The organism is Uniformispora flossi, from assembly GCF_049534875.1.
GTDB classification, from domain to species: Bacteria; Actinomycetota; Actinomycetes; order Streptomycetales; family Streptomycetaceae; genus Yinghuangia; species Yinghuangia aomiensis.
The window spans coordinates 542,073-628,756 of record NZ_JBMULZ010000001.1 but is presented as its reverse complement, the minus strand read 5'-3'; the positions used below and the strand labels follow the sequence as shown (position 1 = coordinate 628,756).

Genomic DNA, 86,684 nt, shown 5'->3' with positions numbered 1-86,684 from the left:
CCCCGCCCTCTGGTGGGGGGGGGGGTGCCACCCCGCCCCGCCCCCCCTTGGCCGGCCGCCGCCCGCGGGGGGGGCCGGGGGGGGGGCCTCCACCCCGAAACCCGGCCCGGTCACGGGCCGGGCCCACGATTCGTCCAGGAGGTTCGGGATGACCGCCACCATGTGGGATTCCGAGATCTTTGCGGAGGCAGGCGGCCCGGAGAGCGCCGCCCCCGCATGCCCCGCGGCCGGCACCGTCCCGCCGCCCGCAGACCCCCGCCTTCTCCGCCAGGCCTTCGGCACTTTCGCCACCGGAGTCGTCGCACTCACGTACCGGGCCGGCGGCAGCGACTACGGCGTCACCGTGAACTCGTTCACCTCCGTGTCGCTGGACCCGCCGCTGCTGCTGGTCTCCATGCAACGGACCTCTCGGGCGCTGAGCCACCTGCTGGAGCGGCCCTTCGCGGTCAACGTGCTCGCCGAAGGCCAACTCGACACGGCACTGAATTTCGCGGGCAAACCGCAGCCTCGTCCGGTCGACTGGGTCCGCGGCGAAGCGGCTCCGCGGGTCGGCGGCGCCTTGGCGTACTTCCAGTGCACGCCGTGGGCGAGCTACGACGGCGGCGACCACGTCCTGGTGCTCGGCCGGGTCACGGACTTCGGGCAACGCGACGACGTCCAGCCGCTGCTCTTCCACCGCGGCCAGTGGAACATCGCCGGAAATACCGCCGAAAGTCGCGCCGGGGACGGTGCGCAGCCCGAGAGGAACCGAGCATGAGCACAGAAGTCACCCGGCTCCTTGCCGACATGGACGCGATCCACCCGCTCCTGGAGCGCGAGGCCGCGGACAGCGAGCGGCTGCGCCGTCCCACGCCGGCGGTCCAGACCGCACTCCGCGGCATCGGCATCCACAAGCTCACCGTGCCGGCCGAGCTCGGCGGCATGGATGCCTCCCCCGTACAGGTCCTCCAGGTGATGGAGAAGCTCGCTCACGCGGATGCCTCGTTGGGGTGGCTGGTGGGCGCCCTCGCCGCCGAGACGGCAACCGCGGCCGTCCACCTGGGCGATGCCGCGGCGGCCGAACTCTTCGCCGACGGCGCGTGTCCTGTGGTGTCGGGTCAATCGGCCGCGTTCACCGGCCGGGCGGTGCGCACCGACGGCGGCTACCGGATCAGCGGGGCATGGCAGTTCACCCCCGGCGTATCGCTGGCCACCCATGTCAACCTCGCGGCCACGGTCGAGGAGACCGGCGAGCAACTGGTGGGCCTGGTCCCGCGGTCGGCCGTACGGATCAGCGACAACTGGGACATGCTCGGGCTGCGGGCGACCGCGAGCTTCGACTACCAGGCCGACGACGTGCCGGTCGACGACGCGTACGTGTACCGCACCGGCCCCGGGCACGCCCGGCGCGGCGGTCCCCTGTACCGGTCGGACCCGGCGCTGCCCGCGGTTCTCCAGCAGGCCGCCTGGGCGCAGGGCATCGGGCGCCGCATGCTCGACGAACTGCGCGCCCTGACCCGGCGCCGGAATCCCGCGGAACAGGCCCCGGTCACCCGGGACGAGTTCTTCGCCGAGTTCGCGCGGCACTATTCACACGTCCGCGGCACGATGGCGCTGCTGCGCGAGACCTGGGCGGACAACGAGGCCACCCTGGCGGCCGGCATGCCGCTCGACGGCGAGCAGGAGACGATGGCGCGGCTCGCCGGGAACCTCGCGACCAGCACCGCGCTGGAGATCGGCCAACTCGTCTACCGCTTCGCCGGAGCCCAGGTCATGCGGGACGGCACGGTGCAGCGCTTCTTCCGGGACAGCCACGCCGGAAGCCGGCACCGCGGGTCGTCCGACGCCGTGACCCGGAAGTGCGGTCGGATGCTGTCCGGCACCGCCCCCGAAGGGACGTGCTGGGACGCCTTCGACCTGATCGCCCCCCAACCCGCTGGAGCACACGCGTGAAGCTGGCCACCATACGCATCACCAGCGGCACAGTCGCGGCCCGGTTGGACGGCGACACGTTCACCGAGGTCCCCGGTTACCGCGACATCGGCTCACTGCTGGCCGAACCGGACTGGCGGGGGATCGCCCTGGCATCCGACGGCACCCGGCACCGCCGAACCGACGTGGGACTGGCGACGCTCGTGCCGAATCCCTCCAAGGTGCTGTGCGCCGGGCTCAACTACACCAGCCACATCCGCGAGATGGGCCGCGAACTCCCCGCCCATCCCGCACTCTTCGCGAAGTTCGCCGAAACGCTGACCGGACCGGCAGACCCGGTAGCCGCCGTTCCGGAAGACCCGAAGATGGATTGGGAAGGCGAACTCGCCCTGGTCATCGGACGGACGGCCTACCGAGTCGGCGAAGCGGAAGCGGACGACTACATCGCCGGGTACACCGTCGCCAACGACATCTCCATGCGGGGCTGGCAGCACCGCACGACCGAGTGGCTCCAGGGCAAGATCTGGGCGCGCTCCACACCGGTAGGGCCGGTCCTGACCACGACCGACGCGTTCGACGCCGCCACCGCCACCCTCCGCACCACGGTGAACGGAACCGTCGTCCAGCACCATGCGGTCGCGGACTTGCTGTTCACGCCCGCGCAATTGGTCTCCTACGCCTCCACCGTCATCCCCCTGCGTCCCGGCGACCTGATCCTCACCGGCACCCCCGGAGGCGTGGGGAGCGGCCGAACCCCGCCGTGGTACCTGAAGGCCGGAGACCTTGTCGAGGTGACGATCGACGGGATCGGCACCGTGTCCACGCCGATCACTTGACGAACCGGTCGGGCGTAGGCCACGCGGCATGTCGGTCCATGCCGACAGGTGCGGACCCGGCGCTCCCGGACGGACGCCCCCTGTGGGCGCCCCTTTTGGTAGTCAGCCGCGGCAGTGTGTCGGCGAGCGGTTCCGCGCCCCTCCGGGCAGCGGGCCGCGGGCCGATTCGCCGGGCTGCGGCGGCGAACCGGTTCAGGGCGTAATGTCCGTGGAGTCGGCGAATCCGCGGGGGCGTGGTGGGGCGTGTCGAGGTGATCGAGCTCGACGGCGGTGACGTCGGAGGGTTGAGGGCGGCGTTCTCGCGGGCCGGGCCGGAGCACGAGACGGTCGTGCGGATGCCCGAGCGGGGTGTATTCGCGCTGGAGAGCGCACTGCCGCCCTTGGAGGGACTGCTGACGCTGGAGGGCGGCGAGGTCCGGCGGGAGGTGCTCGGCCCGGATCGCAGGCCCGTCGACCGGGCACGGTACGGGTTGTTGAGCGTGCGTCGTGGTCGGCTGCGGCTGCGGGGTGTGTCGCTCGGCGGAGGCGCCGCGGACCTGGGCTCGGCGGTGCGGGTGGGACCCGGCTGCTTGCTGGAGGCGGAGAAGGTGATGGTGATCGGCTGCGGAGGCTGGCGTCCGGAACGGCCTCGTGGGGGAGCGGTGTTCGTCGCGCGTGGTGCGTCCGCGGTCCTGCGCGGGGGCCTGTTCGCCTACTGTGACGGTGCGGTGTGGGCAGCGGGAGCCTTGGACGCCGCGGGGACGCACTTTAAGGAATGCTCCGTCCCGTCGGTCGATGACAGTCCTGCCCAGTGCGACATCTACATCGCGGATGGTGCGCCGACTCCGCGGCTGGCCTCGTGCCGGTTCGGCCAATACGTGGTCGGCGTCGACTTCCCCACCACGTCCGGGCTGGTCTTGGCCGACGTCGAGTTCGGGGCCGGCGGGGATGCGTTCCGGGCCCGGGGCACCGACCCTGAGCTGGTCGGCGCCATCAACGCCCGCGGCCGCGTCGAAGCGGGCGCCGAGTTTCGCCCCGCGTTCACCGGGACGTTCCCGCCCACGCCGTGAGTACGGACGTCCCGGTGCCCTCCACACCGACCGCGAGTGTCGATTCCGCCGGTGATTTCCGCCGGGTCGTGCGCCATGCTGCGGCACGTCGACTGAGGGTGACTGAGAGCTGGATCACACCCCGCCGGCCGAATGTCACACTCGGCCTTTCCTCCGACTCTCATCCTGCGACCGCCCCGACGCGTTCCGTCGGGGCGACGGCACCGATGAGACAAGGAACAAACGGGTGACCAAACCACACACGCCCGCCAAGCTGGCCGCCGTCGGCGCTGCCCTCGCCGCGGCCCTCACCCTGGGTACCGGAACCGCGTCCGCGACCAGCGACCCCAATGTCCAGAAGGCCTTCTACCTGAACGGCCACCGGGTCGCCAACGTGCAGTTCCAGCCCCGCGACGGGCAGAGCGGCGACGAGCACCTGTACATCTCCAACCCGGTCAAGGACAAGAACCAGATCTGGGTGGAGGTCTGGGACGGCAGCCGGAGGATCGGCACGTGCACCGCCGGGTACGGCTTCCGCGACTGCCACTGGCCGATCGCCGAGGACCACAAGGTGTTCATCGACGCGTACCGGATCGGCGTCGGAACCATGGACTATCTCGGCGCCTTCACCGCCCGGTCATGACCCGACGCCCACCCTCGGGAGCATCACAGTGCTGACCGCGACCTGCGGAGCGTGGAAGTCCGCCGTCGCCTGAGCCGTCTGCGGCGTGGCCCACGGGCCACGCCGCAGAACCGGAGGTCCGGACGCGCGGGACCGGTACACCCGGCCTCGCCGCCGCCCGCCTCCGCGGACGTACCGGCGGCCGCCCCACCGTCGTCAGCCCCGAACTCCCGGCCATCGCCCGCAACATGCTCCCCGACCCTGAACACCCCGTCACCGGCAACGCCAAACGTCCTCGCTCATCTCATGCCGCCCGGCGAAACGCGCCCGCTGCCCGCGGCCGCCCGGTTGCTTCCGCACGTACGGCCCCGGTCGGTGGACGTGCCGGAGGCGCGCCGGACCGGGACTTCGCTCGCGACCGTCGAACGAAACCTGGTGATCTCCCCGGCAAATCTGCGGATGTGCGTGGCAAATCGGCGACTTAGCGTGTGACGCGGTGTTCGGAAGCCGCGCCCATTGGCGCGTCCCTCGATCTGGCCGGCGCGCCGACTGCCGATCAAAACCCGGGACTTGCCGAATCCATCGCCTCCTGGAGACGACCATTTCGAACCTGCCGAATGTGCCGAACCCGCCGAAGGTGCCGAACCCGCCGGGTGCCCGCACCGCACAGCCTTCGTCGCATCACCTCGACCTCCGGTGATGGCGTCGCCGACCACAGCGCTCTGGCAGGGGATTTCGGCGTATGTGCTGTGGGGACTCTTCCCGCTGTACTGGCCCTTGCTGGAGCCGGCTGGAACTGTGGAACTCCTCGCGCACCGCACCGTGTGGTCACTTCTGGCGATGATCGTCCTGCTTTCCGTGCGGCGGAACCGGTCGTGGCTGCGTCTGCCGAGACCGGCCGTTCTGTTCAGGACCTCGATGGCGGCGCTGATGCTCTCGTTCAACTGGGGTGTCTACGTCTACGGGGTGAACAGTGGCCGGGTCCTCGAGGCCTCCCTTGGCTACTTCATGGCCCCGTTGGTGCTGATCGCGACCGGGGTGCGGGTGTTCGGCGAGGTCCTGCGACCGCGCCAGTGGGTGGCCGTTTCCCTGGGTGCCGGTGCGGTGCCGGTTCTGGCGACGGCGTACGGGCACGTGCCGTGGATCGCGATCGCGCTGGCGGGGTCGTGGGCGGCGTACGGGTACCTGAAGAAGACGGTGGACCTCTCCGCGGCGCATGCGACGACGGTCGAGACGGCCGCGATGGCGGTACCCGCCGCGGGCTATCTGCTGTGGCTGGCAAGCCGTGGTGACGGCACCTTTGCCGTGGGCGGGCCCGGGCATTCGCTGCTGCTCGCGTCGACCGGGCTTGCTGTGGTGCCTCTGCTGCTCTTCGCCGCCGCGGCGCGCGAAGTCCCGTTGAGCATGCTGGGCGTTCTGCAGTACGTCGAGCCCACCGTCCAGTTCGCCATCGGCGTCGCGGTGCGCCACGAGCCGATGCCGGTTTCCCGCTGGGCCGGCTTCGGCCTCGTCTGGTCGGCCCTGGTGCTTCTCGCCTACGACGCGCGGAGGGCAACCCGCGGACAGCGCGGCGATACGTCGGTGTACGCGGTCGAGACGGCCGTCGGGGGCGGCCGTGACTGACTGGTACGGGATCAAGGCACTGCTCGACCGGCTCCGCGCACCGGACGCGGTGGTTCGCGCACCACTTGACCCGGACATCCTCCACCCCGATCCCTGGGTGCGGGTCGGCCGCGAACACAACGCCTGGATCGACCACCACCGTGCCAAAGCCGAGCGCGTCATGGAACGGCTGTCCGGGGTCGTCGAATCGGTCGACCGGCAGATGGCGGCGATGCGGTTCACGTGGCGGCGACCCGCCCATCAGTCCCGTCGCGGCCAGGTGTTCACCCGGTCCGGTGCGCACGGTGCGGAACTGGTGTTTCGCGCCGCGGACAGTACGGAGCGGGTCCTCGTCGAGCGGTTCAACCCGAGCATGGAGTACCCGGGGATCTATCCGGACGGCTTCTGGCCCGCGCCGGATGGCCGACATCTGGTCTACTCCGACGCGGACCCCAGGCATGAGGGAGCCACCGCTCTGCACATGGTGCGCACCGACACCGGACAGGAGGTCGGCCCTCCCGTGCGTCCGGCCCGGTATCCGTCGGGAAGCTGGCTGGACGCGGACACCTTCGTGTACTCCCTCTACGCGGTGGGCGCGGACGACGACGGACGGCATCGTCCCGACGCCGCGTGGACCCCGTACCTTCGGCGTGTCGAGCCGGACGGGACCTGCGTCGACCGACGGCTGCCCCTCGTGGAACGCGCGGGCAGGGGATCGCGCTATGACTTCGTCCCCGGACCCGTCCCGGGCACTGTCGGGGTCGTCTCGTCCGGTCCGATCGTGAACTCCCCCAACGGTGTCGATGTGGTCGATCTGCGAGGAGAGGGCCGCGGGTTCGCCGTCGTGGACGAGGCGGCGGGTGTCCTCGCGCGGGTGCGGGTCGGTCCGCTCCGGGAGGACGGCACGCGTCGCATGTTCGTGGCCCTGCTGGACGGCGACGGGCCGCGTTCCGGACGCGTCCTGGCGGTGGATCCTCCGTTGCCGGGCCAGGCGCGACCCCAGGTCACCGAGCTGATTCCCGAGCGTCCCGGTGACGTGATCCGGGATTTCCAGGTCGTGGACCGGGGACATGATCGGGAACCGGCGCTGGCGTTGTCGTACCGCAGAAACGGCGGCGAAGTGCGCGTCGCCATCGCGGACCTGCGCACCGGTGAGCCCGGCGGCGGCGGTGCGAACGACGTGGGCGTCCGGGGTGAGAGGGGTGCCAGGAGTGACAGGGATGACAGGGGTGACAGGGGTGACAAGAGTGACAGGGGTGACGCAAGCGAAGGACCGCGCGAGGACACCGCGGACGGTCTCCACGTCGCGGATCTGCGCACCGTCGAACTGCCCGGTCAGAGGTTGGACAGCGCGGTCCCCGGCGTCGCGGTCGAGGGAAGATACGGCGTCATCACGGCCCTGACCGCGACCGAGGGCGACGGGAACGGGGGCGTCGAGATCGAGTACGCCTCGACGCTCATCCCGCCCCGGACCTATCTGCTCGACAGCGTGGAGCACGGCACCGAGCCGGTCCTGCTGGCCGGACCCACCGACGAGGACCTGCGCCGAGCGCGGATCCCCGAGGCGACCGTCTCGCTTCACCAAGTCTCCGGCGCGAGCGGACGCACCTCCTGGCTGCACGTCGTCCGACCTGCCGCGGCGTCGCCGGACGACCCCTTGCCGACCGTCGAAACCGCCTACCCGTTCTATGACCTGGGCCCGGGCACCGGGTTTCGCCCGCAGGCCGCCGTGATGATCGGTGCGGGCATGGCGTACGTGTCGCACTGGGTGTTCGGCAGCGGAGCGGACGGGCGTGCGGACCAACTGCGTTCGAAGGCCGCGATGCGCGAGAAGGGCCACGAGGACCTGGTGGCGGGCTTCCGCCATCTCGACAACCTCCCCGGCGTGGGCGGCGCGGCCCGACGCACCGTGATGTTCGGATCCGCGGGTGGTGTGACCGCGCTGGGCGTACTCAGGAACACGGCTGGGCTGGTCCGCAACGTGGTCGTCTCCCGGCCCCGTGTCGACCTCTTGGCGTCGGACGGGCTGACCCACGAGGTGCACATGGACGTGACCGACCGCCGGGACCGGCTCGCCGCCTACGCGACGTCGGGTCCCCTGCCGGTTGCTCCGCGCCGGCCGCCGGAGGCGGTTGTGTGGGTCGTCGGCCGGTCCGACCCGCGCATCGCCCCGCAGGCGGTGCGCCGCACCGCCGCGGCCTTCGAGGCCGCTGGTGCCGCGTATCACGGTGACAAAATCAAGCGTCCCGGAACCTTGTTCGTGGAACAGCAGAACAGCGGGCATTTCCCCGGAGGCGGCGAGCTGGCTGCCATCACCGCACTGGTTCTCGACGTGTCCGGGCGTGTGCCCCGGGAGCCCGGACCGGTCAACTCGGCGTACCGTGACACGACCGAACTCGCAGCCTTGGGGCTTGTCGCCGTGGCCAACGTCGCCGTCGCCGAGCCGGTGTTCTCCGCGGAGAGGTACGCGGCGATGCGGCAAGACGACCTTCATCAAGGCGTCAACGCGCGACGTGTGCCGACTCTGAAGAAGACGCTCGCCACGTAGCTTGCCAAGCATCGGAGCCGCGCGGACGGTGGCGGCGGGGACTGCTCCCGTCCGCGTGTCCGCACGGGTGGGATTGGGCGTCGGGCCACGAGCGCGGCGCGAGATATCCGAGGTAGTCCATGCCTCCGGCGGCGATCAGCCGAGGTGCAGGAGCTTGTCGGGATTGCTCACGGCGTAGATACCGGCCGCCTGTGTGCCGTTCGGCGTGAGGTCGAGGACCAGCGCGACGAACGGACGGCCCCCGGAAACAAGCACGATCGTCGGATCGCCGTTGACCGTCCGGACAGACGCGTGCGCGTCGGGATGGAGCGCGGCGGCCGCGAAAGCGGCAAACAGCCGCGCGACCTTGTCCCTTCCGTGCATGGGCCGTTGCCCTGCCGCGGGTGCTTTGCCGCCACCGTCCGTCCACAGCGTCACGTCCGGCGCCAGGATCTCCATGAGCGCGTTGACGTCGCCGCCCAGCTGCGCGGCCGCGAAACGCTCGGTCAACTGCCGGAGCACCCGCGGATCGGCGCGGTAGCGGGGACGCCGGGCCTGGACATGGTCACGGGCGCGGTGCGCGAGCTGACGCACCGCCGCGGGTGTGCGCCCGAGGATTTCGGCGATCTCGCCGGTCGGGTAGTCGAAGACGTCATAGAGCACGAACACCACGCGCTCAAGGGGCGTGAGGGTCTCCAGCACCACGAGCAGCGCCACGGACAGCAGTTCGTAGCGCTTCCCATGGTCGGGCACGGCGACGGGCTCGGGCAGCCAGGGGCCGACATACGTCTCGCGCCGACGGCCGATGGCGGACTGCCGGGCCAGCGCCTCGTTCACCGCGATGCGCACCAGGTACGCCCGAGGGTTCTCGATGTCCCGCCCGGTCTCGTGCCGCCGAGCCCATGACAGCCAGGTCTCCTGGAGGACGTCCTCGGTGTCGGCGACGCCGCCGAGGAGGTTGTAGACGATGGAGAACAACAGGCCGCGGTACTCGACGTACACGCGTGTGGCGTCCTCGGCCCACGGCTCGGTCGGCTGCTCGTCGCCCATGACACGGGACTCCTTTCCCCTGCGCCCCCGCGCGGTCCCCGCCGCCTCGTTCGCCGGGTGCCCGCCTTCGTGAAGCAGATCACATTCGGATGACGGATGTCACAGTCGGGGCCCGCCTCGGGCTCTCGGGATGCGTAGGACAGCCACCAGGGAGAACCATGAAACTGACCATTTTCGCGCCGACCGGCGGCATCGGCCGCCACGTCCTCGAACAGGCGCTCGCCGCGGGGCACGAGGTGACCGCGGTGGCCCGCCGCCCCGAGCAACTCGCCGAAGTCTCGGGCCGGATCCGGCTGCTCGGCGCGGACCTGGCGGCCTCGGATCCGGGCCTGCTGGCGACCGCCGTCGACGGCCGCGACGCGGTGCTGTCCGGGCTGGGGCCGCGCAAGCCGAGGTCGGAGGCGGGCATCGCCTCGCGAGGAACTCGGGCCATCGTCGCCGCGATGCACGCGACAGGGGTACGGCGGCTCGTCGTCGTCAGCGCGGCGCCGATCGGCACGGTGGCCTCACCAGGACACCCGGCACCGCCCAAGCACGACCCCGGCGACGGATTCTTCATGCGGCATCTCGGCGCACGCTTCGGCAAGACCATGTTCCGCGCCCATTTCGAGGACCTGGCGCTCATGGAGGACATCGTCCGCGAAAGCGGCCTCGACTGGACCATCTCGCGTCCGCCGCAACTCACCGACAAGCCGCTGACGGGGACGTACCGCACGGCCTACGGCCGGAACCTCAAGGGCGGGAGGTATGCCTCGCGCGCCGATGTCGCGCACCACATGCTGCGCGTGCTCGACGAGCCCGAGTCCGTGAAACAAGTTGTCGGGATCGCGAGTTGACCGGCTCCGCCCCCCCACCGGTGGCGCGAACCGTGCCGCTCACCCCTTCCTCGTGCCGGAACGGCCCGAGCCGTCAGCGGAGGCGCACAGATGTCCGTGGAACGTGAAAAGGTGCATTTCGTCAGCGGTGGCACCCAGTGCGCGGCCTGGCACTACCCGGGTACCAACGGTGTATGCGTGATCATGGCCGGCGGCTTGGCCGTGACCAAGGAGGCCGCGACGGACTTGTTCGCGCGGCGCTTCCACGACGCCGGGTTCAGCGTCCTCGCCTTCGACTACCGAGGGCTTGGCGAGAGCGCGGGGGAGCCGCGCCTCGTGCTGCCCATGAAGGCGCAACAGGCCGACTGGGAAGCGGCGATCGCCTTCGCGGGCACCCTCCCGGGCACCGCCCCCGACCGGCTCGCGTTGTGGGGCTTCTCCGCCTCGGCCGGCCACCTCCTGCCGGTCGCCGCGCGAAACCCGCAACTCGCGGCAGTGATCCTGCAGACGCCCTTCGTGGGAGGTCTGTCCGCCACGCGCAAAGCCGCCTCCCACCAGACGACATGGGCCGCACTGCGCTTCACGGGCGTGGGTCTGCTCGACATGCTCGGAGGCGTCTTCGGGCGGCGTCCCACGCTCATCCCGCTCTCCCGCGAGCCCGGCACCGTCGCCCTGCTGGCGACGCCCGACGCCCTGGACGGAGACCGGGCACTCAACCCCGGCAACTGCCACCCGGACTGGGCGCAGATGGTCGCGGCGCGCACGGCCCTGGCGATGGTGGCCTACCGACCGGGGCGTTCCGCCGCCCGCGTACGCTCGCCTCTCCTGGTGGTGACGTGCGACCAGGACCAGAGCACCCCGGCCGAGGAAGTCCGCCGGGCGACGCAGCACGCACCGCTGGTCGAATACTCCCAAATCCCCGGACGCCACTACGCACCCTTCCTGGAGGCCCACGAGCAAGCCGTCGACGCCCAACTCGCCTTCCTCGGGCGACACGCGGTCCGCAGGTTGCCCGCCCGCTGACCCGCCGACCCGCGGATCAGTGCAGTCCCGGGGCGCGGGAGACTGGTCGGGTGACAAGCGCCTTACACCTGACGAACTCGCGGTCATAACCGGGCGGACGATCCCGGACGTCATGGTGTCCGCGGGCCGGGTCCGATTTCTGGTGTCGCCCGTGACAGGGGGCAATTGTCTGGTGCTTCGGCGATGCGTTGTGGCCGCCGATTGACGACCCGGCCGCGCGCCGGCCCTGGTGTGCGTCCGTCAGCGTGGCTTCGGGTGCGGGCCGCCCGTCGGCCGGCCTTGTGCCGTGCCGGTGGTGCCGACGTGGCCCGGGGGCTCGGCGGGGGAGAGGGCGGCGAGGAGCTGCAGCTTTTCGTCGCTGTCGCTGTCCTTGTCGGGGTAGTAGACGACGAGGATGACGTCGGCGATGGGGAGTTTGTCTCGGTGGAGGCGGAGTTCACCGACGACGGGGTGGTGGACTGTGGTTGTGCCTCCGTCGATCGTGCGGACGTCGTGGCGGGCCCACAGGACGCGGAACCGCTCACTGGACAGGGCGAGTTCTCCGACGAGTTCGACGAACCGGGGGTTGTCGGTGTCGTCGCCGATTGTGGTGCGGAGGGCGGCGACGATTTCGGCGGTGGCTTTCGTCCAGTCCTGGTGGAAGGCCTGTTCCTCAGGGTCGAGGAGGAGGGAGCGCAGACGGTTCTGGCCGGGCCGCAGGCGGGGGGAGAGGGCGACCGCCATGGCGTTGGAGGCCAGCACGTCGAACGCGCGTCCTTCGACGAACGCGGGGATCTGCAGGTGGGCGAGCAGCTCGTGCACCCGAGCGGGCACGTGCTCGGGGCGTTTGCGGCGCGGCGCCCTGGGGTGTGCCGCAGCGAGGCCGAGCAGGTACGCCCGTTCGACGTCGTCGAGCTGCAGGACGCGCGCGAGTGACTCGAGCACCTGCGGTGAGGGGTTCTTGTCGCGGCCCCGTTCCAAGCGCAGGTAGTAGTCGGGGCTGATTCCCGCGAGTAGGGCGACTTCCTCTCGGCGCAGGCCGGGCACGCGGCGGTTGCCGCCGGGCGGGAGTCCCGCCTGCGCCGGGGAGACCAGCTCACGCCGGGCACGAAGGTAGCTGCCGAGCCGGTTGCCGGATTCGTTGTCCCTCATACCGTCACGCTAACGCGGCATGCATGTCGCAGAGGGGGCCCTGGCAGGACCAGGGAAGACGGCGGCCTCCCCATGTGCGGCGGATGCCGCGAAGACTGCGAGAGGACGTTGTGAAGGAGACAGGGAACGTCACCTGTCTGTGCCGCGGTGTGAACGCCGACGGTGCCTTGAACCGAAGGGAAGACCTCGTGGATCTCTCCAACCGCACAGTTCTCATCGTCGGCGGGACCTCGGGAATCGGGCGGGAGCTGGCCCGGCGGTTCGCCGCGGCGGGCAGCACCGTGACCGTGGCCGGCCGTAGTCCGGAAGGGCTCGCGGAAGCTGCCGGGGAAGGATTCGGCACGATCGGCATCGACGTCACCGACAGTGCCTCCGTCGCATCCGCCCGTGACACCGTGCTTGCCCGCTATCCCGAGCTGGATACCGTGGTGACGATGGCGGGCGTCATGCTCATGGAGGACCTGCGCGACCCCGCGCACTTCGACGTGACAGCGACGACGATCGACACCAACCTGCTCGGCACCATCCGGGTCGTCGACGCGTTCACCCCGCACTTGATCCGCCGGGGTGCGGGCACCTTCGTCACCGTCACCTCCGGCATCGCCTTCCTGCCCTTCCCGCCCATGCCCAGCTACGCCGCCTCGAAGGCCGCCGTGCACGCCTACTCCGAGGCGCTGCGCGCACAGCTGGACGGTACCGGTGTCGGTGTCGTCGAACTCGTCCCGCCGGCCGTCGCCACCGCGGGCCAGGAGAAGGTGAACCCCCACGCACTGCCGCTCGACGACTTCGCCACCGAGGTCGTGGACCTGCTCGCGGAGGAGCCCACCCCTGGCGAAATTCTGGTGAAGGGCGTCCGCATGCACCGCTGGGCGGAGCGCGACGGCACGTACGACGCCCTTGTCGCCCAACGCGCCCAGGCTTTGGCCATGCTCCCCAGCCGCCAAGGCTGAGGCGCACTCCTGGCTTACGGCGTGATCATGGTGAAGTGCGGGTCGAACGCGTCGGTGGCTTCCGCGAGTCGGGCCAGCACGTCGACGTCGCCCTCTGCCTTCACATGGCCGGCGTCCAGGGTGCGGGCCGCCTGGGCGGGGTTGAGAAGGACTCCGGCGAGGACGGGTTTGGGTCCGGTGAGGGTGAGTTGGGCGCCGTCGGCGTGGCCGGGGCGGGCGTTGAGGACGCCGCCCCGGACCCACATGGTCCAGGGCTGGTCGTCCCCGGCTCCGGTGAAGGTCCAGTGGGCGACACGCATGTCGATCGCGCTGGCCTGGCTGATGCAGCGCTCGCCGAACATCCTGCTCATCCCCGGTACTTCGTCCCCTGCTCACCTGCGGGAGAACATCGCAGGAGCCGGTCTCTCCCTCTCCGGCGAAGACGTGGCCGAACTGGACGGCATCGGCCGCTGAGCCCGCGCGACCGTGGTCCGTCAGCGGCTGGCTGCCACCGCGAGGTCGCGCATGGCCGCATCGTGGGCGGCCAGTTCGCCGAGGGCGTGCTCGATGAAGGGACGCCCGTCGTCGTCGGCGATCCAGGCTTCATAGCTGGAGTAGTAGGCACGTACGCCGATGTGGCGCCGGCAGGTACGTCCTGGCATGCGGTCGCCGACGAGGGCGTCGCCGTGCGCGACATCGCCGAGGTGGTCGGCCGCCGGCTCGACCTGCCGGTGCGGTCCGTCCCCGAGGAGGCATTCGGCCCGTTCGGGCCCATCTTCGCGATGGACCAGCCGGCGTCGAGCGCCCACACCCGCCGGGCTCTCGGGTGGGAGCCGACGGGCCCGGGCCTGTTGGCGGATCTGGAGAACGTCCGGCCGTGAGCCGACCACGACACGCCGCGGCGAGGCGGCGACCCGGGCCATCCCGTCCCCCCGCTCCCGGGTCGCCGACGCGCGCCGAACGCCGCCGACGCGCGCCGAACGCCGCCGAGGCGCGCCGAACCGCACGCGAAGGGAGTCGAGTTCGTCGGCGGCCTCCACGCCGCGGCGCTGGTCGGAGGTCAGGACGTGATCACGGCGGGGTTTCCCTCGCTCCAGACGCTGGTGATCCGACGGTGCGTGAAGCGCCAGCCGTCCGGGGTGCGGCGCAGGCGGTCGTCGTAGCGGCCGCCGGCCAGGAACTTCTCGCCGTCGGGCAGGCCGAGGCGGACATGCTGGGCCTGGTAGTAGCACGTGTGCTCGGCCTCGTCGCCGTGCAAGGCGACGGCATGGTTGCCGTTCAGATGATGGGTGGCGTCGAAGCGCTCCACGCTGCCGCTGATCCTGGCGACGATCGCCTCAGGCCCGTGCAGCCGTTCTCCCGACCCGCTGTACTCCCAGCAGGCGTCGTCGGTGAACAACGCTCCCAGTGCCTTCCAGTCCCTGGTGTCCACGGCCGTCGCATACGCGATCACGGTGTCCACGATCGCGGCGCGGTCTGCGAGTTCTTGAAACATGGAGGTGCCTTCCGTTCGGTGCGCAATGTGTTACGGGGGTCATCATTGGTGGGGGTCTGTACGGTTCTTGGCGTGACGGCTGGACCTGAGGAGGTCTCAGATGTCCGAACACCCAAGCGAGAAAACCGGGTTACCTATTCCGGTTGAGCCCATCGAGGTCTGGGCTGCGGACGAGTTGGACGCGCAGCTGGTGCGCCGGCCGACCGACCGGGCCCGCGCCGAGGGCCTCGCACTGACAGGTGCCGGGAGCCTGCTGCAGCAGCAGACGAAGCTGGTGCTCGAGGCCGCTCTCGAGGGCGAGATAGACGACCATCCCGGCTATGCGAAGCACGCGGCCGAGGGCCGGGACGGCGGGAACTCCCGCAACGGCCGCCGCGCCAGGGCCGTCGTGACCGAGGTGGGGCCGGTGTCCGTCGCGGCCCCGCGGGACCGCGACGGGACCTTCGCGCCGGCGATCGTTCCCAAGCACGCCCGGCGTCTATCAGGCATCGACGTACGCATACCGGACGAGCGCCGTGCCCCTGGCCTGGATCAGAGCGGCCAACGCTTGCTCCCGCGGCTCCACGCGTGTTCCCCCGCTTTCCCTCGTGCACTGAAGACGAACGACCAGCGCGTGGTGTTGGGGGGTGTGTTCAACGTTCTCGCACGCGGGTGTTGGAACGCAGTTTCGTGAACTGGTCGCGGGAGATCGACAAGATGTGCACGTCCCAGTACTTTTTGTGGGTATAGAGAGACTCGCTGACGCGCACCGTCGAGAAGTCGCCGTCCCTTTGTTCGCTCCCGGCCTGATCGAGAATCCGCTCGGCTTTTGCGGTGTCTGTCACCAACAAATTGACGACATGGTTCTCCGGGTCGACGCGCACACCGCTGTATACCGATTTGTGGTCCCGGGCCCCGGACGATCGACGGCCTGCGCCGTCTTCGTCAGCGACCCGATCACCGCTGCTTGTTCTTCTGCGGTGAGCTCGTCGGCCGGTGTACCCGGACCGGACGCCTACGGTTCACATCTGTTCAGCTGTGCTCGGGCCGCGGCGCCGCGAACACCGACCCCACGAAAATGCGCCGGGACACCAGGAACGTCACCGGGATCGCCGCCACCGCGGCCACCAGCGGGGCGACCCGCTGGTCCATCGAGATCCATGACACCAGCACATACATGCCGACCGTGGTGATCACGAAATTGCTCACGTTGGTCAGCGGGAACAGCAGGAAGTTCCGCCATGTGGGCTTGGTCCGGTACGTGAAGTACGTGTTCATGAAGAACGAGCCGACCATGCTCAGCGTGAACGCCGCCACATGCGCCACCAGGTACGGCATCAGCTCACGCAGGCCCAGGTAGAGCAGGTAGTACGTGCCGGTGTTGACGACGCCTACGGCACCGAACCGGATCGCCTGACGCCACATCAGCCGCGCACCTGTTCGACCGGGGCGAACGTGCTTTCGCGCACGAGGTAGTGCGGTCGCCGTTTGGACTCGTAGTAGATACGGCCGATGTACTCGCCGATCAGGCCGAGCATGGTCATCTGCAGGCCGCCCAGGCCGGTGACGGCAATGATCAGCGTCACATAACCGGGAGTGTCGATGCCGTCCACGAGTGCGATGCCGACGATCACGCACGCGTACAGGAACGCCAGCGTGGACAGCACCAAGCCGAAGTAGATCGCCAGCCGCAGCGGCCGGTTGTTGAACGATATGAGGCCGTCCATGCCGTAGTTCAGGAGCTTGCCGAAACTCCACTTGGTCTCGCCGTGCGCCCGCGTCACGTTCCGGTACTCGAAGACCGCGGCGTCGAAGCCTATCCACGAGTACATGCCCTTGGAGAACCGGTTGTACTCGCGCATCGCGACCAGCGAGTCGACCGCCTTGCGGGACAGCAGCCGGAAGTCTCCGACCCCGTCGACCAGCTCGACGTCCACCCATTTGTTGACGAGCTTGTAGTAGCTGCGGCTCACCATGCTGCGGGCCCACCGGTCGCCCTCCCGGGACCGCCGCGCGATGACCTGGTCGTGGCCTGCCCGGTACAGCTCGACCATGCGCGCGACCAGCTCCGGCGGGTGCTGGAGGTCGGCGTCCATGATCACGACGGCATCGCCGGTGGCCGCTTCGAGGCCCGCCAGCATCGCTGCTTCCTTGCCGAAGTTCCGGCTGAACGACACGTACCGCGCCGCCGGGTCGAGCGCCGCGATGTCGCGCAGCAGCTCAAGCGTCTTGTCCGCACTGCCGTCGTCCACGTAGCAGATCTCGATCTCGGCGTCGAGATCGGCGAGTTCGCGGCTGATCGTGGTGTGGAAGTCGGAGATGACGTCTTCCTCGTTGAAACAGGGCACCACGATGGACAACCGCATCAAGGATCACCGATTTCTGCCGGGCGGGATTGGGCTGTGCCCGTCGCCGGGGCGCACGCGCGCGCCGCGCAGTCGCGGGTACACGGGACGGGATATTACCTGGTCGTCCGACGATTGTCGGGGGCCGCGCGGCGCCGTGATCAAGCACCTGCCGCGGACCACGGGCCCAGCGGCGCTCCGGGGTTCGGCTCGCGCGCGACCACGAGGCGGCCATCGCTGCGCGGCGCGGCCACCACCAGACGTCCTCCGCTCGCGTCCACGGCCGCGGCGGGCACGTGCGCGATGGTGCCGCCGAGCTGCTGCCAGGCCCGCGGCCGCCCACCGGGTCGATGCGCAGCAGGCTCACCGCCGTCGGAGTTCCGGGCCGCGACCGTGCGGCCGCCGGCCGCCGGCCGCTGGGCCCGCCACCGCGACCGGGCCGACCCCGCCGGGCACCCCGAGCCTCTCGGCGCCCGGCGGCATGCCCGCAGACTGCGGTCGACCTTCAGGCGTGCACCGGGCGACGGCCCGCTGATCCGCCGCCTTCGGCGCGAGAGTGACCCGCAGGCCCACCACGTGCGGCGTGCCGTCCGGCGCCCGTACTGCATGCTCTGCGGCCACCGCATGCGGTCGAACCCGTTGCCCATGCGGTGGTCGCCGCAGCCGTTGCGCATCGTGCACGGCGTGTCGTCCTCGCCGCCGTAGATGTCCGGCAGCGGTTGCTTCGCGGCGAAGTCGGCCGCCGACAAATTGTGCGGCCAATACGCATTCGAATAACCGCGGTAGCTCTCGGTCACCACCGCGCGCTCCGGGAATGCCCGTGTGTAGGCGGCGAGCGCCTGCACGGCGAACGACGCCGATGCCGTGTAGTCGTGATGATCGTCGGAACCCGTGCCCGGCTTCGACGAATAGTCGTGGTACTCGGGATCGGGATCGGGATCGAGGTGCCGCACCATCGTCGGCCGGAACCGGTCGAGCAGGTCGGTCGGCGTGCCGGGCAACTGGTCGCGTGTGTACCGGCCCTCGGCCGGAACCGGGGCCCGGGGCGACCGTCCGACAGCGCCCGATAGTGTGACTATCCTGAGTCGATCATCTCCAGGGACGTTCCGACGAAGGGCTGCGCTGCTGTGCGCCGATTTGCGCCACCGAACCCCGTGAAGGCCGCACGAATCGCGCTGTACACAGTGGCGGGCGCCGGTGCCGCGCTCCTCGCGGTGAGCGCGTTCCTCGGTCTGTACGTGCGTCCGACCTCGGACGACTGGTGTGCGACCTGGAAGACCCGCGACATGGGCACGTGGGGGATCGTCGACGACTTCTGGACCACCCAGAACGGGCGCACGTCCAACGCTTTCGTCACCGCCATCGTGTACGCCGACGGCATCCTCGGCCCGAAGGTCCTGCCGGCTCTGCTCGTTGTCTTCATGGTCGGCGGACTGGTCCTCGTCTACCGCGAGTTGGCGCGCCGCGCCGGCTGGGTGACGCCGCTCTACGGCAGCGTCCTGCTGGCCGTCGTGTCCAGCTGCGCCCTGTTCCTGTCGATGCCGCTGCCGTACCAGACCCTGTTGTGGGCGCCGGGCACCATTTCGCACACCCTGCCGTTCGTCATCGCGCTGTGGGCGATGTACTGGGCACTGCGCGCGCAGGGCCGCACGCACCGCATCGTCGCGACGGCCGCCGCCGCGGTGATCGGCGCGTTCATGGGGATGCTCAGCGAGCCGTTCACCGTGGTCGCGCTGGCGCTCGTCGGGGTCGCGGCACTGTTCGCGCTGGTGACCGCGATACGCCGCAACGGCCGCTACCCGCTGGCGTGGTGCGTGGCCACCCTGGGCGGACTGCTGGTCGGATTCGGACTGCTCTACATATCCCCGGGCGCCAAGCGGCGGCGGGAGATCACCGACCGGGGCGAGAGCATGTTCTCCGGCGACCTCCTCACCGACGCCTACCATGAGTGGGTCAAGGTGCTGCATACCATCGTGGAAACCCGCGCCTACCTCGCGGTGTTCGCAGCCGGCCTGGCCGTCGGGCTGCTCACCGTGCGCCGCGAGGGTGCCGTGCCGGCGGTGCGGTCGCGCTGGACGCGGCTGCTTTTGGTCGTGCTGCCGCCGCTGCTGTTCATCGCGATCTCCTTCGTCATCACCGTCTCGGTGCGCTTCGGCTACGGGCCCGGCGGCGCGTACGCCTACAGCCGCACGTGGTTCAACTACCTCGGCCCGGCGGCCATCGCGCTCGCCGCGTACGGGGCCTGCCTCGGCTTCCTGCTGCGGCAGCGCCTCGCCGGCCGCGGCAGCGCGGCCGTGCCCGTCGTGGTGCTGGCCGGCGCGATCGCCGCGGGCGCGCTCGTGGTCGCCCTGTTCGACTGGAGCGCGGTCGTCCGCGACATGACCACGAAGAACGTCAACCGGGCCACCGCCTGGGACGCCGGGAACGCCGAGATCCGTGCGGCGATCGCCCGCGGCGAGAAGGTCGTGCCGTACGTCCCGCACCAGATCGACTGGCTCTCCGAGGCCTACGAGACGCCGCGCCCGACCGACTGGGTCGCCGAGTGCATCACCGAGTACTACGGGGTTGACGACATCTACTCGCCCGAGGCCGCGAAGTAACGCTGCATAACCCGCCGATCGCACTGCGCTGATTTTGTGGACATGTTTCCGGCGGGTCCGCAATTCTCCGTGTGGCCAAGACAATTAAAACCTGGCGGGTTTCGGTTGCCGACGATATCGTTGCACCTCGCGCAGGAGGGGACGTCATTCCTCGGGGGGGTGCGTGAGGCAACCGATTCATGACGGTTCGGGCATTTCCCCGCAGCGGCGCACTCCCTTCCTGGCGTTCGGATTCCATATCCCAGACAGGATTTGACGCTCAGTGAAGCTGAAGCGAATTGCTGCTCTCATTGCCACCGCCACCGCAGCCTCGGTTGCCGTGACGACCGCGGCGCCGTCGGCATACGCCAGTGCCGACACCGAGGTGCTGCGGCTGTGGGGCGACGACTCGGCGGGCACCGCTGCCGCGGCGTCCCAGTCGCTGTGGAAGGACAACGGGAACGCCAACGACAGCCGGGAGCAGGCCAAGGCCGTCGTGCTGTCTCGTTGGGACCACTACGGCGACGGCCTCGTCGGCGGCCCGCTGGCCGCGGCCAAGCAGGGCCCGCTCCTCCTCACCCCGCCGACCTCGCTGCACGGCCAGACCGAGGCCGAGATCAAGCGCATCCTCGCCCCCGGCGGCACCGTCTACCTCCTCGGCGGCACCGGCGCACTGTCCACCGGCATCGAGGACCGTATCCGGCAGCTCGGGTTCAACCCGGTCCGCCTCGGCGGCCCGCTGATGTGGGACACCAACGTCCGCATCGCCAACGAGACCACGAGCAACCCGAGCTTCATCATGGTGGCGACCGGTCTCAGCTACTACGACGCCCTCTCGGCGGGCGCCGCGGCCGGCAGCAGTGGCGGCGTGGTCCTGCTGAGCAACGGCACGTCGCTGCCGCAGCAGGCCAAGGACTACATCAACGCGCACCCGAGCACGACCCTCTACGCGGTCGGCGGCCCGGCTTCGACGGCGCTCTGGAACGGCACCAACCGCGCGTACTACGAGCTCGCCGGCGCCGACGCCACCGACACCGCGATCGCGGTCGCCGCCGGATTCGGCGACGACCAGCACCCGGTGCGCTACGCGGGCGTCGCGACCATCCGCAGCTTCCACGACGCGATGTCCGGCGGTGCGCTCGCCGCGTCGATGGGTGGCCCGGTCCTGCTCTCCGGCTACGACTCTCTCGACTGGCGCAGCTGGAACTACCTCTCCTCCAAGTCGAGCAGCCTCTACTGGGCCGACGTCTACGGCGGCACCGGCGCGCTCTCCGCCCAGGTCGAGAAGGACGTCCGCGCCGCCGTCGGCGCAGCGTCCCTGTCGGCGAAGAACGCGCCGCAGTCGTTCTCGGCCCAGGCCGACAACGTGAAGGCCCCGGGCAGCATGAAGTTCACGCCCCCGGCCGGCAAGCTCGTCGCGGCTCGCTGACCCGAACCGCTTTGCGGGGCGCCCCCGAAGGGGGCGCCCCGTGCGCTTTTCCGGCCTTCGTTCCGGTGCTGCGGTCCACCGGGCCGGCTGCTCAGCCGGTGAGGGTGAAGCCGGCCGGGTCACTGGCCCGGGAGTGCCAGGGGATGCTCGTGACGTCGACGGTCAGCCGGGCTCCCGAGCGGCAGAGCTCCCCGGGACCACGAGAGACGCCTGAACGGTTCCCCGCGTCGGCGGTCCGGGTGGCCCCGGATCCGTACGGCCCGGCATAGCCCTGACGATCGGCGCCACCACCGCACCGCCTGCAACGCCTTCGCCCACCGACGCGGCCCGCGGACACGGCACCGACCGCGCCCGTCGCCACCCGGGCTCGAGTCGAACCGCAGCCACTTGCGCCGCGCCGTGCTGTTCGCCGGCTGCTCCTGCGGCAACGAGAAGATCCGCGCCGACGTCAACTGGCCCTTCGGGCGGGTCGTCGCGGTCTACCGCGAGTCCATGGCCACAGCCGTTGTCATCGGTTACCGCGAACGGGTCTGCTGTGTGCTGAAGTTGCCTGAAATTCGCCTCTGTCGCTTGCGCCCCAGACCGAGAGTCGGCGATGGAGCCGGTACCCGGGCCGGGAGGACTCCGAGCTGGTCAGTCCGCGAGACGACCCAGGATCGCGGTGAGGGCGTCCTTGTCGAGGTCGTCGTGGTGGGAGGCGATGACCAGGGTCGGGAAGCGGGGGTCCTTGGGGTGGGCCAGCGTGATCACGGCGACCGGAACGGTCCAGTGTTTGCAGGAGTTCGTGCACTCGTAGTAAGGGTGCGTGAACACCGTGGCCTCGCCCAGCACCGTCCGCACGTGGTCGGCCACCGCGGCCTCGTCGGCAGGGATGTCGGCGGTCGTCCGGTAGACACCCGTGCGGCCGTTCCCGAGCGCGGTGTTGGGGTAGCGCAGCGGCACGTCGGCCGGGTCCGCGGTGATGGTCGCGACCACGTCGTCCCGGCGTTCCAGCACCAACCGCAGGGGTTCGCCCGCGGTGCCGGTCGGCGTCGCGGTGTTGAGCGGGCCCACCGTCTCCCCCGGGCCGAGGCGGAGCGAGAACGCGGCGTGATCGTTACCGAAGGAACGCAGCTGGTACTCGTACGTGTCAGGCGACTTGGAAATCCGCGGAGACTGCGAGGCGCTCGAGGCGGCGGTGTTGTCACCCTGCGCGATCGGCGATGCCCCCTCGGCGCACCCGGCCACCGCCACGAGGGCCGCGACCGCTCCGAGTACGCCCGATCTCAGCTTTGTCGTTCCGTGCATCCCGCGGGTCCTTTCACGCTCTCGATCGCGTTGACCCCGGTGTGACTCGCCGGCCTCGGATCCGGTTCCCTGGTGTCCGAAATGCGACTGGCGCGGGCTGCCCTGTCGCATCCGCGACGACGGCAGCAGCGGCATCCAGGGCGGATCTCGCTTGGCCGGGGCGCGGTGGGAACCAGCTCGGGCGCCCGCCGCCCCCGGACGGGCCGCTGCTCACCATGCGCACGACCATCGGCGCGTGGTCGGCAGTTGACGGTTCCGTATGTGGTCAGCGTGGCCCTCGGATGCTGTCGATGATGCGGGTCCAGTTGTCGGCGCCGTGGCCGTTCTCGATCGCGCGCCGGTAGTGGGCCTGTACGGCCAGGGGGAGCGCGAGGTCGAGGCCCAGTGACGTGCTGGTCTCGACGATGTGGTCGGACGTCGCGCCCATCATGGTGACGGTGCTGAGGTCGCCGGGATGTTCTCCGGCATCAACCGCGATGCCGGGGTTCTCTCCACCAGCCCTCAGGATGTCGCCAATGGAGTCGGCCGAGGAGAGCAACTCCGGCAGTGCTTCCTTGGCCTTCATTCCTGCTGTCCCCAGCATCGCGGTGGCGTGCATCAGCCCGGACAAGGTGGTGAGGAATACCGCGAGTTGGGCTTGATACATCAACTGGGCGAGGCCCGGGTCTTCGCCCAGGTACTTGGGTGTTCCCAGCAGTGTCAACACCGCCAGGTGGCTCTCCAGCACTTTGGCACGGCCGCTGTAGTAAACAAAGGCTGCCTCCGCGCCGACCATCGGCGCGGGGACCATGACACCTCCCGTGAGGAAGTTCGCGTCGTGGCCCGCTGCCCAGGCTGCTGCCTCGCGTGAGCGGTCGGGAGTGTCAGAGCTGAGGTTGACCAGCGTCCGGCCGGCGAGCGATGTGGTGGCGCTGTCGAGGATGTCGTACATCGCCAGGTAGTCGGTGAGACTGAGGATCACGAGGTCGCTTGCTTCGACCGCTTCGCCGGGTGTCGCCGCGAGCGTTGCTCCGTCGGCGACGGCGCTGTCCGCCCGACTGGCTGTGCGGTTCCAGACGGTGACCGGGTGGCCGGCGGTGAGGAGGGTACGGGTCATCGCCTGGCCCATCGGGCCAAGCCCGAGCACGGTCACAGCGCTGTTCTGCCTGGTGGTGCGGTTCTGTTGTTCGTTCACCCCTCCATGCTCGGAGAGAGCCACCAGTCCCGGAAGTACCTACTATTTTCTGCGGTACTTACCTTTTCGTAAGTTCGTAACTTCGTACTTCGTAAGTTCGTAAGTTCGTAAGGGGATCAATGATGGCCAAGGCGCCGAGAAGCGGGCCTTACATCTGCGGCATCGACGCCGCGCTCGACGTGGTGAGCGGCAAGTGGAAGGGACTGATTCTCTGGGAACTCGACGCCCACCGCGTACGCCGCTTCGCCGAGCTCCGTCGCGGTCTGCCGGGAGTGAGCGAGAAGATGCTGACGCAGCACCTGCGTGAGATGGAGGAGGACGGTCTCGTGCACCGAAAGGTTTATGCCGAGGTGCCGCCGCGGGTGGAGTACTCCCTGACCGAGCACGGGCGCACGCTTAATCAAGCGCTCGGTCCGCTCGGCGCCTGGGGGATGGAGCGCATGCGTCGCGAAGGCTCCGAAACGGTCGACGTAGCCGAGACCTCACACGGCTAACCATCCTGGCCACGAATACCGTGCGTGCGCGCCACTCCTGAGGCAGAGTGCCGACGGGTAGGTCCCCGCCGTCAGGACCAGCCGCGCGGTCGCGATCTTCCCGTCCGCGCAGGGGGCGATGCGTTCGGAAGCGGGAGCGGGTTGCGCTGTTCGCGCGAATTCGGGCACGCCATCCGGGTTGCCTTCCGCCGTTCGGCGTACTCCTGTGTTCTCGCGCGGTGTGAGTCTCGAACTTCGAGGTCGGGCCTTCGGGAGATCACGGTGGCCGCGGGCCGCATGCCTGATCGTTCGGACCCTGGGTCGCTCCCGGTGGGGCGGCGGGTTGCGTCGTGGGCGCGATGCTCCGGCTGGTGCTGCGACGCCTGGCCTCGGTGGCGATGCCGGCGACTGGAGAGGGCTCAGGATGCGCGACGACGTCTACGCGATGGACACGGGACAGAAGATCATTTACGAGGGTGGCAAGGCGGCGATCGCGGCTGCCGCCGGACTGATTCCCGGTGTCGGGAAGCTGATCGGCAGTGCGGTGGGGATGCTGCTGGATGCACTCACCAACGACCCGAACGACGCCTGGAAGGCAGTCGAGAAACAGGTCGAAGCGCTCATCGACCAAAAACTCGACGACTTCTACACGAACCTGATGACCAACGACGTCAAACTCCTCAACCAGGCCTGCCGCGAGTACGTGATGGCCGTGAACCGCAGCCTGGACACGCCCCAGAACAAGGAGTACGGCCGTGCCCGGCTCCGCCAGGCCATCGAGCAGGCCAAGGCGGTCATGGTCAAGACGTCCGACCCCAAGTACCGCTACGCGCTCATCCCGTTCTACGCGCAGGCGGTCAACCTGTGGCTGCTGCTGCTGCGCGACACTGTGAGCCACGAGCGGACACTGGACATCGGCGCCACCGAAATCGCCGACGCACGGGCCGGGCTTGCCAAGGCGATCCGCGGACCGGGGGTGCTGCCCGACCCGTCACCTGGCGGGCGGCCGGCAGTCGAAGGGCGCTCTGAGCTGGAAGGGACCTTGCGCGACGCCTTCCGCGAAGGCTGCGAAAAGGGCAAGGCATGGTCCCCGAAAAAGCAGTTCGACTACCAACGGGAGTCCTGGCTGCGCGGGTTCGAATACTGCCTGATGTGGCCGCTGCTGGCCGACCCGGCCAACCCGGTCACACGGATCGACCGACCCGCCGTGGAGATTTTCCTCGGCCCCTACAGCACGATGTCCGCAGAACCCGAAATCTTCGGTGACCGCGCCCGACACGTACCGACCACCCCGGAGTTCACGGAGCGGATCGAGGGCCTGCGGTGGGGAGGCAGGAGGGTCCCTCTCACCGCCCTGCAGCTCTACTACGACCCTCCCCGGAAGGGCCCGGCGCAAGGGGAAACGAACGAATTCCACTCCCCGCGACCGGAGATCTGGGACCGCTCGCGTCGGCTGACCAAGGTGAGGGTCTTCAACACCGCCGAGTACACATTCGGGCTGGAGTTCCTCGACGAGAACGGCGTGCCCTTCTACGCGGCCGGCGAACCTGCCGGTGCCGGCGGCGACCTGTGTGCGCTCCCCGGCTGGGAGGTCTCCCAGATCCTCCTGGGCCCGGTGATGACCCTGGATCTGGCCCGGGCATGGACGGCCGTGGTGGGCCTCCGTCCGAGGAACTCGGTGATCACCGGCCCGGATTTGAAGACCACCCCTGCGGCGAACTACCAGCTGGTGGACGTGGACAGCGGCACCGTCCTGGACCTGGACGCGTACACCCTCACCGGCTCCGCTCGCGCGGTCACCAGCGTCCCCGACGGAAACCCCACACAACGCTGGACACTTGAGCCGGTCGGCCCCGGGAAATGGACCGTGGCCAGCGCCTACAACGGCGCGCTGCTGACCGTCGGCACGGACGGGCACGCGGGTGCCAAGCCGTCACCGGCAGAGCACCCGGCTGCCGACTCCTCCCGCGGCACACACGCTCGCGACACGACGAGGGACACCGTGTGGTCGGCAGAGCGCGCCGACGACGGCACCTGGCAACTCACCGCCGACGGACACAGCGCGCCCTTGACCGTCCGTGCGGACGGCACCGTTGCTCCCGCAGGGCCCGGCGAACGGGCCGCCCGCTGGAGCGCCGTCCCGGTCACCGGCAGCACCGCGCCGGCGGAGTCCTCGGACGGGCCGCTTCTGGTCGCAAGCCCGGGAGCCCACGCGGGCGACGGCGCGGTGACCACGCGCCTGACCGTTCGCGTGCCGTCGACCAGCACCACATCGGACAGCGTCAACGCCGCCATGGACGCGGGGACCGAGGGATGGCGACTGTCGTTCTGGCTGCCGCGCGAGACGGACGCCGACAGCCTCTCCGTCCGCGGAGACGGCGCACGCCTGATCTCCTCCGACCCCCAGGGCCGCGGCCTGTACGTCACCGTCGCCTCCACCGACGCGGCCCCCAGCGCAGAGGGCGCCGCATTCGACCTGACGATGCGCTTGCCTGACGGCGCCGACGGACGGCCTGTCATCGCCGACGCGCGACTCGCCGACCTGTCCATTCCGACCGTATAGCCGGCCTCGTGGCGGGCCGGAGCGCAAAGCTGACCGCGATCCGGCCCGCCACCGCGTCCGTGACGCCGTCCGGGCGGGGACTGTTGCTGGTCAGGGGCGCAGGGCATAGGAGCGCAGACGGTCGAGGTCGACGGCGGTGACGCGGGACCACCCGCTGGGAATTGCTGGAACAAGCGTTCCTGAATCGCCTGCAGGATCGCATCTGGCACGCGAAGCTCCAATGACGGATATGGAGTAACGAGCTCCCGCTCGCCACTGGCTCACGCGCGCCCGCCGGGCCGGTCATGGCTCGACGGTGCGGGAATGTGGGCTGGTAGACGCGCACTGCCGCAGCACGCCACGGCCGTTGGCCGGGGCGAAGCGGCGTTCCGCGACGCGCGGCTGTAACGGCCCCGCGTACGGGCCCAGGCCCCTGGGTTGCCGGAACCGCCCGCCGGGGTTCTAGGGTGCGGCGCAGACCACGGCGGCGAACAGCGAATGCTGGACGTTGTCGACGTTGGTGGCGCGGAGGGTCCAGCCGGTCGCGGTGGGGAACGAGGCGTTGTGCAGGAGGCTGGGGTCGCCGAGGCCTCCGCCCGCGCTCGGGACTTGGCCGGCGGGGCACTCGGCGTGGGCCGAACCGACCTCGCCCGCCTGCAGGGGGACCGGGAGACCGGCCTGATGTGAGTGCGGGAGCCCCGAGCAGCGGGCGAACGCGACCACGCCGGCGAAGGGGGTGTTCACGTTCTTGGCGCGCGCCAACCAGTATTCGTTCTGGGTCCCGGACGACATGCTGAGGTAGTTCCTGCGTCCGGCCGTGGCCCCACCTCCGGCCACGTTCTGGCCGGCCGGGCAGTTTGCCTGGGAGTCGAGCGTGGAGCCGCTGACTTGGTTGCCGACCTGGTGGGTGATGGTCGTATCCGTCGTGCAGACGACCACGGGCGTCACGGTGCGTGGTCCGTCGCTCAGGTTGTCGACCGTCAGATCCCACCCGGTGCCTCCGGGGTTGGAGCTCTGCAGGAACGCCCCGTTGTCCGGGTCGAGCCGGATGCCGCCGCCGGTCGAGGTCCATCCTTGCGGACAGAACAGCCGGGGCAGGTCCTGCACTTGGCGTGCTTGCAGGGTCACGGCGGGCCCTTGGACCTGGGTGATCGTGAGCTCCGCGCGTGAGGGGCGGCCGTCGGCCCAGGCGAACGGGGGAACCGCAATGAGAATGCCGACTGCTGCAAACGCGGCGAATCGCGTGCGCTTCACACTGTGCTCCGGGGGACCTGAACAACCACGGGTGGGGACGCATCCCCGGCTACCGCTCCGAGCGGATTCCCTGCTCTCTCCCGCAGACGAATTCACTTGTACGGCGCACAGGTTCCGCGGCTGGGCCGGGGCCCGGCCGGGGGTGACGGGCACCCGCAACGTCGTCAGCTGTCCGCGCGGCGGTCGTCGCTGGGTGGTGCCGGCGCTGACGGGAGGGGCCAACGGGTTGCAGGGGTAGGGAGGGGTGGATGTGTCCTTCACTGCGCCGTTGGTCCGCCGCAGCGGCGGGCATCCGGGGATACGGGGTGCCGCCGGGAGCCGTGCTCTGGAGTGGCGAGAGGTTGTGGGCTTGGCCGGCGCCAAGCGCAACTGCGGGGTGACGGCCATGACCCGGTCGTGGATGTCCGACGCGAGACGCACAGCGGGGGACACGGCCTACCAGCAGGGATGCGCGATCGCTACATGATGGTTTGCATCGGTCTGTGCGGAGGGAATCGCTGAATCTTCGAGCACGCCGTGTACGCCCTCCAGCCCGGCGCGCAGTGTGCTCCTCGAAGAGTCAGGGGTAGCGGATGTCCGATTCTCAGCTCGCTCGCACGGGCCTCGGCACGATCACCTTGTTCGGGTTTGCGGTGAGCGAATGGTGGCTGTTGGCGGCTGCCGCTGTCCTCATGATCACGGGTGTGGCGCTGGTTCGGCTCACGTGGCGACGAGACCTCCCACCCGGAGTCTGAAACGGTCCGGCACCGCGCAAGGCTTCCGCGCCTCCGCAAGCGGCGGCGGGCAATCGATGCCCCCTGGCGCCGGATGCGCCGATCTCGAAAGGCAACATGGCTGACGTCATCCCGGCCAAGCGGTTAACCCCGCCGGATGCTGTGCACGGCTGCGATCACACTCATCGGCCTCGCGTTCCTGCTCGTCCGGCGTGTGGAAGCATTCGCCCACGCCCACCACGGTGACGCTCCGCCGTTCATCGGCCTGTACACGGCAACGTTCGTGTGGCTGCTGTGGACGACGTTGCTCGCGTACGCCGAACGGCCTACCACGCCGACGCCTCAGGCCAACGCGCCCTCGATGCTGCCTACGTCGCGGTGCTGGTCCCGGTCTACAACGAGGACTCCGCGTGGCTGCGCCGCTCACTCGCCTCACTCCTCGCCCGGACCCGGCTGCCGGACTCGGTCAACGTCGTGGACGACGGCAGCAACGTCGCGTATGACGACGTCCGCAAGTGGTTCCTGAAAGCCGCTGCCGATGCGGGTGTCGCCGCCACCTGGAAACGAACCGTGAACCGCGGGAAGCGCCACGCCCAAGTGACGGCCGCCGCGGACGCCCCGCATGCCGACTTCTTCCTCACCATCGACTCCGATGCCGACCTCGACCGAGCGTGCATCCACGAAATTCTTCAGCCGTTCGCCCGCCCCGAAGTCGAGTCCGTGGCGGCCGTGGTGCTGTGCGCCAACACCCGCGCGCGCTGGCTCACCAGGCTTTTCGACGTCTACAGACTACGTGGCAACTCAACGACCGCTCCGCGCAATCGGTCATCGGCTCCGTCGTCGTCAACACCGGCGCCTGCGCCGCATATCGGGCCGCTGTGCTCCGCGACCACGAACACGCCTTGTCGGCGGCGCCGACGTGTTTGGCCGCACGCGAACGGGGGGAGCGTGAGCCCCACTGCCCCAACAACCCCGCGACGGCCGTGACGGCCGAGCCCGAAGACGGATGGGAACAGACGTGTCCGAGAACCAGCAGTTGGCGCGCACCGGTCTGGGTACGGTCACCGTTTTCGCTTGGTCGTGAACGAGTGGTGGCTGCTCGCGGTTGCTGCGGCACTCGTCCTTCTGGGTGTGGTTCTGCTGCGCGTGTCCTGGCGACGCGGCCGACTTCCGAGCGCCTGAACCGGCCTCGGTTCTCCGACCTCGGCTCCCAGACTCATGGCCCGCATCACCCCGGCCACGCGCTTACGCCGCCGCGTATTGTGTGTCGCGGCGACCTCGGCGGTCGTCTTCGCCTACCTGCTGTTCCGCAAGGCGGAGGTGTTCGCCCACTTCCGCGCCGGCGACGACCCGCCGTTCGTCGTCCTCTACACCGCCACCTTCGCGTGGCTGCTGTGGACGACGCTCCTGGCCTACGCCGAAACCCCGCACCGGGCGCCCCCCGAACTGCAAGGCAATCTCGACGACGCGCAGGTCACCGTACTCGTCCCTGTCTACAACGAAGATCCGGGCTGGGTGCGCCGCTCGCTGCAGTCGCTGCTGGACCAAACCCGCCGTCCCGATGCGGTCAACATCTGCGACGACGGCAGCAACGTCGACTACGAGGCCGAACGCGCTTGGTTCCTGGCGGCGGCGAAACGCGCCGGCGTACGCGCCACGTGGCAGCGCACCGCCAATCGCGGCAAGCGGCACGCCCAGATCACAGCCGCCGACCAGTCCCCGGACACCGCGTACTTCGTCACCATCGACTCCGACGCCGACCTCGACCGCAACTGCCTCCACGAACTGCTCCAGCCGTTCGCCGACCCGCGCGTGCAGTCCTCGGCCGCCGTCGTGCTATCGGCGAACACCCACGCCAATTGGCTGACCCGCATGTTCGACCTGTACGCGGTCACCTGGCAGCTCACCGACCGTTCCACGCAGTCGGTGCTCGGTTCGGTCGCGGTCAACTCCGGTGTATGCGCGGCGTATCGCGCCGCGCTCATCCGCGACCACCGGCACGCCTACCTCAACGAGACGTTCCTGGGCCGCCCGGTCGCATTCTCCGACGACTCGCTGCTCACCTTGTTCGCCAAACTCCGAGGCCGGACCGTGCAGCAGCCCAGCGCACTCGCTTTGACGGCCATGCCCGAGACCGTCGGACACCACCTGCGTCAGCAGCTGCGGTGGATGCGGGGTTCGACGATCCGTGCCTGGTGGCGCGTCAAGTACCTCCCGCTCACCGGCTACGCGTTCTGGAACCAGGTCGCCAGTTGGTTCCTTACCCTCGTGGGCACCTGCGTCTTCCTGTGGCTCTTCCTCGTCCAGCCCTTCACCATCGGCGTTCCCGTGTGGACTCTGGTCACCGTCCCGATCCTCCTGGGGTACCTCCGCGGACTGCGCTATCTGGCGATCCGAGTCCACGGCGAATCGCTGCGCGGCCGGCTGGGTACTTTCGCCCTCGCCCCGTTGGCCGTCCTCTGGGGCTTCACGGTCCTGCGGGCCGTCCGCTGGTACGGCATGGCAACCTGCGCCCGCACCGGCTGGGGAACCCGCGACGTCGTCGAGGTACACCTCGCCACCGACCGTGCACACCGGGCGGAAGCGCTTTCGTCGGCGACCGGCATGCCGAGCGCGCGCTCGCAGGGCTTCGGGTGAGGGACGGTGCCGTCGACCGGGCGGCTCCTCACGTGGCCGCCTCGCCGCAACGTACCCCGGGCGGGGGCATAGCGGAGGTGATCGACGCGAAGCCGGGCGCCGCGACCGGTGCTGCCGACGGAGCCCCGACCACATGAGCGGTAAACGCACCTCACGGCTGCGCCGGTCCCTGCCGCGGCTGGGGCGGCCGACCGCGTCCGACGCGAGTTCCGGGCTGGTCACCGGCCTGTTCTCGATCCCGGAGGGCATGGCGTACGCGTCGATCGCCGGATTCAATCCGGTCGCCGGCCTGTACGCGGGGATCGTTCCCGCGATCGTCGGCTCCCTGGCCGCCCGCTCCGTCCTCATGGTCACCACCCTGACCAGCGCCATCGCCCTGACGTCGCAGAGCGCCTTGTCCGACGCGGGGCTCGACCCGAAGGACGCCGGGAACGTAGCCACGCTGACCCTCATGGTCGGCGTGGTCATGCTGCTCATGGCCGCCCTGCGGCTCGGCGCGGTGATGAGCTTCGTGTCCAACGCCGTCATGACCGGCTTCTCCACCGGCATCGCCCTGCAGATCATCACCGGCGTACTCGAGGACGCCACCGGCTACCAGCCGGAAGGCCACAACAAGCTCTACCAACTCGGCAACTGGGCCGCACACATCGCCGACTGGCAGCTCGCCCCCACCGTCGTCGCCTGTGCGACGGTCGCCGTCTGGGCCGTGAGCCGCCGCGTCCGCCGGCTGGAGCCGGTGGCCCTGCTGATCGCCATGGTGGCGGGGAGTGCGGCAGTCGCCTTGCTGGGTACGGACGTCGAACTCGTCGCCGACATCGCCCGCATCCCCTCATCCCTGCCCGGATTCTCCGCCCCCGACCTCTCCGCCGTCCCCAAGCTGCTCGGCGGCGCGGTCGCCGTCGCCCTGGTCGGGCTCGCCCAGGCCGCCGGCATCGGGCCCTCCGTCCCGAACCCCGACGGTTCACGCTCGTCGGTCAACGGCGACTTCGCCGCCCAGGGCCTCGCCAACGTCACCGGCGGCCTCGTCCAGTCCCTGCCGTCCGGCGGATCCCTCTCCCGCACCGGCGTCGCCGTCAGCGCGGGCGCCCGCACCCGCTGGGCGGGCATCTTCTCCGGCGTCCTGCTCGCCGTCGTCCTCCTGGTCTGCGCACCGTTGGCCGAGCACATCCCGATGCCCGTCATCGGCGGACTCATCCTGGTCGTCGGCGGCGAACTGATCTGGGGAAAACGCCACGACATCCGCCTCGTCCTGCGGACCTCGTGGATGTCGACCGGCGCCATGGCGGCGACCTTCCTCGCCACCACCCAGCTCCCGCTCCAGCGCGCAATCATCCTCGGGGCGGTTCTCTCACTTCTCCTGTACTGCGCCCAGGCCGCCCGCCGAGCGCGCCTCGTCGGCCTCGTCCGCGACGACACCGGCCACTGGCGGACGGCGGAAGTCCCGGACCGGCTGCCGCCGGGCGAGGTCACCGTCCTGTACTACGAAGGGGTCAGCTTCTTCGCCGAGCTTCCCCAGCTCGACGCGGCGCTGCCCGACGTCGCCGGAGCGCGGGACGCGGTCCTCGTCCTGGTCGTGCGCGGAGTGCCGGACATTCCGTCCTCCACCATGGTCAAACTCCTGCAACGCTACGTCCGCGATCTGGACCGGCAGGGCGGCAAGCTGATCATCGCCGGCGCGGAACCGGGGCTCGTGCGGATCCTGACGGCCGGCCGGCTCGACCGCGACCTCGGCACCGACGGCATCATCCCCGCAAGCGGAGCCATCTTCGCTCCCCTCGAACAGGCGTGGGCAACCGGGACGCGCTGGAGCGCAGGGCGCAGCCAGGATTCGGCGCAAACCCCGTAGGCAGCGATCCGGCCGACTTGCCGCGGGGCGCCGAGAAGAACAGGCCGGACGAAGACGCCTGGTGACCGCGGCGACGGTGTCGACGGTGTCGTCGTGGTCGCGGGTGACCTGCCCGGAGATGGAGTACCTGTCCGCGAACACGACCGGCACGAGCCCGTCTGCCGACGGTTCAGTCGGGCGGCTCGGCCGGGTCGGCGATCCGGTAGCCCACGCCGGGTGTGGTGGCGATGACCGGAGGGGCACCGAGTTTGCGGCGTAGGCGGCTGATGGTCACGGCGACGGTGTTGGTGAACGGGTCGGCGTGCTCGTCCCAGACCTGTTCGAGGAGCTCCTCCGCGCTGAGGAAAGCGGGGCTCGCGCTCAACAGGGCTTCGAGTACGGCGAATTCCTTGACGGACAGGTCGAGTCGGCGGCCGTTGCGGCCGGCGGTGCGATGGATCGGATCCAGTTCGATGCCGGCGGAGCGCAGCGTGCGGGACCGGGCGGCGGGGCGGCGGCGGGCCAGTGCGCGGATGCGCAGGACGAGTTCGGGGAAGTGGAAGGGTTTGACGAGGTAGTCGTCGGCGCCCAGAGTCAGGCCGGTGACACGGTCGCCGGGCGTGCCTGCGGCGGTCAGCATGAGGACCATCGCGCGGCTGTCTCGTTCGGTGATCATCTGGCAGAGGACGTCGCCGTGAATGCCGGGCAGATCGCGGTCGAGGACGACGACGTCGTACGCGTTGACGTCCAGTTTGGCTGCCGCGTCGAGCCCGTCGTGGACCACGTCGACGGCCATGCCCTGGTCGCGCAGCCCCTCGGTGATGACCTCGGCGAGGGATCGGGCGTCTTCGACCACCAGGACTCTCAAAGGGCCACGTCCGTTTCCCCGTCGGGTCCGGTCTCCGCGCCGGGGGCATTCGCCGCGCCTGGGAGCGTGACGGTGACGCACAAGCCGCCGTCGGGACGGGCGTGCAGGTCCAGGGTGCCGCGGTGGGCCTCGGCGATGGCCGCGACGATGGAGAGCCCCAGACCGCTGCCTCGTCCGGTGACGGTCCGGTCGGCCACGAGACGACGGAACGGCTGCGCGAGGTCGGCCACTCGCTGCCGGTCCAGAACGGGCCCGCTGGATTCGACGACGAGGGACACGGTGGCGCCGCCGTCTCCGCGCCGGTCGCGGGGGCCGTCTTTGGCTCCGCGTCCGTCCGGATCGGCCCGCACCGTGACGCCGATCCAGCCTCCGGACTCGTTGTGGACGATCGCGTTGTCGATGACGTTGTCCACCACGCGGCGCAGCAGCGTATGGCTTCCCTCCACCCACCCGGTGCCGTCGCTCGGCTGCTCACGCACCGTCAGGCCCCGGGCCGCGATATCCGGCGCCCTTGCGGCCAAGGCGGTTCGGGCGATCCGGCCGAGGGCGAGCCGGCTCGTGTCGTCGAACTCGCCGTGCCGGGTGCGCGCCAAGACCAGGAAGCTCTCCAGCAGCCGGTCCACCTGGTCGAGTTCGGTGCGGAGCCGGGCGGCCAACGTGGACGTGGCCGCGGGGATCGGGCCCGGCTTGGCGAGGGCGACGTCCAGCGAGGCACGCATGGTGGTGAGCGGGGTGCGCAGTTCGTGGGAGGCGTTGGCGACGAAGCGCCGCTGGGCGTCGAACGAACTCTGCAGGCGGCCGAGGAGGTCGTCGATGGTGTCGGCGAGGTCCTTGACCTCGTCGCCCGGACCTTGGACCGCCAGGCGTTCGTGCAGGTTGTCGGCGGTAATCCGGCGGGTTGCCGCCGTCATCGTGCGCAGCGGGCGCAATACCCGGCCGGCGACGAACCAGCCGAGACCGACCGAGACAACCGCCATGACGCCGAACGCGATGGCGGACCCGATCAGGATCTGCCGCGACTGGGTGTCGTGGGCGTCGGTCAGTTGCCGTTCGAGTTCGTGGATGCGCTCCTGAGCCTGAGCCGCCGTGGGGGGCTGTTCGGCGCCGTTGTCGGGTGCGGTCCGGGTGGCGCGCGACCCGCCGGAGGCCACCACGGCCGTGATTGCGAGCAGCGCCGTTCCGGACAGCAGGAACAGCGCGACATACCAGGCGGTGAAGCGGGCGCGGGCAGTGCCGCGGCGCAGCCCGAGGCCGACGGCCAGGCGCGCAAGCCACCGGGGCGGATGCCAGTTCAGCGGACCTCGGCTCATCCGCTCGTTCCCTTCTCGCCGCGGCACCGGGACACGTTCCCGGACACGGGCCCGATCACGTGCCCGGCCACCCGTACGCACCCGGTCACCGCTATGTACCGGGTCACGTGCCACGCCAGGGTATGTCGCGGCACCTAACAGGGAGATGACAGCGCCCGTTCGGCCCCTGTAATCCCCGCCGTCACAGGGTGGGCCCATGACTGACGAGAGTACGAGGGCGACCATCGAGGTCCTCGGCCTGCGCAAGCGCTTCGGGGCACAGACGGCCCTGGACGGGATGACGTTCAGGGTGCTGCCCGGACGGGTGACCGGCTTCGTCGGCCCGAACGGGGCTGGAAAGTCCACCACCATGCGCGTCGTCCTGGGCCTTGACACGCCCGACGAAGGACGGGCGCTGGTCGGCGGGGTGCCGTACCGCAGCCTGCGGCGCCCACTCCGCCACCTGGGGGCGCTGCTCGACGCCTCCGCACTGCAGCCGGGCCGCACCGCCCGCAACCACCTGCTGTGGCTGGCCCATTCCCAGGGGGTGTCGGCCCGGCGCGTGGACGAGGTCATCGAACAGTCCGGTCTGGGCGCCGCGGCCCGCCGCAAGGCGGGCGGCTTCTCGCTGGGCATGCGCCAACGGCTGGGCATCGCGGCGGCCCTGCTCGGCGACCCGCCGGCGGTCATGCTGGACGAACCGTTCAACGGCCTCGATCCCGACGGGATCGTATGGATGCGCGGCCTGCTGGCGGCGCTGGCCCGGGAAGGCCGCGCCGTCTTGGTGTCCAGCCATCTGATGAGCGAACTCGAAGGTACCGCCGACCACCTCGTGGTGATCGGACGCGGCAGGGTCGTCGCGGATACCGGCGTGCGCGAACTGCTCGCCGAGGCGTCCGGCGCCCGTGTCACCCTGCGTACCTCCGCGCCCCCGCGCGCGGCCCAGCTCTTGCGGGCCGCCGGCGCCACCGTGTCCGCCACCGGTCCGGACACCCTCGACGTAGTGGGCCTCCCCGACGAGGAGATCGTGGCCGTACTCGCCCGGAACGCGGTGCCGTTCTCCCACGTCTCCGCACACCGGGCCACCCTCGAAGAGGCGTACATGGAACTCACCCGCAACGCCGTGGAGTACCGCGGCGTCCCAGCCGGGAAGGCCACGCGATGACCGCCACCCTCACCCCGTCGCCGCCGGCCCCGCAGCCTGCCGAAGGCGCCGAGCGCTCCGGACGCGGCGGGTTCTCCAGGACCCTGCACGCCGAATGGACGAAGTTCCGCACGGTACGCGGATGGGTCCTCGCCATGGCCGGGGCACTCCTCGTGACCATCGCCGTCGGCCTGCTCGGCACGGCCGCCCCCGCCCCCGGCGGACGCGGTCACTCCGCCTCCTACCCCCAGGGGCCCGACGGCGAGCCCGTCAACGACAGCTTCTCCTTCGTCCACAAGACCCTCACCGGCGATGGCGCCATCACCGTGCGCTTGGGCTCGCTGACCGGTACGGCCGACTCCGGAAACGGCGACACGACGGAGAGCCTCCCACCGTGGGCGAAGGCCGGGATCATCGTGAAGGAGAGCCTCGTTCCGGGATCCCCGTACGCGGCGGTGATGGCCACCGGCGGCCACGGCGTGCGCATGCAGGACGACTACACACACGACAAGGCGGGCCTGCCCGGCATGGTCTCCCACGAGTCCCCGCGCTGGCTGCGCCTGGTGCGGACCGGCGACCGTCTCACCGGCTCGGTTTCTGCCGACGGCTCCACCTGGACCGAGATCGGCACCGCGCGGCTGCTTGGGTCGGCGCCCACGGTGCAGGCCGGGCTGTTCGCCACGACACCGCAGGCGAAGAACGACACATCGGCGGGCCCCGGCTTCAGTCCTGCCGTGGCCACCGGCACGTTCGGTCGCCCCGACCTGGTCGGCGACTGGTCCCCGGGGGACTGGACCGGCGTCCAGGTGGGCGGCGACGCGGGCACCTCCGGCAGCTACACGAACACTCTCCGCGGCGGATTCGCCCCGGCCGACGGCGGCGGGTTCACCGTGACCGGAGCGGGCGACATCGCCCCGGTCGTCGGCGGCCCCGTCATGGGCGACGGCTACGCCGTCGAGAACTTCCTCGTCGGAACGTTCGCGGGACTCATCGTGATGATCGCCGTGGGCACGGTGTACATCACCGGGGAGTACCGGCGCGGGCTGCTGCGCACGACCATCGCGGCCACTCCGCTGCGCGGCCGGGTACTCGCCGCCAAAGCGCTGGTGGCCGGGGGCGTCGCCGGGGCGATCGGCCTGGTTGCCGCCGCGATCACCGTCCCCATCGGGGCAGGCAGCGCACGCGGCCGGGGCTTCCACGTCTTCCCGGTCCCGGCGGCGACCGAACTGCGGGTCATGGCCGGCACCGGCTTGCTGTGCGCGGCGGCCGTCGTGCTGGCCCTCGGCGTCGGTGTCCTGCTGCGGCGCACCGGCACGGCGGTCGCCTTGGTCGTCGGGTCGATCGTGCTGCCCTTCGTGCTGGCGACCTCGGGCGTGCTGCCCGTGGGCGCCTCGGAGTGGCTGCTGCGGGTGACTCCGGCGGCGGGCTTCGCGGTCCAGCAGACCCTGCCCCGCTACGCGCAGGTCGTCAGCGTGTACGAGCCGTCGACCGGCTACTACCCGCTGGCGCCGTGGGCCGGCTTCTGCGTCCTGTGCGGATACGCCGCACTCGCCTTCGTGCTGGCCTCGGTGCGGTTGCGCAGGAGGGACGTATGACTCTCGCGAACGGCGCACGGCCGGTGGCCGCGGTGGATGCGGTGGAGGCGGTGGACACGGTGGAAGGAGTCGGGCCGGAGGATGGGGCATGGGCGGACGAGGCGTGGTGCGGGCAGTTCGGCCGCGTCCTGCGCGCGGAGTGGACGAAGCTGCGCACCGCGGGTGGCACCGGAAGGCTCCTCCTGCTCGCGGTCGTGCTGACCGCGGCCGTCGGCTGGGGCACCGCCAAGGCCGTGAAATGCCGGGACGCCGGTTGCGGCGAGGACGCCGTCAGACTCGCCCTGACCGGCGTCACCGTGGGGCAGGCGGTCATCGCCACACTTGCGGTGCTGGTGGTCAGCGGCGAGTACGGCACCGGAATGATCCGCACCACGCTCACGGCGGTGCCGAACCGGCTTACCCTGCTTGCCGCCAAGGCGACGGTCCTGACCGGGGTGGTCTTGGCCGCGGGGACGGCCGCCGTCCTGGCCTCGCTCCTCGCCGGCCACTACGTCCTGCCCGGCAGCGGCTTCACCGAGGCGCACGGATTCTCCCCGCTGTCCCTGGCCGACGGGCCTACCTTGCGCGCCGCCGCGGGCTCGGTCCTCTACCTGGCCCTGGTCGCCCTCCTGGGGCTGGGCATCGCCACGGCGGTCCGGGAAGCGGCCACCGCCACCGGGATCGTGCTCGGGCTGCTCTACCTCTTCCCGGTCGTCGCGCAGGTGGTGCACGACCCGGAGTGGCAGCGCCATCTCCAGCAGATCTCGCCCATGACCGCGGGGCTCGCGGTCCAGGCCACGGTCCGCTTGGACCGATTGCCCCTCGGCCCGTGGGCGGGCTTGGGCGTTCTCGCCACGTGGGCGGCCGCCGCGCTGCTCGTCGGCGGACTGCTTCTGCACCGGCGCGACGCGTAGCCGCGGCGGGCCACTCCCCGGCGGGTCGGTCTGGGCCTGCCGCGCCCGGGCGAGGGCGACTCGCGCCGACGCGCCGACGCGCCGACGCGCCGACGCGCCGGCATCGGCGAGACACTCCGATTCATGTGTGGGGTGGGGCGGCCGGGTGCTGTGGGTTGACCGGCCGCCCCGGGTGTCACGCCGCGGGGGGAGTGAGCATCGCGGCCAGGCACGCCTTCCAGGGGGCGACCGTGGCGAAGATGTAGGCCATCACGTCCAGTGCTGCCTGGTGTTGGTCCGCGGGGGCCGAGGTGCAGTCCTCGGCGACGTGCACCGTGAAGTCGCGCTGCTGTGCGGAGCGTACGGTCGATTCGACGCAGATGCTCGTCACGACCCCGGTCACCAGGAGCCGACGAATGCCCAAGGCGCGCAGCACCACCTCCAGATCGGTGTACAGGAACGCGTCGAAGCGGTTCTTGTCGATGATGACGTCGTCCGGCTCGGGCGCCAGTTCGTCGATGATGTCGGCGTCCCAGGAGCCGCGCAGCAGCGGTTCGGCGTCGGCGGGGAAGGCGGCGACGGTGGACGGCGGGGCGTCCAGCCTGTCGGGGCGGAATACGTGCCGGGTGTACAGGATCGGGAGGCCCGCCTCGCGCGCGGCGGCGAGCAGGTCGGCGTTGGCGGCCACCACCTCCGCCATGCGCGGCAGCGGCTCCAGGTGGCGCGGCACGGAGCCGTCGGGGTGGCAGAAGCCGTTCTGCATGTCGATGACCAGCACGGCGGCGTCGGGAGTGGGACCGGTGGTGTCCATGGTGTCTCCGTACGGTGTCGGCAAAGCCGTTGGGGCAGAGGCAAGTTCGGTGGGGTGTGAAGCCGGGGAACCGGTCACGGGCGGGCGCGGAAGATCAGCGCCGGCTCCTCGTAGCGGGCGTCTGCCACGGCGTACAGCTCCTGCATCGCCTCGTATTGGGCGGCGAACGCCTCCGAGATGCCGGCGGTCTCCTCCTTGCTCGGCGTCAGGCCGGCCAGAGCCAGCAGGACGGGTGCGGCGGCGGACGGGTCGGTGCTCATCTGGTTCTCCTGCCGATAGCGGTGGTGCAAGGACGGTTGCGGGACGGACGTGGTGGTGCGGGGTCGGGGCAGTGCAGGTCAGGGCCGGTCAGGAGCCGTAGCCCTCGGGGGTGCGCAAGTGCCAGTCGGTGTGCTGCTGGTAGGCGTCGCCGGCGCGCAGCACGGTCGCTTCGTCGAACGGGCGTCCGGCAAGCTGCATGCCGAGCGGCAGTCCGTCCGCGGTGAACCCCATCGGCAGGCTCAGCACGGGGTTGCCGACGGAGTCCCAGTAGGCGGTGTGCAGGGCGGTGCCCCGCGGCCCGCCGATCAGCGTGTTCAGGTCGTCCAGCGCCGGAGCGCCGATCGAGCAGGTCGGGGTGAGCACCAGGTCGACGTCCCGGTACAGCTCGGCGAGGGCCTTCTGCGCCACCCTGCGCACCCGTTGTGCCTGCACGTAGTCGGCCGCGCTGTAGAGGGCGCCGGAGGCGACGATGGTCCGCGTGCCGGCGAAGTAGTCGTTCCAGCGCGCCCGCAGGTCGGTGGCGTGGTACGCCATCGCCTCCGCGGTCAGGGTCACCATGTCCGCGGTCACCATTTCGCGGTAGTAAGGCAGTTCGACCTCCACGATGTCCGCGCCGCGCTCGGCGAGGACCCGTACGGCGGCCTCCAGTAGTCCCGGCACGGACGGGTCCGTGTCGGTGGCGATGCTCCGCGCCAGCGTGTCGACGCCGATCCGTACGCCGGTCAGGTCGCCGGTCAGCGCGCTGCCGTAGTCCGGCACCGGTTCGTCGACGCAGCAGGCGTCGGACGGGTCGTGTCCGGCGAGGACTTGAAGCATGTGGGCGCAGTCGCGGACGGCGCGGGCCATCGGGCCGATGTGGTCCAGGCTGTAACCGAGGGGCACGCACCCGGACTTGGGAACCCGCCCGAACGTCGGCATCAGCCCGGAGATCCCGCAGAACGCGGCGGGGATGCGGATGCTGCCGCCGGTGTCGGTGCCGAGCCCGCCGAGGAACATGCCGGCGGCGACGCCCGCCCCGGTCCCGGAGCTGGAACCACCCGGCCAGGTAAGGGGGTTCCACGGGTTGCGGGGGATCGGGAACGGCTTCGACTCGTCGGGCCGGCCGATGGCGAACTCCATCGTGCTTGCCTTGCCGACGAAGACCGCGCCCGCTGCCCGCAGCCGCGCGGCGACGGGCGCGTCGCCGATCGCAGGCCCCCAGGCGCGGTCCAGGATCAGGCTCTGCGCGGTGGTCGGCGCCTCGGTGGTGGTGATGATGTCCTTGATGCCGAGCGGGATTCCGTGCAGCGGCCCGAGATCGTCACCCGCGGCCAGTGCCGCGTCGGCGGCTTCGGCGGCGGCCAGCGCACGGTCGTCGAACCGGGCCAGGAACACGCCGAGTTCGTCGTCGTGGGCCTCGGCCGCGTCCAGGCAGCGCCGGGTCAATTCGACACTGGTCACGGTTCCCTCGCGCAGGGCGCGGGCGGCACCGTCGAGTGTCGGTTCGTAGGTGGTGGGTGCGGTCATGGCAGTACTCCTTGGGAGGAGGGGTGTGCGAGGTGTCCGGCGTCGGGGACGCCGGGAAAAGGGGGGGGCCGGCCAGGGCGCCGGCCGGGATGCCGGGTTCAGGAGACCGACACCGTGGTCAGGTCGACGAACCACGACTGGGGTTCGACGAACCCGTGGACGTTGGCCGCCAGAGCGCGCGGGTTGCGGTCGTTGACGACCACCAGCCAGGGCGCGTCCCGGTCGATCAATCCGACGATTTGCGCGTAGATCGCCGACCGCCGGGCCAGGTCCGCCTCCTTGAGCGACTCGCCGAGCAGCCGGTCGACTTCGGGGTTGCTGTAGTGGGTCAGGTTCAGCGGGCTGCCCGAGGCGAACGACGTGCTCCAGGACACCTCCTGAATGAATGTCAGCGAGATGTTCACGGCGTCCGCGCCGTCCGGGAAGCTGCCGGATATGTACGAGGTGAGCATGGCCGCCCACTCGATCGGCTTCAGCTCGACCCGCACGCCGACCTTCGCCAGGTCGCTGCGCAGTTCCTCGTTCATCGGGCCGGGCTGCATGTTGCCCGAGCCGCCGGTCGGATACGACACGGTCATCGAGAAGCCGTCCGGGTACCCGGCCTCGGCCAGCAGTTGCCGGGCCTTCGCCGGGTCGTGGCCGAAGACGTCGTTGGCCGGGTCGTACGCGACGCCCGAGCGTGCCGACAGTTGCGTCGCCGGTTCCGCGGTGCCACCCAGCAGGTCCCTGGACATCTGCTCGCGGTCGATCGCGTAGTTGAGCGCTTGGCGCACCCGTCGGTCACTCAGCGGCCCGTCGGACGTGTTGAACAACCAGGGCCATATGTGGTCGTAGCCGTTGGTCATGATCTGGTAGCCGGCGTCCCGCAACGGCGGCACGTTGTCGGGGCTGGGCGCCTCGATCCAGTTCACCTCGCCGGCCCGGAGCGCGGCCACCCGCGACAACTCGTCCGGCATCGGGCGCAGCACCAGCCGGTCGATCTTCGCGGCACCGCGCCAGTAGTCGCGGTTGGCGTCCAGCACGAGTTCCTGGCCGCGCTTGGCGGATCGGAACACGAACGGGCCGGTGCCGACCGGGTGTTCCGCGAAGCCGGTGTTGCCCCACGTGCGCACGGCCGTGGGGGAGGCCATGAACACCGTCGTCAGGTCGCCGGGCAGATGCGACCACTCGCCTTTGGTGAAGATCCGGATCGTGCGGTCGTCGACCTTGGCGTAGCTCTGCACACCGGTCAACGACAGCGATGCCTGCGCGCCGGCCTGCGGATAGTACTGGGGGCTCTCCTTGTTCAGGTACCGGTCGAGGTTGAACACCACGGCGTCGGCGTCGAACGGCGTGCCGTCGGTGAACGACACCCCTTGGCGCAGGTGGAACGTCCATGACACCCCGCCCGGGTCCTGCTCCCAGGACGTCGCCAGGCTCGGCACCGCGTTCGGCACGTGGTCGCCTTGGGCGAGGTCGTAGCGGGTCAGTCCGTCGTACAACTGCATCCCGACGAACCGCGTGCCCTCGTACCCCTGGTCGGCGGACAGCGAGGTGTCCAGGTTGGGGATGTCGGACGCGGTCATGCCGATGGTGAGCACGCCCGGCTTGCCGGACTCGGCCCCGTCCGCCACCGCGCACGCGGCGGTCAGCGCGCTGACCAGGAGCAGCGAGGCCGCCGCCGACACCGCCCGGCGCAGCCGGGACGCCCCGCCGCGAGCTCGCGGCGGGCGGCCCGCGCGCACGTGGCCGTTCACGCCACCGCCTCCTTGACACAGGCCACCCGGTGGCCGTCGGCGGCCGTCCCGGACGGAGCCAGCAGAGCGGGCACCTCGTGTGCGCACCGCTCCTCGGCGATCGGGCAGCGGGTGCGGAACCCGCAGCCGCTCGGCGGCGACGCCGGATCCGGCGGGTCGCCGCGCAGGACCGTCCGCTCACCGCCGCGCCCGGGAACCGACGACAGCAGCGCCTTGGTGTAGGGGTGCCGGGGGTCGGACCACAAGGACGACGCTGGGCCTTGCTCCACGACCCGGCCCAGGTACATGATCGCCACCCGGTCGGCGATGTGCTCGACCACCGCGAGGTCGTGGCTGATGAACAGGTACGCCACCCCCAGGTCCCGTTGCAGCTCGGCGAGCAGGTTCAGCACCTGCGCCTGCACGCTCTTGTCCAGCGCGCTGACCGCCTCGTCGCACACCACCAGGTCCGGCCCGGTGGCCAAGGCGCGCGCGATCGCCACCCGCTGCAACTGGCCGCCGGACATCTCGTGCGGATAGCGGTCGGCGTACGCCGGGGCGAGGCCGACGCGGTCCAGCAGTTCCGGGACGCGGGCGGACCGGTCGGCACGCCCGACGCCGTGCACCCGCAGGTTGAACCCGATCGACGAGCCGATGGTCAGCCTCGGGTTGAGGCTGGTGCGCGGGTCCTGCGGCACCACCTGGAGCCGGGACCGCAGCTGACGCAGCGCCTTGCCGCGCATTTTGGTGATGTTGACGCCGTCGAAGGCGACCGCCCCCGCGTCGGCGTCGACCAGCCGCAGCAGCATCTTCGCCGTGGTCGACTTGCCGCACCCGGACTCGCCGACGATGCCGAGGGTTTCGCCCCGGGCGACCTCCAGGTCGATGCGGTCGACCGCGCGGACGCCGCCGGGATACGTCTTGGTCAGGCCGACGGCCTGGAGCAGCGGGCCGTTCACCGGACCACCGCCTCGGACGCGTCCGACGCGTCGGGGGAGCAGGGGGAGCCGGGGGTGTCGTCCGCGACCGGCACGGCGGCACCGGAGACCGACGAGGTGGCGCTGTCGGCCGCCACCACCGGGCATGCGGCCCGACGCACTTCCGCCGAGGGCTCGTCGGCGGCTTCCGCTTCCGGCACCCGGGCGGGTGCCAAAGCACCGACCTCCGACGGCGGTTCCGGGATCCGCAGCACGACCGGTAGCAGTTCCGGCGGCGCCTGCACACAGGCGGACACCGCCCGGGCGCAACGCGGCGCGAACGGGCAACCCGGGAAGTCCTCGCCGGTGGCCGGCGGCCGCCCCGGCAGCACGGCCAGGCTCCCGCGTTCGGCCCCCGGCGTCGGAAGCGCCGCCAGCAGACCGGCGGTGTACGGATGGCGCGGGTCGCGCAGCACCTGCGCCGCGGGCCCGCTTTCCACCAGGCGTCCCGCGTACATCACCCGGATGCCGCCGCCCAACTGCTCGGCCACCCCCACGTCGTGGGTGACCAGGATCAGCGCCATGCCCAACCGGGACTGGAGGTCGGCGAACAGGTCCAGGATCTGCGCCTGCACCGTCACATCCAGTGCCGTAGTGGGCTCGTCGGCGATGAGGACCCGAGGGTCGCAGGCCACCGCGATCGCGATGACGGCCCGCTGGCGCATACCGCCGGACAACTCGTGCGGTCGGCTGCGCGCCACGCGAGCCGGGTGCGGGATGCCGACCAACGCCAGGAGTTCCAGGGCACGTTGACGTGCCTCTGCCCGGGACGCGCACACGCCGTGGGTGCGCAGCACCTCGACGAGTTGCGAGCCGATGCCGCGCAGCGGGTCGAGGGCGCCGGCGGGGTCCTGCGGCACCAGCGCCAGGTGGGGGCCGCGCAGTGCGCGCATGTCGCCGCCGAGGATCTCGCGCCCGTCCAGGCGTACGCTGCCGGTGATCCGCGCCCCGGCGCCGTACAGGCCGAGAATCGAGCGGGCGGTGACGGACTTGCCGCTGCCGCTCTCGCCGAGCAGGACCAGGGTGCCGCCCGGCGCGACCTCGAAGGACACGTCGCGTACCACCGGGACGTCGCCACCGGAGCGGGTGAAGACCGTGGTGAGGTGTGCCACCGCGAGCGCCGGGTCGGCGTCGCGGGACCAGTCGGCGCCGGCGGGCCTGCCGGCCGTGGCGCGGTCCTTGTCGGTCGTGGCAGGTCGGCCTCGGGTGCCGGTCGCCGTGGTCATGCCGTCACCTCCCGGCGGACGTCGAGCAGGTCGCGGAGACCGTCGCCGAGCATGTTGCAGACCACCGAGGCGATCAGGATCGCCGCGGCGGGGACGAGCGACAGCGCGGGGTCGGTGAAGATGTAGGGCCGCAGGTCGTTGACCATCAGGCCCCACTCCGCGTGCGGCGGTGCCGTGCCCAGGCCGAGGAACGAGAGCCCCGCGGCGAAGACGATCGACAGCCCGGCCAGTGCCGTGCAGTACACGACGATGGTCGGCAGGAGGTTCGGCAGCACCTGGCGCACCGCGATGGTGCTGCGTTTGGCGCCGGACGCGCGGGCGCTGTCCATGAAGTCCATGCCGCGCAGGCGCGCGGTCTCGGTCTCCGCCACCCGGGCCACGGGGGGCACCAGCACCACCGACAGCGAGATCACTGCGTTCGACACCCCGCTGCCGAGCGAGGCGCCGATGGCCACGGCCAGCAGCACGGCGGGGAACGCGTACAGCACGTCGAGTGTGCGCATGACGGCGGTGTGCACGACCCGTCCGGCCAATCCGGCGGTGATGCCCAAGGCGCTGCCGAGGACCGCGGCGATCAGCACCGGGACCAGGCCCGCGATCAGGCTGGGCCGCGCCCCGGCGACCACCCGGGCCAGGACGTCGCGGCCCTGGCCGTCGGTGCCGAGAAGGTGCCCGTGTTCGCCGAATCCGTACAGGCGCTGGTCCAGGTGACTGGTTTCGGTGTCTCCGGTGATCAGCGGACCGAAGGCGGCCAGGAGCAGCAGGACGGCGGCGACCGAGCCGGAGAACCACAGGCCGAGCGGTACGCGCCGGGCCTGGGGACGGCGCCGCCGCGAGGGCGGCACCGCCCCGGTGGAGGCGCCTGCCGTACGCGGGCCAGGGGAGGTCGTGGACGGCGGCGGTGGCGGCCGGTCGGGAGCGAGGGTGACCATCGTTGACTCCAGTGGTGCGGAGCGGAGGTGGGACGCAGGCGGATGGATCGGAATCGGGGCGGGGATCGGGGCGGGGATCGGGACGGGAAACGGGCAGCACGAGCCGGGCCGGGCACGAACGGCCGCGATGCCGGGGCGGGAAGGCGGTTTTCGGGGACGCCGAAGGCAGGGCCGTCCGATCACGCGATCGGCGGCGCCGGCGGGTCGTCGCTCAGCGGGTCCGCAGCCTCGGGTCGAGCAGGGCGTGGAGGGCGTCCACCAGGACGTTCAGCAGCACCAGGACCACGGCGGAGACCAGCACCCCGGCCTGGATGACCGGCATGTCCCGGGCGGAGATCGACTGGTACACCAACTGGCCCAGGCCCGGCCAGGAGAAGATCGTCTCGACGAACACCACGCCGCCGAGCAGGTAGCCGATCTGGAGACCGGCGACGGTCATCAGCGACGGCAGCGTGTTGTGCACGGCGTGCAGCAGAATGCGCCGTTCCGACAGCCCTCGGGCGCGCAGCGCCTCCACGAAATCCTGCCCGAGGACGTCCAGCAGGCTGGAGCGGAACAACCGGGCGATCACCCCGGCCGGGACCAGGGCGGCGGTCAGCGCCGGCAGGAAGGCGTGGTGCAGCAGGTCCAGGAGTCCGTCGGAGCCCACCGCATGCATGCCGGTGACCGGGAACCACCCGGTGCGCAGCGCGAGATAGGCGATGAACACGATCGCGACGGAGAACTGCGGCAACGACACCGCGACGACGCTGCCGCCCGAGCACAGCCGACCGATCAGGCCGCGCGGGCGGATCGCACCCAGCGCCCCCAGGGCCACGCCGAGGACCACCGCCATCAGCGCGGCGATCCCGGCCAGCACCGCCGTGTTCAGGAACGCGTCCCACACCAGCGGTCCCGCCGACTGCTGGTGCGCGATGCTGCGCCCCAGATCGCCGGTCAGCGCGTGGCCCAGCCAGTGCAGGTACTGCGACGGCACCGGGTCGTCCAAACCCAGGCGCGACCGCAGGTCGGCCACGGTGTCGGGGGAGGCACCCGGCCCGGCCATGGTGGCCACCGGGTCGCCGGGGATGAGTTTCACGATCGCGAAGACGATCACCGACACGCCGAGCAGGGTCGGCAGCGCCCAGCCGAGGCGGCGGGCCAGGAAACCGATCATGACGCGACTCCGCGAGGCCGGGCCGCCGCGGCGGCGGGGACGGTCGTACCGCCCGCATCGTCCGTGGCGGGACGCCGTGCCGTGGACAGCAGCGACACCCGGTCGCCCCGGCAGTGGAACAGCGCGTAGTCGTAGGGGCGACCGTCCGCGGCCCGGATGACCTGCTCGAACGACAGCAGCGGCGCGCCGGGGGAGATACCCAGCAGGTCCGCGGTCAGGTCGTCGGCCAGCGTGGCCTCCATGACCATCTCGGTCTCGCCGATGGTCAGCCCGGACTGCTCCAGCAGCGTGTACCAGTCGAGACGGAAGGGGGTGCCCTCGACGGCGTCCGCCTCCGGGTAGCGCAGGTAGTTGGTGGCGATGCCGTGCGCCTCGCCGTTGCGGTGCCCGATGTAGTCCAGGCGCAGGCAGGGGGATCCGGGGTTCTCACCGAGGTGTTGGGCCACGGAGGGAGGCATCGGAATGGTCTGCCGGTCCAGGATCTCGACGTGCAGCTCGCCGGTGAACACCCCGCTGCGCAACGGCACCACACCGTGCGCCTCGGGCAGGGCGGTCTCGGTGCGGTGCCCGACCACGAGGGTGCCCGCGCCCTGCAACCGCTCGACGATGCCGGCCGCCCGCAGGCGGGTCAGCACATCGCGGACGGTGCTGCGGGAGACCCCGTAGGCCATCATCAGGTCGGCTTCGCTGGGCAGGCGTCCGCGGGTGAAGGTGCCTCGCAGTGCGTCTGCGCGCAGCAGATCATGCAGTCGGCGCGTCGTGTGGTGCCGGCGCCGGCCTCGGAAGTCTGCTCGCAGTGCGGTCATGGCGCAACCGTGGCCGCGGTCCGTTTCCTGCCCGAGACATCCTGATCACGCCCGAGTTACGCGGTTTCGTGTGCCGGTGTCAACGCGCTGACCTGCACGAACAGTTCCCGCAGCGGGGGATACGCGGCTGCGTCCGCCCCCGTCGGGGCCCATGTGCCGTGTCGATTGCGGTGCGTGATCGGACGGTTCCACGACAGCCGCCCTCCCCACCGCGGACCGTCGGCCTCCGGCGGGACGGTGGCGGAGGTGGCGCTGCCGCTGTCGGTTCACTGAACTAGCCTGCCGCGTACGCAGCCCGACTGGGAGGACCAAGAACGTTGACCGGCCTGTCCGCCTTCCCGCTCCCCTTTCATGCTTCCCGCGCCCTGTCGTTCGCGACTCCGCGGACCTTGCGCGAACTTGAGATGATGCAGTGCAGCGCCCATATTCGGGCGAAGCCGGAGTGGTTCGACAAGATGAACGATGCCGGCGTCGTCGCCCGGTGGACGCAAGAAGCGGCGGCTCAGGGTCTTACCGAAGCGCAGGTTCGCTATGTGCTCGCCGAGCTCGCGCACTACGCCGCGCTGCGGGACGAGCGAACAGGTGCCGAGGTGTCCGCCGTCGACGGAGTGTGGCAGTCGGACGCGCTGCTCGACGACGAGCTGCGATCCCGGCTGCGCGAAGCGGTTCGGGTGCTGGAGCAGGTCCCCGATGCGGAACGGGATTGGCACCCCGGGTCGGACGGCCAGGTATTGGACCTGGTTCATCCCTCGCTGTTCTGTCTGGTGCGCGGGGTGAGCGGCGCGCCCGAGCGGGCTTGGCAGAACCCGACAGACCGCTATTCGAAGTACGAGTTCTCGGAGAAGTTCCAGTGGCTGCCTACGGATGTCGACGTCAGTGACGACGGCGATGTCGCCTTCCGTTCGTATGTCAACAACGTCCACCCGGTGACGCATCGCGAGCTGGCCGCGGTCCTGCCCGGCTTGTTCGGACGCCTGCGCCCGCTGCTGGAGAACGTCCTCACCGATCTGCGCCATCCGCGGCCCCTGCGGATCGAGGCCAATCCGTATGGGTGGTACGACGCGGACGCGGAGCCGGAGTATCCGGACGAGTCCGACTACGGCGACGACGACGCCTACGACGAGGCGGTCCGCGCATGGGAAGACGCGCACGACGACTGGTGGAAGAACCGGCGCCCGGTCGTCCCGGACGCCCCGGTCTTCACCCGGCCCGAAATACCCGACGAGTCCGCCCGCGTCGACCTGCGCGGCCGCAGCCTTCAGGTCGTCGTCAAGCTCGCCACCGTTCACCTCACCCCGGACAAGCCCGCATACCCCGGGGGTTCGTGGCATGTCGAGGGGATGCTGAACGAGCGGATCGTCGCGACCGGCATCTACTACTGGGACAGCGAGAACGTCACCGAAAGCCGGCTGAGTTTCCGTGCGGCGCTCGCCGACCCGGGCTATGAACAGAACGACGACAACGGGGTGCGCGAGGTCTACGGCCTGGAGAACGAAGAGCCACTGAACCAGATACTGGGGTCCGCCTCGACTCCGGCCGGCCGCTGCCTGGTCTTTCCGAACATCCTGCAACACCGCGTCGACTCGTTCCGGCTCGCGGACCCGGCCCGCCCGGGATACCGCAAGATTCTCGCCTTCTTCCTCGTCGACCCGTCGGAGAAGATCGTTTCGACCTCCGATGTGCCGCCGCAGCAGCCGTGGTCCGACACCTCCACCATGACGCTGCAGCAAGCCATTGGCTACCGCGAACAACTCATGCACGAACGCAAGTTCTTCGTCGACGAACACAACGAGCAGCTCTACGAACGAGAGTTCTCCCTCTGCGAGCACTGAACCCCGAACCGGGCGACGCGACAGGGTTGCCCTACGCCTCCGGCGGTCACCGCCCGATCCGGCAGCGCGACCGCGTCCTTCTTGATCTCCCCCGTGGATGGTCAATGGGTCAGATCGACCACGCGGCCGATGCCGGCCGCCCGTGCGCGGTCGATGATCAGTCGGGCGGCGGCGAGATCCTGGAGGGCGAGCCCTACCGAGTCGAACAGCGTGATCTGGCTGTCCTTCTCCCGTCCGGGCAAGCGTCCGGAGACCACGTCGCCGAGTTCGACGGCGACATGGGCTTGGTCGATCGCGTGCTCCGCGAGCGGGATCAGGATGTCGCCCGAGTCATGGAGGGCGACGGTAAGACTGTCCACCACAACGCGCGCACGTACGATGCCCTCGGTGTCGATCTCGCGATAGTCGTGTCGCGGAGGCGCGCCGACCGCGTTGACGTGCAGCCCCTCGGTGAACCAGGCGCCACGCACGAGCGGTTCACGGGCCGGGGTGAGTGTGCACAAGACGTCACAGCCGCGCACTGCTTCCTCGGCCGTCTGGGCTACGGTCACCGGCAGTTCGCGGTTACGGGCGACGAACGCTTCTATGGTCGCCGCGGATCTGCTCCAGACCAGTACCCGTTCCAGCGGCAACACCGCACGAAGTGCGGCCACGTGTGCATCGGCCAGGGCACCGGCGCCGACCAGGCCGAGTACGCGGCTGTCCGGTCGGGCAAGATGCCTGCTGGCCACCGCCGACGCCGCGGCCGTCCGGCACTGGGTGAGCGCCCACCCGTCGATGACCGCCTCGCACGCCCCGGTCTCGGGATCGCCGACCAGCAGCGTAGAACGCTGCGCGGGGCGCCCGAGTGCGCGATTGTCGGGCATGTCCGCGAGCAGTTTGACGCCGACCGCACGCAGTTCCCGGGAGGCCGCGGCCATGGGCAGGTAGGCGTGGGTCGCGGGGGGCAGTCGCAGCGGGACAGGCGCGGGTTGGTCGGCGGTGCCGACGGTGAGTTCGGCGTGTGCGCGTGCCACGGCGTCGATGACATCCCGGTGGTCGAGCAGGGCGAGGACGTCGGAGCGGGTGAGGATGAGGGTCATCGGGAGGGTGTTCCTTCCGGTGGCGCGTGGCGATGGCCTCGCGGTGGCGTCGGTCGTGGGGCCGGGGTTTCGCGGGCGCCGCGACAAGTGGTGGTCGCGGCGCCTGCTCGGCCCTCAGGTACCCACGACGACCAGCCGGTTCGGCAGGCTGTTGAGCTCCTCGTAGCCGTCTTCGGTCAGCAAGACGGTGCCGCCCAGGCACACCCGGTGCCCCTCGTACAGGGCGTTGGCCTCGAAGGCGAAGGCGACACCGGGGACGAGGGTGAAGTCGCCGTCGCGGGCCACGACCGGCGGCAGGGCGGGGAGGTGGGCCAGGCCGGGGTCGTTCTCGGTGCCGACGTGGGTTGCGCCGTTGAACATCACCGGCGACACGGTCTGTACGAGCGGGCCGGTGTTCCACACTCCGGCGCGGTGGAGCGGTTCGTGCATGGTGTCGCACAGTTCCGCAAAGGTGATGCCGGGGCGCAGGGCCGCGAGGCCGCGCTGATGTGAATCGAGCACGATTTCCTCCAGGCGACGGATCTCCGGGATCGGTTCGCCGAGTGCGACGTCGATCTGCTGCTGGCTCTCGAACCCGCCGTAGAAAGCGAAGATTTCGGCGGCGATGGTGTCGCCGCGGCGCAGCACGCGGGGGCGGCCGCCCATGCCCATCCACTCCGGCTGGCCCCAGGCGAACCGCGAGGGCCCGCTGCGCTCCAGGATGTAGGGGCTGTAGAACGGGCTCCCGCCGCCCGCCAGGATGGCGCCGACGGCCGCGCCGACGCACGCGCTCTCGTACGCGCCCGGTTTGGCAGCCGACACGAACGCATCGCACGCGTCCTCACCGAGTTGGGCCGCCTTGCGGATCATGTCGCGTTCTTCGGGACTCTTGACCACCGCCAGCATCTCGAACTCGACTGCCATGTCCACGAATTCCGCCTTGGGCACGGCGCTGGCCAGGTGCTGCCAGGTGCTCGCGGGGATGCAGCCGGCTCCGGCACCGACGGCGCGACTACTCATGCCGACAATGCCGACGGCGCCGTCGGCCACGCCGCGTTCGTGCAGCGCGGCGGCCAGGAGGGCGGCGGGGTTGCCGATCCGGACATCGTCGACCCACCGTTCATACGCGGCCCCGGGGGCGTCATAGCGGCCAAGGGGGAAGCGGCCGACCAGGTGTGCGGGGTCGTCGGCAGCCGTGATCAGCGCGATGCCGTGCAAGCCCTCGTTCGTGACGTAGCGGTCCCATTGGTCGCGTTGGGTGCCGAACACCGCCAGGGCGGCGAGTCCGTGACGGGACATCAGGTCGCGCAACGCGGCCCAGCGGCGGTCGCGTTCGGCCAGGGACAGCGTGGGGAAGAAGTCGGCGGTGCTCACAGGGCGGCCTCCATGGGGATCGCGGTGGATGCGGTGGACGGCTCCAGACCGGGGACGAGCGTGCGCAAGTAGGCGGCGCTGTCGGTGATGAAGTCGAGGGACGCGTCCGGTGTGACGGGGCTACGCAGCTCTTCGAGTCCCGGCGCCTGCCCCCGCGCCGCCCGCTGGGCATACGCGTGGGTCAGGCGGTTGAGTTCGGCCAGTTCGGCGGTGGTCAGGTCCGGATGCGCGGCGTGCCAAACGGGTTCGTCGACGTACAGGGTCATTTCTCCGCGCCGGCCGACGACGCCTTCGATCGACCATGTGGCGAGCGGGGCGTGCGTCACCAGCACGCCGAGAACGCCGGCCCAGTCGACGACACCCTCGCCGCACGGGGCGAGGAACCGGCCGATGCCGTTCTCGGTGGGCAGCAGCGCGGCGTCGCGGAGCTGGGTCTGGCGTACGTACGGGGCGACCCGGCGGGCGGCCTCGACCGGGTCTTCGCCGCGGACCAGGACGTTCGCGGTGTCGAGGCAGATGCCGAACGCGTCCGGACCCGCGTCTTCGACGAGCCGCACGACTTCGAAGGTGGTGATCTCCTCGTGGGTCTCCAGATTGAGGTGCGCCCCGGCGTCCCGGAGGACGGGCGCCAGGCTCCGGAGTACCCCGGCGGTCGCGGCGAGTTGGTCGGACCAGGCGACATCGGTACGAAACCGGTCGCAGGCGTATATTCCGGGGATGTGGAACTGGTAGTTGGCGGTGGCCGTCCACAGCTCGCGGATGTCCGCCGATGCGCAGGCCCGGATGACGCGTGCCAGGCCGCGCAGGTAGTCGCCGTCGCCGAGGGCGCGGATGTGCGGCGCTTCCGGGGTCGCGAACGGGTTGACCTTGGCGGTGCCGACTTCGAGGTACAGGCCGAGTTCGGCGGCCAGGGCGACCACGTCCCGCAGTTCACCGGAGTCCAGGGTCGGGCTGAGGTCGAGCGCGGAGCGGAAGAAGGCACCGTCCAGGCCGAGTTCGGCGATGCGGCGCAGCACTGCCGGCGGGCGCAGGTCCGCGGCCTCGGCGAGCTTGCTGACGTCGACGCCGATCCGCGGCCGCGCGGCGGTCCGGGGCCCGGGTGCCGGCGGGGCGGAGGCGTTCATTCCGTGCCGCCGGTGAGGTCGACCAGTCCGCCCCGGAAGACGTTGTGCGGGTCGTAGCGGCGTTTTACCGCCACCAGCCGCTGGTACTTCGTGCCGTATACCTCTCGTGCGGTGGCGGCGTCCCCCTGGACGCTGGTGAAGTTGATGTAGGTGCCGCCCTGGTGCGGGGCGAGCGCGTCGGCGAACTCGGTCGCCCATGCCATGAGCTCCGGCTTTTCGTCGGCGAACTCGAAGTCGGCGCCGATGTTGCCGGAGAAGGGCAGGCCGTGTGAGTTCATGGCGGTGGCGTCCGGGTCGCGACGCGACATCGCGCCGCCACCTCCGATGACCTCGAACGGGCACATCATCTGGTGGGCGATGTTCGAGTGCGCCTGCAGTGGTCGCCCGGGGTAGCGATCCACATGGTCGAGGCACAGGTCGATGACGTCGTCGTCGAGCGAGGCGAGGAACAGATGCTTCCAGTAGTGGCCGACGCCGTAGCGGAACTCGTCGTCGGTGGAGTGCTGGAGTTGGACATGCGGCACCGTCCGCGTGGTCGACCAGATCGGCGGCGCCTGCGCGAACATCGGTGCTGTCAGCTGCGGTTCGACGTCAGGATCGCCGTAGGTCACGGTGGCCACGGAAAGGATCGGCGTGCCGCGGTGGTCGGTGGGTACCTGCGACCAGTACGGCGGACAGGTCAGCAGCCGCGCGTAGGTGGTGATGTGGTCGGGGGCGGCGAGCGCCCATTCGCGGTAGAAGCGCAGCACGCGGGCGCGGTCCGCGGCGCGGTAGAACGCCTGCCGGATGGTCGCCGGCCCCGGTACGGCGACGTAGCGGAAGGTGAAGGAGGTGACCACCCCGAAGTTGTGGCCCGCCCCGCGCAGCGCCCAGAAGAGTTCGGGGTGTTCGCGGTCCGAGACGTCGAGGATGCGGCCGTCGGCGAGGACCACCGTCGCCGCGGTCAGGTGGTCCACCGTGGCGCCGAACATGCGGGCCAGGTAGCCCGCGCCGCCGCCCAGGGTCAGCCCGGCCACACCGGTGTGCGAGACGACGCCCGCCGGCACCGCGACCCCCAGGTCGGCTGCCGGACGGTCGACGTCGCCCCACCGGCATCCGGCGCCGACGGTGACGGTGCCCGCCGCGGTGTCGAACACCACGTCGCGCATCGGGCCGGTGTCGATCAGGACCGCCCCGTCCATGACGCAGGAGCCTGCCAAGTTGTGTCCGCCGCCCCGTACCGTGACGTCGCGGCCGTGGTCGATGGACCATGTCAGGGCCGCGGCGACGTCCTGGGCGGAGCGGCAGGCCACGATCGCGGCGGGGCTGCGGTCGATGTCGGCGTTCCACACCCGGCGTGCCTGGTCGTAGCCGCGCTCGCCGGGGAGCAGAACGTCACAGGTCAACGCCGCACGCAGGTCGGCGAGGCTCCGGGACGGGGCTTCGCGGTGGGTGGTTGAGATCACGTCGGTTCCTCTCCACGGGACGGGAGTTCCGCCTGGGGGGTGGGCAGGTCGGCGATGACGGAACGCAAGTGCGCGGCGCAGCGTGCGGTGAAGTCCTCGGCGGTCCAGTCGTCGTGGACGCCTCGCAGCTGTGCCGGGCCCGGGATGAGACCGTGCTCTGCGCGCAGTTCGCAGTCGCGGCTCAGTCGGAAGAGTTCGGCCAGTTCGGCGGTGGTCAAGTCGGGGTGCCCTGCCCGCCATTGGGGGTCGCCGGGGTGCAGGGTCATCTCCGCCCGGACCGCGCCGATGCCTTCGATGGTGAGCCGGCTCAGGTGCGGTGCGTCGTCGGCCAGGGTGACGAGCAGGTCGGCCCAGTCGATGACACCCTCGCCGCAGGGGGCGAGAAACCGGCTGATGCCCCATGTGTTTCGGCTCCGCCTGGTCCCCGACGCGTGTGCGCCGGGTTCTTCGGGTTCGGGATCCAGGAAGAACAGGGCCGCGTCGCGCAGTTGGGTCTGGCGTGTGTAGGGGGCGACCCTGCGGACCGCGGCGGCCGGGTCCTCGCCGCGGACCGGCACGTTCGCCGGGTCCAGGCAGATTCCCAGCACGTCAGGGCCGACGTCTTCGACCAGGCGGACCAGCTCGAAGGTGGTGATCTCCTCGTGGGTCTCCAGGTTCAGGTGACTGCCGTGGTCGCGCAGGCAGGGGGCGAGCAGGTCCAGAAAACGCCGGGTGGCGGCGAGTTGATCGGGCCACGGCGCTTCGCCGCGGAAGCGATCGGTGCCGTACAGGCCGCGGTACGCGGGTTTGAATCCTCCGGTAGCGGTCCACAGTTCGGTCACGCCGATGGATGCCGCGGCGGCGATCATCGCCTCCATCGCGGCCCGGTAGTCACCGCGTCCGAGGGCGCGCAGATGCGGGAGTTCGGCGGTCATGTACGGGTTGACTTTGCCGATGCCGAACTCCAGGTACAGGCCCAGATCGTCGGCGCAGGCGCGGACGTCTTTGAGGAGCCCGGCGTCCAGAGTGGGCGACACCTCGTACAGGGTGCGGATGTTCACCCCGTCGAGACCGGCGGCGCGCGTGGCCTCCAACGCGGCGAACGCGTCCGGCCACGGCGGTGGGCCGTAGGTGTGTTCGAGTTTGATGTCCTGGCCGATGTCGAAGGTGCGGGTCATGCGGTCGGGCTCACCACCGTCGGATCGTGCGGCACCGTTGCGGACGCCGCGGGGTCGGGTGTCGGGACAGGCGGTCGGGGCGGGGCCGGCGCACCGGCCGCGGCCGAGCGCCGGGCCGCCCTGCGGGACCGCTCGGCCGCCGGATCGAGTGTCGGGATCGCGGCCAGCAGCTCGCGGGTAAAGGTGTGCGCCGGGGCGGCGAAGACGTCGGCGACGGGTCCGCATTCGACGATCCGTCCGCCGTCGAGGACGGCCACTCGGTCGCACAACTGCCGTACCACCGCCAGGTCGTGCGCGATGAACAGCACCGACAGTCCGAGGTGTCGGCGCATGTCGGCGAGGAGGTTGACGACCTGGGCCTGTACGGAAACGTCGAGCGCGGAGACCGGCTCGTCGCAGACCAGGACCCGGGGGCGTACCGCGAGTGCGCGGGCGATGGCGATGCGCTGGCGCTGGCCGCCGGAGAAGGCCCGCGGGAACCGGGTCAGGTGCGAGGCGTCGAGGCCGACCATCTCCAGCGTCTCGACGACCATGTCCCGGCGTCGTCGCCGGTCGCGTTCGATGCCGTGGACCAGCAGGGCCTCGCCGACGATGCGCTCCACCGTCATCCGCGGGTTCAGGCTCGCGTACGGGTCCTGGAAGACCATCTGCACCTCGCGGCGGAACCGCCGCAGGCCGGCACCGCGCGCCGCCAGGACGTCCATGCCGTCGTAGGTGACGCGACCCGCGTCGGGTCGGGTCAGGCCCATCAGGCACCGCACCGTGGTGGACTTGCCCGATCCGGACTCTCCGACCATCCCCAGGACTTCCCCGTGGCCGAGGCTGAAGGAGACCTGGCGCAGCGCCGTATGCCGCACGCCGTGTCGGGCGGCCCGGAAGGACTTGGTCAGGCCCTCGACGTGGAGCAGCCCGGTCATCGCGCGGCCGCCATGCTTGCGGGCATCGGCCGGTGGCAGGCGACGCGTTCACCGTCGTCGCCGACCGTTTCCGGCAGCTGTTCGCGGCATACCTGCTCGCTCCGGACGCAGCGTGGGTGGAACGCGCATCCGGGGGGCCGTTCCGTGGGCGACGCGGGGGCTCCCGGCACGGTGCTCAGCGGGCGGGCCGGGTCGCCGTCAGTGCGCGGCACCGAGCGGAGCAGGGCGTCCGCGTAGGGGTGTCGCGGCCCGGCGAAGAACCCGTCGACGCCGCGTTCTTCGACCATGCGTCCCGCGTACATCACCGCGACCCGGTCGGCGAACCCGGCGACCGCGCCCAAGTCGTGGGTGATCAGCAGGACCGCGACGGACATGTCGTCGGAGACTTCGGCGATCAGGTCGAGGACCTGCTGCTGGACGCGGACGTCCAGCGCGGTGGTCGGCTCGTCGGCGATCAGCAGCGTCGGCTGGGCGATCATCGCGGCGGCCAGGACGACGCGCTGCCGCATGCCGCCGGAGAACTCCTGCGGATAGGCGTCCAACCGCTCGGCGGCCCTCGGCACGCGCAGCCGTTGCAGCGCCTCCAAGGCCTGTGCGTGTGCGGCGCGGCGCGGCACGCCGCGGATGCGGAGCGGTTCGGCGACCTGGTCCCCGATGGTCATCACGGGGTTGAGGGCGGTGAGCGGGTCCTGCAGCACCATGGCGATCTCGGCACCTCGGACGCGGGCCATTTCCCGGTCGGGCAGCGTGAGCAGTTCGCGGTCGCCGAGTCGGACGCTGCCGCCGACCCGCAGCCCGGCGGTCAGGCGCATCAGCGCCCGCGCGGTGACCGACTTCCCGGAGCCGGACTCGCCGACCAGGGCGAGCCGTTCGCCGGCGCGCAACGTCAGGTCGACATGGTCGACGAGCCGCACGGATCGCGCGCGGCGGGTCGGTGGGGGGACGTCCACGGTGAGGCCGCGGACCGTCAGGACGGTCGCACGCATACGTGTCGCCTTCCAGGAGTAGGTGGATGTCACGGCGCGGAGGCGTGGTCAGGAGCCGCGCACGGTCGGGTCGAGGCGGACCCGCAGGGCGTCGCCCGCCAAGCCGAACGCGATCGCGGTCACGGTGATGGCCGCGCCGGGGGAGGCGGCGATCCACCACTGGGTGGTCGCGTACTCGCGGCCATCGGAGACCATGGCTCCCCAGTCCGGGCTCGGCGGCTGCGCGCCGACGCCGAGGAACGCCAGCCCCGACATGATCACCACGACGCCGGACACCTCCATCGCGGCCTGGACGAGCAGCGTGTCCAACGAGTTCGGCAGCACATGCCGCAGCATCAGCCGGGTGCGGGAGACACCCAGCACGCGGGCGCTTTCCACGTACGCGGTGCGCATCGTCTCGTGCAGCGAGGAGCGAACGAGCCGGGCGAACGCCGGCCACGTCGCCGCCACCATGGCGATCACCGTCGCGCCCCGACCGGTGCCGAGCGAGGCGGCGAGGCCGAGCGCGAGCACCATGCCGGGGACGGACAGGAAAATGTCGCAGACCCGCATCAGGACCTCGTCCGCCCACCGGCCCCCGAGCACCGCCGCCACCGCGACCAAAGTGCCCAGCAGCGCGGCGCCGACCACCACGGCGATCCCGGACAAGACGGTCTCGCGTGCCCCCGCGAGCAGCCGCGACGCGACATCACGGCCGGAGGCGTCCGTGCCCAGCCAGTGCGCCCCTTCGGGAGCGCGCAGCGCCTGGTCGAGGTCGACGCGGTACGGGTCGTACGGAGTCAGCCACGGCCCGATCAATGCGAGCGTCACCAGCACCACGACCATGCCGTACGCGAACAGGTCGAGCTTGGGTGTGGTCGGCTTCGCGCCCGGACGCCGCGACCGCAGCGCGGCCACCATCCGGGGCAACGCCGGGGCGCTCACGCCGCACCCCCCGCGAATGCGCCCGCGGCGCGGGCCCGTGGATCAAGCCAGAGCTGCACCACGTCGACGAGGAGGTTCGCGACGACGAACACCAAGCCGAGGACCAGCACGCAGCCGAGCACCGCCGTGTTGTCCTGGGAGGTGACCGCGGTGGTCAGATAAGTGCCCAGGCCCGGCAGCCCGAACACCGACTCGACCAGCAGTGCGGCGCCCATCATCCAGCCGAACTGCATACCGATGATGGTCACGATCGGACCGAGGCAGCAGCGCAGGCCGTGGCGGAGGACCACCCGCCCGGTGCCCGCGCCCTTGGCCCGGGCGAACGTCACGTGGTCCGCCGCCAGCACGCCCAGCAGCGACGAGCGTACGGTGCGCGCCACCACCGCGACGAACGGCGCGGCCAACGCCAGGGCCGGCAGCACCAGATGCGCCACCGCGTCCCCGAACGCCGTCGGATCCCCGGCCAACAACGCATCCACCGTCGCGGCACCGGTCACCTCCGGCGGCTCGACACCCAGGTTGTGCCGTCCGGAGATCGGGAACCAGCCCAGCCGCGCCGCGAACAGGTTCTGCAGCAGCAGCGCCAGCCAGAACACCGGCACGCCGCCCGCCACGACCATGACGGTGCGTGCGGCGCCATCCGCGGGTTTGCCGTGCCGTACCGCGGCCAGCACCCCCAAGGGCACCCCGATCAGCAGGTTCACCGCCATCGTCGCCGCCACCAGTTCCACCGTGGCCGGCAGCACGCGTGCCAGGTCGTCGGCGACGGACTGGAACGTCACCACCGACGTGCCCAGATCTCCGTGCAGCAGCCGCTCCAGGTAGTCCAGGTACTGTGTGACCACCGAGTGGTCGAGGCCCAAGCGCTCACGTGCCTGCGCCACCTGCTCGGGGGTTGCGGTGCGCCCCGCCGCGACCCGCGCCTCATCACCGGGGATCGCCTTCATCATCATGAACACCAAGGTGGCCACACCCCACATCGCCAAGGCCGCCATGGGCAGCCTTCGCGCCAGGAACCTCGTCATCGCCGTTACCTCCGTCCACAGGGGGTTGGTTGCGCATCACGCCGACACCTGGAGCGCCGCGGACAACAAAGGGCAAAAATTGACAAGCACGGACAACCGCAGATCAGTTCGTGCGGGTCAGCGCCGCGGTGTCCAACAGGATGTGTGTGGGACTGGCCGTGAATCCCGCGATGCCGGCGCGGTGTGCGTACACCGTGCGCGAGGACGCGATGTTCATCGACACGTGGTCGGCGTCGATCGCTTCCTCAGCCTGCTTGGCCAGGTCGCAGCTCGCCGTCGGGGAGGGCTGGGCGAGCGCCCGGGCAAGCAGTTCGTCCGCGCGCGGGTTGGCATACATGCCGTAGTTGGAGCCCGTTCCGGCGAACTTCGAGTCGTAGACGCGGTCCAGCATCGCTGCCGCGTCCGGGTAGAGCGGGAAGTCCCACAGCATGCCCAGGTCCGGTGCGGTGCCTTTCGACGACAGTGCCTTCACGAACTCGGGATACGTCACCGACTTCAGGGTGAGCGTGACGCCGATGTCGCGCAGGTTGGACTGCAGCAGCGTGGCGGCCTTGGCGTGCTCCGGAATGGTCGACTGGTAGTACATGGTCAGGTTCAGTCCGGCGGCGCCGGCCTGCGCCAGGAGTTCCTTTGCCCGCGCGATGTCCTGCCGCGACGTGGGCAGGTTCGCGCGGCACGCCATCAACGACGGGAGCGGCCCGGCGGCGATCTGACCGCGCCCGGCGAGGATGGTGTCGACGTGGCCCTGGTAGTCGTAGGCGAGCTGGATCGCCTCGCGCACCCTGGGGTCCGCCGTCGGCCCATTCGCGGTGTCGAAGAACACGTAGAGCTGCATGGGGCTCGGGACTTCGCTTGTCTCGATGCCCGCAACGCCGTCCAAAGCGGTCAGGTCGGCGGGCGTGAGGCCCTGGGCGATGTCGATGGTGCCGGCCTTCAGCTCCTCCCGGCGGGCGGCCGCCTCCACGATGTACCGGTAGACCAGCGTCTTGGGGCGGCCCGGCAGCGGGCGCCACGTCTGCGACACCGCAGAGAAGACGATCTGCTGGCCCGCGCGGTACGAGTCCAACGCAAAGGGCCCGCTTCCCGCTTCGTGCGTCGCCAACCACCGCTGCGCATCGTCGCCGCCCGCATTCGCCTGCACCAGCGCCGAGTTCAGGAGGTACACGCGGCTCAGCGCGCCCAGGAAAGCCGAGTTCGGCTTGCTCAACGTGATCGAAACGTGCGTGTCGTCGAGTGCGCGCGCCGACTGGTAGTCCGCGATCACCGAGGCGATGCCGATGCCGAGCCGGTGCACGCGGTCCAACGTGTACACCACGTCGCGGGCGGTCAGCACGGTGCCGTCGTGGAAACGGATGTCCGAGCGCAGCGTCAGCTCCAAGGAAGCCGCGTCGGGGGCGACCGTCCACGCCGTCGCCACGGCGGGCGTCAGCACGCCTTGTGCGTCATAGCCGACGAGCGTGTCGTACACCGGCGTGCTGGTCAGGTCGGTCTGAACATCCGAGGCGAGCACCGGGTCCAGCGTCTGCGGCAACGCCCCGGTACCCATCACCAGACGATCCGACCGCGAGCTTGTCGAGTTGGTGCCGGCGCCGGCGCAGCCGGTCACCACGAGGGCGAGGCACAGTGCCGCGACGGCCGAGGCGGCGCGGCGCGGGCGGGGATCGTTCTGGCCGTCCAGGTGGCGGTGGGGGCCCTGCGGGGCGCGTCGACCCGGACGGCGGACATGTGGCGGCATGGCGAGGCTCCATCGTGGCGTGGGTGCCCGGTTCACCGGAGCACCTCGGGTGGCGATCTCCCGGCACCTGCACAGGAGTTGATGTCGGCGACCCGCACACTCGGACTGCGGTGAAGACACAGACCCGATCGAGTGCCGCTTGGGATACCAATATGAAGCGCCCCGTTGATCAGCTACGAGTCATGGGCGTTAAATCCCGGCAACACAACACGCCAAACGCCATATATTGATCATCCGACTGGCGCTTTGGTATCCCAAACTTGGGATCGTGTAGCCCGTAGCCGGATAATCGACCGCGCTCGACCACGCATGACCACCCCAGGGGGAACCAATGAGCTTTGCTCGCGGACTACACGGGGGCGCCGACCGGCCACTGTCCGAGCAGATCTACGGCGTTCTGCGCGAACAGATCATCTCGGGCGTCCTGGCCCCGGACCAGCGTCTGGTCGAACGCGACCTGGCCGCCGCACTCGACGTGTCCCGGATGCCGCTGCGCGAGGCGCTGCCGCAACTGGAGGCCGACGGCTTCATCCGCATCCTGCCGCGCCGCGGGGCCGTGGTCACCCGCCTCACCCTGCGCGATATCGAGGAACTCTTCGACGTCCGCGAGAGCTTGGAAGTGCTCGCCGCCAAACTCGCGGCGCGCCACGCCGAGGCCAACCCCGACGCGCCAGGAATCGCCTCGATGGCCGACTACGTCACCCAGGCACGCGACAACCTCGCATGCGGCAACGACCGCGGCGCAGCCGCCGCCAACGCCGCGTTCCACCAAGCGTTGGTTCAACTGCCCGAACACCGACTGCTCACCCGCATGATGGCACCACTCGCCGGACGACTCGAGTGGCTCTTCCGCCTCACCGCCGACCGCGACATCCACGGTCAGTGCACCGAACACGAAGCCATGCTCACGGCCATCCGAGCCGGCAACACCGACCTCGCCGGAGCCCTCGCCTTCGCCCACGTCGCCTCCGGCCGCGAACCCTCCCTACGCAGCCTTGCCGACGTCCTCCCCGCCGAATAGCTTGAGTTGCCTGTGGCTCGGGTCGGCCATCCGATCTCGGACACCTAATTGCCCCACAAAACATCTGTTTGGGGGCAGCGTCGATCGGCACCCGTTCTTGGCCCCGGCCAAGGCGGGTGTTTGTCGTTTCCGGGGTCGGTGTCCGGCGGTCGCGGGCTCGGCGGTGCCGCCGGTGCTGTGCCGGGTGCAGGCAGGGACGGGGCAGCTCTTCTGTGCCCGAGCGGCGGTCGACGGTGGGCAGAGCCGGGCGGGAGCCGGTGTCCGCGGTGGCATACGCGACCGCTCGGTGGTGGGAACAGGCTCAGTGCCGGGAAGACGAGGAGATCTGGCCGTACGGACGGTGTGGGCCGGAGCGGGGACAGCCGACGAGGAGGGTCCGGTCATGACGGTGTCATCTCAGGGCGTAACAGTGGTGGCTCTTCTGGCGGATCCGGACGTGCCAACGGAGATCGCGCAGCGCTTGGCCCAGACTCTTCCTGCCCGGCTGGCCGACAAGTTCCCCCAGGGGCGACGGTTCGACATCGAGGTGGTCAGTGAGCCCTTCACCGCGGGGGCCGAGGACCCGCCCACCTTGATGCGCCGGATCCTGGAGCGCGGAAGTGCGGAGAATTGGGACATCGTCGTGGCCCTCACCGACCTCCCGCTGCACTCACACGGGCACAGGCTCGCGGTGAATCTGAGTCACGAACACGGCTTGGCTCTGCTGTCTCTTCCTTCACTGGGGGGCTTGCGGCTGCAGACGCGAGCGCGGTCGGCCGTGGAAGAAGCCGTACTCGGCCTGGCGGGTCCGGGCGCCACCGGGGCTGAAGTACCTCCGCAGAGTCCGCCGCTGCGGGGGCTCTATGCCCGTCGTTTCACGCCTATCCGCCAGGGCCCGGTCGGCGTGGACGAGACCGCCGATCTTCGGTACGTCGTCAGCGGGCCGCGCGGCTACCTGAGGGTGCTCGTCGGCATGGTCCGCGCCAACCGGCCGTGGCGCTTGGTGCCGGGCTTGTCGAAAGCCCTGGCGGCCGCACTCGCCACAGGGGCCATCGCCACCTTGGACTCCGACATCTGGAGCCTCGCCGAGGCCTTGAGCGTGCCACGCCTCGTGATCGCCATGGTCGGGTCCGTCGGGCTCATGATCGGCTGGCTGATCGTCGACGGGGAGCTGTGGGATCGGTCGGCAGGCCACTCGCCGGAGGCAAAGCAGAAAGCGCGGCTCTACAACGCCTCGACGGTGCTGACCGTGGGTATCGGGGTGCTGGTCTGCTACGTGGGTTTGATGGTCATCAACGTGGTGTGGGGGCTGTTCATCCTCAACGACCGAGTGTTCGCTTCGGCGACAAAAACTCCGCTGGACGCCGCGGAGTACTGGACGTTGTCCTGGTTCGTCTCTTCGGTCGCCACCGTGGGTGGCGCGCTGGGATCAGGTTTGGAGAGCGACGAGGCGATCCGGGCCGCCGCCTACTCCAAGCGTGAACAGGAACGCCTCCAGACCCTCCAAGTCGACCACGGTGACCAGCCCTCGAATTGAAGCGCGCAGGGGTCAGCCCTTGGCCCACGCTTCGTCGCGCCGCGCCGCGGCCTCGTGGAGCGGCCCTTGCGGGCGGCCCGCGAGCAGGCGGGCGCGCTGTTCGTACAGCGCCTCGATGTGCGTCGTGGCCGAGTACTCGTGGCGTTCGTGCAGACGCCGGGTATAGGACCACAGGTTCGGGTAGTCCGGCAGGGCCTTGCCGTCGCGTTCGATCGCGGCGGCGAAGTTGAGTTCGAAGCGGATCAGTTTGACCCACAGCCGGACATCGGACAGCGTCGGCGAATCACCGTGCACGAACGCGTCGGTGCCCAGCCGTAGGTCGAGGGCGTCGAGGACGTTGGACCCGTCGTCGTCAAGGCCGCCGGTCCGCGCGGCGGTGGTGATGCGCGCGTCGAAGGCGTCGATCGCCGGGCGCAGCCCCGTCGGGTAGAGGTCGAGCGACGCGTCGCCCCAGGCGTCGAATCGGGTGGCGAGGTCGACCGGGATGACCGGGAAGTCGTTGCTGGCGACCTGCGCGGTGGTGCGGTCCCACAGTGTCGGTACCGAGATGTGCCCGTCGTAGCCCGGCTCGGTTGCCTCGTACGCGTCCCGGAGCAGCGCGAAGCCGTTCACCGGGTCGGGGCCGAAGCGCTCGCGGAACGCCCAACCGCGGCCGTCGCGGTCCTCGTCCACGTACGAGGCGGTCACCACGTCGTCGAGCTTCTTCGCGACGCGGACGACGGCCGCGATGTGCGCCCACGGGCAGCCGTACGAGAGGTACAGGTGGTAGCGGCCGGGCTCGGCGCCGAAGGGGGCCGAGCCCGGGTCGGTGATGCGTCCTTGGAAGGGGTACAGAGGCCGTTCGACGCCGTTCTTCGGGGATGGGCGCCTGGCCTTGTAGGACCCGAAGACAGCGGTGTCGACAGGGCTGGCGAAGATGCTCGCGACAGTCACGAAGTCTCCTCGGAGGATGTGGGTACGGGCGGCTGGGTCGGCCTCCGCGAGGCCGGCGGCGGGGATTACGCCGGACGACAGCAGGCGCTGGACACGCGGCACAAGTCGATGTGCAGGCGCGACACCAGGCGCTCGTCCGTACTCACATGACCGACGCTACGAACCGTGACGAGGGGATGTCAACGTCGCCCCGGGTATGCGGGTCACGTGGGTGCCGATGCGGATCGGTGCCGAAATCCCTTGTCTTCACGGCGAGTTAACAGAAGCCTGTGGCCGACCACCGCACGGGTCACCGAAATCGGACACGGCACATTAACAACTGGCTGCGACGCTTGCTGAAACACCAGACAAGCGAGGGGGAACCCCGATGAAACGACGGGCTGTTGTCACCGGCGCAGTCGGCCTCGTCGCGGCGAACGCGGTCGGCACCCCGGCCGTAGCCGCCGAATCGCGGAGTCCGGGCGCGGGCCGCGTCTGGGAGGGCGTGCACTTCCGCAATTCCGACCACGTCGGGGTCCTCGTCGGGACCCGGGTCGCCGACTGGGGACGGCGTCGTCCGGCGATCATGCTCGGCTGAGCCGAACCGACTCCCCGCGAACGAAGGACATTTCGCCGTGACCAACGCCATATCCCGGGCTTCCGGCACGAATCTCGCCACGTCCCTGCACCTGGCCGTCGCGCTCGACGGCGCCGGCTGGCACCCGGCGGCGTGGCGCGAACCCGACGCCCGCCCCGCGGACCTGTTCTCCGCCGGGTACTGGGTCGACCTGGTACGCGAAGCCGAGGCGGGGCTTTTGGACTTCGTGACCTTCGAGGACTCCCTTGGCCTCCAGTCCGAGCACCTCCTGCACCCCGACGACCGCACCGACCGGGTCCGCGGACGCTTGGACGCGGTCCTCACCGCCGCCCGGGTCGCCCCGGTGACGCACCACATCGGCCTCGTCCCGACCATCGTCGTGACCCACACCGAACCGTTCCACCTCGCCAAAGCCATAGCGACCCTCGACTACACGAGCACCGGCCGTGCCGGGCTGCGCGTCCAGGTCTCGCTGAGCCGGGCCGATGCGGCCCTCTTCGGGCGGCGCGAGGCGCCGGACGTCGATCCCGCCGGGCCGCAGGACACGCTCCGGGCCGTCCTCGAGGACGCGTTCGCCGAGGTCTCGGACTATGTCGAGGTACTGCGGCGCCTCTGGGACAGCTGGGAGGACGACGCGGAGATCCGCGACGCCGCCACCGGCCGCTTCATCAACCGCGACAAGCTCCACTACATCGACTTCGAAGGCCGCTGGTTCAGCGTCAAGGGCCCGTCCATCACGCCGCGCCCACCGCAGGGGCAGCCGCCGGTCACCGCGCTGGTGCACCAGGAGACCGGGCACCGGCTGCTGGCCGGCTCGGCGGACGTCGGCTACGCGACGCCGCACGGCACCGACGAGGCCCGGACGATCGTCGCCGGGATCCGCCACGCACAGCAGGCCGCCGGAACCGCCGACCGGCCCCTCCACGTGTTCGGCGATCTGGTGGTCTTCCTGGGCGACACCGAAGGCGCCGCCCGGGACCGCCGCGACCGGTTCGACGAGGCGGCGGGCGCCGTGTACACGAGCGATGCCGAGGTGTTCACCGGTACCGCCGTGCAGCTGGCCGATCTGCTGCTCGATCGCCGCACCGCCGGGCTGACCGGGTTCCGGCTGCGGCCCGCCGCGCTGCCGTACGACCTGTCGGGCATCACCCGCGGACTGGTCCCCGAGCTCCAGCGGCGGGGCGTGTTCCGCACGGCCTACGAAGCCGACACGCTGCGCGGCCTCCTGGGGCTCGCGCGTCCGGCCAACCGCTACGCGCCCACCTGACGCGCTCACCCGATGAAAGGTGCCCTTGGCCATGACCGACACCACGCGCCAACCGGTGAAGCACATCCACCTCGCGGCGCACTTCCCGGGCGTCAACCACACCACCGTGTGGAGCGACCCGCGCGCCGGCAGCCACATCGATTTCGCGTCGTTCGCGCACCTCGCGCGCACCGCCGAACGCGCCAAGTTCGACTTCTTCTTCCTCGCCGAGGGCCTGCGGCTGCGTGAGCAGCACGGCCGCATCCACGACCTGGACGTGGTCGGCCGCCCGGACACCTTCACCGTGCTCGCCGCGCTGGCCGCGGTCACCGAGCACATCGGCCTGACCGGCACCATCAACTCGACGTTCAACGAACCGTACGAAGTGGCACGGCAGTTCGTCAGCCTCGACCACCTTTCCGGGGGGCGGGCCGCATGGAACGTCGTGACATCCTGGGACGCGTTCACCGGAGAGAACTTCCGTCGCGGCGGCTTCCTCGCGCGCGAGCAGCGGTACGAGCGAGCCCGCACGTTCCTGCACACGGCCTGGGAGCTTTTCGACTCCTGGCGCGGGGACGAGATCGTCGCCGACAAGCAGACCGGCACCTTCCTCGCCGACAGTGCCGCAGGCCGTTTCGCGCACCACGACGCGCACTTCGACATCTCCGGCCGTTTCAACGTGCCGCGCGCACCGCAAGGCCGGCCGGTGATCTTCCAAGCCGGCGACTCCGAGGAAGGCCGCGAGTTCGCCGCTGCTTCCGCCGATGCCATCTTCAGCCGGCACGCCGGCCTCGCCGACGGGCAGGCGTTCTACCGCGACGTGAAGAACCGGCTGGCCGGCTACGGGCGACGCCACGACGATCTGAAGATCCTGCCCGCCGCCACCTTCGTCCTCGGGGACACCGACAGCGACGCTGTGGAGAAATCACGCGTGATCTCCCGTCAGCAGGTCAGCGGCGCCACCGCGATCGTGTTCCTGGAACGGGTCTGGAACCGCGACCTGTCCGACCACGACCCGGACGGCCCGCTCCCGTCGGACGACCCCGTCCCAGGCGAAACCACGCTGTCCCAGGGCCGCGCGGGAGCGGTGTCCGGGCCGGAAGCCGTTCGCCTCGCCCGGGAGTGGCGCGACCTGGCCGAGGCCAAGAAGCTCACCTCCCGCGAACTGGTCATCGAACTGTTCGGCCGCCACACCTTCGTCGGCAGCCCGGCGACCGTCGCGACGCAGATCAACGACCTCGTACAGAACGACGCCGCGGACGGGTTCATCCTGGTTCCCCACATCACCCCCGGCGGACTCGACGTGTTCGCGGACACCGTCGTGCCCCTGCTCCAGGAACGCGGCGTGTTCCGTACCGAATACACGGGCACGACCCTGCGCGACCACCTCGGGCTGCGCGCCGCCGACGCGTAGCGGTACGGCGGCGACGCCCCGGCCGGCCGGTGGTGTCGCCGCCGTGCGGTGCGGGGTGTCAGCCGCGGTCGGACCACACCTTCGCGAGGAGTTCGTACGACCGGACCCGGTCCGTGTGCCGGTGGGTGATCGTGGTGACGGCCAACTCGTCGGCGCCGGTGGCGTCGCGGAGTTGCGCGAGCCGGTCGGCCACCGTGTGCGGCGAGCCGACGAACTGCGTGGCCACACGGTCGCGCACCAGTTCGCGGTCCTCCTCGGTCCACGGATACGCCAGCGCCTGGTCCGACGGCGGAAACGGGATCGCCGACATGCCCCGGCGGATGCTGCGGACCCACAGGCCGTAGCCGGCGGCCAGTTCGCGCGCCGTCGCGTCGTCCTCCGCGACCACCACGTCGGCGGACACCGACACGTAGGGACGGGTCAGGTCGGCGGACGGCCGGAACGCCGCCCGGTATGCCTCCACCGAGTCGATCACCGTACTCGGACTGTGGTGGTACGAGGCGGCGAACCGCAGCCCCCGTTCCCCGGCCACCCGGGCACTCTCACCCCCGGACGCGCCCAGCACCCACACTTCCACGTCGGCGCCCTGCCCGGGATACGCATGCGCCGCGACGCCATCCGCCGTCCGGTAGGTGCCGGCCAACAGGTCAAGCACCTGACCGACCTGCTCGTCGTACTCCGGCGTCCAGGCGCCGGGCTGCTGAAGCAGGCCCAACAGCGCGCCGATCCTGTCCGGATCGACGTGCGCCCCGATGTCGAACTGCTTCGGCAGCAGCAAGCCGTTGGAGGTGCGGGTATCGGAGGTGTGCGCGGACACACCGCGGCTCGCGCGGTAGCGGGCGACCGCGTCGCCGGCGTTGTCGGAAGACGGCGCGTCCGCCGCGGCCGGGGCGCGACGGCCGATCGACCGTCCGATGCCGAGGTCAAGGCGGCCGGGGAACACCGCATCCAGGAGGCCGAACTCCTCGACCGCGGACAGCGGCATGCGATGCCCGAACTGCACGCCCGCCGATCCCAGCCGTATCTCCCGGGTCGCGTGCCCGACCAAGGCGATCGCCACCGCCGGGGAGACGCCGAGAACGCCCGGGTTCAAGTGGTGTTCCGCGAACCAGTAGCGCGTATACCCGAACTCCTCGGTCCGACGCGCCAAATCCACGGCGTTCGCCACCGCCTGGCGGTGTGTATCGCCCTGGCTGACAGGAAGAAGATCAAGGACGGCAAGGGGCGTGGGACTCATGAGCGCTCATCTCGGGAGTACGCGAAGGCCGGGACGCGAGTGAGGCCGGACCCGGCGGCGCACGGGCGCCACCGAATCCGGCACAGGCGTCAGCGACAGAGCGAACTGGCCGATCGACGCAGGTCGATCGGCAGGCACTTGGTCAGAAGCGCGACCGGCCCCGTGCAAAGCCGCATCCCACTTCCCCTTCCCCGAGACCCCTGGACCAGGACGCGCACACCGCTTGTCCGCACACGACAGCGCCCATCCGGGCAGCCGATGGCAACAGGCGCGCGGAACCTCGGAATACCCAAGCAGCGCACCTGCGATGTCACGAACTTCCCTGGCCCCCAAGGGGGTATGTCTTGGAAGCTAACCCAGGCCGCCTGGCGTTGTCCACGACACCGGAATCCTCGCAACACCGGTGGCATACGGCGGCAACATCTCCGCGGCGACGCCGTGGGCGCCCTGGTCCGAAGGCCTGCCCATGCCGGCATCGCGCCCGTGATCGCCTCACGTTCAAGGCTGCCGCTGCACGGGAGCCACTCAGGATTCGGTGCTGTCCCGGCGAAGCACCGAGGACTGGGGGATCGCGGCGAGCAGTTCGCCCCATTCAGGGTGCGCCGCAAGCTTGCCCTGGGCGATCGCATCGATCCGGGCGCCCAGTTCGGGGGAGGGGTCGTCGGAGAAGCGGACGGCCGACAGTCGGGCCAGTCGAGGCAGGATGACGAAGTCGCCTTCCAGGTGCACCGGGTCGTACATGTAGCGCTCCAGTGCTGCCAGGTCGGCGATGCCCACGCAGTACGTGTGGCTGTAACCCTCGGCCGGGTCGCCGAGGTCGCGGCCGACCACGGCGAAGGCCACCGACTCCACGTCTGCCGTGCGGCGCATGGCGGCGAGGACCTCCTCCCGTTCCTCCGGGGTGGTCGATTCCTTGAACGTGAAGCGCAGCAGATTGACGATCACGGGCACCTTCCCGAGGTTCGGGCCGCACTTGCTGCGGCCGACCCTCAATGTAACCCACTGGGCCATGCAATTGGACCAGCGGGTTCAGTATTGTGGTCCAGTGGTAGGCTCCGCAGGTGACAACCGCAGACGCCGACAGGCGTCGCCCTCCATCCCGCGGGCGCATCGACAAGCGTCAGGCGATCCTCGACGCGGCGTTCGCCGTGTTCGCGCGCCAGGGCTACGACCAAGCAGGCATGCGCGAGGTGGCGGCCGAGGCGGGTGTGGCCAAACCGACGATGTACAACCACTTCACGGACAAGGGCGATCTCTTCCTCCAGTGCGTCGAAGCGGCCGCCGGCACCGTGCGGGAAGACTGCCTCGCGGTCGTCGACCGGCTGCGCGACCCGGGCGAGGACCTCGCGACGACATTGCGCGAGGTAGCCCGCGACTTGCTGCGGATCTGCTGCGACGACCGTTCCACTGCCCTGCGGCGCCTGGCGTACGCGCAACTCGCGCACTTTCCCGACCTGGTCGACGTCGTCTACCGGAACACCTCGGTCCGCATCACCGAAGCCTTGTCCGATCGGGTGGCCCGACTGTGCCTGTCCGGGCATCTGCGACCCTGCGATCCCCACCAGGCCGCCGAGCAGTTGCTGGCCATGCTCGTCGGCCCGACGGAGGCGCGCAGTCGGCTGGGGAGTCGCAAGGTGCCCGAAGCGGAGGCCCGGGACGTCGCCGACGCGGCGGCCGACACCTTCCTACGGGCCTTCAAAGCCACCAACTGATCCCGGCGCGGATCACAAGGTACGGCAACGACCACAGCGGCAGTACGCCCCACGGTGCCGTCCCGCCAACCCGAATCCCGCCCCAGCGCACATGCCGCCTTGAAGGCGAGCTCGTGTGGACGGCGCCGTCTCGGAGGTCCGCCGCGATGCGTGGGTGAAGCCGCCCGGTGGCCGGGCGCTCGTCCGGGCATGCACGAGCTCCGCCTCCGGCCTTGTTCAGTCCTGCCGGAATCGCCAGGCGCCGAGCAGCAGCGCCGCGGCCGCGTACAGCGCGAGGTCCGCCAGCGCGAACCCGAGGCTTGGGACCCGTGGTTGGTCCGCGGGGGCGGTGGCCTGCGCGAGGACGGTCGAGGCGTTGGCGAGCAGCAGGTGGTCGGGGATGTACGTCCAGGTTTCGAACGCCCGCGCCGCGGCGTACGCCGGGTACATGAGGATGAACAGCCCCGCCACCGCCCCGGCCGTGTGCCGGACGACAGCGCCCAGGCCGAACCCGACGATCGCGACCACGCACAGGTAGATCCCCGCGCACACCACGGCACGGAGCACGCCGGGGTCGCCGAGCGTGACGTCCAGTCCTGCCGCCGACAGCCGCCATTGTCCGAGGAAGAAGCTGGTGAACGCGGCGAGCTCGCCGAGGGCCAGGCTCAGTCCGCCGACGACCGCGGCCTTGGCTGCGAACACCGTGCCGCGCCGCGGGACCGCGGTGAGCGTGGCGGTGATCTGCCCGGTGCCGTATTCGCCGCTTACCGACAGGACACCGAGCACGCCGAAGGCGAGCAGGCCGAACTCGTAGCCGTCGAGGGACGCGCCGACCGGGTCGAACGCCGCCCGTTCCGCCGCGGTCGTGGTCGGCCAGTGCGCGGCGATCGAGGAGGTCTCGGTGACCCCGAGGGTAATTCCGAGGCCGAAGGCCAGGGCGAGGGTGAGGTACGTCGACCGGACCGACACCAGTTTGGCGCACTCGGATGCGACCGCCCCGCGGAACCGCGTGGTCGTTGTGAACCGCGTGCTCATCGCGTGCCCCTCCGCACTTCCGTGCCCCGGTGGTCGCTCGCATCCGCGGTCAGCCGCAGGTAAGCGTCCTCGAGCGTCCCGCCGTTCCGTCCGACGAGGTCCGCGAGTGGCGCGTCCGCGAGCAGGCGGCCCCGGCCGATCACCAGCACGTGGTCCGCGGTGAGCGCCATCTCGGTCATCAGATGGCTGGACACCAGCACGGTGCGCCCTTGCTCGGCCATCGCGTGGAGGAAACCGCGCAGCCAGCGGATCCCTTCGGGGTCGAGTCCGTTGACGGGCTCGTCGAGGACGAGGCAGGAGGGGTCGCCCAGCAGCGCGGCCGAGATGCCGAGCCGTTGCTTCATACCGAGGGAGAAGGTGCGGATCCGCTTGCCGGCGACGTCGGCGAGCCCGGTCGCGTCGAGCACCTCGGCGACCCGCGGGCGCGGGATGCGGTTCGTCAGCGCGAGGCAGTGCAGGTGCGCTGCGGCAGTGCGCCCTCCGTGCACCGCGCCGGCGTCCAGGACCGCCCCGACGGTGCGCAGCGGGTGCGGCAGGTCGCGGTACGCGCGACCGTTGACGAGGGCGTGCCCGGAGTCGGGGGTCCGGAGGCCGAGCAGCATCCGCAGGGCGGTGGTCTTGCCCGCGCCGTTCGGGCCCAGGAACCCGGTGACGCGCCCCGGTTCGATGCGGAACGTCAGGTCGTCGACGGCGCGCCTTCGCCGGAACGCTTTGACGAGATGATGTGCGGCGAGCACGGCAATGTCCTTTCGGAGGCGGGCGGTTGCGGTCGTCCTCCAGGCTGTCCGGCGCTGTACGGCATGTCGTCTGCCCGCGAGCACGGTCAGGTGCCGCCGGTATGCCGTGCGGCATACACCGCGAGGTCGATGCCGCGCCGTCGGGCCGCGCCTATCCTCGAGGTATGTCCGTTCCTCCGCTGGCCCCGCCACTGATCGAGCGGGTGAGTCCGCGCGGCTGGGGCTTCCTCGACGCAACCGCGGCCTTGGTGTTCGCGCTGCCGGTGTGGGGCCTGCTGGGACACACCGACGTGTCCCAGCAGGTCGCCGTCGCCGGAACGCTGGGCAGCGCGCTGCCGATCGGGCTCGTCCGGCGGCATCCTGGGCCCGCCTTCGCCCTCGCCGCGGCGACGTACGGCCTCGCCACCGCGACCTACAGCCTCACGGCTGCGAGCAGCCAGCTTGCCTTCACCGCGTTCCCGGGACTGGCGCTTGCGTTGTATGTCGTCGCCGTGCGGCATCCGGGGCGGACGTCGGTAGCGGCCCTGGTGCTGTCGTGGGCGGCGGCGGTCGCGACCGCGCTGCCCACATTCAGGCACGCGGGGGCCGTGCTGCCGCTGGCCCTGGCGTGGACGGCCATCTGGGCGGTCGGCACTGCCGTAGGGCAGCGGCGGCGGTACGCCGCCGCGATGACCGCGCACCGCGCCGACCTCGCCGAGCGTGGTCTTGCGGAGGAAAGGCTGCGTATCGCAAGGGAGTTGCACGATGTGGTGGCGCACAGCATGAGCGTCATCACTGTTCAGGCCGGCTACGGCACGCTGGTCCTGGACGAGCGCCCAGAGCACGCCCGCGCCGCACTCGGCGCCATCGAGACCACCGGACGGGACGCCCTGGTGGAAATGCGGCGGATGCTGGGCGTCCTGCGCGACCAGCCCGCCACCGCCTCGGGAACCCCTGCGGACACCCTCCCCGACCGCGACCCGGTCGAGCCCGCACCGGGGTTGGCCGGCCTCGGCAGACTCACGGAACGCACGCGGCAGGCCGGAGTGAACGTCGCGCTCGTGATCGCCGGGGCGCCCCGTCCGCTGCCGGCCGGGGTGGACCTGTGCGCGTACCGGATCGTGCAGGAGGCCCTGACCAACGTCGCCAAGCACGCGCGGACGGACCGGGCCGACGTGGCGGTCACCTACGCCGCGGACACCCTGACCTTGGAGATCACCGACCGCGGCCGCGGGCCCGGGCCGGACATCGCGCCGGGACGGGGGCTCACCGGTATGCGCGAACGCGTCGCGCTGTGCGGCGGGACACTGCACGCCGACGGAGGCGGGGGCGGCTTCCGCGTCACCGCGGTACTGCCGCTGACCGGCGCCGAAACGGGCCTCGCCCGGTGACCGTGCGCGTCGTGGTCGCCGACGACCAGCAATTGGTACGCGCCGGTCTGGCCGGGATCGTGGGCACCGACCCCCACCTGACGGTGGTCGGCGAAGCGGCAACCGGCCGCGAGGCGGTGCGGCTTACCGTCGAGACCGCCCCCGACGTCGTACTCATGGACATCCGGATGCCCGACCTGGACGGGATCGAGGCGACGCGGCGTATCACCGCGCGGACACCGGCCCGAGTCGTGATGCTGACCACCTTCGACCTGACCGAGTACGTCTACGGTGCGCTGCGCGCGGGCGCGAGCGGTTTCCTCCTCAAAGACGTGCCGCCGCGGGACCTGCTGGCGGGGATCCACACGGTCGCCGCCGGAGACGCCCTCCTGGCACCGAGCATCACCCGCCGCCTGATCGCGGAATTCGCCGCCCGGCCCGAACCGGCGGCCGGCGAACCGGCCGCGCCGTTGCCCGCATCGGTCACCGACCGCGAACGCGAGGTGCTGCTGCTGGTTGCCGAAGGCCTCTCGAACGCCGAGATCGGTGCCCGGCTGCACATCAGCCCGGGGACCGCGAAGACTCATGTGGCACGACTGCTGGCCAAACTCGGCGTCCGGGACCGGGTGCATCTGGTGGTACTGGCGCACCGCAGCGGGCTCGCGCGCTGAACCGGCGGCACACCGGATTTACCGTCCGTTGCGGTGTTCCAGCAGCACGCGGGTGACCGCCGCGGTTTGGCCGGGGTGGTGGTCCTCCCAGTGGTCCGCGTGCGGCACCGCGACCAGAAGCACGGCCGCCATGATCGCCGCGAGCATGGCGGCCGCGACCAGTGTCCGACGGCTGACCAATGCTGCCGCCTGTTTGAGGGTCGTCATACCGGCCGCTGCCCTTCCTTCGCGTGGTGCTCCCGCCGGTCCGCGCGCGGGCTCAGTCGGGCGGGGGCTGCCGGTTCCAGCATAGGGACGAATGCGAGGAGGCGCGGACCCCTTCTCAGCGGATTCTCAGCGCCGCACCGGCACGGTGTAAACGACGGGCCGTATGCGGCCTGCGCGACTCGTGGATCGAGGTGCCTGCCATGGCGTCAACGGTGCCGGCCGTCAATGTGTTCGATGCCGGATCGCTGCTGTCGGCGTTGTTCAACCCGCTTGCCGGCGTGCTGGGCGTCCCTGCCCGTACGTTCACCGTCTGGCAGGTCGTCGGCGGCGTGCTCTGGTCGGCGGGGCTGGTGCTCGCGGGATACGCACTCGGATCGTCCGTCCCCAACGTGGACACCGACCTTCTTCCCATCGTCGCTCTCGTTGTGGCGGTGTCCCTGCTCCCGCTCGTCGTGGAGCTCCTGCGCGCCCGTCGGCGCAAGGCGGCCGGATCGTTGGAGGAGTCGTGACCGGGGGCGCAGGGTCGGCACGTGGCTTTCATCGTGGTGTGCGAAGACGACGCGGCGGTCCGCGGCGTGCTGAAGCGCGCCTTGGAGCACGACGGCCACACCGTCTCCGTCGCCGCGACGGCCGAAAGCCTGCTGCGGCAGCTCACACCGGCGCCGCGTCTGGTCGTCCTGGATCTCCGGCTTCCGGACGCCGACGGCCGCGACGTCTGCCTGGCCCTCCGGGCCCGCGGGGTCGACGCGCCGGTGCTGATGCTCACCGCCTTGGACAGCCTGCATCACAAGGTGAGCGGCTTTGAAGCCGGCGCCGACGACTACCTGACCAAACCCTTCGACATCCCGGAACTGCTGGTCCGTGTCCGAGCGCTGCTGCGCCGCGTCGCCGTGCCACCCGCACCCCGTGAGGTCGTCCTCGATCCGGCGAAGCACGTGGTGACCCACGACTCGGTGAGCCGGAGTCTGACCCCGACCGAGTTCCGGCTCCTGGGCCGGCTGATCGCGTCGCAGGGCGACGCCGTACGCCGGCACGCCCTCATCGCGGCCGGCTGGCCCTACGGAGCGCACGTCACCGACAACACGCTCGACTCCTTCGTGCGGCGGCTGCGGACCAAGCTCGGCCCGCTGGGTGTGGCCGAACGTCTGACGACCGTCCGCGGCGTGGGCTACCGATGGCAGTAACAGGCTTCCGCGGCAGGGTGGTCGCGCTCACCGTGCTGATCGCCACCGCTGTGGTCGCGGTCCTGGTCGTGGTCTCGCACGTGCTGCTGAGCCGGGTGACGGAAGCCGACGCGCGTGCTCTGGCGCGTACTCGCGCCGAGGCTGTCGCGGCGAACGTCACCACCGCGGGAGGCAGTGTCGTACTGACGGAGAGCGGCAACGAGGCACTGGACGATGTCGCGTGGGTGTATGCCGACGGCCGCCTGATCGACGGAAACGTACCGGCGGGCGTGGTCGAGCGGGTCGAGGGGTTGGCGGGCGCTCGGCGATCGGAGACCGCCACCGTCGACAACTACCTCCTGTACGCGGACGAGGTCCCGGTCGACGGCCACCATGTCATGGTGGTCGTGCGCGTGGACCTCACACCCTACGAGACGTCCGAGCGTCGCAGCCTGACCTTGTTGCTGATGCTCGGTGGCCTCGCCATTCTCCTCGCCGGCGGTGTCGCGCACCTGGTGGTGCGCCGGGCGCTGCGGGTCGTGCACGAAATGGCCGCCCTCGCCGACGACTGGGGCCATCACGCGCCCGGGCGCCGCTTCGGCCTCGGAGCTCCCCACGACGAGTTCGGGGAACTCGGGCGGACCCTGGACCACCTCTTGGAGCGCGTCGACAACGCGTTGGCGGACGAGCGCCGACTGACCGACGAGATCGCCCACGAGTTGCGGACACCGCTGACGGTCCTGCGGGGCGAGGCGCAGCTGGCGCAGCTGTCCGGCGAGCCTGTGGTACCGGAGGCGGTACTGACCGAAGTCGACCGCCTCAATGCGGCGATCACGACGATTCTGGCCGCTGCGCGCGCACGGACGGACAGCGGGGCTTGGTGCGATCTGCGCTCCGCCGCACGGCAAGCGATCGCCGGCCGCGCGGTCGAGGTCGCTATTCCCGCGCAGGCCGACATCGCCGTGGCGGTCGACGTCGCCGTGTCCGTGTTGTCGCCCCTGTTGGAGAACGGCCTGCGGCATGCACGTTCGCGTGTGTGGATCCACGCGCGCATCCAGGGCGAGGCCATCGTGGTCGATGTCCTGGACGACGGCCCCGGGTTCGATCCGACCGAGGTCGACCAGGTCTTCGAGGCCGGGGTGACCGGCGGCGAGGGGCATGGCCTGGGGCTGCCTGTGGTGCGCCGCATCGCCGCCTCGGCCGGGGTGGAAGTCCGCGCGGTCGCGGCCGGCCGCGGTCACGTCGAGGTGACGTTCCCGTCCGCGCGTCCGGCCACGTAGTCAGGTTGTGTGCAGGTTCCCCGCGCGAACCTCACGGCATGACGACGACAGCCGAAGCACGCACGCGCAGCGGGCGGCTCATGCTCAACAAGGTCCCCGAGGTCACCATCTGGTTCTGGGTGGTCAAGGTCCTCTGCACGACCGTCGGTGAGAGCTTCGCCGACTGGATCAACACCCGGCTGGGCGTCGGCCTGGTGCACACGGCCTGGATCTTCACCGCGGTCCTCGTGGCGGTCCTCGCGCTCCAGCTGCGACTGAAGCGCTACGTCCCGTTCCCGTACTGGCTGACCGTCGTCGTTGTCAGCGTCACGGGCACCCTGTACACCGACATCCTGACCGACCAGCTCGATGTGCCGCTGTGGATCAGCTCCGCGGTTTTCTCGGTGCTGCTCGCGGTGGTCTTCGGTGTGTGGTGGCTGCGCGAGCGCACGCTGTCGATCCACTCGATCACCACGCTCCCGCGCGAGTCGTTCTACTGGCTCGCGGTCCTCGTCACCTTCGCGCTCGGTACCGCGACCGGCGACTGGACCCTGGAACTGACCGGCTGGAGCCCGGGCGTCTCGGTACTGCTGCCGCTCGGGCTCATCGCGGCGATCGCGGTGCTGTGGCGGTGCGGTGCGAACCCGGTGCTGTCCTTCTGGCTCGCCTACATCCTGACCCGGCCGCTGGGCGCGAACATCGGCGACTGGCTCGCCTCCCCGAAGGCCGCCGAGAATCCCGGCGACCCGACCGGTCTCGCGCTGGGCACGTTCACCACAAGCTTGATCTTCCTCGGCCTGATCCTGGCAACGGTGGCCTACCTGACGGTGTCCCGGTCGGACGTGACCGAATCGCACGACGCCACCCACCCCGCACAGGCCGTCGGCAACCCGCGCAAGGAGCGCATCGCGGCGGCCGGCTTCGGGCTGCTGGCTATCGCCTCCGCGGCGCTCCTGGTCTGGGCCCACAGCCGGCCGCACGTCGGCCCGGCCCCGGAGACCGACACCACCTCCACCGTTCAGCTGCTTCCCGGCCAGGCGGTGAAGAACTTCCCGCCCGCGAAGGTCGACGCGCTGCGCACCCTCGCGTCGACGGCGCTGGCGGATGCACGCTCCGGGGACGCTGTCGGAGCCCACGCTGCCGCCCAATCGCTGCGCGACCTGTGGGACGCCGATCAAGACTTGCTGCAGCCGCTCGACAAAACCGGCTGGACCTCCATCGACGCCCAGATGGACGCAATGCTCGAGACCTTCGGCATCGACCACGCGAACCCGCCGATGGCGCCCGCACGGCAGGAGAACGAACTCGCTGCGCTGTTGGCCGACCTGGGCTGACGAAATCGTGCCGTGGAAGCGCGTTGACCGTCAGGGGTGCCGGACCGTCGGTTCGCTCGTGGCTCCCGCGTTCGCGCTCGGGGAGCTTTCGTGCGCCGCTTCCTGGAAGTCGGCGATGGCCCCGCCGTAGTCCCTCGCCCAGGTGGTCAGGACCTCGATGGGCTCGACAAGGGTCCGGCCGAGTTCGGTGAGGCTGTACAGCACGTGCCGTGGCGCTTCGGCGTGGCGCTCGACCAGACCGTACTGCTGGAGCCGACGCAGCGTCTGGGTGAGGACCTTGCGTGAGACGCCGCCGATGAGGTCGACGAGCTCTCCATGCCTGCGGGCCTGTCGGCTGAGCCCGAAGACCACGAGCACGGCCCACTTGTCGGAGATGATCTCGACCGCCAGGCGCGTGGGGCAGTCGGCGAGGAAGGCGTGTCCGGCCGCTGTCTGCATGGGAGCCGAAGGTACCAGGAGGTAACGCGCGGCTCCGTAGCGTCTTTCACGGCAATGCGACCAGCGCCTGATACGGAGGAGTCACCATGCCACGAGTCGTTGTGTTCGACGCGTTCGGCGGGCCGGAAGTCCTGCACGCCGTCGAGGAGCCGGTCGTCGAGCCCGCCGCCGACGAAGTACGGGTCAGGATCGAAGCATTCGCCGTCAACCCGCTCGACTTGATGATGCGTTCGGGTACCTCGCCGGCCACCGTCCCGCTGCCGCACGCTCGCCTCGGAGTCGAAGGAACCGGCGTCGTCGACGCGTTGGGCTCCGAGGTCACCGGCCTGAAGATCGGCGATCCGGTCATCCTCACCGCCATTCCGGACGCAAATATCAGGGGCAGCTATGCCGAGTACACCACCGTCCCTGCCGACCGGGTCGTCGCCCGGCCGGCCGGGCTCGGAGTCACGGAGGCGGCGGCAGTGTGGGTCGCGTACTCCACCGCCTACGGCGCACTCGTCGAGAAGGCGGGGATGCGGCCCGGGGACCACGTCCTGATCACCGCCGCGTCCGGCGGCGTCGGCCGCGCCGCGGTCCAGGTCGCCCGTCGGATCGGCGCCCTGCCCATCGCCGTCACCCGACACACGGCGAAGCGGGACGACCTGTCGGCCGCCGGCGCCGCCGAGGTCGTCGCCACCGACCACATGGACGTCGTCGCAGCCGTCCGCCGCCACACCGGCGGAGCCGGGGCCGACATCGTCCTCGACCTCGTCGGGGGGCCAGGCCAACGGGATCTCCTGCAAGCAGCCCGTCCCGGCGGAACACTGGTCGCCACGGGATTCCTCGACCCTCGGCCCACACCCGTCCCGGAAAGCACCCAGGTCACGGTCTTCAGCTACCGGAGCTTCGAACACACCCTCGACACGACCGCGGTCAACCGCATGGCGGCGGTTCTGAACGCCGGTGTACGCAGCGGCGAGCTGCGGCCTGCCGTCGGCAAGGTGTTCGCGCTCGACGACGTCGTCGAGGCACACCGCCACCTCGAGCAGGGGCTCCACGCCGGGAGGAAAGTCGTCGTCACGGTCTAGGACCACCGGCCTTCGGCGGCATCCGCGGGTGCCGGGGGCGGACCGGGCCCTCGGCGCCGCAGGACGGGTGCCCGCGCCGACTGCGCACCGCGTGCTCACCATCGTCGACGACGGGCCGCATGGCTGTCGCCAAGGGCGCTTGAGGCGAAGGTGCTCCCGCTACAGCCGGTCGTCGAGGAGCACCAGGAAACCTCATGACCTTGCCGCGTTCCCTGTCACCGGGAGAAAGTGAGTCCGAGCTGCGTGGCGATGCCGAAGTAGTCCTCCAGATGCCATGTGGTGACGATCCGGCCGCCGGCCAGCCGGTGGACGTCGCAGGCCCGGAACTCGATCGCGCGGCCGGTGCCGGGAACGCCGAGCAGTTCGCCGGTGTGGACGCCGCGGCAGACCGAGCGGACCGCGACCAGCTGCCCGTCGCCGGAGACGACGACGTCCTCGATCGTGAGCTCCAGGTCGGTGAACACACCGCGCAGGTGGGCGATGCCGGCCTTCCAGCCGTCGGGGCCGCCGCCGGTCCGCATGGCGGGGACGGCCTCCCAGGCGGGTGCCAGGGACTCGTCCACCAGGCTCGTGTCCCCGGTGGCGAGCGCGTCGTAGAAGCGGCGGACGGCGTTTTCGGCGTCGCCGATGCTGTGCTCGGGCATGTGTGGTGCTCCTCGAACGGGTGGTTCGGCCCGCACTCCGATCACGGCGGGCGGCGACTTCACGCTAGGAGCGGGTGACGGGCGCCGTCCAAGACCCGTTCCGGTCCACGTGATACGCAACAGGCATCACGGCAGTTCGGGAACGGACCCCGGAGGGGTGGGACGACTGCTCGTACGATCGCAGGTATGCCCACGTTCACGCCTCCCGGCGGGGATCTCGACCTTCGGCTGGTCAGGTACTTCACCGTCGTGGCCGCGCACCGCCATTTCGGCCGCGCCGCCGCCGAACTGCGCGTCGCCCAGCCGTCGTTGAGCCGCCAGATACGCCGACTCGAAGAGCAGGTCGGCGCCCGGCTGCTGAACCGCGACCGGCAAGGGACGCGGCTCACCGAGGCCGGCGACGCCTTCCTGCCCCTCGCAAGGGCACTGCTGCGCTCCGCATCGCGGGCGACGGGCGCGGCCCAGGCCGCGGCCCGGCCCACCCGGATCGTGGTCGGCTACACCGCGGGACTCGTCGTCACCCCTGCCTTGCGCGATCTCCGCGACCACCACCCCGATGCCGACGTGCGGGCCCTGTTCCTGGAGTGGGACGAGCCGCGTGAGGCCCTGCTCGACCACCGGGTGGAGGCGGTGGTGACCCGGCTGCCGCTGCGTACGGACGGCCTCCACGTGACCGTCCTGTACGACGAGCCCCGGGTGCTCCTGGTGCCTGCGGACCACCGGCTGGCGGGCAAGGAATCCGTGACGCTCGACGACATCGCCGACGAGCCGATGCCGCGTTTCCCCGACGCCGAGTGGAGCGCCTACTGGCGCCTCGATCCGCGCCCCGGCGGAGCCCCCGCGCCCGACGGCCCGCTCGTCGACACCATCGAGGACAAGCTGGAGCTCGTCGCCGCGGGCCAGGCCGTCGCCGTCGTCCCGGCAGCGACGCACGCGGGCGGCCTCCGTTCTGGCCTCACCACGGTCCCACTCGACGGCGTGGAACCGGGCCACGTCGTCCTGGTCACCCGGGCGGGGGACCGCAGCCGCCTGGTCGCCGCTGTCAGTACGTCCGTGCGCGACTGCCTCCGCCCGGGTTCCGACCGAGACGGAGCGGACCCGCACGGCCGCTCACCCTGGTAAGTCCTCGTCGGCCTTGCCGGGAGGCGCCCGCAGCGAGGTCGAGAAAGGCCGATTCGCCCAGTCCCGCACGGACGTGCGCCTCCTTGTCGGCTGTCCAACTGGAGGAGTCCGCGGGGAAGGCCCCCACGGCCCGAGCTCTGTGCCTTGGCCGTGGTTGATCGAGGTGGCAGACGGGGCGCCTTTTCGTCGGAAAGGGCGGCGTCCGTGGCGACGCCGCCCTTTCCGCTGTGCGGTGGCTCAGCCGCGTCGGCGGCGGGTGAGGATCAGTGCCGCCCCGCCCAGGAGGCAGGCCGCCGCGGCGGATCCGGCCAGCCAGCCCAGGGGCGCGGAGGCGCCGGCGACCGCCAGGTGGCCGTTGCCGGGACCGGCGCCGGGACCGTCATCCGATCCGGGTCCCGCTGCCCCTTCGGGGCCGGTGCCCGGGTCCGCCGGCGGCACCCACGGGAACCCCGACCGCGTGGGATGCGCGGTCATCGGCGGGGTGGCGTCCGGCGAGCGGCTCGGGTGGGTCGAAGTGGGGGGCCCGGACGGCGACGAAGTCGACGGCGCCGGACCGGTCGGTGTCTTGCTCGGCCACGTGGGCGTCTCCGAGCACGGCACCGTCGAGGTCGAGGTCGGCGTGGGGGTTGCCGTCGGCGTCGGGTGCGTCGTCGGATGCGTGTGCGTCGGGGTGGGCTTGCCCGTGTGTGTCGGCGTCGGGGTCGTTGTCGAATGCGTGGGCGTCGGCTTTCCGGTATGCGTCGGCGTCGGCCGCGGCGTGGGGGTCGGCTTCCCGGTGTGCGACGGTGTCGCGGTCGGGCTGGGGGTCGGCTGCGTGCACGTGACGGTGTTCGTGATCCCCATCCGCAGGTGCGCGGCGCGGACTTCGGCGGTGTGCGGGAGCGGGAAGTCGGTCGGCTCTCCGTCGACTGACGTCACGCGCGACGAGTCCAACGTGCACCCGTCGGCCAGGCGCACGGTCTCCGCCGCCGTCGCCTGCTCGCCGACGCGGTAGCCGGTTCGCGGCGTGCCCCACGGCTGGGAGGTGGCGCCGGCACCGCCCGGGCCGGTCAGGGTGAGCGAGGCGTCGAAGCCGTCGGGCTGCGTGCCTTGGGCGTAGGCGGTGCCGTTGATCCGCCAGGTCTTGTCCACGGTGACGTCGGCGGCTTGCACGGTGCGGTTGTAGAGCACGCAGCTGACCGCCTGGCTGGCGTCCAGGCCGAGGGAGAAGCCGGGGTTGCCCGCGGAACCGGTGTTCGTCACGTCCACCGGGTTGCCGGTGCCGAGGTCGGTGCACACCGCGTTGCGGCCGTTCTGCGTGACGAGTTCGTAGTCCGGGTGCTGGGTCTCGGCGACGGTGAAGACGCCGTGGTCGACGGCGTTGAACGAGGGCTGGAACGCCACGGAACCGGTGCCGTCGTCGGTCGTGGTCTCGGTGGCGGGCATCCCGCCGATTCCGGGTGTCGCGGTGGACGCGTCGAACGTCCACCCGGGACCGGCGTTGACCGCGCCCGTGACGTCCTCGCCGGTGGTGCCCGCGGGAACGATCTGCTTGACCACCGAGATGCTGCCCTTGCACTGCGCCATCGCGAGATCACGCAACTGCTGTCCCGCGGCGGCGAAATCGGCCGTCTGGTAGTAGTCGGCGCCGCCCGGGTTGGTCCCGTCGTACGCGGTGGGACCGGACAGGGCGCGCAAGTTCAGCGCCGAGACGCCCTCGACTCCCCTGCCGACACCGAGCGCCACGACGCGCGAGCCTTCCGCCTTGACGGCGTTGGCGGAGAAGATGCCGTTCTCCACGTCCCGGAAGTGCGTATTGGAGCCGTCTCCCTGGGCGTTGTCGGCGAACCGCGTCGGGTTGCCGTCGGTCAGCACGATGACCGCCTCGTAGTGCTCGGCCGCCTGCGCGACGGCCCACAGGCCCTGGTCCCAGTTCGTGCCCTTGCCCAGCGTCCAATCGGCGTACAGGTTCTTGAACGCGGTCGCGCCTGCCTTCGTCGACACCGACTGCAACTCGGGGTGGTTCGCGGCCACACTCGTCGACGGCGACGCCTGGTCGAACGAGAACACCGCCATCCGCGACGGCGTCCCGGTCAGCGCGTCCGCGAACGTGTTCGCCGCCTCCTTGAGTTGCGGCAGCGCGGAGCCGACGGACGCCGAGAGGTCGAGGACCAGGGCGACATCCGTACCGCACTGCGCGGGCAGCCGCGGATTGTTCCGCGAGTTCTGCCACACGCCGCCGGACGCGGTGTAGTTCGTGCCGTACGTCGAACTCAGCATGAATCCGTCGGGCCCCGAGACGGTCGAGGAGTACGTGGTGCCGCCCGCCATGGCCGGCGTCTGGAACACGTACGCCGGGTCCTGGGAATTGCTCCCGCTGCCCGGACCCACCCGCAGCCGGGGGTTCGTGTACCAGCCGGCGGGCACCCCGTCCGGCACCTGCCCGACCCAGAACCGGCGGCCCTCGTTCGCCTGCCCGGTCCCGGTGTCCGGGACGACGAACGAACAGTCCCCGTCGGCATCCGACGTACAAACCGCCCACACCACGTCGACGGGCGGCCCGTTCTCCGGCTCGGCGAACAGCGCCAGCCGCACCCCGGCCAACGGCCCCACGGACTGTGGTCCCGTACGGTCGCCGCCGACTTTGACGGTGACCACGGAAGAGTCGGCCGACGGAGTCGGCACCGACCGCGGCACCGCGCGATCCGCCGAAGCGGCCTGCGGCACCACAAACGCCGCGGTCGTGAGGCCGGCCACGGCCAGCGCACACACGCGGGCCCGGCGGGATGACAGAGACAGGGGATTCGGCATGCCATCAGCGTTGGCACGAACATGTGCCAAGCAGTAGATATGTCGATCGACACGCGAAAATGCCACCCGGTTGCCGGAAGGTCGCGGCAAGCTGAAAGGCATCAAGGCCGAGCCCATCACGAGCGGCCCGGTGGTCATAGGCCGCCGCCGGTACCCGGTCAGGCAGGTCGGGCATCGTCACCCGGCAGGACGCCCGCGACTTCACCGCGGACGAAGTCACCCGAGCCATGGCGCGTCTCGGCTTCACATGCCACGCCTCGGCGCTGCTCGGCACCGCCGTCCGGGCGTAACCCAGCCCCGCGGAGGGCAGCGGACCGCCCCCGTCGTTGGCGCTTCTCGTGCGCGGCCGTTGCCTGCCCTCAAGACGCCCTCAAGACGTCGCGCCCGCAGGTCGGGCTCCACGGCAAGCCTCCGCGCTGTCTCGTCCCGGGAGAGGCGGATCACCCCTGCCAAGCGGGTACCTGCCGAGGGCGGGTCAGGCGTCGTCGCCTTCCGGGCCGGGCAGGCGGTCCTTGCGGAGTTGTTCGTTGATGCGCCGGGCGTCTTCCAGCTGGTCTTCGAGGATGACGATGCGGCAGGCGGCCTCGATGGGGGTGCCGTGGTCGACGAGTTCGCGGGCGCGGGCGGCGATGCGCAGCTGGTAGCGGGAGTAGCGGCGGTGTCCGCCTTCGGAGCGGAGCGGGGTGATCAGGCGGGCTTCTCCGATGGCGCGGAGGAAGCCCTGGGTGGTGCCGAGCATCTCCGCGGCCCGGCCCATCGTGTAGGCGGGGTAGTCGTCGTCGTCGAGACGGCTGAACGTGTCCTCAGCTGTCATCGCACCTCTTTCCTCATATTTCCTCGTGTTTCCTCGTGTCGGTCTCGTGCGGAACATCGTGTCGGGGAACGCGTGGAGGGGCCCTGGCGCCGTACGGCACCAGGGCCCCGAAGGAACTTCTACACCATCTGCCGACCTGGTCCTGCGCCGGCTTGCTGTCCGCGGACCCGACCGTGTTGGCGTCGGGAATGCGGGGATCGCTGTTGCTTGACCGGAGACCACCTCACTATCGATGTCCTGCGGTACCCGAGCGGTCTTACGCCCGGGCGATCCTGATGGCGCTCGGCTCCTCCGTTCTTTCCTCGGCGGTCGACTTCTTGGAGCTGGGTACTGCTGTGTCTTGCTGGTGTTGCGAACTGCTGGTGTTGATGGCGGGTGACCTGACCAAGCGTCACCCTTCGGAAGCGGGCCTCGGATTGCCCACCCTGCGACTGCCCGGGCGTGGAACCCCGCTGCCGAACCTCCCGGTGCG

General features: G+C 70.7%; 79 protein-coding genes and 4 pseudogenes. 39 read left to right on the top strand and 44 right to left on the bottom strand.

Going from position 1 to position 86,684, the window contains the following annotated elements:
• Window positions 1-148: 148 nt before the first annotated feature.
• From ACPA54_RS02795 to ACPA54_RS02765, 7 genes are all read left to right on the top strand, one after another.
• The gene (locus ACPA54_RS02795; RefSeq protein WP_423526385.1) at window positions 149-757 is read left to right on the top strand and encodes a flavin reductase family protein; all 609 of its coding nucleotides are present in this window, start codon (window positions 149-151) and stop codon (window positions 755-757) included.
• A complete protein-coding gene (locus tag ACPA54_RS02790; protein ID WP_423526383.1) occupies window positions 754-1,932 on the top strand; it encodes an acyl-CoA dehydrogenase family protein in 1,179 nt (392 codons plus the stop codon). Before ACPA54_RS02795 ends, ACPA54_RS02790 begins: the two co-directional genes overlap by 4 nt.
• Entirely contained in the window at window positions 1,929-2,747 is an 819-nt protein-coding gene (locus tag ACPA54_RS02785; protein WP_423526382.1) for a fumarylacetoacetate hydrolase family protein, read from the top strand. The genes ACPA54_RS02790 and ACPA54_RS02785 overlap by 4 nt, the downstream gene beginning before the upstream one ends.
• 251 nt (window positions 2,748-2,998) lie before the next feature.
• Window positions 2,999-3,796, top strand: a complete 798-nt coding sequence (locus tag ACPA54_RS02780) for a hypothetical protein (protein WP_423526380.1) — start codon at window positions 2,999-3,001, stop codon at window positions 3,794-3,796.
• 226 nt (window positions 3,797-4,022) lie between these two features.
• Window positions 4,023-4,418, top strand: coding sequence for a hypothetical protein (locus ACPA54_RS02775; protein WP_423526378.1), 396 nt, complete (start codon window positions 4,023-4,025; stop codon window positions 4,416-4,418).
• A 678-nt stretch (window positions 4,419-5,096) separates the two neighbouring features.
• Window positions 5,097-6,020 carry an EamA family transporter RarD gene (gene rarD, locus ACPA54_RS02770; RefSeq protein WP_423526376.1) on the top strand — a complete coding sequence of 308 codons (924 nt, stop codon included), beginning with the start codon at window positions 5,097-5,099 and terminating at the stop codon, window positions 6,018-6,020.
• The gene (locus ACPA54_RS02765) at window positions 6,013-8,547 is read left to right on the top strand and encodes a prolyl oligopeptidase family serine peptidase (RefSeq protein ID WP_423526375.1); all 2,535 of its coding nucleotides are present in this window, start codon (window positions 6,013-6,015) and stop codon (window positions 8,545-8,547) included. Before rarD ends, ACPA54_RS02765 begins: the two co-directional genes overlap by 8 nt.
• A 135-nt stretch (window positions 8,548-8,682) precedes the next feature.
• Here ACPA54_RS02765 and ACPA54_RS02760 read toward each other — a convergent pair whose 3' ends face one another.
• Entirely contained in the window at window positions 8,683-9,576 is an 894-nt protein-coding gene (locus tag ACPA54_RS02760) for a sigma-70 family RNA polymerase sigma factor (protein WP_423526373.1), read from the bottom strand.
• 158 nt (window positions 9,577-9,734) lie between these two features.
• Here ACPA54_RS02760 and ACPA54_RS02755 point away from each other — a divergent pair, with 158 nt between their 5' ends.
• Together ACPA54_RS02755 and ACPA54_RS02750 are read left to right on the top strand one after the other, a co-directional pair.
• Window positions 9,735-10,412 (top strand): NAD(P)-dependent oxidoreductase, encoded by a 678-nt coding sequence (locus tag ACPA54_RS02755; protein ID WP_423526371.1) that lies wholly within the window; start codon window positions 9,735-9,737, stop codon window positions 10,410-10,412.
• A 90-nt stretch (window positions 10,413-10,502) separates the two neighbouring features.
• Window positions 10,503-11,414 carry an alpha/beta hydrolase gene (locus tag ACPA54_RS02750; RefSeq protein ID WP_423526369.1) on the top strand — a complete coding sequence of 304 codons (912 nt, stop codon included), beginning with the start codon at window positions 10,503-10,505 and terminating at the stop codon, window positions 11,412-11,414.
• 240 nt (window positions 11,415-11,654) lie between these two features.
• On the opposite strand, the gene ACPA54_RS02745 is transcribed toward ACPA54_RS02750, so the two are convergent.
• Window positions 11,655-12,545: a helix-turn-helix transcriptional regulator gene (locus ACPA54_RS02745; protein WP_423526367.1), complete on the bottom strand. Its 891-nt coding sequence runs from the start codon at window positions 12,543-12,545 to the stop codon at window positions 11,655-11,657.
• Window positions 12,546-12,733: 188 nt separating this feature from the next.
• Here ACPA54_RS02745 and ACPA54_RS02740 point away from each other — a divergent pair, with 188 nt between their 5' ends.
• Window positions 12,734-13,495, top strand: coding sequence for an SDR family oxidoreductase (locus tag ACPA54_RS02740; protein ID WP_423526365.1), 762 nt, complete (start codon window positions 12,734-12,736; stop codon window positions 13,493-13,495).
• A gap of 14 nt (window positions 13,496-13,509) precedes the next feature.
• Here ACPA54_RS02740 and ACPA54_RS02735 read toward each other — a convergent pair whose 3' ends face one another.
• Window positions 13,510-13,794, bottom strand: a complete 285-nt coding sequence (locus tag ACPA54_RS02735; protein WP_423526364.1) for an alkyl sulfatase C-terminal domain-containing protein — start codon at window positions 13,792-13,794, stop codon at window positions 13,510-13,512.
• Between ACPA54_RS02735 and ACPA54_RS02730 the strand changes: the two are divergent.
• Window positions 13,784-13,948: pseudogene (locus ACPA54_RS02730) on the top strand (aldo/keto reductase); the annotation flags it as partial. The gene ACPA54_RS02735 and the pseudogene ACPA54_RS02730 sit on opposite strands and share 11 nt — an antisense overlap.
• Before the next feature lie 20 nt (window positions 13,949-13,968).
• Here ACPA54_RS02730 and ACPA54_RS02725 read toward each other — a convergent pair.
• Window positions 13,969-14,136 (bottom strand): hypothetical protein, encoded by a 168-nt coding sequence (locus ACPA54_RS02725; RefSeq protein ID WP_423526362.1) that lies wholly within the window; start codon window positions 14,134-14,136, stop codon window positions 13,969-13,971.
• Here ACPA54_RS02725 and ACPA54_RS02720 point away from each other — a divergent pair.
• Window positions 14,113-14,355 (top strand): annotated as a pseudogene (locus tag ACPA54_RS02720) (3-beta hydroxysteroid dehydrogenase); the annotation flags it as partial. The gene ACPA54_RS02725 and the pseudogene ACPA54_RS02720 sit on opposite strands and share 24 nt — an antisense overlap.
• 179 nt (window positions 14,356-14,534) lie before the next feature.
• On the opposite strand, the gene ACPA54_RS02715 reads toward ACPA54_RS02720, so the two are convergent.
• Window positions 14,535-14,969: a nuclear transport factor 2 family protein gene (locus tag ACPA54_RS02715; RefSeq protein ID WP_423526360.1), complete on the bottom strand. Its 435-nt coding sequence runs from the start codon at window positions 14,967-14,969 to the stop codon at window positions 14,535-14,537.
• 100 nt (window positions 14,970-15,069) lie between these two features.
• On the opposite strand from ACPA54_RS02715, the gene ACPA54_RS02710 reads away from it, so the two are divergent.
• The gene (locus tag ACPA54_RS02710; protein WP_423526358.1) at window positions 15,070-15,642 is read left to right on the top strand and encodes a transposase; all 573 of its coding nucleotides are present in this window, start codon (window positions 15,070-15,072) and stop codon (window positions 15,640-15,642) included.
• Here the strand turns inward: ACPA54_RS02710 and ACPA54_RS02705 are convergent.
• The 4 genes from ACPA54_RS02705 to ACPA54_RS02690 form a co-directional block, all read right to left on the bottom strand.
• Window positions 15,602-15,832 (bottom strand): hypothetical protein, encoded by a 231-nt coding sequence (locus ACPA54_RS02705; protein ID WP_423526357.1) that lies wholly within the window; start codon window positions 15,830-15,832, stop codon window positions 15,602-15,604. The two genes, ACPA54_RS02710 and ACPA54_RS02705, sit on opposite strands and share 41 nt — an antisense overlap.
• A 148-nt stretch (window positions 15,833-15,980) precedes the next feature.
• On the bottom strand, window positions 15,981-16,373 hold the full coding sequence (locus tag ACPA54_RS02700) for a GtrA family protein (RefSeq protein WP_423526355.1): 393 nt from the start codon (window positions 16,371-16,373) through the stop codon (window positions 15,981-15,983).
• Complete coding sequence (locus tag ACPA54_RS02695; RefSeq protein ID WP_423526353.1) at window positions 16,373-17,314, bottom strand: glycosyltransferase family 2 protein; 942 nt, start codon at window positions 17,312-17,314, stop codon at window positions 16,373-16,375. Before ACPA54_RS02695 ends, ACPA54_RS02700 begins: the two co-directional genes overlap by 1 nt.
• A gap of 140 nt (window positions 17,315-17,454) precedes the next feature.
• Window positions 17,455-18,294, bottom strand: a complete 840-nt coding sequence (locus ACPA54_RS02690) for a hypothetical protein (RefSeq protein WP_423526351.1) — start codon at window positions 18,292-18,294, stop codon at window positions 17,455-17,457.
• A gap of 153 nt (window positions 18,295-18,447) precedes the next feature.
• Here ACPA54_RS02690 and ACPA54_RS02685 point away from each other — a divergent pair, with 153 nt between their 5' ends.
• Both ACPA54_RS02685 and ACPA54_RS02680 read left to right on the top strand, forming a co-directional pair.
• A complete protein-coding gene (locus ACPA54_RS02685; RefSeq protein ID WP_423526349.1) occupies window positions 18,448-19,893 on the top strand; it encodes a DUF6056 family protein in 1,446 nt (481 codons plus the stop codon).
• A gap of 319 nt (window positions 19,894-20,212) precedes the next feature.
• On the top strand, window positions 20,213-21,301 hold the full coding sequence (locus ACPA54_RS02680; protein ID WP_423526347.1) for a cell wall-binding repeat-containing protein: 1,089 nt from the start codon (window positions 20,213-20,215) through the stop codon (window positions 21,299-21,301).
• Window positions 21,302-21,934: 633 nt separating this feature from the next.
• Here ACPA54_RS02680 and ACPA54_RS02675 read toward each other — a convergent pair.
• Window positions 21,935-22,588, bottom strand: coding sequence for a hypothetical protein (locus tag ACPA54_RS02675; RefSeq protein WP_423526346.1), 654 nt, complete (start codon window positions 22,586-22,588; stop codon window positions 21,935-21,937).
• 265 nt (window positions 22,589-22,853) lie between these two features.
• Window positions 22,854-23,762, bottom strand: coding sequence for an NAD(P)-dependent oxidoreductase (locus ACPA54_RS02670; RefSeq protein ID WP_423526344.1), 909 nt, complete (start codon window positions 23,760-23,762; stop codon window positions 22,854-22,856).
• 122 nt (window positions 23,763-23,884) lie between these two features.
• Here ACPA54_RS02670 and ACPA54_RS02665 point away from each other — a divergent pair, with 122 nt between their 5' ends.
• Together ACPA54_RS02665 and ACPA54_RS02660 are read left to right on the top strand one after the other, a co-directional pair.
• On the top strand, window positions 23,885-24,256 hold the full coding sequence (locus ACPA54_RS02665; protein ID WP_423526877.1) for a winged helix-turn-helix transcriptional regulator: 372 nt from the start codon (window positions 23,885-23,887) through the stop codon (window positions 24,254-24,256).
• 403 nt (window positions 24,257-24,659) lie between these two features.
• Complete coding sequence (locus ACPA54_RS02660) at window positions 24,660-26,798, top strand: insecticidal delta-endotoxin Cry8Ea1 family protein (protein WP_423526342.1); 2,139 nt, start codon at window positions 24,660-24,662, stop codon at window positions 26,796-26,798.
• A gap of 441 nt (window positions 26,799-27,239) precedes the next feature.
• Here ACPA54_RS02660 and ACPA54_RS02655 read toward each other — a convergent pair whose 3' ends face one another.
• A complete protein-coding gene (locus ACPA54_RS02655; protein ID WP_423526340.1) occupies window positions 27,240-27,905 on the bottom strand; it encodes a hypothetical protein in 666 nt (221 codons plus the stop codon).
• A gap of 1,133 nt (window positions 27,906-29,038) precedes the next feature.
• Between ACPA54_RS02655 and ACPA54_RS02650 the strand changes: the two genes are divergently transcribed.
• From ACPA54_RS02650 to ACPA54_RS02640, 3 genes are all read left to right on the top strand, one after another.
• A complete protein-coding gene (locus ACPA54_RS02650) occupies window positions 29,039-29,731 on the top strand; it encodes a glycosyltransferase (RefSeq protein WP_423526339.1) in 693 nt (230 codons plus the stop codon).
• A 231-nt stretch (window positions 29,732-29,962) separates the two neighbouring features.
• Entirely contained in the window at window positions 29,963-31,381 is a 1,419-nt protein-coding gene (locus tag ACPA54_RS02645; RefSeq protein WP_423526337.1) for a glycosyltransferase, read from the top strand.
• Between the two features lie 133 nt (window positions 31,382-31,514).
• Window positions 31,515-33,227: a SulP family inorganic anion transporter gene (locus tag ACPA54_RS02640; protein WP_423526335.1), complete on the top strand. Its 1,713-nt coding sequence runs from the start codon at window positions 31,515-31,517 to the stop codon at window positions 33,225-33,227.
• Window positions 33,228-33,396: 169 nt separating this feature from the next.
• Here ACPA54_RS02640 and ACPA54_RS02635 read toward each other — a convergent pair whose 3' ends face one another.
• On the bottom strand, window positions 33,397-34,074 hold the full coding sequence (locus ACPA54_RS02635; protein WP_423526333.1) for a response regulator transcription factor: 678 nt from the start codon (window positions 34,072-34,074) through the stop codon (window positions 33,397-33,399).
• Window positions 34,071-35,384, bottom strand: a complete 1,314-nt coding sequence (locus tag ACPA54_RS02630; protein ID WP_423526332.1) for a sensor histidine kinase — start codon at window positions 35,382-35,384, stop codon at window positions 34,071-34,073. The genes ACPA54_RS02635 and ACPA54_RS02630 overlap by 4 nt, the downstream gene beginning before the upstream one ends.
• A gap of 196 nt (window positions 35,385-35,580) precedes the next feature.
• On the opposite strand from ACPA54_RS02630, the gene ACPA54_RS02625 reads away from it, so the two are divergent.
• The 3 genes from ACPA54_RS02625 to ACPA54_RS02615 are packed head-to-tail and all read left to right on the top strand — an operon-like array spanning window position 35,581 to window position 38,995.
• On the top strand, window positions 35,581-36,528 hold the full coding sequence (locus tag ACPA54_RS02625; RefSeq protein ID WP_423526331.1) for an ATP-binding cassette domain-containing protein: 948 nt from the start codon (window positions 35,581-35,583) through the stop codon (window positions 36,526-36,528).
• Window positions 36,525-38,102 carry an ABC transporter permease subunit gene (locus ACPA54_RS02620; protein ID WP_423526330.1) on the top strand — a complete coding sequence of 526 codons (1,578 nt, stop codon included), beginning with the start codon at window positions 36,525-36,527 and terminating at the stop codon, window positions 38,100-38,102. Before ACPA54_RS02625 ends, ACPA54_RS02620 begins: the two co-directional genes overlap by 4 nt.
• The gene (locus ACPA54_RS02615) at window positions 38,099-38,995 is read left to right on the top strand and encodes an ABC transporter permease subunit (protein ID WP_423526328.1); all 897 of its coding nucleotides are present in this window, start codon (window positions 38,099-38,101) and stop codon (window positions 38,993-38,995) included. The genes ACPA54_RS02620 and ACPA54_RS02615 overlap by 4 nt, the downstream gene beginning before the upstream one ends.
• Before the next feature lie 175 nt (window positions 38,996-39,170).
• Here ACPA54_RS02615 and ACPA54_RS02610 read toward each other — a convergent pair whose 3' ends face one another.
• The 9 genes from ACPA54_RS02610 to ACPA54_RS02570 all read right to left on the bottom strand — a co-directional run bounded on the left by ACPA54_RS02610 (window position 39,171) and on the right by ACPA54_RS02570 (window position 48,364).
• Window positions 39,171-39,785 carry a cysteine hydrolase family protein gene (locus ACPA54_RS02610; protein ID WP_423526326.1) on the bottom strand — a complete coding sequence of 205 codons (615 nt, stop codon included), beginning with the start codon at window positions 39,783-39,785 and terminating at the stop codon, window positions 39,171-39,173.
• 74 nt (window positions 39,786-39,859) lie between these two features.
• Complete coding sequence (locus tag ACPA54_RS02605; protein ID WP_423526324.1) at window positions 39,860-40,045, bottom strand: hypothetical protein; 186 nt, start codon at window positions 40,043-40,045, stop codon at window positions 39,860-39,862.
• Between the two features lie 88 nt (window positions 40,046-40,133).
• On the bottom strand, window positions 40,134-41,552 hold the full coding sequence (locus ACPA54_RS02600) for an amidase (protein WP_423526322.1): 1,419 nt from the start codon (window positions 41,550-41,552) through the stop codon (window positions 40,134-40,136).
• Window positions 41,553-41,650: 98 nt separating this feature from the next.
• Complete coding sequence (locus ACPA54_RS02595) at window positions 41,651-43,288, bottom strand: ABC transporter substrate-binding protein (RefSeq protein WP_423526320.1); 1,638 nt, start codon at window positions 43,286-43,288, stop codon at window positions 41,651-41,653.
• The gene (locus tag ACPA54_RS02590) at window positions 43,285-44,226 is read right to left on the bottom strand and encodes an ABC transporter ATP-binding protein (RefSeq protein ID WP_423526318.1); all 942 of its coding nucleotides are present in this window, start codon (window positions 44,224-44,226) and stop codon (window positions 43,285-43,287) included. Before ACPA54_RS02590 ends, ACPA54_RS02595 begins: the two co-directional genes overlap by 4 nt.
• Window positions 44,223-45,470: an ABC transporter ATP-binding protein gene (locus tag ACPA54_RS02585; protein ID WP_423526316.1), complete on the bottom strand. Its 1,248-nt coding sequence runs from the start codon at window positions 45,468-45,470 to the stop codon at window positions 44,223-44,225. The genes ACPA54_RS02590 and ACPA54_RS02585 overlap by 4 nt, the downstream gene beginning before the upstream one ends.
• A complete protein-coding gene (locus ACPA54_RS02580) occupies window positions 45,467-46,402 on the bottom strand; it encodes an ABC transporter permease (RefSeq protein WP_423526315.1) in 936 nt (311 codons plus the stop codon). Before ACPA54_RS02580 ends, ACPA54_RS02585 begins: the two co-directional genes overlap by 4 nt.
• A gap of 211 nt (window positions 46,403-46,613) precedes the next feature.
• Window positions 46,614-47,558, bottom strand: coding sequence for an ABC transporter permease (locus tag ACPA54_RS02575; RefSeq protein WP_423526313.1), 945 nt, complete (start codon window positions 47,556-47,558; stop codon window positions 46,614-46,616).
• Entirely contained in the window at window positions 47,555-48,364 is an 810-nt protein-coding gene (locus ACPA54_RS02570; protein WP_423526311.1) for a GntR family transcriptional regulator, read from the bottom strand. Before ACPA54_RS02570 ends, ACPA54_RS02575 begins: the two co-directional genes overlap by 4 nt.
• A gap of 317 nt (window positions 48,365-48,681) precedes the next feature.
• Between ACPA54_RS02570 and ACPA54_RS02565 the strand changes: the two genes are divergently transcribed.
• Window positions 48,682-50,196 (top strand): DUF4246 domain-containing protein, encoded by a 1,515-nt coding sequence (locus tag ACPA54_RS02565; protein WP_423526310.1) that lies wholly within the window; start codon window positions 48,682-48,684, stop codon window positions 50,194-50,196.
• Window positions 50,197-50,297: 101 nt separating this feature from the next.
• Here ACPA54_RS02565 and ACPA54_RS02560 read toward each other — a convergent pair whose 3' ends face one another.
• From ACPA54_RS02560 to ACPA54_RS02515, 10 genes are all read right to left on the bottom strand, one after another.
• Window positions 50,298-51,278, bottom strand: coding sequence for an ornithine cyclodeaminase family protein (locus ACPA54_RS02560; RefSeq protein ID WP_423526308.1), 981 nt, complete (start codon window positions 51,276-51,278; stop codon window positions 50,298-50,300).
• 114 nt (window positions 51,279-51,392) lie between these two features.
• Window positions 51,393-52,631, bottom strand: coding sequence for a M24 family metallopeptidase (locus ACPA54_RS02555; RefSeq protein ID WP_423526306.1), 1,239 nt, complete (start codon window positions 52,629-52,631; stop codon window positions 51,393-51,395).
• Complete coding sequence (locus ACPA54_RS02550; RefSeq protein ID WP_423526304.1) at window positions 52,628-53,755, bottom strand: sugar phosphate isomerase/epimerase family protein; 1,128 nt, start codon at window positions 53,753-53,755, stop codon at window positions 52,628-52,630. Before ACPA54_RS02550 ends, ACPA54_RS02555 begins: the two co-directional genes overlap by 4 nt.
• Window positions 53,752-55,200 (bottom strand): FAD-binding oxidoreductase, encoded by a 1,449-nt coding sequence (locus ACPA54_RS02545; RefSeq protein ID WP_423526302.1) that lies wholly within the window; start codon window positions 55,198-55,200, stop codon window positions 53,752-53,754. The genes ACPA54_RS02550 and ACPA54_RS02545 overlap by 4 nt, the downstream gene beginning before the upstream one ends.
• The gene (locus tag ACPA54_RS02540) at window positions 55,197-56,357 is read right to left on the bottom strand and encodes a sugar phosphate isomerase/epimerase family protein (RefSeq protein WP_423526300.1); all 1,161 of its coding nucleotides are present in this window, start codon (window positions 56,355-56,357) and stop codon (window positions 55,197-55,199) included. The genes ACPA54_RS02545 and ACPA54_RS02540 overlap by 4 nt, the downstream gene beginning before the upstream one ends.
• A complete protein-coding gene (locus ACPA54_RS02535) occupies window positions 56,354-57,274 on the bottom strand; it encodes an ATP-binding cassette domain-containing protein (RefSeq protein WP_423526299.1) in 921 nt (306 codons plus the stop codon). The genes ACPA54_RS02540 and ACPA54_RS02535 overlap by 4 nt, the downstream gene beginning before the upstream one ends.
• The gene (locus tag ACPA54_RS02530; protein WP_423526297.1) at window positions 57,271-58,260 is read right to left on the bottom strand and encodes an ABC transporter ATP-binding protein; all 990 of its coding nucleotides are present in this window, start codon (window positions 58,258-58,260) and stop codon (window positions 57,271-57,273) included. Before ACPA54_RS02530 ends, ACPA54_RS02535 begins: the two co-directional genes overlap by 4 nt.
• Before the next feature lie 48 nt (window positions 58,261-58,308).
• A complete protein-coding gene (locus ACPA54_RS02525; RefSeq protein ID WP_423526295.1) occupies window positions 58,309-59,184 on the bottom strand; it encodes an ABC transporter permease in 876 nt (291 codons plus the stop codon).
• Window positions 59,181-60,209, bottom strand: coding sequence for an ABC transporter permease (locus tag ACPA54_RS02520; protein ID WP_423526293.1), 1,029 nt, complete (start codon window positions 60,207-60,209; stop codon window positions 59,181-59,183). The genes ACPA54_RS02525 and ACPA54_RS02520 overlap by 4 nt, the downstream gene beginning before the upstream one ends.
• A 103-nt stretch (window positions 60,210-60,312) precedes the next feature.
• Window positions 60,313-61,944: an ABC transporter substrate-binding protein gene (locus tag ACPA54_RS02515; RefSeq protein ID WP_423526291.1), complete on the bottom strand. Its 1,632-nt coding sequence runs from the start codon at window positions 61,942-61,944 to the stop codon at window positions 60,313-60,315.
• A gap of 331 nt (window positions 61,945-62,275) precedes the next feature.
• On the opposite strand from ACPA54_RS02515, the gene ACPA54_RS02510 reads away from it, so the two are divergent.
• Window positions 62,276-62,965, top strand: coding sequence for a GntR family transcriptional regulator (locus tag ACPA54_RS02510; RefSeq protein ID WP_423526290.1), 690 nt, complete (start codon window positions 62,276-62,278; stop codon window positions 62,963-62,965).
• A 382-nt stretch (window positions 62,966-63,347) separates the two neighbouring features.
• A complete protein-coding gene (locus ACPA54_RS02505) occupies window positions 63,348-64,481 on the top strand; it encodes a hypothetical protein (RefSeq protein ID WP_423526288.1) in 1,134 nt (377 codons plus the stop codon).
• Between the two features lie 12 nt (window positions 64,482-64,493).
• On the opposite strand, the gene ACPA54_RS02500 is transcribed toward ACPA54_RS02505, so the two are convergent.
• On the bottom strand, window positions 64,494-65,414 hold the full coding sequence (locus ACPA54_RS02500) for a glutathione S-transferase C-terminal domain-containing protein (RefSeq protein ID WP_423526286.1): 921 nt from the start codon (window positions 65,412-65,414) through the stop codon (window positions 64,494-64,496).
• Between the two features lie 65 nt (window positions 65,415-65,479).
• Window positions 65,480-65,560 (bottom strand): putative leader peptide, encoded by an 81-nt coding sequence (locus tag ACPA54_RS02495; RefSeq protein WP_423526875.1) that lies wholly within the window; start codon window positions 65,558-65,560, stop codon window positions 65,480-65,482.
• A gap of 221 nt (window positions 65,561-65,781) precedes the next feature.
• Here ACPA54_RS02495 and ACPA54_RS02490 point away from each other — a divergent pair, with 221 nt between their 5' ends.
• Genes ACPA54_RS02490 through ACPA54_RS02480 form a run of 3 tightly spaced genes read left to right on the top strand, consistent with a single transcriptional unit; the run spans window position 65,782 to window position 68,651 of the window.
• Window positions 65,782-65,991, top strand: coding sequence for a hypothetical protein (locus ACPA54_RS02490; RefSeq protein WP_423526285.1), 210 nt, complete (start codon window positions 65,782-65,784; stop codon window positions 65,989-65,991).
• A gap of 37 nt (window positions 65,992-66,028) precedes the next feature.
• Entirely contained in the window at window positions 66,029-67,258 is a 1,230-nt protein-coding gene (locus ACPA54_RS02485) for an LLM class flavin-dependent oxidoreductase (protein WP_423526283.1), read from the top strand.
• 31 nt (window positions 67,259-67,289) lie between these two features.
• Window positions 67,290-68,651 (top strand): NtaA/DmoA family FMN-dependent monooxygenase, encoded by a 1,362-nt coding sequence (locus tag ACPA54_RS02480; protein ID WP_423526281.1) that lies wholly within the window; start codon window positions 67,290-67,292, stop codon window positions 68,649-68,651.
• 58 nt (window positions 68,652-68,709) lie between these two features.
• On the opposite strand, the gene ACPA54_RS02475 is transcribed toward ACPA54_RS02480, so the two are convergent.
• Window positions 68,710-69,888: an LLM class flavin-dependent oxidoreductase gene (locus ACPA54_RS02475; protein ID WP_423526279.1), complete on the bottom strand. Its 1,179-nt coding sequence runs from the start codon at window positions 69,886-69,888 to the stop codon at window positions 68,710-68,712.
• A 525-nt stretch (window positions 69,889-70,413) separates the two neighbouring features.
• Window positions 70,414-70,833, bottom strand: coding sequence for a Dabb family protein (locus ACPA54_RS02470; RefSeq protein ID WP_423526277.1), 420 nt, complete (start codon window positions 70,831-70,833; stop codon window positions 70,414-70,416).
• A gap of 116 nt (window positions 70,834-70,949) precedes the next feature.
• Here ACPA54_RS02470 and ACPA54_RS02465 point away from each other — a divergent pair, with 116 nt between their 5' ends.
• Complete coding sequence (locus tag ACPA54_RS02465; RefSeq protein WP_423526275.1) at window positions 70,950-71,600, top strand: TetR/AcrR family transcriptional regulator; 651 nt, start codon at window positions 70,950-70,952, stop codon at window positions 71,598-71,600.
• Between the two features lie 216 nt (window positions 71,601-71,816).
• Here ACPA54_RS02465 and ACPA54_RS02460 read toward each other — a convergent pair whose 3' ends face one another.
• Window positions 71,817-72,614, bottom strand: coding sequence for an ABC transporter permease (locus ACPA54_RS02460; protein WP_423526273.1), 798 nt, complete (start codon window positions 72,612-72,614; stop codon window positions 71,817-71,819).
• Window positions 72,611-73,351: an ABC transporter ATP-binding protein gene (locus ACPA54_RS02455; protein WP_423526271.1), complete on the bottom strand. Its 741-nt coding sequence runs from the start codon at window positions 73,349-73,351 to the stop codon at window positions 72,611-72,613. Before ACPA54_RS02455 ends, ACPA54_RS02460 begins: the two co-directional genes overlap by 4 nt.
• 164 nt (window positions 73,352-73,515) lie before the next feature.
• On the opposite strand from ACPA54_RS02455, the gene ACPA54_RS02450 reads away from it, so the two are divergent.
• On the top strand, window positions 73,516-74,721 hold the full coding sequence (locus tag ACPA54_RS02450) for a sensor histidine kinase (RefSeq protein ID WP_423526269.1): 1,206 nt from the start codon (window positions 73,516-73,518) through the stop codon (window positions 74,719-74,721).
• Window positions 74,718-75,371 carry a response regulator gene (locus ACPA54_RS02445; protein WP_423526267.1) on the top strand — a complete coding sequence of 218 codons (654 nt, stop codon included), beginning with the start codon at window positions 74,718-74,720 and terminating at the stop codon, window positions 75,369-75,371. Before ACPA54_RS02450 ends, ACPA54_RS02445 begins: the two co-directional genes overlap by 4 nt.
• Before the next feature lie 18 nt (window positions 75,372-75,389).
• Here the strand turns inward: ACPA54_RS02445 and ACPA54_RS02440 are convergent, their stop codons facing one another.
• Entirely contained in the window at window positions 75,390-75,578 is a 189-nt protein-coding gene (locus ACPA54_RS02440; RefSeq protein WP_423526265.1) for a hypothetical protein, read from the bottom strand.
• A 260-nt stretch (window positions 75,579-75,838) separates the two neighbouring features.
• Here ACPA54_RS02440 and ACPA54_RS02435 point away from each other — a divergent pair.
• The 4 genes and pseudogenes from ACPA54_RS02435 to ACPA54_RS02420 form a co-directional block, all read left to right on the top strand.
• Window positions 75,839-76,087, top strand: a pseudogene (locus ACPA54_RS02435) (DedA family protein); the annotation flags it as partial.
• A 21-nt stretch (window positions 76,088-76,108) separates the two neighbouring features.
• Window positions 76,109-76,762: a response regulator transcription factor gene (locus tag ACPA54_RS02430; RefSeq protein ID WP_423526263.1), complete on the top strand. Its 654-nt coding sequence runs from the start codon at window positions 76,109-76,111 to the stop codon at window positions 76,760-76,762.
• Window positions 76,753-78,021 carry a sensor histidine kinase gene (locus ACPA54_RS02425; RefSeq protein WP_423526261.1) on the top strand — a complete coding sequence of 423 codons (1,269 nt, stop codon included), beginning with the start codon at window positions 76,753-76,755 and terminating at the stop codon, window positions 78,019-78,021. The genes ACPA54_RS02430 and ACPA54_RS02425 overlap by 10 nt, the downstream gene beginning before the upstream one ends.
• 38 nt (window positions 78,022-78,059) lie before the next feature.
• A complete protein-coding gene (locus tag ACPA54_RS02420) occupies window positions 78,060-79,334 on the top strand; it encodes a COG4705 family protein (RefSeq protein ID WP_423526260.1) in 1,275 nt (424 codons plus the stop codon).
• 30 nt (window positions 79,335-79,364) lie between these two features.
• Here the strand turns inward: ACPA54_RS02420 and ACPA54_RS02415 are convergent, their stop codons facing one another.
• Entirely contained in the window at window positions 79,365-79,772 is a 408-nt protein-coding gene (locus ACPA54_RS02415; RefSeq protein WP_423526258.1) for a winged helix-turn-helix transcriptional regulator, read from the bottom strand.
• An 86-nt stretch (window positions 79,773-79,858) separates the two neighbouring features.
• Between ACPA54_RS02415 and ACPA54_RS02410 the strand changes: the two genes are divergently transcribed.
• On the top strand, window positions 79,859-80,842 hold the full coding sequence (locus ACPA54_RS02410) for a zinc-dependent alcohol dehydrogenase family protein (RefSeq protein ID WP_423526256.1): 984 nt from the start codon (window positions 79,859-79,861) through the stop codon (window positions 80,840-80,842).
• A gap of 215 nt (window positions 80,843-81,057) precedes the next feature.
• Here the strand turns inward: ACPA54_RS02410 and ACPA54_RS02405 are convergent, their stop codons facing one another.
• Entirely contained in the window at window positions 81,058-81,486 is a 429-nt protein-coding gene (locus ACPA54_RS02405; protein ID WP_423526254.1) for an ester cyclase, read from the bottom strand.
• Between the two features lie 186 nt (window positions 81,487-81,672).
• On the opposite strand from ACPA54_RS02405, the gene ACPA54_RS02400 reads away from it, so the two are divergent.
• The gene (locus ACPA54_RS02400; RefSeq protein WP_423526252.1) at window positions 81,673-82,608 is read left to right on the top strand and encodes a LysR family transcriptional regulator; all 936 of its coding nucleotides are present in this window, start codon (window positions 81,673-81,675) and stop codon (window positions 82,606-82,608) included.
• A gap of 237 nt (window positions 82,609-82,845) precedes the next feature.
• Here the strand turns inward: ACPA54_RS02400 and ACPA54_RS02395 are convergent, their stop codons facing one another.
• Window positions 82,846-85,398 (bottom strand): vWA domain-containing protein, encoded by a 2,553-nt coding sequence (locus ACPA54_RS02395; RefSeq protein WP_423526250.1) that lies wholly within the window; start codon window positions 85,396-85,398, stop codon window positions 82,846-82,848.
• A 70-nt stretch (window positions 85,399-85,468) separates the two neighbouring features.
• Here ACPA54_RS02395 and ACPA54_RS02390 point away from each other — a divergent pair.
• Window positions 85,469-85,688 (top strand): annotated as a pseudogene (locus ACPA54_RS02390) (SCO5918 family protein).
• Window positions 85,689-85,873: 185 nt separating this feature from the next.
• Here ACPA54_RS02390 and ACPA54_RS02385 read toward each other — a convergent pair.
• Window positions 85,874-86,212, bottom strand: a complete 339-nt coding sequence (locus ACPA54_RS02385) for a MerR family transcriptional regulator (protein ID WP_423526248.1) — start codon at window positions 86,210-86,212, stop codon at window positions 85,874-85,876.
• Between the last annotated feature and the right edge of the window lie 472 nt (window positions 86,213-86,684).

What these genes read in the sequence shown, in the direction of transcription:
- ACPA54_RS02795 (WP_423526385.1), top strand. Translation starts at nt 149, where the DNA reads ATGACCGCCACCATGTGGGATTCCGAGATCTTTGCGGAGGCAGGCGGC.
- ACPA54_RS02790 (WP_423526383.1), top strand. Translation starts at nt 754, where the DNA reads ATGAGCACAGAAGTCACCCGGCTCCTTGCCGACATGGACGCGATCCAC.
- rarD (WP_423526376.1), top strand. Translation starts at nt 5,097, where the DNA reads ATGGCGTCGCCGACCACAGCGCTCTGGCAGGGGATTTCGGCGTATGTG.
- ACPA54_RS02760 (WP_423526373.1), bottom strand. Translation starts at nt 9,576, where the DNA reads ATGGGCGACGAGCAGCCGACCGAGCCGTGGGCCGAGGACGCCACACGC.
- ACPA54_RS02755 (WP_423526371.1), top strand. Translation starts at nt 9,735, where the DNA reads ATGAAACTGACCATTTTCGCGCCGACCGGCGGCATCGGCCGCCACGTC.
- ACPA54_RS02750 (WP_423526369.1), top strand. Translation starts at nt 10,503, where the DNA reads ATGTCCGTGGAACGTGAAAAGGTGCATTTCGTCAGCGGTGGCACCCAG.
- ACPA54_RS02745 (WP_423526367.1), bottom strand. Translation starts at nt 12,545, where the DNA reads ATGAGGGACAACGAATCCGGCAACCGGCTCGGCAGCTACCTTCGTGCC.
- ACPA54_RS02735 (WP_423526364.1), bottom strand. Translation starts at nt 13,794, where the DNA reads ATGCGTGTCGCCCACTGGACCTTCACCGGAGCCGGGGACGACCAGCCC.
- ACPA54_RS02725 (WP_423526362.1), bottom strand. Translation starts at nt 14,136, where the DNA reads ATGCCAGGACGTACCTGCCGGCGCCACATCGGCGTACGTGCCTACTAC.
- ACPA54_RS02715 (WP_423526360.1), bottom strand. Translation starts at nt 14,969, where the DNA reads ATGTTTCAAGAACTCGCAGACCGCGCCGCGATCGTGGACACCGTGATC.
- ACPA54_RS02710 (WP_423526358.1), top strand. Translation starts at nt 15,070, where the DNA reads ATGTCCGAACACCCAAGCGAGAAAACCGGGTTACCTATTCCGGTTGAG.
- ACPA54_RS02700 (WP_423526355.1), bottom strand. Translation starts at nt 16,373, where the DNA reads ATGTGGCGTCAGGCGATCCGGTTCGGTGCCGTAGGCGTCGTCAACACC.
- ACPA54_RS02695 (WP_423526353.1), bottom strand. Translation starts at nt 17,314, where the DNA reads ATGCGGTTGTCCATCGTGGTGCCCTGTTTCAACGAGGAAGACGTCATC.
- ACPA54_RS02675 (WP_423526346.1), bottom strand. Translation starts at nt 22,588, where the DNA reads ATGCACGGAACGACAAAGCTGAGATCGGGCGTACTCGGAGCGGTCGCG.
- ACPA54_RS02665 (WP_423526877.1), top strand. Translation starts at nt 23,885, where the DNA reads ATGGCCAAGGCGCCGAGAAGCGGGCCTTACATCTGCGGCATCGACGCC.
- ACPA54_RS02660 (WP_423526342.1), top strand. Translation starts at nt 24,660, where the DNA reads ATGCGCGACGACGTCTACGCGATGGACACGGGACAGAAGATCATTTAC.
- ACPA54_RS02645 (WP_423526337.1), top strand. Translation starts at nt 29,963, where the DNA reads ATGGCCCGCATCACCCCGGCCACGCGCTTACGCCGCCGCGTATTGTGT.
- ACPA54_RS02640 (WP_423526335.1), top strand. Translation starts at nt 31,515, where the DNA reads ATGAGCGGTAAACGCACCTCACGGCTGCGCCGGTCCCTGCCGCGGCTG.
- ACPA54_RS02630 (WP_423526332.1), bottom strand. Translation starts at nt 35,384, where the DNA reads ATGAGCCGAGGTCCGCTGAACTGGCATCCGCCCCGGTGGCTTGCGCGC.
- ACPA54_RS02625 (WP_423526331.1), top strand. Translation starts at nt 35,581, where the DNA reads ATGACTGACGAGAGTACGAGGGCGACCATCGAGGTCCTCGGCCTGCGC.
- ACPA54_RS02620 (WP_423526330.1), top strand. Translation starts at nt 36,525, where the DNA reads ATGACCGCCACCCTCACCCCGTCGCCGCCGGCCCCGCAGCCTGCCGAA.
- ACPA54_RS02615 (WP_423526328.1), top strand. Translation starts at nt 38,099, where the DNA reads ATGACTCTCGCGAACGGCGCACGGCCGGTGGCCGCGGTGGATGCGGTG.
- ACPA54_RS02610 (WP_423526326.1), bottom strand. Translation starts at nt 39,785, where the DNA reads ATGGACACCACCGGTCCCACTCCCGACGCCGCCGTGCTGGTCATCGAC.
- ACPA54_RS02605 (WP_423526324.1), bottom strand. Translation starts at nt 40,045, where the DNA reads ATGAGCACCGACCCGTCCGCCGCCGCACCCGTCCTGCTGGCTCTGGCC.
- ACPA54_RS02600 (WP_423526322.1), bottom strand. Translation starts at nt 41,552, where the DNA reads ATGACCGCACCCACCACCTACGAACCGACACTCGACGGTGCCGCCCGC.
- ACPA54_RS02585 (WP_423526316.1), bottom strand. Translation starts at nt 45,470, where the DNA reads ATGACCACGGCGACCGGCACCCGAGGCCGACCTGCCACGACCGACAAG.
- ACPA54_RS02580 (WP_423526315.1), bottom strand. Translation starts at nt 46,402, where the DNA reads ATGGTCACCCTCGCTCCCGACCGGCCGCCACCGCCGCCGTCCACGACC.
- ACPA54_RS02575 (WP_423526313.1), bottom strand. Translation starts at nt 47,558, where the DNA reads ATGATCGGTTTCCTGGCCCGCCGCCTCGGCTGGGCGCTGCCGACCCTG.
- ACPA54_RS02570 (WP_423526311.1), bottom strand. Translation starts at nt 48,364, where the DNA reads ATGACCGCACTGCGAGCAGACTTCCGAGGCCGGCGCCGGCACCACACG.
- ACPA54_RS02560 (WP_423526308.1), bottom strand. Translation starts at nt 51,278, where the DNA reads ATGACCCTCATCCTCACCCGCTCCGACGTCCTCGCCCTGCTCGACCAC.
- ACPA54_RS02550 (WP_423526304.1), bottom strand. Translation starts at nt 53,755, where the DNA reads ATGAACGCCTCCGCCCCGCCGGCACCCGGGCCCCGGACCGCCGCGCGG.
- ACPA54_RS02540 (WP_423526300.1), bottom strand. Translation starts at nt 56,357, where the DNA reads ATGACCCGCACCTTCGACATCGGCCAGGACATCAAACTCGAACACACC.
- ACPA54_RS02535 (WP_423526299.1), bottom strand. Translation starts at nt 57,274, where the DNA reads ATGACCGGGCTGCTCCACGTCGAGGGCCTGACCAAGTCCTTCCGGGCC.
- ACPA54_RS02530 (WP_423526297.1), bottom strand. Translation starts at nt 58,260, where the DNA reads ATGCGTGCGACCGTCCTGACGGTCCGCGGCCTCACCGTGGACGTCCCC.
- ACPA54_RS02520 (WP_423526293.1), bottom strand. Translation starts at nt 60,209, where the DNA reads ATGACGAGGTTCCTGGCGCGAAGGCTGCCCATGGCGGCCTTGGCGATG.
- ACPA54_RS02515 (WP_423526291.1), bottom strand. Translation starts at nt 61,944, where the DNA reads ATGCCGCCACATGTCCGCCGTCCGGGTCGACGCGCCCCGCAGGGCCCC.
- ACPA54_RS02510 (WP_423526290.1), top strand. Translation starts at nt 62,276, where the DNA reads ATGAGCTTTGCTCGCGGACTACACGGGGGCGCCGACCGGCCACTGTCC.
- ACPA54_RS02505 (WP_423526288.1), top strand. Translation starts at nt 63,348, where the DNA reads ATGACGGTGTCATCTCAGGGCGTAACAGTGGTGGCTCTTCTGGCGGAT.
- ACPA54_RS02490 (WP_423526285.1), top strand. Translation starts at nt 65,782, where the DNA reads ATGAAACGACGGGCTGTTGTCACCGGCGCAGTCGGCCTCGTCGCGGCG.
- ACPA54_RS02480 (WP_423526281.1), top strand. Translation starts at nt 67,290, where the DNA reads ATGACCGACACCACGCGCCAACCGGTGAAGCACATCCACCTCGCGGCG.
- ACPA54_RS02475 (WP_423526279.1), bottom strand. Translation starts at nt 69,888, where the DNA reads ATGAGTCCCACGCCCCTTGCCGTCCTTGATCTTCTTCCTGTCAGCCAG.
- ACPA54_RS02460 (WP_423526273.1), bottom strand. Translation starts at nt 72,614, where the DNA reads ATGAGCACGCGGTTCACAACGACCACGCGGTTCCGCGGGGCGGTCGCA.
- ACPA54_RS02450 (WP_423526269.1), top strand. Translation starts at nt 73,516, where the DNA reads ATGTCCGTTCCTCCGCTGGCCCCGCCACTGATCGAGCGGGTGAGTCCG.
- ACPA54_RS02440 (WP_423526265.1), bottom strand. Translation starts at nt 75,578, where the DNA reads ATGACGACCCTCAAACAGGCGGCAGCATTGGTCAGCCGTCGGACACTG.
- ACPA54_RS02425 (WP_423526261.1), top strand. Translation starts at nt 76,753, where the DNA reads ATGGCAGTAACAGGCTTCCGCGGCAGGGTGGTCGCGCTCACCGTGCTG.
- ACPA54_RS02420 (WP_423526260.1), top strand. Translation starts at nt 78,060, where the DNA reads ATGACGACGACAGCCGAAGCACGCACGCGCAGCGGGCGGCTCATGCTC.
- ACPA54_RS02415 (WP_423526258.1), bottom strand. Translation starts at nt 79,772, where the DNA reads ATGCAGACAGCGGCCGGACACGCCTTCCTCGCCGACTGCCCCACGCGC.
- ACPA54_RS02410 (WP_423526256.1), top strand. Translation starts at nt 79,859, where the DNA reads ATGCCACGAGTCGTTGTGTTCGACGCGTTCGGCGGGCCGGAAGTCCTG.
- ACPA54_RS02405 (WP_423526254.1), bottom strand. Translation starts at nt 81,486, where the DNA reads ATGCCCGAGCACAGCATCGGCGACGCCGAAAACGCCGTCCGCCGCTTC.
- ACPA54_RS02400 (WP_423526252.1), top strand. Translation starts at nt 81,673, where the DNA reads ATGCCCACGTTCACGCCTCCCGGCGGGGATCTCGACCTTCGGCTGGTC.
- ACPA54_RS02395 (WP_423526250.1), bottom strand. Translation starts at nt 85,398, where the DNA reads ATGCCGAATCCCCTGTCTCTGTCATCCCGCCGGGCCCGCGTGTGTGCG.
- ACPA54_RS02385 (WP_423526248.1), bottom strand. Translation starts at nt 86,212, where the DNA reads ATGACAGCTGAGGACACGTTCAGCCGTCTCGACGACGACGACTACCCC.